The following is a 110,345-nucleotide window of genomic DNA, read 5'->3' on the forward strand; positions in this document are numbered from 1 at the left end:
CTGCTCAACCTGCACCGGCTGCGTCAGCTCAGGGTCAGCCTTCTGCAAACTAACCTTCGGACTGACCTGCTGCGTCACCTCAGGATCAACCTGCTGCTGCGTATTTGCTTGCTGCTGCGCGTTTTGCTGGGTCTGCGCCTGCTGCGTTTGCGCTTGCTGAGTCTGTTGCGTGCTGGCTTGCTGTTGAGCCTGCTGCGTATTCGGTTGCTGCTGCTGGCTTTGCTGCGTTTGCGCTTGCTGCTGCGAGTTCTGCTGAGCCTGCTGCGTATTGGGCTGCGGCTGCGTGTTGGGCTGCGGCTGCGTGTTGGGCTGCGGCTGCGTGTTGGGCTGCGGCTGCGTGTTGGGCTGCGGCTGCGTGTTGGGCTGTTGCTGCGTGTTGGGCTGTTGCTGCGTGGTCTGGTTCAGCGGCTGCTGGCCTTGTTGTTGCGGCTGTTGGGCCTGCTGCGCCTGGTTGACCAGATACTGCTGCATTTGCTGCACGGTGGTGCCGAGGTTCGGGATGTTTTGCGCGTTCCCGTTGCTGTCTAGCGGAATCGCGTGCATGGCCGCGACGTTGCCGTTGCCCGTGCTGCCGTTGTGCGGATAGAGCGGCGCTGTCGTGCTCGTCCGGCCGGTCTGCGCGTCAACGTAAACGATGTCTCCGCCTTGGTTGATGGCGAGCCACGCGTGGCTGCTTCCACCCTCCCACTCGGTGACGAGGAACATCGCCGAGCCTGGTCCCATTTGCTGAAGCTGGGACGCCACACCCTGGTACGCGAAATTCACGAACTGCTGGGTCTGTGCCGGAGGCATGTTCGGCCGTGACTGCGGAGGCGATGTCGAAGGCATCAACGACTGCCACTGGCCGCCGGTGAGCTGAGCGGCGCGCTGCATGCCGTGCTCTTCACCCCGGTTGATGTTCAGCGGGTTCGTGCCTTGGTAGGAGTCGTAGGTCCGGGGCGCCGACACTCGCGGCGTGCCGCGCCACGTCTCCCAGAACGACACCATGCAGTCAAGACAGTTGATGCCACGGGCCGGGTCGAAGCTTGGCCCACCATCGTTCGCGAGACCAAACCATGTGCCCACACGCGGGTCTGGATTGACGACGAACGAGCCATCGGGGTTGCGCGGCATGTTCCGGGACAAGTCGTCCTGGTGGCGCTGCAACGGTGGACGCAGACCGCCGCGCTGGTTGTACGGGCGCCCGTCGACCGGGTTCGGGTCGTTCATCAACGGACCAGAGTCGCTGTTGGCGAACGACCATGCCTGGCCGGTCAGTTGCTGCGACTGGTTCTGGCTATACGTTCCGTTGTAGGCGGCCTGTGCTTGAGCGTTCAGCTGCAAACTGCGGTTGTGGTGCGTGTGCGCCAGCTGCTCACACTGCGCCACCTGAGGCGAGTGCGGATCCAGGCTCCGGTAGTGGTTGGCCCAGGCCTGATATTGCTGGGCCTGCTGCAACTCCTGCGCCGCACGGTTCGCCAGCTGGTTAGCCTCCTGCTGGCGCCGGTGGTTCTCCAGCCCATCAAGGCGCTGCTGCAAGTCGGAGCGGTAATTCCACTGCGGGTGGTTCGGATCGACGCTCGGGTGGACGAACTGGTTGTTCCCAGGCGCCTGCGTAAGATCCGGGCCTATTCCGGGGTCTGTTCCTGTTCCCGGCGTCTGCGTGCTTCCGCGAAGACCTTGAGGATCCTCTCTTCGCTCGGGAGTGGATTGGTCCCGTTGGTTATCCGTAGCGCGATCTTCTCGGCTTCCAGCCTCTTGATTGGCTTGCGGCGTGCTTCGTTGCGCCAGTCCGCCATCCAGCGGCCGATCGAGTCCGGGTTGTACTTCCAGTCCTGGGCCCGATGGTCGAAGTGGATCGCGTCCTGTCTCCCCTGGCCCGTCACTATCAGGCCCGTCGCTTCTTGTTCCGGGTGTTCCTCCCGGTCCTTCGAAAAGGTCGCGTAGTAGTACAGCATCTGTTTCCTCCAGCTCCGCTGCCACCTTCGGAGTGACCGGGAAGTCCTCTGGCCTAACGTCGTATTCCGCAACGATGTCACGAAGCGTCTTGCCTTGTTCGGCCAGGTCTGACTGAAGCTGGGCCCAAACGTCGGGATTATCGCTTATCCACTTGGCGAGCCCGTTGTCCTTCAAGTTTCGGTCGCCCATGCCAGGCGGAATGTTGTCGACCATACCGCTCGTGCGGTTCATCTCGATCATCTTCAGCAGGGCACGAAGACGATCCTCTGGGCTCGCGTCCGTATCGCGGAGGGTCTCGTACTCGTCGTGAGTCGCCTTCCAAAGCGAGTAGGAAAGCTCGGTCGGGAACTGGACCTCGATCAGCAAACCAGCGGGCGACCTGAAGGTTACGTTCGTGCCGTAATAGCGGTTGCCCGCCTGCCAGAACTCCTTGATTTCCTTACCGGGCTGACCGTCGAGGGTGTAGCCCTGAGCTTGCATGGCCTCGATGGCGGCGTCCAGCGCGGGACGGTAGTCGCTGCCCGCAGGCAACACCATCGAGAAGCGCACGCTGTCGTTGACGGTGGCTTCGAAGTCGGCTGGCCCGTTCTGGCGCGACTCGTCAACGTATTTGCGCTCAAGGGAATCGCGTTCCTTGATCATGTACTGCGTGTCGCGCAGCTCTCCGTTGACGGACTGCGCCACGGTCTCAAGGTCACTGAGAATGCCCGGCGCGGCAGCCTCGGCTCGTGCGAACACGCGGTCGAGCATTTCGACCTCGGCTGGCTTCAGCGAGTCATCAGACTCATCCAGCATCGGATCGGTAGCGGAGTCAGGATCGGTCTGCGAGTCCTGCTCGGCTTCGGTCTGCGCGTCGGTTTCGCTGTCCTGGGTGGTGCTGTCCTCAGGCGTGCTGTCCTCATTGGACGGCGTAGTGGAGTCGGTGCCGGCGGGCTGGAGTTCAGGGTCGGCGCCGTAGTTTTGGGACCAGTAGCCGGTTTCGAGACCGTCGATGGGTGCGGGTTCGGCGTCGGGGCCGACCACGATCACATCCATGCGTACGATGCCGTTGGTGAACGGCGGCGTTGTCGTTGCTACGCCTGGGGTTTGCTGTGGGTCGGCGAACATGATGGTGCCGTTGTCGTTGAACACCGGCCAGGTGTGCGTGTTGCCGTCGGAAGAGTGGTGGATGACGACAGCCATGGAACCGGGACCGGCCTGCTGCAGCTGTTGAACCAACTGGTCGTAGGCGTTGTCAACGGTTTGCTGCGCCTGCTCCGGCGACAGGTCGGAAGTGTCCGGGCACAACTGCTGGAAGTCGGTGCCGAAGTAGTCTTCCATCCGGTGCGCGCCATTGGGTTCCCCGCCGATCGGAACCTCGGGGTGACCGTTGGCGAAACCGTCGAACGTGCGGGCGGCGGCGCAGCGAGGCCTGCCGTGCAGCCAGGTGTCAGCGGCGCTTAGGACGACATCGGTGCAGTTAACACCGCGGCTTGGGTCGGCCTGGGGGCCGCCGTCGTTGACGAACCCGAGCCAGCCGGAATCCAGCGACGGATGCCGCACAGGGCGGCCGTTTTCGTCGCGCGGCACGGCGTTTTCCATGTCGAGCTGGTGCTGCGCCAGCACGGGACGGTAACCGCCCGGCTGGTTGTAGCGACGGGACGCGTTGACCGAAGGTGGCTGCGTCGTTCCCGTGAGGGCGGAAGTCTCGTCGGTCGTGACGCCACCGGTCGTGAAGTCCGCGCCCTCGCTGCGGTTCAGAGCGTTCCAGGCCGTCTCGCTCAGGCTCTGGCGGCCAAACATCGCACGCAGAATGGCGATGCGCTGACTGCGCAGGCTGTTGTGATAGGTCTGGCTTGCCGTCGACGGAGTCGTCTGGGTGTTGGTCCCCGTATTGGTACCAGTGTTGGTGTCCTGAGTGGACGTCGTGTCCGACGTGCGGACCGCCACGGGAACCACTGCAGGCGGCGGGTTCTGCGACTGCTGCTGCGTCGTCGACGGTGTGGTGCTCGGGTTCGTGCTCGTCGTCGAAGACGGATTGGTCGACGTGGACGGGTTCGTCGAAGTGGAAGTCGACGGGTTGGTGGACGACGTCGTGCTCGGATTCGTTGACGTCGACGGGTTCGCCGAAGTCGACGGCGAAGTGCTCGTCGTTGAGGAAGGGTTCGTCGTCGACGACGTGTTGGTGCTCGTCGTCGAAGACGGGTTCGTCGAGGTGCTCGGGTTCGTCGAGGTGCTCGGATTCGTCGAGGTGCTCGGGTTCGTCGAGGTGCTCGGGTTCGTCGAAGTGCTCGGGTTCGTTGACGTCGACGGGTTGGTAGAAGTCGACGGAGAGGTCGTCGTAGACGAAGGCGTCGTTGACGTCGTGCTCGTGGACGAGGTCGGCGACGTGGTGCTCGTGCTCGTGGACGCCGACACCGACGGTGAAGAGGTCGATGGCGAAGACGAGGTAAGCGAACCGCCCATCTGAGCCGACACGGTCGGTGTTGTGCCACCGGTGCGGCCGGTGTTCGACGTGTTGCTCGACGACGAGGAAGACGTTGAGGACGACGAAGTCGAAGAAGACGACGAGGTTGTAGAGGTAGATGTCGACGAGGACGGCGAGCTGGTGCTCGTGCTCGTGCTGGCCGACGGTCCGCCTGTGGCAGCCGCAGTGGCGGGCGCGGCTCCAGCGAGCTGGCCGCTTTGGCCACCCGCGGGCTGCTGAGTGAACGCTGGCGGCGGTGCGGCAGCCGTGGTCTGCGTGCCCGTAACGGGGCTGGCGCTCGTCTGCTGACCGCCGGTGGTGGACACCGTTGGGGCTTCAGGGGCCGCGACACCGGCGAGGCTGAGGCCTGGTCCGGTGGACGTGTTCGAGCCGTTGCCGTTGTTGCCCGAGCCGGTGTTGGAACTGCCGTTGTTTCCGCCGGTGTTCCCTCCGGTATTTCCGCCGGTGTTTCCGCCGGTCTCTGATCCACTCGTGGAGGTGGGAGTGTTGGTGAAGCTGCCACCGTCGACGTTCACACCGGCCACATTGGACATGATGTTCGACGTCATGTTGTTGAAGTCACTGGTGATGGAGCTGGTCGCGGTCGAGCGGGCACCCGAAGTCGCCGCCATACCAAGGCTTTCCAGGCTCGGCAGCTGGCCCATGGCCAGGCCTCCACCGAGTTCGCCGAGGATCTCACCGCGCACGCCGTGCAAGGTCTTGCTGCCGAAGCTGCCGCGGTGACCGCCGGCCAGGGTGCTCGCGGCGCCACCGGCCGCGCCCGCTAGACCAGCGTCGCGAAGAGCTTCGAGGTCAAAGCCATCTCGACGGCCATCGTGGATCTGGTAGGCCTGGATCGCACCCTGCAGGGCGACCTCTTCGATCGCCTCGTCGAGACCTTCCTTAGCCGCCTTGAGCGCCCACTTGCCGGCCTTCTTGGCGAAGTCTTTGCCGAGGTCCTTGATCTTGTCCTTGATCGCGTGCTTGATGCCGCGCTCGAGCAGCTTCTTGATGAGCCGCTTGATGACCTGCTGGATCGCGAAACGCGTCGCCATGCAGACCGGGCCGGCAGCGGCGCCAGCGGCACCGAAGGTGAAGAAGGCCGCGACCGCCAAGCCGATGAGCTCAATAATGAGAAGACCCAGCTCAACATAGAACTCGATCTTGGCTGCCTGAATGTCGCAGCCACCCATTTCGACCATCTCACCGATGGCGTTGGCCAGGAATTGAGAGGCTTCGAGAGCGGCATCTTCGTTGCCGGAGCCAATGGCTCTCCACGCCTCTTCAATGGCGGCGCCTAGTGGGCCACCGTTTCCGCCGAACGCGAGCACCGTATCGAGAGCGGCGCGCTCCGCGTCAACCAGCGGATCCGCTAACTCCTCGCCCGCTTTGTACCAAAGATCCGCCAGGTCCCAGGTCGCTTCCTCGTTGCCCTCGGGCCATTCCATCCCGATGACCCATTCAAGAAGCTCCTTGACCCAACCCGGTGCGTCCATAAAGGACAACGGGTGCGGAATAGGTGATGGCAGCAAAGACATCCGATGCACCCTCCCCAGAGTGGCCCCACACACGCCAAGAGCAAGACTCGACAGAAGCACACTAGCGCTAAAGTCAAATTAAGGCTGCCCCTGCGCACTCCGGGCAGAGCCGCTAGAGTCGGGCATCAGAAACTGGCATGGGGAGGATGACGTGGCTCGAAGCTCCGACCGCGAGGCGAACTGGGAGCTCAAAGATCGTTTTGCCAACGTGTACGACCAATACAGCCGCCTGCGCAGCGGCATGGCCGGCCTGCAGGCGAGACTCACGTCGTTCCAGGTGACCGAGAAGTCGTCGAACGGCCTCGTGAAAGTCACCGTTAACGCGCGTGGCCAATTGGTCAATGTGGAGCTTCACACATCGTCATTCCGCGAATACAGCGCGCAAGCGCTAGGCGAGGAAATCACGAAGGTTGTGGCTAAAGCCACCGCGGCCGCCAATAAAGGTGTTACCGAAATGATGTCCGAATTCATGCCCGAAGACTCGAGTGCGATGAAGTTCCTCAAGTCTGGAGACCTGGGTTCGGTCATGGACCGCCACGATGACGTCATGAACTACCGTCCGGAGGCCTGATCATGGAACGCGTCATTCGCAGCATCAGCTTTCCGCCCGGTGACGGCAAGCACATCTACCCCGACGACGCCATCGAGGCGGGCCGCCGCCTTGGCCTAGCGGGCAAAGATGTCACCGCGTCACGCGACGGCACGGGCGCCAAGCTCGAAAGCCTGGGCACCACGAGCCCGTGGGGCAAGGACGACATCGGCAAAGGGCTGGAAAAGAACTACAACGAAATGGCCCCGGTCATGCTGAAGATCTGGCGGTCCGTTGGCACGGCGCTGGAGAACATGGGCACGAACATTCAGAACGCGTCCAAGAACGTGACCAACGCCGACACACAAGGAAGCCAGAAGATCCAGCAAGCTGGCAATCACCACCCGAACATCCCGATCTAGGCGTCACATCCGCTCCGGGGCCTCGATCCCTAACAGGTAGAGGCCCTGAGCGAGCACCCGCGCCGTCAGGTCACAGAGCACGAGCCTGCTCTCCCGGATTCCCGGTTCCGCGTTCAGCACTGGGCAGTCCTCGTAGAACCGCGTGAAGGCCACCGCGACGTCACGAAGCAAGCCGGCGAGCCTATGCGGCTCCAGTTCGGCGGCGACAGCCTGGACCGCACCAGGGAAAGCCAAGAGCGCCAACGCAAGCGCCCGCTCCTGCGGTGTCTCAATCCGCAAGCCGCCAGCGATCGCATCAGGGGACCCGATACCCGGCTGGCCATCAGCGATGGCCAGATCGCTGCTCCGAGGCGAAGTGCCTGCCCGATGAATGACCCTCAGGGCTCTGGCGTGGGTGTATTGCAGGTACACCGACGTGTTGCCGTGCAAGGACAGCATCCGTTCGAGGTCGAAGACGTAGTCCTTGACCATCGCCGAGGACAGGTCGGCGTATTTCACCGCGCCAATGCCCACCGCTGTAGCTGTGCTGGGGTTCACCTCGCCTGCCCGCGCGACCGCCTCGTCCAGCAGGTCGATGAGTTTGACTGACTTGCCCCGCCGCGACTTCAGCATTTTGCCGTCCTCGCCGAGGATGGACCCGAAGCCCACGTGCTTGACGGCGACGCCGTCGAGCCAGCCCATCTGCCGGGCGACGGCGAACACCATTTCCAGGTGCTGGCTTTGCGGTGTACCAAGAACGTAAAGCACCCGCTGACCGCCGAGCACGAGCGCACGGTGCCGGATCGCCGCGAGATCCGTTGCGGCGTAACCGAATCCGCCGTCGGACTTGCGCACGATGAGCGGGAACGGCTCTCCATAACGGCCGGTGAAGCCAGGCGGGAAGACGCACTGAGCGCCAGAAGACTGCCGGAGCAGGCCCTTGCTGTCCAATTCGGACACGATTGACGCCAGCTGATCGTTGTAGAAGCTCTCGCCCACGAAGTCGGAAGGTGTCAACAGCACGGAAAGCCGCGAGTTGACCGCCATGAAGTACCGCGCGGACTCTGATGTCAGAAGCTTCCACAGCCGTAACGTCTCCGGATCACCGCCCTGGAGCAGGACGACCCGTTGCCGGGACCGGTCAGCGAAATCAGGGTCAGTATCGAACCGGTGTCTGGCGGCCTTATAGAAAGCGTCAAGATCCCCAATCGACAGCGAACCGGAGTCTTCACCGATCTCGACCAGCCGCTCCAGCAGCATCCCAAACGGTGTGCCCCAATCGCCGATGTGCGACACGGGAATGACGTTGTGGCCGGTGAACCGCAGCACCCGCAGCAGACAGTCGCCAATGATCGTGGACCGCAGGTGGCCAACGTGCATTTCCTTGGCCACGTTAGGCCCCGAGTAGTCGATGACGACCGTCTCCGGAGCTGACACCAACGGCACGCCCAGCCTGGGATCGGCAGCCATCGCTCCCAGCAACCGATTCAGCGCGGGCGGGAGCAGCGTGAGATTGATGAACCCCGGCCCGGAAACCGAGGCCGTGGCCACGTCACCGAGATCTGCCGCGGTGACGACCGCGGTGGCGACCTCACGCGAGGATAGGCCGAGGGCAGGCGCCAAGGCGAGGGCCGCGTTGGACTGGAAGTCAGCGCGCGCCGACCGGTGCACCTGCGGATCGGACATCACGCCAGTAAGCGTGGAAAAGGCCGCAGAAAGGTGTGCGGAAAGAAGAGACTCCACCGTGGACATACGAAAAACCGCTCTACGAGAAGGACAGCAGGAACTAGAAAGCAGCTGTCTGTCGTCGTCGCAACGCGGTCATGGCGGCAACCCTACCTGATCGGCCGCCGGATTCACTGACGATTAATCGGGGCGTCTTCCACAGGACGTGTGACGGGCACGCCATCGATTTGTGATCTTCATACGGTTTCCCCATGCGGGTCGTGATCATCACAGAGTCCTACCTGCCTGAGATCAATGGCGTAGCGAACTCCGTTGCCAGGGTCGCCAGTCATCTTGCGGCGCAGGGCCATGAAATCTTGATCATCGCGCCACGGCCATCGTCCAAAGTAGAGGGTCCCGAGCCATTTCCCGTGATCCGGCTGACATCGGTGCCGATGCCCGGATACGCCACGGTGCGGCTCGCCCTGCCGACCAAGAAGCTTGGCCGCATTCTGGCCGAGTTCGAGCCCGATGTAGTACACCTGGCAAGTCCTTTTGTTCTTGGGTCTTGGGGTGCCCGGGCGGCTGAAGAACTCGGCATCCCGATCGTGGCGATCTATCAGACTGACGTGCCTGGCTATGCGCGCGCCTACCGCATCGGCCTGACCGAAACGCTTTCGTGGCGTGTCATTCAGCGGCTGCACCAGCGCGCGACGATGACCCTCGCGCCCTCAACCGCCACTGCCGCACAGCTTTCTGAACACGGCGTCCCGCGAGTGGGGCTCTGGGGCAGAGGCGTGGACACCGAACTCTTTCACCCCTCGCGGCGCGACAAAGCGCTGCGGCACATGCTGGCCCCCAACAAAGAAACCATCGTGGGGTACGTCGGACGCCTCGCCCGCGAAAAGGAAGTGCACCTGCTCGCCGGTGCCAGCCGCCTGCCCGGCGTTAAAGTCGTCATCATCGGCGATGGCCCGATGCGTAAACCGTTGCAGCGACAGCTCCCTGACGCACAGTTCCTCGGGCCCAAGCATGGCGCAGAGCTAGCGCGTGCCTACGCCAGCCTCGACCTGTTCGTCCATACCGGACCTTACGAAACGTTCTGTCAGACAGTGCAAGAAGCGATGTCCAGTGGGCTGCCCGTGATCGCCCCGGCCGCGGGTGGGCCGGTGGATCTGGTGGCGGACGGACAGACGGGGCTCCTTGTGCCACCGCATGACGAACAGGCCATCGCTGCCGCGGCAGCAGGTCTCGCGGGAAACCCATTGCGGCGCAAGGACATGGGCCGTCAAGCTCGCCGCGCGGTGGCAGGCCGGACGTGGAGTGCCTTGGGCGAGGAACTGGTCGGGCACTATACGGAGGCGATCGCGACCACCAGACCTCGCGTGCTGGCGGCGGCATGAGGATCGTGCGGCTGGCGAACTTCATCACGCCGTCGTCGGGCGGATTGCGCACGGGGCTGCGCGAGCTCGGCAAGCGCTACGCCGAAGCCGGTCATCAGCCCGTGCTAGTCATGCCGGGACCGGGTTATAGCGATCTGCTCACCGAACAGGGCCGTGTCATCACCCTTCCCGGGCCTAAGGTTCCAGGCATGCATGGGTACCGGATCCTGCTGCGCCAAGCCGAAGTGAAGAGCCTGCTGCGCGAACTCAAGCCGGACAGCATCGAAGTGTCCGACCGCTCCACGTTGCGCTGGACCGGAAAGTGGGCCAGGGCCAACGGCGTCAAGTCGGTGATGGTCTCGCACGAAAGCCTGGACGGTCTGCTCAGGGTGGCCCGCATCCCCGGGCGCGGATGGCTGTCCCGTCAGCTCAACCGCCGCACCGCGCGCGGCTATGACCGCATCTTGTGCACGACCGCCTGGGCGGCAAGGGAGTTCGCGTTCGCGGGAGCGACTAACGTCAGCCGCGTTCCGCTAGGCGTCGATCTCGAGTTCTTCCATCCGTCCAAAGCCGACAGTGTGCTGAGGTCGAGCTATGCCAAGCCAGACGAGGTCCTGCTGGTGTGCTGCACCCGGCTCTCGCCCGAGAAACGGCCACAGCGTGCCCTCATCACGCTCGAATCGCTTCTCGCCCAAGGCGTTAAGGCCACGATGGTGATCGCCGGAGACGGTCCTTTGCGGTCCACTTTGGAACGCAAGGCGGCGCACCTGCCGGTCAGTTTCGCGGGCTGGGTATCCGACCGCGAACACCTCGCTCGCCTGCTGGCCACGGCTGACGTTGTCGTCGCTCCAGGCCCGATTGAAACTTTCGGCCTCGCCGCCCTTGAAGCCCTTTCCGGGGGTACGCCTACCGTCGTCAGCGCCTCCAGCGCGTTGCCCGATGTCGTCGGTGATGCCGGGGTGGCCGTGCACGGCGACGACATGTCCGCCGGAGTCATGCAACTGCTCGCCAGGCCGGAGCAGTCCCGCCGGCCGGCTGCCAGGGCGCGAGCCGAGCAGTTCAGCTGGGACGCCGCCGCGGCCGGTTTCCTCGCGGTGCACGAGTCTCTTGGCTGAACACTTACGGTGGCGCTGGCTCGGGCTGGCCGGATCCATCGCGCTCGCGGTCGGTGGTCTCGCTAGCCCGTTGTGTGGCTACTTCGGGCTCGTATTGCTGAGCGCATCGTGGTGGCGGCTGCGTTCAGTTGCCGCCCAAGGAACCCGGGCTCTGGTCTGGACGCTCGTCACGTGGAGCGTGCCGCTGGCACTCGGCCCGCCGCTGTTCAGCCGTGACGTCTACAGCTATCTAGCCCAGGGCGCCATCGCGATAGCCGGGCTCGACGTTTACACCGTCGGCCCAGCGACCCTTGGCGGACCGTTGGCGGTGCCGATCCCGGCCCTGTGGCAGCACACTCCCGCGCCCTACGGTCCCATGTTCGTCTGGCTCGCCACGGCAGTGTCCCAGGTGACCGGAGCCGACACCGTCGCCGGCGTCTTCGCCATGCGAACCGTCGCCTTGCTCAGCCTCGCCCTGTTAACGTCCTGTCTCCCCCAGCTCGCTCAGTCGAGCGGCACCGATCCAGGGCTGGCCGTCTGGCTGGGCGCTCTCAATCCACTTGTGCTCCTGCATTTCGTCGCCGGAGCACACAATGACGCCCTGATGGCCGCCTTGCTGACCGCTGGCCTGACCCTCGCCGCCCTCAACCGTCCCATCCTGGCAACCGTTCTCGTCACTCTCGCCGGCCTGGTCAAGGCACCAGCCTTCCTCGGCCTCCTCGCCATCGTCTACCTCAACCCAGCGGCGAAGAGCCGTGCGAGCACTCATCGCCACGCGCCTTTGCTCTGCTTACATAGGCGCACTGACGCAGTCAGGCCGCGTCTTTGTAAGCAGAGCAAGGCAATCGCGCTGCCACTCAGCCGGCAACAGGACAACCTGCCCCACGCAGAAGCCGAGCCGCTTAGGGAAACCGGGCCGCACCCAGAATCCGCGCCGCAACGGAGCGCAATGCCGCTGCGGAAAGCCGAGCGGCAGCGAGAAGCCGTGCCGCGTTCAGAGGCCGTGTCGCGGCGGGAAGCCGCGCCGCAACGGAAAGCAGTGCCGCTGCGGAAAGCCGAGCGGCAGCAGGAAGCCGTGTGGTGGCGCGGAGTGTGGCGGGTGCCTGAGATGGTGGCCGCTGTGGCGATCGTGGCGGCGACGATGGTGGTTACAGCGGCAGTGGTGACGGTGGTGACGGGAGTCGGGTTTGGCTGGGTGTCGGCATTGGACACACCGATCTCGCCGAGCAATTGGTCCCTGAGCGGACTATTGGGGCGCCTCACCGGCGACGTGAGGTGGTGGCGATGGATGTGTCTCGCCGCGGCGGGAGGTATCGCGATCGTGGTTTGGCGCAAAATGCGGTGGGACCGGCCGGTCGAGGCGCTGGGGCTGACCCTGCTCGCGCTTGCTGTTCTCGGGCCGGCTCTGCGCACCTGGTACCCACTATGGGGTTTGATTCTGCTGGCGACGGCGATCCCGCACCGCAAGTGGCCGGCGGTCGTGAGTGGAGTGCTGGCGTTAGCGGTTTTTCCCCACGGCTATCCCCCGGACGCTGGCGAGGTCGGCTTAGCGGTGGTGGGCGGCGCGATGGCCTTGTCCGCGGTCTGGATGACGACGCGGATCAGCACGATGAAAGCCATGACGGCGCAAGCGAAGTAGAGCACGTTCAGGCCTAGGTGGACGACGCTTGGCGAGCCCCAGTGCGCGTCGGTGTCGAAGCTCGACGGTGGAAGCGACGGCGTGACGTGGTCGTATACAGCGTGTCTGGCGATCCAGGGGAAGGGGTAGCCGAGTTGCTGGCGCACGATGTACATGCCAGCGACATCGGTGTGTGCGATCAGCGATCCGGCCGCGACACCGGCTAGGGAGCCGATTCCCGTGATGATTGGCGGCCAGCGGCCGGGAACGAGGCGCGGCCTGAGCACCGCGGCAGCGAAGGCAAGGGCGCCAAGCAGATACACGAGCCAGGCTAGGTGAGGCCGCCACGACGGCATGGAGATCAGCATCGCCAGCAGGGCGGCAGCGGCGGACACGGCATAAGTGATGCGCACGCTCACCAGTATCGCAAGGTCCACTTTGGAGAGCGCTCTCTGATCATTAAACTGGGGAAATGGACTATTGAAATATTTGAAAAGGACTGTTTACGGATTCGGCCAGAGAGCGCTCTCGCGAATAGGTCCGACGAATTGAGGAGTTATGTCCGCACTTCGATGGCGAACCGCGGTCGCGGTGGCGTCCGCCCTGCTGCTCGCGGTCACTTTCGCCGCTTTCAGCACCACGGCAACAGCCGCCGTGCCAGTCCTTCCAGGCTGGACACACGTATGGTCCGATGATTTCACCGGCCCCGCCGGATCGGGCGTCAACACCGGAGTGCGTGGACCACAAGGTATTCCACGAGTTCCGGGGACGGTGGAATAGATGACGTCGCCGTCTCGGCCACGGCTCGGTATGTCCGCATGAACGGGATCAACCGCGCCACGGTCTACGGCTTCTCGTTGTGGGAGTTCGAGGTCTTCGGGCCATGCACGACACCCACGCCGACCCCGACGGCAACGGGTGCGTACCCCTCGTGGGCGCGCGGAGTCAGCTATGCCGTGGGACAGCGAGTCAGCTATGGCGGCCGCGACTATCAGTGCCGCCAAGCCCATACGTCCCAGCCTGACTGGACGCCAGCGGCTGCTCCGGCGCTGTGGCTTGAGGTCTAGCGCAAAGGCTGGAGGCGCCTCAGGGTGTCTCCAGCCGCGCCGCCACACCGTAGTGATCGGACAGTTCGATGTCCTGAAACACCAGATCTGCCGTTGCGGTCAGGCCACGGAACAAGACGTGGTCGAGCGCGGGAGCGTCGGGCCACAGCGACGGGCGGTAGGTCGGCCGGGGATCGCCCGCCATCGCGTCCGTTAAGCCGTTGGAGGTGATGAATTGGCTCAGCGCGCATGACTGCCGGGGCAGGTTGAAGTCTCCCGTGACCACCACGGGACCGTCTATCGTCGCTAAGACCGCCGAGATCTCGGCCAGCTCGGCTTGAGCTACCGCCGTGTAACGGTTACCTGAAGACCAGTCGTCGTCACGGTTGGCTGACAGGTGAGTGTTGACGACGGTGAGCCTGTCGCACGTGCAGACCTGGAAACCCTTGCGCATCAGCCATTCCGGGCGGCGCGGCGGGCGGACCGCGAACTGATGAAACCGGCGCTCCCGCAACGGAAGGCGGGACAGGACGACAAGGCCACCTTTGAGCAACACGCACCGGAGGCGAACACGTGCGGGTAGTCAAAGAACCGCAAGTTGCTGCGGTACATGACTTCCTGCAGGCAAACGATGTCGTAGTTAGACTGTGCCAGCAGCCCGCTGAGCAACCGCAGCCGCCGGTGCACGTCGCCCTTGAACAGCGCGTTGAGGGTCAGCAGTTCAGTCATTGGCGTAGTCTGCCGCAAGCCGCTCCATCGTGCGCAAAAGGCGCTCGCCATCAGCGGGACTGACCGCGTGAGCGTCCATGTGGATCGTGAGCCGCAGCCCGTGGGGCAGGTCTTCCACATCGACGATGAGCTGTTCCAGTGGTGGGCTGTCGCGCTCCAGGACCCATTCGAAACGGCTGGGACCGGTGGAGGCCGAGGCCACACCCGTGCGGCGGTCGTTGAAGAAGCAGGCGATGTCGACCGTCTCACCACGCGCCCGCGAGACCTCTTCGTGTAACAGGGCCATGGCCGCAGGATCGAAATACGCATGCTTGTACGCGGTCATGCTCGCCTTACTGACAACCGCCAGTGCGTCAGACCATGGCAGGCCAGCGACGTCCAGCACACAAAGCCCGGCTTGAGCCGCGGTGCACACGACACCCGCGAGCCCAGGGCGGAACCGGTTGCCCACCAGCGGCCGCACTACCACCGGATCGGCGCCGCAGACCTCATGCAGGGCAAGGGAAAACAGCGTCAGCAAAACCGCTGATGAGTCCACACCGGAGGCCAGCCGCTGCACAGACCCGGCCAATGACGGCGAGTCGAGCTGTCCGCGACGATAACGGGGATGTGGCTTGACGGCAGATGTGGCGAACCGCCGCAAGGGAATGGAGCGCAGGATGCTTTCCCAATGCCGGGCCGCCGCCGCGTGCTGCCGCTGCCCCGCGGCGGACCGTTGCCACCGTGCCTGCTCCAGCGGCTGCATCCCGGCGACCGGAGCGGACTCCATCGCGGCCACCTCCCGCATCATGACGACCGCCCCGGCGGCATCGGTCACGAAGTGGCTGGCGAGCACGACCATGTGCGTCAGCTCGCCGTCGTGCCGGATGACCGCCATGCGAAGCGGCCATTCATTGGTGAAATCGAGCGATGAAGAGCGGTATCGCTCACAAGCGTCTTCGGCTGACTCGTCCTCGATGATCTCTAGTGGAATCGAGCCGGACGCGTGCACCACTTGTACCGGCTGACCGTCGGGTCCGAAGTGGAGTCTCGTGCGCATCGGCTGATAGCGGCTCATCAGATAGCGCAGCTCGCCCGCGATCTCGTCGACGGTGGTGCCGGGCGGCAGTGGTTTGATGCCGCCGAGAGGCAGCCATGACCGCAATCTGACGATGGCTGACCAGTTCTCCAGCTGGCCCCAGGACAGCTCACCGCTGCCCGCGCCGTCGCCTTCGAACGCCACCATGAGCTGAGTTGCCGTCATGTCTGCCTCCACAACGATCGATGCGTCAGCGCTGACGGCGCCCAAAGGATACCGTGCGCCAGACGCTAGCCGCGCTCGCCGCCACGCCCAGTGCGAGGCAGGCACCGCACACGCCGACGAGGGTGGCCCAGTGCAGGCGCAAGTCCACCGGTACGCCCATTTCACTGGCGAGACCCGACGACATGCCCGCCAGCGCGGGGACGGTCACGGCGAGCCCGAGCATCGCTCCTATCCCGACGGTGATCGCCGTTTCAGCCGCGTGCATGCCGAGCACCTGGCGCACGGTGGCTCCGGCTTGGCGCAGCACACGCAGGTCCACCCGGCGTCCCGCACCGGCCATGGCCATCGTGTTGATGATGGAGATGCCCGTGTACCCCACGGACAGCCCGACCAGAACCATCGTGAACAGCCAGAGCAGTCTCGTGTCCTCCGAATACTCGGCCTCGGCGAACGTGGCGGCATCAACGGCCTTCGCGCCAGGTCCAGCGACCGTCGCACCCATGATCAGTGAACTGAGGGCCGAAGGATCGTGCGCCCTAACGACTTCCCGCGGGAGCAGGAGGTCATAGTCGGGAGTGTCCGCGAACTGCACCCGCACACGGTGGGTCGTCCCGTCAGCGAACGTCACGTCCAGCTCGGGCCCGGTCAGCGGGTCAGCCGTGCCAGCCGCCTCATAGGAGGTGCCGTTGGCGAAAACCCTGGTGGGCAACCGGGACTGGCCTCCTGCCGCCTGAACCACTTGCTCGGTGATGCCTGGGGTCCCGTCGGGCACGACGATGCTGATGCCCGCGAGTTCGGCTCGCTTGCCCGCCGGGTAGGCCTCCGACATCGTGGAGACCATGCCGGTGAGCAGCACGGCGAAGCCGACCGTCGCGATGACCGGAGCCGCCGCCGAGGCGGACCGCCTGGTGGCGTTGAGCATCTCGGCACGGACCAGCATCGCCGATGCTCCGCTAGCCCGTTTCGCGGGCGCGGTTACGAGTCGCACCAGCGGTTTGATGACGATAGGTGCCAGCATCGCGGCAGCGACGATGAGCGCCATCGCGGTCAGGAGGGCAAAGTTCACCCGGTCTTCCGCCTCAGCCGATCCACTCGCCACAGCCAGTCCGGCACCCGTTGCCAGAGCTAGCCCGCCGAGTATCCAGCGTCCCCAGGACATCGCCCGCTTCTCGATGATGGCTTCTTGCAACGCTTCCAGCGGCAGCGCCGTGGCGGCACGGCGGCTCGACGGCCACGCACCGATGACCGCGACAGACGTGCCCACCATGACCGCGGCGGCCAGCGGCCAGAGCTGAAGCGCCACTTCAAATCCAGCGGGTTCCAGTCCCCAGTCCACGAGCAGCCTGCCGAAACCTGGCGCTAATGCCAGGGAAAGAACCGCGCCTGTCAAGGACGCCACCAGGCCAACGATCCCAGCCTCACCGAGGATGAGTCTGCGCACCTGCCACGGCGTCGCCCCCGCTAGCCGCAACAGTCCCAGTTCACGGCGCCGCTGGGCCGCGCTCAGCGCGAACGTCGAGGCGACGATGAACACCGTGACAAACGACCCGAGCAAAGCCATGGCCGAAAGCAGTTGCACTCCAAGCCATCGCGTCGAGGTGTCGTCCTGTGGTTCCATCACCGCACGATCGATGCCCGCCGCTGCCACACCGCCAACGAGGTCCACGTTGGACAGATCAGCTCCACTCGTGATCAGGCCGATCGCTTTGACTCCCGGTGACAGCGCCGCCGCGAGTTCATCGGTCACATAGATTCCGGGAGCGGACACGACTCCCGTCACCGTCATCTGCCGCGGGCCATGGGCGAACAAAACCTCAACCACCGCACCAGGTTTGAGCCCCAGCGCGCTACTGACCGCGACATCCTGCGCCGTTTGGGGCACGCTTCCTTCCATCAGGGTGTACTCACTGAGCCTCAAACTGGACCAGTTATACCCCTGCGACGGACCGTCTTTGCGGGCCTGGGCGTAGAACTCCCGGTCCTCGGTCGCGAACCGCACCCCCGGCACCTCACGCAACCGTTGCGCGAGCGTGGAAGCAGACGCGGCGTCCCACGGCTTCACATAGCGCCAGTCCCGGCTCTCGACAAGCGGCCCGTGCACGATGAGGTCCGCTTTGGATAGCCGCTCCGGCACTTGAGGAGTGGCCGACGCGTAGACGAGCAAGGTCGTGGCGAGCAGCGCCGCTCCCACCAGCACAGCGGCGAACGTGCCCGCGAAGCTCGCCAGGCGTCCCCGGACACTAGACAGGGCAAGCATCTCAGGCCTCCAGCCGGGTCATGCGCGCGGCGATCTGCTCCGGCGACGCGGCGCCGGTCTCGTCATAGATGCGGCCGTCCTTGAGGAACACCAGCCGGTCCGCCTGTGCCGCGACCACGGGATCGTGGGTCACCATGACGATCGTCTGCCCGTGGTCGTCGACGAGGGCGCGCAGCAGGCGCAGGACATCACGCGACGTCGCAGTGTCCAGAGCGCCCGTGGGCTCGTCGGCGAACAACACCTGCGGCCGTGTGATGAGGGCCCGCGCGATGGCGACCCGTTGCTGCTGACCGCCGGACAGCTCACTGGGCCGGTGATGTGCCCGTTCCGCCAGGCCGACCTGGGCCAGCGCCTGGCGCACCGCCTGCGGCGACGGCCGTTTGCCAGCCAGTCGCAGCGGCAATTCCGTGTTCTGAGCGGCGGTCAGCGAGGCGACCAGATTGAAGGACTGGAAGACGAAACCGAGGCGGTCGCGGCGAAGCAAGGTCCGCTCTCGTTCGCTGAGGGCGCTCAGCTGCGTACCCCCGATGATGATTTTTCCATCGGATAGGTCATCGAGGCCGGCGGCGCATTGCAGGAGTGTCGATTTGCCTGAGCCCGAAGGGCCCATGATGGCCGTGAACGTCGCCTCGGCGAAACTCGTGGTCACGTCGTCGAGAGCGATGACGGTGTTGCCTTCGCGGCCATAGATTTTTCTGGCGTTCCAGAGCTCGATCAGCATGCCGCTAGTTCACCGGCTGACGGGGCCTGACCGCATTGGCGTAGGTGGGATCAAATAGGTAGTGCCAGCACTACCGTTGGCTCGATCAACAGCGGGTTAGGGTCGTAGGGTGCACGCGCGGACAGCCTGGCAGGCCATCGCCCAGAGCCCGCTGAGGTTCCTCACTTCGGCCTGGCCCTGGCGGTCGCTGGTGTACTTGCTTTCCGGTGTCGCGCTTGGGGTCATCGCGGGCACGATCCTCATCTTGATGGCCGCGGCCGGTGTGCTCCTGCTGATGGTGCTCATCGGTGTGATCGTCATCATGATGGTGGCGTTGGCGGGCATCGTCTACGCGCGGTTCGAGCGCTGGCGGTTGCGCCTGGTCGACCTCGATCCGGCGCCCGACCCGCACCAGCCAGTCACCGAGCCGGGCCTACGGGGCTGGCTGAAAACACGACTGCGCGAGCCGGCCACCTGGCGTGAGTTTGGCTTCACGTTCATCGCGCTGGCGGGCCTGTGGTGGATCGATCTGGGCGTGCTCGCCATGACGCTGTTCTTCCCGTTCTACTTCATGAGCGTGCCGCTGGAGGGCGATCCGAACACGTGGCCGTGGGTCATCATCGGGATCGTCATTCTGCTTCCCGCGCCCTACACCATCACCGCGTGGGCGGGAGCCAGAGCGGCACTGGCGCGGGCGATCCTATCGCCGCGCGATGACGAGCTGGGCGCGCAACTGCAAGAGGTGACCCGGTCGCGGGCCCGCCTCGCCGACGCGTTTGACACAGAAAGGCGCCGCATCGAGCGTGACCTGCACGACGGGGCGCAGCAACGCCTCGTGTCGCTGAGTGTCCAACTTGGACTGACGCGCCTGGGCGCTGAGCCCGGCTCCGATGTCGAGCGGCAGCTGCTTTCGGCACAGGACCAAATCAATCTGACGCTAGCCGAGTTGCGTTCGCTGATTCGCGGCGTGCACCCGCAAGTGCTGACCGACCACGGTCTCGAAGCGGCCGTGCTGTCCGCCGTTGACTCGGTTCCGGTGCCGGTCACGGTCGACATCAAAGTCCCGCGCACGGACGCCGAGAGTGCCGCCTATTACGTCATCACCGAGGCATTGGCCAATATTGTCAAGCACAGCAAGGCATCGCAAGCCTCGGTGAAGTGCCGCGTGCACACTGACTTGCTCATCCTGGAGATCCGCGACGATGGTGTGGGCGGTGCCGACCCGGCTCGCGGCACCGGATTGACCGGGCTCGCCGACCGGGTGGCGGCAGCTTCGGGACGGCTGCGGATCTCGAGCCCGCCCGGTGGTCCTACTCTGTTGCATGTGGAGATTCCGTGTCATTTCGCATAGTTCTGGCCGAGGACTCGGTGTTGCTGGCCGAAGGCGTCGTGAGCTTGGTCAGCCGCTTTGGGCACTCCGTGGTTGAAGTCGTTGACACAGCGGCGAATACGGCACCGGCTGTTGAGCGCCACTCTCCCGACTTGCTCATCACCGATGTACGTATGCCGCCCGGCAACGGTGACGATGGCTTGGTGGCCGCCGTCGCCATCCGCGCGGCCAAGCCTGAGCTGCCAGTGCTCGTGCTGAGCCAATACGTGGAACAGTCCTACGCGGCGAAGCTGCTCGACTCCAACGACGGCCGGGCGGTGGGCTATCTGCTCAAGGACCGCATCGGCGCCATTGAGACGTTCGCCGAAGCTGTCGCCCAGATCGCTTCTGGCGGAACGGTCATCGACCCGGAAGTCGTGCGGCAACTGCTGCGCCGGCACCGTGATCCGGTGGAACGCTTGAGTTCCCGGGAGAAGGAAGTCCTTGAGGCGATGGCCGAGGGCCGTTCCAACGCGGCGATCGCCCGTGCCCTGTTCGTCACCGAAGCGGCCGTCAACAAGCACGTCAGCAGCATCTTCACCAAGCTCGACCTGCCGATGGACGCTGACGATCACCGTCGTGTGCGTGCTGTGCTTACCTACCTGCGCCGCTGAGCGCCGCGTGACGGATCGCCGCGGCGACTGCCTGAGTGGCGGCGGCGCGGATGGCGTCGAGGTCAGGCTCGGCCTCGCTGGCGCCCGTGGCGAGCACCACCGTGGCGTCGCCGTCAAAACGAGTGTGCGCCGGGTTCAGCGCTCTGGCGAACCCGTCATGGCCACTCTGCGCGATCAGATAACAGTCGGCTTTGGACAGTTGAGCTTCGGTGATGATGACGACGAGAGTGGTGTTCTGAAACGGCTTCGGGGTGCCTGCTGGATCGGCATCGCTCGGGAAAAGCGGTGTGCCATCGGTTGCGATGACGTCACCCCACGGATTGACAGCCGCTATCGCGGTGACGCCCTCGACTTCGGCCCAGCCGAAACCGCCTGGCGCGAACTGCATGCGCCACTTTCCACTCGTAGCTCCCGTGCCCGCGCCGTGTTTGCCGACCACAAGCGGATCGTCATTGAGCGCGGCCAGGGCTGCCAGCCGTCCCTGCTCCGCTCCGGGAGCCGCGTCCCCCAGCTGACCGTCGAAGAGCGACATCCCGACGACGATCGGCACCGTGCCCGCTAGGGTCTGAAAGCCGCGCTCCCGCTCATGCAGCAGTTTCATCACGCCGTCGCCCGCAGCAAGGCCGAACGCTGACCCGCCACTGAGCACCACAGCGTCGACTTGACTGACCATCTTGGACGGATCGAGCAAGGCGAACTCGCGCGTCGCCGGTGCCCCGCCGCGCACTTCACCCGAAGCCACAGTGCCCGTCGGCGGAATCACCACTGTCACGCCGGTGCCTTCGCCCGTCCAGTGCCCGATCCAGCACCCCGCCAACTGCGTCATACGCCGAACCTACAGCGCATGACGTCGAATCGGCGGGTGATCCTGAACCCGGCGGCCGTGTATAACCGGGCGGCCGCCGAGTCTTCCGTCGTCCACAGGAACCACGCCATGCGGTGGCCGTCAGCCCACATGCGCCGCAGCGTTTGGTGCAGCAGGATCGCGCCGAGCCCGTTGCCACGCCGATCTGAGTGCACCCCGAACGGCCCAAACCGTCCTGGCTGACCGGCATACGTTCCGTGCATCGCCCAGCCGGCCAGCTCACCTGACGGGGCACACGCGATGACGATCCGGTCGAGCGGCAGCCCGCGCCACAACGCCTCGCGTATCGCGCGGGCCCAGTCGGGGTTAAAGTGCTCGCCTGCCAGCGCTATCAGCTCGGGCAGGTCATCTGTGCTCGGCGTGCCGATGCGCCAGCCTTCTAGGGGCTTGAGCTTCGGCATGGCGTACCCACTAAGGTCTTTTTCCATCGCGATGGCCTGATAGCGCGTCTGGAACCCTTGGCGGTCAAGGAGTTTCGCTGCCACCGGATAGGCGGCACGGTCCAATCCGGGCAGCACGTAATTTGGCGTGTACGGCGAGAACTCGACTTCAGCACGGCCGAGCCAGGTCAGCGCGCTCGTCAGCAGTTCCTGCCCGATCCCCTGACGACGGGCTTGCCGGTCGACGAAGAAGAACAAGAGCCAGCCCCGGTCGGGCTCAAGGTCTCCAGCGAGGAGAGCCACCTGGCGCCGCACGGCATAGGCGGCGCCGACGATAGCGCCGTCGCGGCGGGCCACCCGCAAGCCGTCAGCGCGGAAGTTCGGGTCGAGCAGGATGAGGTCACGAAAACGGCCCGGGCTGATGGGGTCTTCGGGAAGGCAGCGATTCCAAAGCTCCACAATGGACTCGCTATCGCCTGCCCTGAACCCATCAATCCGGACCGTCTCCGTCATGGGTCAATAAACTACAGCTTCACGCGGGTGGCGTCCTCCTCAAGCCGTCCAGCGCCCTTAAGCACCTTGCCGCCGTTGGCCTTCAGGCCCGCTCCGGTCGGCGGGGTGCCACCGAGGCGGACAATCATGGCGTCAGCGTCACGGACGAGCACGTCGCGCACTTCCGTGTTGGGCACGAGGGCCGGATCGAGGGCGAGCGCGCGCAACGCCTTGAGCTGGGTGATCGCCTTGGCGTCGTTGCCACTCGCCTCGGCCGCCCGGGCCGCGTCGAGCTTGGCCTTCAGCTTCTTGTGCGCGTTGGCCGACAGCCAGCCGGTCGCCTTGAACCGGTCCATGAGGAATTGCATGTCCCGCAACGAGGTCGTGACGAAGAACCGGACGTTGGCCGTCGTCACGTTGCCCGCCTTGTCGGTTGCCGTCACCACCAGCTCGTGCAAGCCCAGATCGAGCTCGAACATCGCTTGCAGCGTGCCGCTGGCGTAGGAGGCACCGTCCAAGGTGGCCACCGTGCTCGCCACACCGGACAGCGGATCGACCGCCTGGAACGTGACGCGCACATCCTGGCTGTCGCCATAGAGCTGACCGTCGGCCAGGCCGGAAACGATGACCGTGGGCTTGACTCCATCGATCTTCAGGATGGCCGACTTCAGCGTCTCCACATTGCCAGCACCGTCAGTGGAACGGTAGAGCAGCTCGTGCTCGCCGTTGCCGATGACGGAAACCGTTGTGGTGTAAGGCGTCCACGGTCCGCCGTCGAGCGACCACTCGGTCGCGGTGACGCCCGAACCGGCGTCACTGCTCGCCAGCGTCACAGGAACGGCGCCGTTGTGCCAGCCGGCGTCCGACGGCGGCGCGAACGAAGCCGTCGTCACCGGAGCGGACACATCGATCTTCACCTCGGTGGACTTGACGTCCTCGACGTTGCCAGCGTTGTCCACTGACCGGAACCGCACCGTGTGCACGCCATCGCCCGTCACCTGGAATGGCTCGGTATAAACGGTCCACGTGCTGGCACTGTCCACTTGGTACTCAGTGCGCGCGACGCCACCGGCATCGGTGGCCGCGAGCGCGACCGTCGCCGGTCCCGTGAACCACCCTCCCGTGACCGGCCCGGTCACCGTCGCGGTGGTCACCGGCGCTTCCAGATCCCCTGCCGACAAGCGGAAGTAGTCAAACGAAACGGTGTTTGACGATGTCTGGTTAGCACCGAGACTGAACAGGCCTATCTTGGTTGGCGTCGCATTGGTGAGCGACTCGAAGGCTGTCCACGTGAGTCCATCAGCCGAATACGAAGCGGTGTAGACATTCCCGGTCTTCGCCAGCCGCAGGTGCCAGACCGCACTGGTGAGTTCCGTGGCCTGAGGCTGCGGATTCTGCACGACACCACCGATTTCGCTGCGGAACTCGATGCGCCGCAGCACCGGCTGACCGGCCACGTTGTCCACGATGTAATCGAGCTTCAGGTAGTTGTCGTCATCGAGATAGGCCAGCAGACCTGCCTGCTGGTATTGCTCATCCATCTGGCTGCCATCCACTTTGGTCTGGGCGACCCAGTCCCCTTGCGGAGCGTTCTGCAGGATGAAGTTGGCCGGCCCGCTGTTGCCCGTGCCATAGATGTCACCGTTGGGAATGTCGATCGTCAGGCTTCCGCCATTGAGCCGGTACCCAGCGGTGTTCTCCCGCACGATGGCGTCCCAGCGGCACTTGTCGAGCGCGGCTCCCGTGAATTCGTCTGAAGGGTCAGGCGAAACCACGTCGTCGGGGCTGATCTGGAACCAGTCGAACGCGGCGTTCACGACCGGTGCGACCGTGCCACCGTTGAGCGCGAACAGGCCCACCTTGGGATTGACTATTCCCTCTAGTAGCGCTGGCCTTCCAACCGCCGTGAACGTTTGCCCGTCACTAGAGAAGGCGGCTGTCAGGTTGGTGCCGTCACTCGTGAGCCGCAGGTAGATGGTGTCGCCTGCCGGTGCGGTCGTGCTGTCGGCCGCCTCATTGCGTGGCATCCCAGCGGTTTCGCGGATGAACTCCACCCGGCGCTGCCCGGAGAACAGGACGTCAACCTTGGCGTAGTTCTCGTCGTCGCCGTAAATCAGCAAACCTGCCTGCTGGTAGTTCTCCGTCGTCGCCAGCGTCACCTTCGTGGTCGCCTGCCACGCCGCTCCCGGAGTTGGTTGCAGCACCAGGTTTGTCGCGTCGTTGCGAGCGCCATAGAGGTCACCCACGGCTGTCGGCAGGAGCAAACTTCCGCCCGACACCGAGAACGTCTGGTTCTCCCGCACGATGGTCGGCCAGCGCTCACGGTCCAAGGCGGAGCCATTGAACTGGTCGGATCTGGCTCCGAAGCACGCGTTGTTGGGTGCTTCGACCCGGATGACGACCGAACTGTAAGCACTGGCGCCACGGGCATCCGTGACCGTCAGCGTCGCCGTGAACGTGCCCGGCGTGGTGTAGGTGTGCGTCGCGTTCAGCGTCGCCGCCGTGCCACCGTCACCGAAATCCCAGGCATAGGTCAGGGGCAGATCGCCCTCGGGGTCGGTCGCGGTTCCCGTGAAGTCAACAAGCAACGGGTGGGTACCGGTGACCGGGCTCGCCGAAGCCGAAACCACGGGAGGCGCGTTCTCCGTCACGCCGCGGCCGAGGAAGTCGACCCAGTTCACGTTGAACAGTCCGCCAGCGGGGCCTCTCGCGACAAAGAACAGTGGGCCGGTCGCCGTCGATGGAGTGCTCAGGTCAACCGTGACGTCGGTGTAGACCTGCCAGTTCCCCGTCCCCGGAATCGCCGCTGAGGCAAGCAACGTGCCATCGGCCGATCCACTGCGAACCTCCAGCGTCCCGCCGTTTCCGCCTGAGGCGGCCCGGAACTGGAAGCTGTCGATTCCCGTGAGGTTCGTGGGAGTGAACGACCACCAGTCGCCGTCCTCGATGAAGCCGACGTTCTGGAAGCCGCCTTGCGTGTCGCCTGTGGTTTCCCTGACGACACCGGGGTCTCCCCCGCCGTTGCCATTGAGACGTCCCGTGGCCGAGAAGTATTCGGCCTGCTTACGCTTGGGCTGAAGTTGCTCAATCGCCCGTCCTGTCAAGGGATTCGAGCCACCGCTGCCACCGTTGTCGGTGTAGGTCGCTTCGAAAACCGTGAACACGTTGGCGTCAGCCCCGTGTCCACTCGCGAGGGACGTCTGCACGATGCCGGTGCAACCGGTGTAGGACTGCAGCGGATGCGCGTGCTCATCGTGGCCGAGGTAGACCTGCAGCGTGACCCGGCCACAGTCGATCGTCCCGTCCTCTGGGTCAGTGACGTTGACGGTGTATTCCACCTGGTCACCCCAGTTGAAGAACCCTCCTTCGGGCGGGAAGCTGATGCTGACCGCTGGCGCCGTGTTCCCTACCGTGACCGGAACGTTGGCCACGGCGGTGCGATCCGAGGTGTCCCTAACCGTCAGCTGGGCCGTGTAGTTTCCAGCCGCCGCATAGGTGTGCTGCGGGTTGGCCTCCGTCGAGGTCGCCCCATCGCCAAACGCCCAGGAGAACGTGATCTCCTGGCCATCCGGGTCACGCGAGCCCTCGCTGGAGAACTGCACCGTCAAGGGACTCGGCCCTGACGTCGGCGTCCCGCTAGCGACGGCGATCGGGGCACGGTCGCCCGCGATGTAATCGATGCGGTAGACGCCGGAGTTGTCGTTGTTGCCACCGAACCCGGTGCCCCACTCGATGAGGTAGAGCGCGCCGTCCGGCCCGAACTCGATGTCCATCGGGCGCAGGAACGTCATGCTCGTGAGCAGATTGTTGATGTCTACTAGCGAGCGCACATCTGGCGACGTCTGGAACGTGTACATCTTGTTCTGGTTCCACTCACCGAAGAACGCCTTGCCATCGTAGTAGGCCGGCCACTTACGGTCCGAAGTGGACTGTGCGTCGAAACGGTAGACCGGGCCCCCCATGGGCGCACCGCCGCCGCCGATCTCGGGGAACAGCGCATTGCCGCTGTAGTCGTAATCAACCGTGGCCGAAACGGCGGGCGGCAGGTTCGCCAGACCCGTGTTGTTAGGCGAGTTGTTCACCGGAGCGGCACAGTTGAACTTCGCACCACTCGGGCCGGACGGGAATGTGTAGTCGTTGTAGGCGTAGTTAGCGCCGTGGCAGTAGGGCCAGCCGTAGTTCCCGGGAGTGACGATGTTCCACTCGACGGTGCCTTCCGGGCCCCTGTTCGGGTCGGCCGCTTGCGCGTCCGGTCCATAGTCGGCCACCAGCAACGTGTTCGTGTGCTTGTCCATGCCGATGCGGAACGGGTTGCGGAAACCCATGGCGTAGATCTCGGGTCGCGTGCTCGCCGTGCCAGGAGCGAAGAGGTTGCCCGCGGGAACGGTGTAGCCGCCATCGGCCTGCGGGGTGACCCGCAATATCTTGCCGCGCAGGTCATTGGTGTTGCCCGAGGTGCGCTGAGCGTCATAGTTCTGCCGCCCGGCACGCTCGTCGATCGGGGTGAACGAGCTCGACTCGAACGGGTTGGTGTTGTCTCCCGTTGCCAGATAAAGGTTTCCGGCACTGTCGAAGACCATGCTCCCGCCCGCGTGACAGCAGGTGTCGCGCTGTGTGTCCACTTGCAGCACCACTTCTTCGGTGGCCGTGCTGATGGTGTCACCGCTAACCGTGAAGCGGGACAACAGGTTCCTCGGCCCGCCACCGTTGGGCGAATAGTAGAGGTAGACCCAGTGGTTGGTGGCGAAGTTCGGGTCGAGCCGCAGTCCCATCAAGCCGTCTTCGTTGCCCGTGAACACATCCAGGTCGACCGCGGTAACGGTCAGCCCGGTGTCCGGCTTGATGATCTGCACGCGGCCGTCTCGCTCGACGTAGAACACGCGGCCGTCGGGGGCGATGTCGAGCTCCATCGGGTTGCTGGTGTTGCTGTCCAGCGTGACCTTCTCGAACGAACCGTCCAATGTGGCCGTGCAGTCGGCGTCGACGACACCCGCCGTGGACTTGATGCCGCCGAGCAGGTGCGCCAGGAAACTTGGCTCCGCATACGATTCCGCGGTGTGACCGCTTCCGGTGTACCAGGATCGCCCGCCATCGAAGTCATGGCACCACGCGGTCGGATGGTCGGCACCCATCGCCCCTGTGCCCGGGGAATATGTGGACTCGTTCAGGCTCGCGAGCACGTGCACGTTGCCGCGCGGGTTGGCGCGGAAGTTGTACCACTCGTCAAAGCGCGACCACGTCGCCGGAAGCCCAGCCGTTGAGGGGTGGGCCGGGTCCTCCACCTTGATCGTGGCTTGCTGATTGTTCGGGTGCGCCGAGAAGTAGGCGCCCACAAGCTGGCCGTACCATGGCCAGTCATATTCGGTGTCAGAAGCCGCGTGAACACCGGTGAACCCGCCGCCAGCGCGAACGTAACGCTCAAACGCGGACTGCTGTGTCGCGTCGAGAACGTCGCCGGTCGTGGAGAGGAAGACCACGGTGGCGAACTGAGCCAGGTTGGCATCGTTGAAAGCGGCCGCGTCCTCGGTGGCGACAACCGTGAAGTCGTTGGCGGCACCCAATTGCTGAATGGCGGCGATGCCTTCGTCAATGGAGTCGTGCCGGAACCCGGCCGTCTTGGAGAAGACCAGCACGGAATAGGAAGCCGCGTGCGCTGGCGTCGCGATGACCGCGAGGAAGGTGGCCAGCATAGCGGGGATGGCAAGGAGGAACACTTTTCGGCGATGGCGCAGCACACTAGCTCCCTGAGTCTGCTGTGAACGGTGTCCGCTGTGGACGGTTCGCCGAAGTACCGTCTCAGTTGTACCGATTGACTCCGGTCAGCCTAAGGGCTAGTGAGCGGGGTTTCAATACGTGTCTGTCGATTAACGAAACACCTTGAGCGCCAAGGGAATGAGCCGTTCCGTAGCGTGCGCCATCGGCTCCGGGAGGCTGCCGGGGGCAAACCATCCCAGGGCGTGGGATTCCTCGCTGAGCTGCTCGTCCGTATTGCCGGTCGCCAGGATGGCGAAGCGGACGTCGAAATGGAACTGCCCGCCGTGACGGCAGTTCACCGCGTGAATATCGAGGTCAATGGGCACGGGGTGCACGACGAGGTCGGCCAGCCCGGACTCTTCCCGGGCTTCGCGGAGCGCCGCTTCGGCCAAAGTGGAGTCTCCCGGCTCGCAGTGCCCGCCGAGCTGCATCCACTTGTTCGCCCGGCCGTGCAGGCACAGCAGCACCTTCTCCAGCCCGGGGTGCACGATGAGGGCGCTGGCGGTGAGGTGGGCATACGGATGGCTGGCCCAGATCGCGTCCTGGCTCGACTCAAGCAGGTCCAGGAACCGCTCGCGCACCGGATCGCTTTGCGGCCAGGCCGCGATGACCTGGGCCGCGTCGTCATGCAGTGGAGACATGATCCCCTGACCTGGAGTCCTTGATGTAGATCAGCATGTCGCCGGTCTCCACGGTCAGCGGCACCGGCCCGGCCGCCGACTCGATCTGACCGCGGCGGTAGACCGCGATCACGACCTCGCTCAGGTCCTTCGTCAGCCGCCCGACCTCAGCCCGCAGCGCTGAGCGCATCGCGAGCGCCATTCCGGTGCCCGGCGTCAGCAGATCCTCAACCACATCGATCAAAGGTGGTGCCGAGGTCGACAGGCCGAGCAGACGGCCAGCGTTCGACGACGAGACGACCACGTGGTGCGCCCCGCTCTGCTTGAGCAACGGCGCGTTCTCGTCTTCCCGGGCGGCCGCGATGATCCGCACTTTGCCGCCGGTCAGCTGCCGTACCGTCAGGGTGATCAACACCGCCGCTTCATCGCTGTTCGTCGCGATGATCACGGCTTGCGCGTCGCGAACGTGCGCTTGCGTGAGCACGGCAGAGCTCGTGGAGCTGTCCTCGATGACCACCAGCCCATCGGAGAGTGCTTGACGTGCGGCGTTCTTATCGGGCTCGACGACGATGATCGCCTTGCGGTCCGTTCCGTTTTCGATGAGCGCGCGAACGGCGGAGCGGCCCTTGGTGCCGTAACCGCACACGATGATGTGGTTATTCAATTTCTTTCTCCATCGGGCGAGGCGGACCGAGTCGCGGTATTGCTCCGTCAGCACTTGCAAGGTCGTGCCGACCAAGATGATGAGGAAGAGCACCCGTGCCGGAGTGATCAGCAAAACGTTGATCAGCCGGGCCTCTGGCGTCACCGGGGTGATGTCGCCATAGCCGGTCGTGGACAGGGAAACGACGGTGTAGTAAAAGCAATCCAGGAGCGTCAGCCCGTCCCCGTTGCCATCGCGGTAACCATCGCGGTCTAGGTAAACCACGGTGACAATGAAGAGAATCAGCCCCACCGCGGCGATGAGTCTCGTGCCAATAGCCTGCAGCGGATTGCGGGCAAGGGCCGGCAGCCGGATCATGCCCGCTACTTTAGGGCCTCGGTTCTACATTGATTGCAACCAGCCGGCCGCGGATCCAGCAGGGAACGTGAAGTTCCTTGATGACGGTACGGTCGCCCACCTGCGCGCGATGACGATTGACCTTCCGGCTTTCCCTATAACGGCCTTGAATCGCCCAGCGGGCTAGGTCACCTTCAAGGACAGGCGGGGAACGGAAGAAATCTTCGCCAACGTCGGCGGGCAGCCCGGTGACGAGATCCTGCTTCCTTGCACTGTGGCCCGACGGAGGTCCCGCCGGGACTGCTGGTCGTCAAGCAGACGGAAAAGCACCTTCACCGTGCTCGGATACGTCCCGGGTCTCGCGCATTTCGACCGGTTCTACGCGGTCGACGGTGACTTGGTAGCCGAAGCGCACGACAGCGAAAGCACGACCCAGGAACAACGCTGGCGCTTCCACTGGCATCGCACCGCTTTCGCTCCCGTGCCCGGCAACAAGCCTTCGCGAAAGGCGACTATTACCCGGCCTAAGGCGATCTGCGTGAGTCATCGTTCAGTGTCTTCGGTGGACAAAAGAAGGACCCCTGCGACACCGGCGGCACACTGTCGTTTGTGGACGGTCACAGCGCGTCTGGGAATGTCGCGACGCCATTGCCGTGCTGACGTGCACGACACCGGAAGGCAAGCAGGAGCAACGGGTTTACGCCAAGCGGCTGCTGCAACTGAGCGGTCCGGCCACGGTTCGCCTCGAAGCCGGGCTGGCGGTCGTCGAGACCGGCGGTTACGTGCGCGAATTCCAGTCGGTTGGCTACATGCTTACCGAAGTCAGCTAGCGGGGATAGGCTGGCGCCTATGCGAGCGTGGCTGTGCTTGTCGGTCTTGTTAGCGCTTGGGGCATGTGACGCGAGCCCCAAGCCGCTTCCTCCTGCCGCGAGTGGGGCGCCGCTCGCTTGGCGGACCCTCAGCCCGTCGCCCTCTTCACGCACCGAAGTCGCCGCGACCGTGCTGGATAAGAAGATCTATGTCGCCGGTGGGTACCAGGCGGACGGCGCGACAGTCGGCACGGTAGAGGTTTATGACACGACAGCAGACCGCTGGACCACCGGGCCGGAGCTGCCCGTGCCGGTCAATCACGCCATGGCGGCGACCGTTTCCGGGACTGTTTATGTCTTTGGTGGCTACGACAAGTTCAATCAGTCCTTCGCGGGAGCATTCCGGTTAACGGACGGTGGCTGGCAGTCCATCCCGGACCTTCCGGAGCCGCGGGCGGCGGCGACAGCGGCCGTTGTGGGCGAGCGGGTCTATCTCGCCGGCGGGATCGGTGCGGGCGGTTCGCTGGCGGCGAGCATGCTCGTCTACGACACCGTGACGCGGCAGTGGTCCACGGCACCGGGCATGCCGACGCCACGCGAACACCTTGGCGGGGCTGGGTTTGACGGTCGCGTATACACAGTCGGCGGGAGAACCGCCGCGGCGGGCAACCTTGGGGCGCTTGAGATCTTTGATACGCGTACCCAGAAATGGTCCTCTGGACCGGCGATGCCGACACCCCGCGGTGGCATGTCAGCGGCGGCCCTCTGCACCGGAGCGCTCATCGCCGCCGGCGGTGAGGCTCAGGCGACTTTCCCCGAAGTCGAGCTGTTCGACCTCGCCTCCGGTTCTTGGCAAGCACTTCCGCCGTTGCCCACACCACGGCATGGGCTCGGCGTCGTCACGGTCGGCACTCAGCTCTACGTGCAGTCAGGCGGCAAACAGCCCGGCCTTCACGTCGACAACACGACCGAAGCACTCGATCTCGGAGCACTCGGCAGTTGCCGTTAGGCGTTGCGCCTGGCCTGGATCGCGGCGCGGCGCTCTTCGAACCGGGTGGCGTTGCGGTCCAGCTCGGTCATGAAGGCCGCTAGCTCGTCGCGGTAGGCGTTGCCCGTACCAGATAGGTCTTCGCGGCCCATGATGTTGAGCTGGCGCAGGATCGGCAAGACCACCTCGTCGTGGTGAATGCGAAGGTCGTAGATGCCCGCCATGGCGATCTGCACGGCCTTGCGCCCGAAGTTCTCGATGCCGTGGCCCGGCATCTGGAACTCCAGCACCACATCGCGGATCGCGCGCATCGTGTCATCTGGCGACAGCTCAAACGAAGCCGCGAGCAGATTGCGGTAGAAGAGCATGTGCAGGTTCTCATCCGCGGCGATCTTCTGCAGCAGCTGGTCGCACACGAGGTCTTCACTGATGCGTCCCGTGTTGCGGTGGGCGACGCGCGTCGCCAGCTCCTGAAAGGACACATAAGCGATGCCGTGCAGCGTGCTGTCGGGGTGGTCGGTTTCGAACCCCGCGCCCATGTGGGTCATGCGGGCGCGCTCGAGTTCGACCGGGTCGACCGCGCGGGTGGTCAGCAGGTAGTCGCGGATAGCGATACCGTGTCTGCCTTCCTCAGCCGTCCACCGGTGCACCCAGGTGCCCCACGCGCCGTCACGGCCAAACATCGTGGCGATCTCGTGGTGATAGCTCGGGAGGTTGTCTTCGGTCAGCAGGTTCACGATCAGCGAGGTGCGGGCGACGTCGGAAAGTTTCGACTGTCCCGGCTCCCACGCGCGCCCCCCGAGCACGCCGTCAAAGTCCTCACCCTGGCTCCACGGCACGTATTCGTGCGGAAACCACTCCTTCGCGGTAGCAAAGTGACGGTTGAGGTTGGTTTCCACCACGGGTTCCAGTTCGCGCAGCAAAGCAAGGCTCACGCAACCGACGGTACCGTAACCTACGGTTCCGTAGCCAGCGTTGGTTCTGGAGCGGTCCCTCCCAGGTGCGCTGGAAGCCACCAGGAATCGTCTGGGCCTTTCGGCTTATCCGGGTAGTCACGCTGTGCCCGGTCGAGCAGCGCGGACATGCGTTTATGCAGCTCAGCGGCGAGTTCGTCCTGGTTGTCGCGGCGCCCGGGGTGCATCGGCTCGCCGACGATGATGGAGATCGGAAGGTGGCGCTGAAAAAGCTTGCGTGGCCGGCCTTTTGTCCACATCCGCTGGGTTCCCCAAAGGGCCATCGGAATGAGCGGAACGCCTGCGGCAGCGGCCATCCGGGCCGCACCGCTCTTGATTTCCTTGACCGTGAACGAGGGGCTAATGGTCGCCTCGGGAAACACCCCGACGACCTCTCCCGCCTTCAATGCCGCGAGCGCCGCCTTGTATGACCCGATGCCCGCCTCACGATCCACGGGGATGTGATGCATCCCACGCATCAGTGGCCCGGCGATCTTGTTGGCGAAGATCTCTTGCTTCGCCATGAACCGCACGAGCCGCTTAGAGGGTTGCGCGCCAAAGCCGCCAAAGATGAAGTCGAGATAGCTGATGTGATTGATGGCCAGCACCGCTCCGCCTTCACGGGGGATGTGTTCGCCACCTTCCACCGTGATGCGCAAATCAAGCGCCCGAAAAAGCGTCTTCGCGAGAACGATGACGGGCGGGTAGACACGATCGGCCATGGCGTCACATTACAGAGCCCATTCACTCACTCCGCGTTAGCCCTTAACTAATGACTTTTCGGACATTAGGCGATAAATTCATCCGGCCGGGATCGTCCTTTTCAGGAGGCCAGATGTCCGACCCCATCCTTCGTGACCTTCGGCTCGTGAGCGATGAGACCTTGTTCGCCCGGTTAGTGCTTCTGCGCCAGCGATTTCCCGCCGACTCCGGCTCAGAGGACTGGATTTACCATTGCGACACCTGGGAATTGGCGAACAAGGCCGTGCGCGCCGAGATTCGCCGGCGCAAGGCGATCCCACCCGCCTGGTGGGTTCCAGCTCAGCCCCCGCCCAGGCGGCTTCCTTTGCTGACCACAGGAGCCGTATTCCTCCTATTGCTGACCCTGGCGGTCCTTGGTTTCGCGCTCGCACCGTCCTATTAGAACGGCCTAACAGCTGATTCACAGCTTGCTTCAAGCTGGCTCCCACAGGCAGCCGGGGTAAAGTCGCCGCCGCCGGACTTCCAACGGGAGAAGAAGAGGGTACTGGGGATGCCGCCCAAGAAGCGCCAGAAGTCACGCAATCGCCCGCCAGCTAAGGCGGCTGCTGTCGCCAAGCCTCCGGCACGTTCGGTGCGCCTCAGTCCCAACATGAAGTTCACCGCCGGGCTGATCGGCCTGGTGCTGGTGATCGTCGGCATCATCTGGTGGTCCAATCGCGACGAACCAGCCGCCGCCGCTGAACAACTCGTGCGGGCCAACTCGCACAAGCTGTCGGCCGCCGCCGATGGCAAGGTGACCCTGGTCGAATTCCTCGACTTCGAGTGTCCATCTTGTGCGGCGGCCTACCCCTCGGTGGAGAGGATCCGCACGGAATACGCCGGGCGCATCACCTATGTCGTGCGGCTGTTCCCGCTGACCGGGCACAAGAACGCCATCCCGGCCGCGAGCGCGGCTCAGGCAGCGGCAAACCAGGGCAAGTTCGAGGCCATGTATAAGAAACTGTTCGAGTCGCAAGGCTCCTGGGGCGGCAAGGAAACCGACCAGGCCGCCACGTTTGAGCAATACGCCACCGAGCTTGGCCTCGACATGACCCGCTACAAAACCGACGTCGCCGCCCAAGCCACCTCCAGCTTCATCACGGCCGAAGTCACCGACGCGAAGACGGTCAAGGTGACAGGCACGCCGACCTTCTTCCTCAACGGCAAGAAGCTGACGACCACGCCGACCTACGACAACCTCAAGAAGGCGATCGACGAGGCGCTGGCCTCATGAACCGGGCGGAAACCCCTTTCGCCGCAAGGATTAGCGGGTGGGTGCTGACGATCGGTGGAGCGGTGGGCTTTCTCGCCGCCTTCACCCTGATCGTGGAGAAGATCAGCCTCATCAAGAATCCCGCCTACGTTCCCACGTGCAGCATCAATCCACTGCTGTCATGCGGATCGGTGATGCAAACCAGTCAGGCGGAGGCCTTCGGTTTCCCCAACCCGCTCATCGGGGTGGCCGCTTTCCCCGTCGTCATCACGATCGGCGTGCTCGTGCTCGCTGGAGTCCGGCTGCCCCGCTGGGTGTGGCTAGGGTTGCAGACAGGCACGGTTTTCGGCCTCGTCTTCGTGCATTGGCTTATCTACCAAAGCCTTTACCGTATCGGGGCGCTGTGCCCCTACTGCATGGTGGTCTGGATCGTGATGATCACCATCTTCTGGTACACCCTTTTGCGCAACCTCCACTTCGGAGTCATTCCGCTACGCAACCACAAGACCCTGCTCAGCTATCACGGGCTGATCCTGACGGCATGGCTGCTTATCATCGCCGCGCTCATCGGCATCGAGTTCTGGGACTACTGGCAGACGCTCCTATAGCACCGATGGCGAACTGGCATTGGCGATCAGCAGCTTAGGCGGGCTCTGGCCGGTCACGGCTGAGGCCCAGATGTCAGTTCCGCCATCTTCGCGCAGCAGTGAATACATCACCGTTTTCTCATCCAGCCACGCCGCTTGATCATCAACATTGAGCGTACTAGGCAAAGCCCACTCAGCACGTGAACGCAGATCGAGCACATAAAGCTGCCACGGCCGCGCCCCGTCATCGGAGACCCGTTTCTTGAACACGATGTGGTGCCCGTCCGGTGACAGCGACGGGCACTCCGCGTTTTCCCGCAAAGTGCGCGCCTCCCACGTCGCGATGTCCGCCTCGACGAGATAGGTCTTGCCGCCCGTCGACATGCTGGCGTAGAACCGTTTGCCATCCGCGGCGAAAGTTACGCCCCAAAGGTTCACGTCCAGCGTGCTGATCTTGCGTCCTTCGTGGTAGATCTGCAGCGTCTCGATATCGCCGTAGGTCCGGTTGTTGGCGATGTCCACAATTGACGTTCTCGTGGAAAAGCCTTCTTTCGCATACGAGTGACCGGTGACGAAGGCGGTGAATGCGACATGACTGCCACCTGAGCCGACCCTCGCCCGGTTGGGAATTCCCGGATGCCGCGCACGGCTGACCTCCGCGAGATAACGGTCCAGCACGACGGCGGCGAAGGCCGGCGTCAAGCCGGCCGTGGGCTGTAGGCAAACCGCCGTAGCGGCAGCGGCGTAAACGCGGTCGCACGCCCAGGCACTAACGCTGCGCGGTCCGCCCGGATCGCCTATCGCGACCGCGGCGGCCCGTCCCGAGGCGGTGTCGCGGAACAGGATCTGCCCTGGCTGCGCCAGGTCGATCGCCGTCACGTCAGCGGGCGCCGCCCGGTTAGCCGCCTGCACGGTATAAGCCACCGCGACGGTGGCTAGCAGCACGCCAACTGCTGCCAGAGTTCCGAACCGCTTACGGCTACTCATCCTTGCCTCCTCGAATTCCTTCGCGCAGCGCCGCTTCCGGCGCTGCGGCCGGCTGCCTTCATGACGCGTCCTGCGGCAGACGCTGACGTGTGAGCGACATGGCTACGACGGCCACGGCTAGGAGGCCGAGCATGACTGTCAGCGCACGGTTGGGGCCCCACCAGGTCCACATCGCTCCAAACGCGATGGTCGCGGCGAAACGGCCCAGCGACTGTCCGGTGGCGACGATCGCCAAACCAGTGGCGCGTGCGGACTCGGGCACGACTTCGGCGACCGCGGCGGCGAGCACGCCATCGGTGGCGGCATAGAAGGCGCCGTGCAGGATCAGGCAGCCGATCAGCACCACGGGACTGGCGACGGTCGTGAGGAGCAACGTGTAGACGGCGGCGAGTATCAAGTACCCGCCAATGAATATCTGCCACCGGCCCAGCCTGTCGGCGAGCCGGCCAAGCGGAACCGCCAGCAGCAGAAAGGAAAGCGCGCTTACCAACGGCAGCAAGGGAAACAGGGCGATATCGAAGCCGAATCTTTGCTGTAGCAGAAGAAAGACGAACGCGTCCCCGATGGTCACCAGACCCAGAGCCGTGCTGCGCACGCATACGCGACGGAACCTGCGGTCACGTAACAGCGGCACGCGCTGCGTGGCAATGGCCGGCGCGCGTTGCTCGCGAACGAACAGCACCAGCACCATCACTCCGGCCAGGGCGATGCAGGCACTCGTGACGAAAACCGCGTCATACGCGCCTGTGGTAAACCACAGCAAGGCGAACGCCAGCAACGGTCCAAGAAGCGCCCCAGCGGTATCCATCGCGCGGTGCACACCAAACGAGCGGCCCATCGTCGCGGGCGTGCTGTTGGCTGCTATCAAGGCATCCCGGGGCGCGGTGCGCAGCCCCTTGCCCACGCGGTCGGCCACGAGGACGGCACCAAGGGCCGGCACGGAGCTTCCCGCGAGCAGCAGCAACACTTTCGTCACCGCCGACGTCGCGTAACCGCCGGTGGCGACAGCTTTGCGCCGTCGCCACCGGTCAGCCAAGTGCCCGCCCGCGAGGCGCGACAACGCGGAGGCACCGGTGTACAGCCCGTCAAGGAAACCGAGCTGCAATGGGCTTAGGCCAAGTCCCACCACGAAGTAGAGCGGCAGGACAGCGGTGACCATCTCCGCCGACACATCGGTGATGAGACTGACCGTGCCCAGGGCCAGCACCGTTCCGGCGACCTTTGTCCCGGTGCGGACTGTCGGTGTTGGACGGACGGTGCTGGCCAGATACATGACTCTTCCTCGGGATTAGTGGCAGGTGTAGGTCGGCGTGGTGTCGCGCACCGCGCCGCTGTCATCGACGAGCTGACCCGTGAACGTGGTGTCCGTCAGGGTCAGCTTCAGCACGCCGTAGAGGTCGGTCATCCGCTTGACACTGTTTGGCGCCACTGGGTATTCGAAGGAGTAGTTGTCCGCACCGCCGAGGCCGACGGTTATCGCGACAGGACCCGCGACATCGGCACCAGCGTTGGGGTTCTGCGGGGTGAACCGCTCATAAACGTGATCGTGACCGTTGATGATGAGGTCGGCGCCAGCGTTGTAGAGCGCCTGCCACGCGGGCAGACTCCTCGGGTCATAACCCTTGCTTCCCGAGTTGAACAGCGGCTTGTGCCAGTAGGCGGCGACGCAGCGCTTGGTGTTAGCCGCCAGATCCGCGCGCAGCCAGTTGAGCTGAGCCGAACTGTTCGACATCGAGATCTCAGAGTCGAGGGCGATGAAATGCCAGTTGCCTTGGTTGAAGCTGTAATACGTCGTGCCGTTCGGCATGGCGATGTTGCCGAAGTACGCCTTGTAACCTTCGGCGTTGGATTCGCCTTCGGCGTACTCGTGGTTGCCTGGCGTCGGTTTCGTCTTCGCCTTGAACCGGCCCCACGTCGTGTTGTAGTAGTTGTTGAATTCGCTGAGCGTTCCTTCGTCGTACTGGTTGTCGCCAGCGGTCAGCACCCAGGTCGGGTTGATCGACTCCACGAGACGCGCTGTGCGCTCATGCTCACATGCCAATCCGTCACTAGCCCGGCAGCTGCCCGCGATATCTCCCGCGGCGACCACGACGAACGAACCGCCGCCGCCACCGTTGGGAATCAGGTCAATGAGCGGATCGTCAATGCTGAAGTCGACCCAGAGCACGCCGTGGTTCTGCCGGGTCTGCGCCGACAAGTCCCGGCCGATACTTTGCGGAATGGGTGTGGGACGCTGACTCCACCAAGGACGGTCAGACGGGTAACCGATCTGGAACATGACGTCGCTGGGATAGAAGTGGTCAGCGAACTTCTTGTGCTCGGCGAGGAACGTCGCGTAGGTGCCGTTGAGTTCGTCGTCGCACACGAAGATGATGTCGCCACGGTGGGTCGGCGGCAGGTTGGCCTCATTGAAGTGCTTGAGGATCAGCCGGTACCCAGCCTTGTGTCCCTTGACCCGCTGCTCCCACGCTTGCGCTTGCGCGTTGGAGACCGGCGTCTCGATGTCAGTGGCGCTCGTCTTGTTAATCCACTCGGCGTCGATGGCTAGGCCAAGCACGCTCGGGTGGTGTTTGTAGCGGTTGAGCACCAGGTCGATGAGCGTCGGAATATCCGCGTCGCCCGGCTCGATCTGCAGGTAGACACCGATGCCGTGAGTGTCGAAATAGGACAGATACGGTTCGTGCTTGTCGGCCGTCTGGAATTGATAGAGCGGACCGTAGTTCACGCCGTCGTTGGGCCGCGGGAACTCAAGCACCATCCCGTGATTGGCGAAGTCCACTTCACCGACGAGCCAGATCGAGGCCGACGGAGTGGAGCCGGGGAAGTAGCCCGACATGGTCTTCATCGCCGATTCCCATTGCGCTGAGGTCGGGAAGGGAATCTGTGCCCCGTCACGGATGCCGTAGGTCGACGACCGGACACCCGCCCACTTCAGCTTGGTCGCCGGTGGATTTCCGGCCGTGCCGAACACCTCGAACTCCCACAGGGAGTAGCCATAGGCGGTGCCGCGTTGCGTTCCGTGCACCCGCACATACCGGCCCTGCACGGACAGTCCCGTGTGTTCGTCAATCGCACCATTTCCATTGGTGACCGTGACGGCGGTGGTCCACGTGTTCCCATCTGGCGACACCTGAACCGTGTAGGCCTTGCCGTAGGCGGCTTCCCAGTTCAGCTTGACGCGCGTGATGGTGGCCGTGCTGCCGAGGTCGACTCGCAGCCATTGCGGGTCAGCGCCTTCCAGCGAAGCCCACCTGGTGGTCGTGTTGCTGTCGACCGCCTTCTCCGGGCCGAAGCCGGAGGCTTCCGTTGACGAGGCGGTCGCGGGCTTGCCAGCCGACAGCAGAGTGTCGGGCGGCGGGGTGCTGTCTGTTCCGTACACCTCGAACTCCCATAGCGAATAGCCATAGGCCGTTCCCCGCTGGGTGCCATACACCCTGACGTAGCGGGTGTCGCCGGTCGCGGTGGTGATCTCCTTGATCCCAGCCGTTCCGGCGCTCGTGGTGTACTTCGTCGTCCAGGTAGTGCCGTCGTTGGAGAACTCGACGCGGTAGGTCTTGGCGTAGGCCGCCTCCCAGTTCAGCTTGATGCGGGAGACAGCGCGGACAGAGCCGAGGTCAACGCGGATCCATTGCGGGTCCACGCCTTCCACGGAGGCCCAGCGGGTGGCGGCATTGCCATCCACTGCCTTAGGGCCGGTCATGGTGCTGTCCTCGTTGGACGAAGTGAGCACCGGTTTGTTTTGCGAGAGCAGGACTTCGGCTGCCGCAGAGGGCGCTGCGGCGATGAGCTGGCAGATCAGGGCGATCCCCAGCACCCCGGCCAGCCGTTTCCGATGACGCGGTTCCATGATCTCTCCCGGGTGGAGAAGCTTAGTTAGTAAACCCAACTAACTATCGGTCCTGCCATTGAAGACCCGGAATGCAAAACTGTCAACATTGGATTCTGCGATCTTGCGGTACTGTAGTTAAGTTCCCTAACTTAGGAGCGTCATGGGACAAGCGGCACCCAACCTGATCCGCGCCGTCAATGACCGCGCGGCGCTTCAGGCGCTGGCAGATCGCGGGCCACTGACGCGTCCCGAGATCGGTGCCCTGTTAGGACTGTCCAAACCCACCGCTTCGCAACTCCTCAGCCGCCTGCAGGAAGCTGGTCTCGTGATCCCCGAGGGGATCCGCGAAGGAGGCCCGGGCCGGGCGGCGGAGGTCTACCGCATCAACCCGGACATCGCCCACGTTGCCTGCTTCGATGCCACGCCCGGGATGATTGACGCGGTCATCGCTGACGTCACGGGGACCGTGAAAGGCAGCTTTTGCTTCAGCCCGCCAGAGGACAAGAGTGTCGCCGAGGCGCTCGATGCCGCGCTTGAGGGAGCTTGCCGTGAAGCCGGCCTGCCCCGCGCGAGCATTCACAGCGCCGTGATCGGGGTGCAAGGAGCGCTCAACCCGGTCACCGGGCGGCTCGGCTTCGCCGCACACCTGCCGGAGTGGCAGATTCCGGCGGTGGCTAAGACTTTGCGGGAGACTCTCGGGGTACCAGTCGCGATTGAAAATGATGTCAATCTCGTCGCTCTCGCCGAACGCGCGCATGGAGCCGCGCGGGCCCATCGCAATTTTGTTCTGCTGTGGGCGGCCGATGGGCTCGGCATGGCGCTGTTTCTCAACGGCGAGCTTTATCGCGGCTTCACCGGTGGCGCCGGCGAAATCGGCTACATTCCCGTGCCCGGCGCCCCGATCCCCCAAGTTTCCGACCGGCCCGCCAACTATGGCTTTCACGCCTTAGCGGGCGGACCGGCCGTGCTGAAACTCCTTCGCCAGCATGGCTTTCGGGGAGCGAACCCGACGGCGGCGATGAAAGCCGCCTCCCGGGCGTGGGATGCCCCGGCCACCGAGACGGCCCAGCGTGCCCACTCCGCGTTCAGTGAACTGGCCTCCCGCATCGCCCTTGGCTTAGCCGGAGTTGTTGGCGTCATTGACCCCGAGGTCGTCATCCTCGCGGGCAGTGTGCTCAGCATCGGGGCAGAACCGTTGCGCGCCTTGATTCAGGAGCGCCTGCACACGATGACGATTCCAACACCGCCGGTGCTGCTTTCCGCCCTGCAAGGAAATCCTGTGCTGAGCGGAGCCATCAACCGCGCCGTTCACGATGCCCGCGACAACCTGTTCAGCGTTGGGCGGAAATAGGCGTTCGCCGCTGGCACGAACATCAGCACGGTCGCCGTCAGCACCGCCAGCAGATGCAGCGTACGGCTTCCAGCGAACACGAGAGTCGCGGTGCTCGCTCTGTCGATGGCCGCCGGGAGATCGTTGCCCGCGAAAATCCATTGCAGGGGCTCTAAAACCAGCGAGAGGGTACCAAGTAAGCCCAGCCCCAGCGCCAAAGTGATCCTGGCCCAGTTTCGCCCGGCTCGCATGTTGATGGCGAAGAACATCGCGACCGCCGTGACGGCCACCCGGGCGATGACCGCCACCGTATAGGACTCCCCCTCAGGCAGTTGCGAAATCGCTAACGCGGTCTCGAAAATGCCTGCCGCTAAGGCGAAAACCCACAGTCCAAAAGCGATGTGTACCACGCGTCGTTCCGTCATACCCGAACTATTCACCGGGAACCGCGTCACGGTCACTGACGCAGGCAACCGCATCCGCGGTAGGGCCTCCCCTACCCGGCAAGCAGAGCGCTGTGATCGCGGGCGAACTCAGCCAGTGTCCGCCCGGGTTTGCCGGTCACGCTCGTAAAGTCGGGCGTGGTGTAGTCGCCCCAGCCAGAGGCGTAGGCCGCGCCATACTCCAGTCCACTTACCTCAGCCACCCACGCGGGGAAACCGGCCGCCTTCATGCCTTCGACCGCTGCCTGTGGCGGAATCTCCTGTGCCGTAACGGGTTTGCCGAGCGCGTCCGTCAGCGTTTGCGCGGCGTCCGCCATCGAGACGCTTTGCGGCCCGGTCAGGGTGTAAACGCGGCCGGCGTGAGCGTCAGGGTTAGCCAGAATGTGCGCCCCGAAGTCCGCGATGTCACGGATGTCGATGATGCCGATCCGCCCCTGCCCTATCGCGTGGTAGAGCACGCCACCCGAGACGGAGCCGATGAGGTTCTGCATGAAGAACGCGGGCCGGATAATGGTCGTGGCGATGCCCGACTCCAGTGCCTCCACATCGGACAGAGCATGCAATCGCCCATTCCTTGTCGGCGCATCATGAGCAGCCCCAATAGCGGACAGCCGCACGAGGTGCCGCACTCCCGCGGCACGGGCCGCCCACACCGCGTTGGAACTGGCATGTGGCGCCTGTGGACCCATCGCGTTAAGCAACCACAGCGTGTCGACACCAGCGAAAGCTTCGGTGAGAGTCTCGGGATGGTCGAGGTCACCCGTCACGACCTCCACACCGGGGATGTTCGGCGCCTTTGCCGCGTCGCGCACCATCGCGCGCACCTTCAGCCCAGCATGTGCTTGCAGCGACTGGATAACCGCGCTCGAGACGTTGCCGTTGGCGCCGGTGATCAAAACTGTCATACGATGAGGCTATGGTCAGCAGACTTGATAGTCAAGATTAGTGACTATCAAGTTTCGTGATTATCTGTGAAGTGGGTTACGTATGCGCCGAAGCGAACGCAAGCAAGCCGAGCCCGACCTGGGCATCCTGGCCAGCTGGCTCCTGCTGTCCGTGCAGCAGGAGCTCGGGGAAACGATGGAGCAGGAAGGCTTTGCGCCCCTTGGCCCCCGTTATGGTGCGGTGCTGGCCTATTTGGACGAAGAAGGCACTCGCGCCACAGAGCTGGCGCAGCTTTCGGGCCAGCACAAACAAGTCGTCGGCACCCTCATCGACGAACTTGTCGCGATGGACTGCGTCGAGCGGCAGCCAGACCCGCAAGACCGCCGTGCGAAACTGATCGTGCCCACGGCACATGGACTGGAACGAATGCGCCGCTCCGACGCGATCATGGCCGCGATCGAGGAACGGCACGCACGGCTGATCGGCAAGAGCGCCTACGCCGAATTCAAGCAAGCGTTCAAGCGAATCGCTGAAGCGCAGCGTGACCGGCGTTAGATTTGGTCTATGTCGATCAACCAGAACGCCTCGCTCGATGCAAGCCAGGTAGAGGACATGCGCAGCCAGAAGGAAAAAGTCGCTGGCCTCGCCGATCTGCCCGAACCCGAAGGACCACCCGAGAACGAAAACGAGGATGACGAAGAATCCACCTCTTAGCAGACCCCGCCGGTATCACTGGGCAGCCAGCCAGATCGCTGCCGCCCCGAGTGACCGTCTGCTCGAAATTGGCTGCGGAAGCGGCATCACCACGGAGATCATCTGTGAGCGGCTGACCACTGGCGCGATCACCGCCATAGACCGGTCGCCCGGCATGATCCGGATCGCCCGTGAGCGCAACTCCAGCTACATCGCCTCGGGGCTGGCCACGATCGAAGCCGCGGACTTCGCCTCCGCCCACTTCACACGGCAGGCTTTCGACAAGATCTTCGCGATCAACGTGAGCCTGTTCTGGCTCGGCGACCCGTCCGCCATGATGCGCCGGGCGGCGAAGTTCCTTGCCGCGCAGGGCAAACTGGTCATCATTTTCGAGCGTCCAGCGGCAGTGGCCGGTGGCATCGCCGACCGCATCCGCAGCCACCTCACCCGCGCCGGGTTGACCCTCACGGCGCAGGTACACGAGGACACCCTCGTTTGCCTTACCGCTTCAGTGTCAGATGTCTAGCGTTCACCGGACGAGCCTGGGACCAGATGACACCCTGTGAACCATGGACACCATCGATGAAGTGCAGGTAGGCCCGGGCCGCAGCGGCTCCCTGGAGCGCACCTTCGTCCCGCTGGCAGAACTCGACCGGTTCGTTGCCCTGGGTGAGCTGACCGCCGAAGAAGCGACGGACCGCCGCGCGGCCCTGCTCTCTGAGATCGAGGGCCAGCTAAACCTCGATCTGAAGGGCAGCCTGCGCTACTCACACTCGCTCGGGGAGCGGTCTTCGGCTTCCAAACTGCTCCAGGACTTGTACCTGCCAGCTGAGGTCCCCGGCTCGCCGGACCGCCGCTACTCGTTGTCTCAAGTCGGCAAACCAGGCGACGGTGTTGACCAGATCAGATTCGCCAACAAGGACACCGGCCTGCTCTCCGCCCGCAGCGAGTTCGTCCGCCAAAGCGGCCCGGCCAAGGGAATCGCGTTCCCAGCGATCGGCATCGAAGTGACATCGGCGCATACCTACTGCACCATCGAGTTCGGCCCGGCCGTGGACTTCTGGTGGGGCCACCGCACCGACGTGCCGACCGCGTTTGGCAATCCCAACTCCGCCTTCTGCCGCGGCGCACTGCGCCTCGTGGCTCAGAAACTCAATCCTTCCAACGGCAACTGGGACGACTTCCGTGACCACACCGTCGACCTCTTCCGCCGCTCGACCGTCACCGGCGAAGGCTACGGCTGGATGACCGGCCAGGGGCACTACACGAGCAAGGAGCTTCAAGTCTTCGCCAGCGCCGGTGAACGGTGGCGCTTCTGGCTTCAGGTCATCGTCGAAATGTCCAAACAGGACAACGATCCCCAGGCCTCAACGTCGGGCGAGGCTTACATAAACAGCCACGTCCCGTTTATGTGGGCTGTTGAGACGCCTGTTTGATCTTCGGTTACTGTGTTTCGATGTCCCGGAACATTGAGACCGTTGAAACCTATTTGGACGGCTTCCGCAAAGGCGACCACGCCCAGATCCTCGCGTGCCTCACCGACGACATCGTCTGGACCGTCTATGGCCACTTCAGGCTCACCGGCAAGGAAGCCTACGACGCGGCCATAGACGGCGTCGGCTTCACCGGCCCACCCCAGCTCGAAGTCGTCCGCATGGTCGAACAAGGCGACATCGTCATGGCCGAACTCACCGGCACCGCCACCCACGACACCGGCGAAGTCACGCGCATGTCCATGGCCGAAGTCTTCGTCATGCGCGACGGAAAGATCGCCGAACGCCGCGCCTGGGTCATCGCCCTGAAAGAGAACGACTTCCGCTGATATCCGGTAATTCAAGTGCCAGATCAACAACCCCATCGGGTACCATGTGGCTCGCTGGGGCGGTAGCTCAGCCGGTTAGAGCAGCGGACTCATAATCCGCCGGTCGTGGGTTCGAGCCCCACCCGCCCCACTTGCAACGCGCACGTTCACGTTGCACGGTGCCGAGTCCGATGAAGCTTCGTCGGCCGGTTGTCCCAGGACCGCCAAAAGTTTAGATAGTCGCGATCAAGTCGTTCCACGTGGCGGTGGTCATGAGTCCGACCATTCTCCGACCGCCATGCTCGTCCCAGATCCAGGAATCAGGATCAGCAAGCGTCTGTCTAATCTCCTGCGTCGTCATGACTGGCGACTCATCCCACGGCATCCACGGTTCCCTGATCTCGATCCAGCCTCGTCCGATCAAGTCCGACACGACGTCAGCGAATTCCGGGATCAGCATGCGAAGCTCTTGCCCTGACAGCGGATCAGGCGCCTGTGAGGTATCGCCGCCGTTCACCTGCCAGTAGCTGCGGGCGTGGAATTCGTATATCACCTGGTTCAGGCACGTCTCCTCAAGCGCAGAGATCATCACCGCAAACTGCTGAGGTGTCAGCTCCTCCCACACGCCCACCCAGGCATTGTGCCGCACGCTTACGCCTAACTGCTCGCTACGCACCGGTTCTCAAGCAGACAAACCTGGTCGGTCTAATCGATAGGGGATCACCCGCCACCGTAACGATCGCTTTCGCATTCTGGTGCGTCAGGCCCACTTCTTATCCATCCCGGTGCTATGCCCTTCTCGACCTGACATTGTGCAAATTCACGATCTTGCTGGAACCCAGCAAGATCGGAAAGCCATGACTCGGCGCGTCGAATCGCATCAATACTGCCCGCCTGGACGAAATCGGCGGTGTCGCCGCCGGGTAAAACTTCAGTGACTCCGCTCTATGTTTGATATTTCTACGGCTATCGTACCTTCCGGGGGTACGATAGCCGTGAAAATAACGTCGGCGAAGGGTGGGTGGGATGGTCGCCCGGCAGTCTGGTCTGCCCCGGGAGCTGGCACAAGCGCCGTTGCGAACGCTGCGCGTGCGAGACGTAACCGCCTACAACCATCCGCGCCCGCAATTGGCCAGACTGGCCGAAGCTGGACTGGTTCACCGGCTGGCTGATGGCTTCTATGTGGTTGTGCCCCAAGATCGGGTAGGTGGCAGATGGCTGCCTTCGCTCGAAGGTGCCGCCGCTGGGATCGGGGCGGCTGAGTTTGGCATCGGCAGATATGCGCTTATGGGCTTGACGGCAGCACGTGTTCATCGCGTGGTGCCGCGGGCAATCGGGTTGGCGACTGTCGCTGCCCCCCGAAGGAGAGAAATCCTGAAACTCAAAGATCGCGAAGCTACCATCCGTTTCTTTGTTCGCGACATCGATTTGCTACATGTGGAGCTGATGCAGACGGACATGGGCAGTTGCCTGGTAACGACACCAGAACAGACGGTGCTCGATCTGGCGCATCTGACTTTCGACGGGCTGGAGGGCGAGACCGAGACGGCGGTTCGCGCGTTGTTCCCGCGTTGTGATCTCGAGATGCTCCAAGAGATCGCTGATGGGCAGCGGTTAAAGCGTGCACTTAGCCGTGTTCTGAGGATGGAGGCAGAAGCATGAGTGTCGTGAAAGGAGAGTCGCCCTTCGGCCTTTCCCACGATGAATTGGCCCGCGAGGCAGCGCGGTTCGGAGTATCGGACGAACAGGTCCAACGAGATCACGCGATTTCCCACATCCTTGCCTCGATCTCTGAGCAGTGCAGAGATGACGTGATCTTCTTTGGAGGGACGGCCCTTAGCCGAACGCATCTGCTACACGCACGTCTGAGTGAGGACATAGATCTTCTCGCCCTCGCTCCGAGAGGTGAACTCGCTGACCGACTAGCAAAGGTCATCAGCCAAGGACTGCTGCGAACACACGGCAGAATCTCCTGGAATCCGGGCTTCGCTATTCGGGACGACGCTCAAGCAGCGATCATGGAAACGCCCAGCGGCATCGCTGTAAAGATCCAGCTGCTTGCCAATGAGGGATATTCAAGATGGCCTGTCGAGGAGAGGCCGGTTGAACAGCGCTACCGCGATGCACGACCCGCATCGCTAGTGGTGCCAACCATGTCCTCCTTCGTGGGATGGAAGACCGATGCCTGGCTAGGACGTCAGGCGCCTCGCGACTTGTACGACCTCTGGGCGCTGTCTGAGCTTGGCGCTATCAACGCCAGTGCCGTTGATGCATTTGTCCGCTACGGCCCAACGGGCCGCCCGCCTCGGGAGTTCATGTTCGCCAAGGCGCCAACCCACGAAGCGTGGATAGCCGCGCTCGGCAGCCAGACACGGATCGAAGTCGGCCCCTCCGAGGCTCTTGCGGCTGTGCGTGCCGCGTGGGCCAAGGCACTAAACGAGGATTGGGCGCAAGACTCGTTTGTGGATGGTCCTAGCGGGGCCAACACATAGTGGCTCGCCTGACACCGTCATGGTCCGTTTCGCATTCTGGTGCGTCAGGCCCACCAATGATGCACGTGCACGCTGCTCGCACCAGATCGGTGCGCCATCCATGTGATGCATTGGCAAAGCTTCGGCCTGCTCGTTGCTCCCGTGCCTTGTGTTCCTGCCACGCCCGCTCGACGTTGCCTGCGTTTCGCCAACCTGAACGGCGCATCGGAATGCTCTGATCCTCGATGTGGGCAGTGCATAGCGCACGTCGTCCCAGTGTGAGTGCGCTCCAGGCACGGTCGGCCACGATGTTTAGCAGGGTCATGGCATCTTCGTAGCGGTGCTCCGGGTAGACGCCGAAGTTTCTCAGATCCAGCACTACCCCTGTGGCGTCGGGCGGTGTGTCCCAGAAGACTCCAGCTACCGATCCGCTCAGGCATTGCCAGCACTCATCGCCAGCTTTGGACCGCCCGTCCCACCAATAACGGCGCGAGTCGCGCACCGCCTTCCAGTTTTGTTGACGCCCGCGATCACTGGATGGTCCTGGCCAGCTCGGCTAGGCGCTGATCCAGAAGGCGGATCTGCTGTCCGGCCGGGAATGCGGCTTGGTCGAGGAGTGTCTGCACGATAAGGCCGAGCACGAAGGAAAGCAGTGCGGTGGCGGTATCATCCGGATCGGACGGTGGCAGCTCATCAAGTTGTTGTGCCGCAACAACTTGCGTCCGTATGCGTTCGCGTGATCGTCGGTAGCGGACGGCATGGCCAGCGGCTAGCTCCGGATTGGCCAGGGCTGCGTCCCATGAGCCGACCCAGATCCGGTTGCTCGTGACGGCCTGTTCGGTTAGCGGCAGGATTTCCAACAGCATCGCCCGCAGCCCGGCCAGGCCGTCGGGAAATTCGGTTGGCCGGTCAGCCATGCGGTGTTCGTCGAGCAGCGTCAGCGCGTGCTCGATCAGATCTTTTTTGCTGGGGAAGTAGTGCGTCAGCAGACCGGTGGTCGCGCCCATCTCGGTGGCGACCGCCCGCAGAGTCAGGCCGCCGAAACCATGGCTAGCAAGGACTCGCCACACCGCGGCCGAGACGTCGCGGCGGCGTGCTTCGTGATCTCCCTTGTGGCGTGCCATAGCCATAGGATACATTCGCGTAACAGATGTTTTGTTAATTGGAGGGCCGATGTTTGCCACCCTGCTGCGCCCAGGCGTCGAACTGCGGATACTTGAACCGCATCACGCCGGAGAATTTCTCGCCAACATCGACCGGTCTCGCGAACACATCAGCCCTTGGGTCGGCCGAAGCTTTGTGGCCGGCGACTTAGACGAGGCCCGCAACATCCTGACCCGGTATGCCGACCCGCAACGTGCGCTCTATGGCATCTGGAGCGACGGCACACTGATCGGCGGCACCATGTTCGTCAGCCTGAACCCGATCACCCGTACTTGTGAACTGGGCTGCTGGGTCGAACCCGGGGCTCAGGGACAAGGCCTGATCACCCAGGTCGTGCGGATGATGCTCGGCTACGCGTTCAATGAGCGCGGCATGAACCGCGCTGAATGGCGGACATCGCCCAGCAACGTGCGCAGTATTGCTGTGGCCCAGCGGGTTGGCATGACCCTGGACGGCATACTGCGCCAGGCCTTCCCAGGGGCCGACGGCACTATGGTCGACACCGCAGTCTACTCGCTACTGGCTGAGGATTGGCGCCAAACGACGTTGTCCAATGCGGACAAAGCGGAGCTTGACCAGCTGGCACACAGGTTCTTCGCCGCCTTCACCAATACCGATGGTGCCACAGCCGGCCTGGAGGTCATCCGGGAGCTGTTCATTCCACAAGGGACGATCATCTGCAACGTTGGTGCGAAACCCGTCGTTTATGACTTGGACGCCTTCATAGCTCCGCGGCAGAAGATGCTCAGCGACGGCACTCTGACTGACTTCCGAGAATGGGAGACCAGCGAGAGCACCCAGATCGCCGGGACGATCGCCCAGCGGTTCAGCTACTACCGCAAAAGCGGCCTGCTGAACGGCGAAACCTACACCGGAGCTGGCCACAAGAGCACTCACTTTGTCCGGACCGGCGAGGGCTGGCGGATGAGTTCCATGGTGTGGGACGACCAGTTTTAGTCGCTTATTAGGAATAAACCTTGCCTGATTGGATCTTACGCTCATGAACATGGTTACCCCGTTCCGGATAGACATTCCTCAGTCCGATCTAGACGATCTCCAGCTGCGGCTCGCCCGAACCCGATGGGCTGAAGAGCTTCCGCCGAATGGTTCCGCACCACCTGGGCCGGTGCCACCCGGGTGGGAATACGGCGTGCCCGTCGGCCACGTCAGGCAGCTGGTCGAGCGGTGGCGCAACGGATATGACTGGCGGGCATGGGAGGCGCAGCTCAACAAATACCCGCAGTACACCACCGAGATCGATGGCCAGAACATCCATTTTCTGCACGTGCGGTCGCCGGAGCCGGATGCGACACCCCTGATCCTGACTCACGGCTGGCCGACCACGGTTGCGGAGTGGCTGGACGTCATCGGTCCGCTCACCGATCCACGGGCACACGATGGCGATCCAGCGGATGCGTTTCATCTCGTCATACCCTCGATACCGGGCTTTGGTTTCTCGGGGCCGACGAAAGAACGTGGCTGGGACCGGTATCGGGTGGCTAAGGCATGGGCCGAGCTGATGAGCAGGCTTGGGTACGACCGGTACGGCTCGGCGGGCAACGACGGCGGATCGCTGATCTCGCCGGAGGTGGGCCGCGTTGATCCTGAGCGTGTCTGCGGCGTGCACGTGACGCAGGTTTTCTCGTTCCCGACGGGCGACCCGGCCGAGTTGGCAGGCCTCTCTGAGGAGGAACGCGGCAAGCTTGCCTTCGCCGAGTGGTTCACCCAGAACCGGGGCGCCTACGACAAACTGCAGTCCACTGAACCGCAGAATCTCGCGCACGCGCTGGCCGACTCTCCGGCCGGTCTGCTGGGCTGGCATGCGCAGTTGCTCGGTGGCTCGCTCGATCCGGACTTCGTGCTCACGAACGTGATGATCTACTGGCTGACCAACACTGCCGCTTCAGCCGCCCGGTTCTATTACGAGGACGCGACTACGGCGCCTATACAGCAAAAGTCGAATGGCCGTGGCACCACCGTTCATGAGCCGACCACTGTTCCTTTGGGCCTGGCCAACTTCGCCTGGGACTTCCAGTCGATCCGGGTGTTCGCCGATCGTGACCACGCCAACATTGTTTCCTGGAACGTTTATGACCGAGGCAGTCACTTCGCAGCGCACGACGCCCCCGATCTGCTCGTCGACGACTTGCGCCAGTTCTTCCGCAAGGTTCGCTGATTCTCGAAAGGATTTCTCATGTATCTCGTCGTAGGTGCCACTGCCCATTTCGGACGTCAAACGGCCGAGGAGCTGGCCGCTGCGGGAGCGCCAGTGCGGGCGCTGACTCGCAGTCCGGATACCGCCGGCCTCCCTATTGAAGTAGACGTCGTCCGGGGTGATTTGACCAAGCCCGAGACGCTACCGGCGGCGCTATCCGAAGTGGAGGCAGCCTTCCTGGTTCTGCAGTACGGGATGGATGTCGCTCCGCTACTCGCGGCTGCGGTCCAAGCCGGAGTGAAGCGGCTGGTGTTTCTTTCTTCGGGAGCCATCGTCCCCGGCGCAGAGCGGCAGTCCGACGTGATCGCTCAGTATCACCGTGATGTGGAGCAGGCCATCGAGGAATCCGGAATCGAATGGACGTTCCTGCGGTTGCTTTTCCCTGCTATCAACTCGCTGACTTTCGCCATGCAGCTCCAGGGCGGTGACGTCATTCGAGCGCCATTCACCGAGGCCGCTTTCAGCGCGGTGCACGAGCGTGATGTCGCAGAGGTTGCCGCGCGGATCCTGACCGGTGGCGGGCACGCTGGGCGGGCCTACGACCTAACCGGTCCAGAATCACTGACCCAGGCTCAGCAGATCCGCATTCTCGGCGCGGCGATCGGGCGGCCACTAACCGTTGAGGACCTCGATCCAGAGCCGGTGCTGCAGCAGATGAGCCAGTTCATGGACCCAGCGTTCCTATCGGCATTGTTCGATCTTATGGCGAAGGCGGCCGGCAAAACGGCGCCGGTCAACGATGTCATCGAGCAGATCACCGGGCATCCGGCACGCACCTACGCCCAGTGGGCCGCGGATCACCGGGCCGATTTCGGCGGCTGATCGCAGGCAGGGGTTTGGTATGTAGATACGAGATTCGCCCTGGCTACGGGACCGGCGCCCAGTTAGCCAGGGCGCTTCGGGACGGCGCGTGGCTGAAGGCGATGTCTTCTGAAACGTACTACGCTGCCGGTCCGGACGCTGGCCCCTGACGTCCCGGCAAATTCCCTCAGCCTCAAACCGGTCCAGCCACGAATGCAAAGTCGGCCGAGCCACCCAACAGCCGCAGCGACCCGGGTCACCGTCATCTATTAGAGATCACCGCTAGAAAGCCCGCATGCGTAAGCTGGGCAGGGCGCCAAAGCTTGCGGTTGTCGAGTTGAATTACGGCGTGGGAATGGCGAAAGCGAGACGCATCGCGCGGGCAGCGCACCGAGGACGGCTGTTCGGTGATGGCCTTTTCCTCGACCATCTAGACCGGGTAGAGGCCCACGTTGGCACACTCACCCGCGACCCTGCAATTTGCCAGGCGGCGATGCTTTACACCGGGGTGCCGCCTTCCAGCCTCGCCCGCCAAGGCATCTCTCGGCGCGCAGTGTCCATTGTGGAGGCACTTCAGCCGGCGGAGTATCCAATGACGTTCGCCAAGCGCATCCTGAACGTCCCTGGTGCTGGCATCGTCTGGTACGCCGTCCTCACCGACCTGAAACGTACTGGGCACAGAGACTATTCGTGGAGGCGCGAAGCACACGAGTACCTCGCAGATCAGCTGAGCCTCCCGCTAGGCCAGAATCCCGAGCTCACCGCTCCGCACCCTCCCGAAGTACGGGCTTGTCGCGCAGTGACTCTGCCCGGGCTTGACGTTGTGCCTTGTCTGTGACCCATGGCGGTGGCTTGCATGGTGTCATGAAGAACTCAAGCTGGTTGTTTCGCTCCAGCGAGTGGGTTTCGGATGTACTTCCTAACTTATGACGCGCGGCAGCACCAGTGCGAGTAATAGCAGCCAGGCGCTCGTCATCCAGGGGCGCGATACCTTGTGGTGTCTCAACAGTAGGCCCGAACTGATATAGAAGAGCACGGGGAGCATCGGTGCCGTGTAGATGAGGCAGCCGTAGAAAGCTGGGCACCCGATCGTGTGATCAAGCCATGGATCCAGGACGTAGAGGATGAGGGGTCCACCTGCTATGAAGAAGATCATGTAGAGGCTGATGCCGGTAATGGCAGCGATTGCCAGGGTCCGCCATCTCTGCCTGTCGAGGAATCTCATTCGGCAACGATCACGCACGCTATCGGGGTGATGGCAGAGTGTGCATACTCAACTGGTTCTAAGTGTTCGTCGGTTCCCGGCGTGCCTCTTCGCACCTGAGCTGGAACGCGCAAGACATGGTTTACATATCAAAGACAGCACGCAGCTCAGCCTCAAGCATCTCAACTCTTTCCGGACTCAACACACCATGCCGTTCAACGAAATAGGAATTGCCGATCTCACCGACGCGCGAAACCATCGCGATGCCGGCTGCCCGGCCGTCCTGATCGAACACTGTCGGCTCGATGATCATTGAAGCCCGGACCTCTAACAGCGGTACGGCAAGAACGCCGTCGCGCTGCTCGGTCAGCGAGTGTCGTCATCGGAACCGAGTAGCCGCACCGTTCGCAGGATGGTCCACATTGCACAGCCGTGCGCACCGGCAGGCATGGGCGAAGTCGCTGAACGTTTCTCCAACGTGATCGCGCGCGCTAGCGGCAACGTGGTGAACCCAGCCGTGACTGCGCTGATGCAAGCCGCAGCTATCGCGACTGGAACATCGATCTGGCCTTGTGGGCTAACCCTGTCGGTACGGTCGCTGCATCGCTCACCGAGGAAGGCGCGCACCTCGTTCGGCGAACCTGGTCAGGCCGCAGCGAACAAGTTGGGATTGACTTGTACAGAGCGGCTTGCAGAAATCGGCGCCCTAACGCCCGATGAGCAGCCTGCCGTCTAACCCGTTCTGTCACACGGTGAGCCGGGAAAGGCACGCCGGTTCATTCGCGACATTGGTTTCGGTTGATGCTTGACACACTCCCTGTTATGAGGGAGCTGAGCAGGGGTATAAGGCTGTTTTGGTGGTGATCCCCCGACGGCCGGAGATGTTCCTGCGCTGGTCATCCGCGACACCGGCCTTACCATCGGAGGATCCTGACCTGAAGGAGATCCGGCGATGCTGAGCCGCGTCAATCGAGAGACCGTCGACCTGTCGTCCTATCCCGACCTGGTGGTGGTCTATCTGGGTATGCGCGTCAACCGGCTCTACGGCCTGCGTACTCTGCTGGCCCGCGGCCCGCGAATCGGCCGGTCCGACGACAAGCCGGAGGGGTTGCTCGCGCACGAGACGCTCCTCTGGTCGTTGTTCCCCATGCACCTCGGCATCCGCCAGTACTGGCGGGACCTGCCTGCGCTGCTGACCTGGGCCCGCTCCGAGCCGCACCGCGTGTGGTGGCGCGACTTCCTTCGCGACAGCGGCGGCACCGGCTTCTGGCACGAGACCTACCTGCTGCGCGGCGGCATGGAGGCGGTCTACGACGACATCCCGCAGCGCCGCGGCTTCGCATCCTTCGCCCCGGTGCACCCAGCCCGCGGCGCGATGTTCGGCACGGCCGCGCGGGTCGGCCGTCCGGAGGACGACCTCCCCCCGGTTGTCACCGAGGACGACCTCTACACCCCAGGGACCGGGCACTAGGTTCTGCCTCGTAGATCAAGGCCGTCGGGTACAGCGTCACAACCGGTTCGGTTAAGTGACATGGAACTGCCGGTAGACCAGATCGGTGGCCGGGTTCGCCATCTCGGGGCTGGTCCTCGATCCGGACGCCACCTTAGTGCTACGCCACTCCGTGAAGGAGCACGCGGCCAGGACATGGGAGAAGAACTTCGGATACCACCCCGTTGCTTTGCTTCGTCGAAGCTATCGGCGAAGCGCGTCCTCGTTTACGGGCGACGGCCCGGCCATTAGTCTCGCGGTGTGCCCGAGTTCAGCTGGCGACCGGCCAACGACGCGACGACTGAGGATGTCGAAGCCGTGTTCGACGCCGGCGGCGCCCGCAAGTGCCGCTGCCAGGCGCTCAAGGTCCCGGGCTGGATCTGGCGCGACACGACCCAGGAGCAGCGCGACGCCGCGCTCCTGGAGCAGGCCGGCTGCGGCACGAGCGGCCCCACTTCCGGCCTCGTCGGGTACGTCGACGGCGAGCCAGCCGGCTGGGTCGCCGTCGAGCCGCGTGAGAACTACCCGAGGATTTGGGCCCGGCAGAAAGCGTGGATGCGGATGGATCCCGACCTCGAGGGCGTCTGGTCGGTGACCTGCTTCGTCGTGCGTAAGGGTTTCCGTCGACAGGGACTGATGTACGAACTCGCCGCTGCGACGGTCGAGTACGGCAGGCAGGTCGGCGCTCGCCTCCTCGAGGGCTATCCCACTGAGCCGCCGCCGGGGAAAACCGTGATCTGGGACGAGGCCTCGGTCGGACTCCTCCAGGTTTTCCTCAACGCCGGCTACGAGGTCGAGGCGTCGCCTACCCTGCGCCGCAGGGTGGTGCGACACCGACTCGGCGCGTCGTCCTGACAGTCGGTTCCGTCCAACCCAGACAGAGCAATTGACTAGGTCGAATTGGCGTTTCCATACGGGCATATGGGATATGGCCTTCGGTCCACTTAAATACTTCAAAGCTCAAACGCCCTGGATCTCTCCAGGGCGTTTTCGCATTCCGCCTACTGGTCTTGTCTCACGCCAGATCAGGTCCCGTGCCGGTGGACCCGCGGCGTCGGCAGCCGTTCAGTCGGACTCTGAGTCGAGGACCAGTAGGCATGCGGGGCTCTTGAGAGCGGAGCGCGCAGAAGTTAACCTCGACACATCAATACATGGATGGAGGTCAATATGTTACGTCGTCATCTTCTCCGCGCCGTTGCCGGTGCAGCCATCGCCCTGTCGGCGATCGTCTTCGCCCCGCCCGCCTCAGCCGTGGAAATCCAGGCCACGACGTTGTACTACGACGACAGCCGCGCCGCGGAGTTCAAGGCCGACGTCGCGCGTGGCATGGATGTCTGGAACGCAAGTGTCACCAACGTGCGCATCGTCAAGGCACCGGCCGGCGTTCGCGCCAACATTGTCGTGATCGCCGACGACGGCTGGCCGCGCGCCCAGCTTGGACCGGTCCGCCCGGGACGTCAGGTCGTCTGGTACTTCGGCCGCCAGGCCGTGCAGCAGGGCTACAACCGGGTGCGCATCGCCGCACACGAAACTGGGCACAGCCTGGGACTGCCTGACATTAAGCCGGGGCCATGTTCTTCCCTGATGTCGGGGTCAACCGGAGGCGTCAGCTGCACCAACGCATACCCGAACGCGACTGAGCGGTCACGTGTCCAGAACAACTACGCGACACTGACCGCTGGCGTTTCCACCGGCACGACGTTCATAACTGACTGATCGATCGGTCATCCGCGAGAGGAGTCCAATCTGGACCTCTCTCGCGGGGTCTTTGCAACCAGGTCACCAATGCCTGAAGATAACGCCGGGCCAGCGAGCGGTCCGCAAGGTGACCTATCGAGCTGCGGACTGGTGTAGCCATCCGGTGTACAGCCACTCGATGAGGTCATCGGAAGCCAGTTCGGCCAGCCGGTTTCGGAAGCGAGCCTGGTCGTCCGGGCTGAGGATGGTTTTCCACTGACCGCTGGTGCCGGTGTGGAAGAAGGCACGGTTATCGCGCCATAGTCCACTGTCGACGCCGGGGGCGAGTTCATCGGCCCGTTCGCGTGCCTTGTCGAAGGTGGCCGCGGCGGCAAGCTCCTCGATCCGGCCGGCGGGCAGGTCGATGTCTAGCGCCTCGGCCAGGCGCTTGAGCTGGCCGGGCAGGTCGGTCAGCAGGTCGTGATAGTGGCAGAGCACGACCTGTGGCTCGTTTCGCCTGTCCCAGAATGTTTGCAGGTGCTGGATCATGTTGGCCAGGCTCCCGACTCCAGTCGGGCCATTCACGAACTCGCGCTCGGCCCACAGCCAGAAGCGGTCCCGCAGGTCTTCGGGCGGCGGCGGCATTGCGCTGCGATCGATGCTCTTCTTGACCGTTAGCGTTGCCCTGGTTTCGTCGCTGATGTTGGCGAGGGCGTGGTCGAAGGAGATTCCGACATCGCGCGGGTCGCGCCCGGCGCAAAGATAGGTTACGCCGTCGACGAACGGGAGACCGTCTAGCGGGGTGTGGGTCTTGATGAAACGCCGATGCTGTTGTGCCTCTAGGGCCGCGAGCGTCTCGGCGAAGTCATAGGTGATGTTGTCAAGCCAGGGCGAGATCTCGGTCAGCCGGCGGGGGAACCGGGTGGAGTTGAAGACCAGCAAGGCACATAGCAACTGCATCCAGCTTGTGCCGCATTTGGCCGGCGGGCTTATCACCACGTCTCCGGCGCGGAACGGGAACCCGGTCCACAATGCACTGTCTGACATCATCATCTGGTACCGCTGCACGCCGCCCAGTGTATCGACAGACGACGTTGTTCGGCGTGGACCCGAGCCCAGTCTGACTTTGTGCCTCAGCTCCTGGGCACCCAATGGCGTGAGCTAGTGGCGATCACCCTTGGCGCGTAACAGCCGTCAGGCCAACACATGCAAGAAGCCGCACCTGATGGTGCGGCTTCGAAACAGGACATCCCATACGTGTGCTAGTTGTGGAACCGGCCTGCGCGGGTGTAACCCCAGCCGGCGTCCACGCGGACGTAACGCCAGCGCAGGACTGAGCCTTTCTCCTTGGCCTGCCAGTGATTCGGGGTGACCACGGAATCCCAGTGCTTGTAGTAAACGCCGTCGATGACGCTGTACCAATAGATGCGGTGACGAACGTTTGCGGGGCCACAGTTGACGATCAGGCTGTCCGCGAACTCCCTCATGCCCCCGAAGTCCGATGCCTCGAAGTTCTTCGCGGCGTGGAACTGGCTATCCGGGTCGGGCGATCCCGCCGGGTCGTACCACTGAACCCAGTCGTAGTGCTGGTAGTAGCAGCTGACAGCGGCCACCGATACGTTCGGTGCGGTGAGGCCGGTAGCGTAGACCGGGCTGGTAGTGATCCGCCGGTAAGCCAAATCGGCTGGAACGGGTTTCCCTGACGGGTGAGAGTCGACGATCAGCTTGGGCACCGCGACTGTCCGCGGCGTGATGGTGAGATAAGCCTCCAGGTAGCTTCGCTCCTCCTTTTCATTGAGCACAGGCTGGTTCCTGCCGACCTCGCCGTCCTGAGAGAGCCCGTAGTCACGCGACTTCTCGTCGATGGTGAAACTCACCGATACCCCGTTGGTGTAGCCAAGTTTGGCTAGAACAATCTCCCGGTCGACCGGTTCCGCTACCGCCGCTATCGCCGGTGCGGAGACTGACAATGTGGACAGTGCCAGGACACTGACCAACGGCAGAAGGGCTGCCTTGATTCGCATGCTGACTCCTTCGCGTTCGGGCCGGCCGTGTGCCGCCCACAAGGTAGGAGCAGGGAAGCAGGCGAGGGACAACAACTTTTCGCCAGAGTTTTCTCAGGGACCGGCCGCTCGACTGTGGGACGCCTGAACTCAACCAGGCCTCGTCGGGCAATCGAGCTGACCTGCACTAGCGCCTTCGAGCAAGGACACCGCCCGGCGCCGCGACTACACGACACTCGGGCCGTTCCTGTTCGACCGCGAACAATATGACTCGGCGCTCGTGCCCCTCTGCGCCGAAATCACGACCACCAAGGAATAGGCGGCCTTCATCCTAGAGCGGACTCGCGAGCGTCATCGCAGGTGTGTGGGGACTCCGAGATCGGCGTAGATTTCTTTAGCCTGACGGCGCTGGTGCTCGGCGGCTTTCCCGTCTGACAGTGCTTGTGCCAGGCCGTCGTGGGCGCGGGCTTGCTCTTGGCGGTCGCCGAGTTCGATGGCGAGGGCGAGCGCTGCCCGGTGCTGGATAGCTGCCTCGTCGGACCGGCGCATCGCGTTGAGTGTTTCGCCGAACCCGTTGAGCGCCTGGATTTCCAGGCCGCGGTCGCCGATTTCGCGCGCGATCGCCAGTGCGTGATTCAGATCTTCGATGCTTTCTTGGTACCTGCCGAGCAGCCCGCGAATCACGCCGCGGTCGCTGAGCGTGGCTGCCTCCTCGGCCCGTTCACCGCTGCGCCGTTGGATAACGAGCGCCTGGTCGCAGTGGTCGAGCGCTTCATCGTGCCGTCCAAGGCTGGCGAGCACATTGCCGAGGTTGTTGAGAGTGTGCGCTTCCCAGCTCGGGTCGCCTGATTCGCGGTGGATGGCCAGCGCCTGGCTCAGGTGGTCGTGTGCCTCGTCGTAGCGCCCGAGCCGCCAGTAGGCGTTGCCCGCGTTGCCCAGCGCGTGTGCCTCACTGGACCGGTCGCCGGCGGCCTGATAGATGGCCAAAGCTTGCTCGCACAACACGAGCACCTCTCGGTAGCGGCCACGCCGCTCCTCAATGACCCCAATGTTGTTGAGCACGGTGGCTTCCGCCAAGCGGTCGCCCGCGTCGCGGTGGATCTGCGCCGCCTGCGCGTAATTGTCGACGGCCTCGTTGTAGCGCCCAAGGCTGTAACACGTGGCGCCGAGGGTCTCCAGGTCGCCCGCCTCGCCTTGACGGTCACTGGCTTCGCGGTGTTTTGGCAGCGCCTGCTGCAGGTGATCGTAGGCTTCGTCGTAACGCCCGAGCCGCCAGTAGGCATTGGCGAGGTTGTGCAGCGCGGTTCCCTGCCCGGCAAGGTTGCCGGCACGGTGTGCCGCGTCGAGCGCAAGCTGGTGCAGGGCAAGGGAATCCAGGTGGTGCGCCCCGGTCTCCAGGTAGGGGCGCAGGGTGGCCGCGAGGTCGGTTGCCTGCGTGGGCCATCCGTGTTCGGCGGCCTGACGCGTTGCGGCCAAAAGGTTTTGGCGCTCAGTGTCCAGCCAGGCCCGTGCCGCGGCCGCCGTATCGAGCGGTGGTATCTCACCGTCAGGCGCGGCTGGACGTGGCCGGCGGTGCCGCGTTCCCGGAAAGATCACGTCCACGGCGACGGTCGCGGTGTACACATAATGGCCGAGCATTCGGCCGATGGCGTCGCGCCGGGCAGCGGGCGGGTCCGTTTCTAGCGCGGCCGTGTGGGCGTACTGGAAAAGCAAGTCATGGAACCGGTATCGGCCAGGAGTGGGCAGTTGCAGCAGGTGTGCGTCGAGCAAATCCTCCAGCAGGCGTTCGGTTCGGCCGACCGGTAACCCGGCGGCAGCCGCGGCGAGATAAGCGTCGAAGTCCTGCCCGATGGCGAGCCCGAGCAGCCGGAACAACCGTTGCTGCGCCTCGGTCAGCTGCGGGTAGGAAAGCGCGAGCGAGGCTGCCACGCTGCGGTCGCCGACAGCGAGCTCGGTCAGCACACTCTGGCGATCGCGCAGCCGTTGCGCTAGATGCTGGACTGTCCACGCCGGACGCGCGCGCAGCCGGGCGGCAGCGATGCGAATCGCCAGTGGCAGCCGGTCGCAAAGCCCGACGACTTCAGCGACGTCTCCGGGATCGGCCACATCCCGTTGCGTGCCAAGGATCCGGCCGAACAGTGTCGCCGCGTCGGCCGGCTCAAGCGCTTCCAGTGAAAAGACATCGGTACTGTCCAAATCGGCCAGTCGGCGCCGACTGGTCACTAGCGTCAGGCAACCCGCTGTGCCAGGCAGCAAGGGGCGCACCTGCGCGGCGCTGCCCGCGTTGTCGAGCACCAGCAGAACCCGGCGGCCGGCCAGCTCCGCGCGCCACCGGGCCGCCCGCCCGTCCATGTCGGCCGGAATTTCTTCGCCTGGTACGCCGAACGCCCGCAGCAGTAGGTCAAGAGCTGCCTGTGGCTCGACCGGGTCACGCGCCTCGCTGTGCGCGTGCAGGTCAAGGAAGACCTGACTGTCGGGGTACTGGCCGGTCAGGTGATGTGCGACGTGCACGGCGAGCGTGGACTTGCCGACCCCGGCCATGCCGTCGATCGCCAGCACTACTGGTGCTCTACTTTGGACAGTGGGCAGCGCGGCGAGCATGCGCTGCAGCTCGGCTTCACGCCCCGTGAAGTCGGCGATGTCAGCGGGCAGATCGTTGCGTGGTGTCCACTTGCGACTGTCGGTTGCCGCGGGCGCATCGAGTACCAGCGAAGGATCTGCATTTAAAATTCGCTGATGCATGCTGGTCAGAGCGGCTCCTGGCTCAACGCCCAGTTCCTCCACGAGAAGCGCGCGTGCCGATGCGTAGGTCTGCAGCGCCTCGGCCTGACGGTCCGCGCGGTAAAGCGCGAGCATCAGCAAGGCCCACAGCCGTTCCCGCAGCGGATACTCCTTCGCCAGCTGACTGAGTTCGGCGATCGCCTCGCCGTGGCGGCCAGAGTCGAGGTCCACCTTGACCCGTAGCTCAAGCGCGGCCAAGTGCTGCTCGGTGAACCGCTGCCGGGCCAGGTCGATGGCCTCACCGGAAAGCCCGCCGAGCGGCTCTCCACGCCACAGCGCGAGCGCGGCCTCGATCTCACCCGAGGCCAAGTGATGGTCAAACAACGTGGTGTCGAGCTGAGCCGGGTCGAGCCGCAGCAAATATCCAGCATCGGTAGATGTCAGCGCCCGGCCCAGATCAAGCAGTGCGCGCAGCCGGCTGATGTAGGTCTGGACGACATGCGTGGCGCTCGGCGGCGGCCGCAGGTCCCACACCGTCCTGACGATCCGGTCAACAGCGACCGGACGATTCGGCTCTAGGAGAAGCATCGCCAGCACCGTCTGCTGCTTAACGCCGCCCAGTCCAATCTCGACATCGCCACGCCAGCAACGCAACGGCCCTAACAACTCGTAGCGAAGCGCGTCAGGCACCAAGCGACCCTGCCAAGAGCAGGCCGTATAGCGAGATTCGAGGAAAGTTCGCGCGGCCACCCGTAGCTTATCCGCGTGGAAATCCCTATCTTCGTATACTTTCTCGTACCAATCGCCCTCCTCCTGTTCGTGGTGTCGATCGTGGTCAAGGTGCGGGAGGCGGCCCGCAGCGTGCGCGGCGCAAGGCGCTCGATGCGCAACACCATCGCCGTCTCCCGCAGCGAACCGGCTACCGGTGAACTCGCCACAGCGCTAGCCGTGGGGGCGCATATGTCGCTCAACCATGGGGTCTCCTGGAACGCGCTCAAAGACGACACCAACAGCCCACAGAAGATCTATGAAAACCTCAAGAACCAATGGGATATCAGCAACCGGGGCGACCTGCGAGACGCCATCGAGAACCTGCTCGACGACAAGACCGGGGACCCGGCCGCCGACTTTGTGCTCGACGTGCGGGTGGGTCTCGTGAGCCAGTTGCACACGCTGCCCGACCCGCAGATGTGGCGCGAGGCGGTCGCGGAAAGTGCCCGTGCGCAGGGTGTCCCCGAGACCGTGCTGGACGAGATGACGGCCACCATCGATCGCGTGGAGCGCTACGAGCAGCGCTTCCGGGCCGACGGTCTCCTGCCGGAGGGCGGGTTTGTCAGGAGTCTGCTGGCATATGACTGGGGACGGGCGGTCAACATGGCCCGCTGGGGACGCAAGCTGCGCTTTATCGGCGAGGAGCAGGCGCGCGACTATGTGCTGCGCGCCGGGAAGCAGTCCTTCGGCCGGTACACCTCGTGGGCTGACCTTTCCGCGGGCTACAGCCTGGGCCGCGTCCTTCGGTTCGACAACGACGAATTTGATGTGTGGTACGCGACGGTGCTTGAACCGCACCAGGTATTGCTGACCGATCCGGCCAGTCCATGGCTCACGCTCGCTTGGCCGGCCCAGCGGTGAACACACGCCACGTGGTGCTGCTGGCCATCGCAGGGTTGATCCTGCTGTCAGCAGCACTGCGGGCGATGTACCAGCGCTGGCGAGACTTGCCGTCTCCTCCGGCGGAGGTCGCCCGGTACACGGGCGGCGCACCGCTCCCGGCCACCGATTACACGTCCGCGCTCGCGGTCGGGGCATTGGCCACGTTGCGGGCAGGCGACGTGCTCGACACTGTCGGTTGCCGGCGCTCCCGCAGGGTGATCAAGCGCGAGCTGCGGGCGGCCGCCGCGCCCTACCGGCAGTCGGTGCTGGGCGAGGAGGCGATGTCGACGGCGATCGGGCGCTGCGTCAACGATCTGCTCGGGCCAGGCGCCGAAACCGTGGGCGGGAACCTGGCGGTGATAGAGGAAGTGATCCGGCACCGAACGCGCGGTGGCCCGGCGCTGTGGCACCACTCGATCGACGAATGGGCCAGCCGCGCCACGCTGCCGCCCACGGCCGTGGCCAACCTGCACCGCACGGCCGAAAAGGTCGAACGGGCGGAGGAGGAACTGCGCCGCACCGGAATCCTGCGCGACGGCGAAGTCGTGCCAACACTTCTCGCCTACTACTGGGGACACGGAGTTCACCTGACCCGGGGCGCGATCAAGGTCGGCTGGCTCGACCAAGCACGGGGACTCAACTACCTGCGCCGGGCAGGCGGGCTGGCGAACCGGCGGTACCCGTCATCACACACGCTGGTTGCCGCCCAGCTCCTGCCCGCCTGCCTAAGCGGTGACGTGGAAACCATCCGGTGGGCGAAAACTGTTGTCCCACAACTGCTGGCGGACGCTCGAAGCCCGCTGGTCGCCTACGCGGCTGTGGTGAGAAACAGCCACACGTAGCCCGGTAGCCGCGGTTCGGCCATCCGATGCGCGATGTCGGTGGCATCAGCGATGCTGTGCGTATGGAGTACGTGTCCAGAGCGCCGCGGCCGCCGCTGGACGGGCTGATCGACGACCTTTACTACCTAGAGGGTTCGCCACCATATGCCCGGCTGACGCTCCCGCCGATGCCGGCGGCGTTGCTCATCGTCAACCTCGGGGCGCCGTTTCGCATCCGCGCCAGCACTGACATCGAGACGGCTGAGTACGCCGACGGCTGTGTGGTCACCACGCCCAGCCGCGCGTTTGAGTTCGGCTACCCACTCCAGACGCGGTCCGTCGGCGTGCACGCCAAGCCGTGGGGGCTGGCGCCGTTCCTGCCGATGCCCGCGGCCGAGTTGTGCGACCGGCCGGTGACAGTGGAGCAGGTGTGGGGCCGGGCCTCCGTGGCTGAGCTGCGAGACCGGTTGTCCACAGCAGACGGACCGCACGAAATGCTGACGCTGCTTGAGGAGGAACTCATGCGACGGCTGTGCGAGACCGCTGGCCTCGGGCTGGTCCGCCACACGAGCGGTGTCATCGAGGCGGCCAGCGGGGCGGTGGCGATCGGGGACCTGAGCGTGGCAGCCGGTGTCAGCAGCACTCACATGGCAAAGCGGTTCAAGGAACTCATCGGTGTCACGCCGAAACGGCTGGCCCGTGCCCACCGCTTCACCGCCACCGTGTTCGCGATCAACCCCGCCGAACCGGTCGATTGGGCCGGCCTCGCCAGCGGCGCGGGCTACTTCGACCAGGCCCACTTCGGCCACGAGTTCCGGGAGTTCACCGGGCTCACGCCCACCCGGTACCTCGAAGTCCGGCAGCGGTTCATGCGCGAACATCCCGGGCACGCGTTTGAGGGCTGGCCGTTGCCGGCCGATTGATTTCTTACAAGAGCGACAGCCCACAGCACGCTAATTTGAGGGCAACTCAGAGCAAAGGAGAGTCCCGTGGGCAAGGTGGTCATGTACAGCACGGTGTCGGTGGACGGCTTCATCGCCGACGAAAATGACCAGCCTGGACCGCTATTCGAATGGCTGTCCAGCGGTGACGTCCCGTTGGACGATAGCGGCTATGTGAAGGTGTCGCAGACGTCCTACGACTACACCCGGCCGTACTGGGACCAGATCGGGGTGACCATCGCCGGCCGCCACGTCTTCGACATCACGGACGGCTGGGACGGGAAACCTCCGGGCGGGATCGACCACGTGGTCGTCGTGACACACCGGCCGGCACCCGAGGGCTGGGACCCAAAGGCACCGTTTCATTTCGTTGACGGCATTGAGGCAGCGATGGCCAAGGCGCAGGAGCTTGCGGGCGAGCGCATCGTCGAGGTCGCCGCTGGCGATGTCGGCGGCCAGATGCTTGCCGCGGGCCTGGTCGATGTGGTGCGCATGGACGTCGTGCCTGTCGTGTTCGGGTCGGGCAAGCGTTACTTCGGCTCGGTCGGCGCGCAGCACCTGCTGGAGGATCCCGACGTGGTAATTCAGAGCAACCGGGTGCTGCACCTGCGCTATCAGGTGCGCCGCTGACCGGTTAGGCGTCCGCTTCGCGGACGTCCTTTCCCTGCTCGGCGAACGCTTTGAAGTCCATCATGTGCTGTAGCGATTGCTTGCGGAAGGCGCCGGGCATCAGGAGGCCAACCAGCCGCATGAGCATGCTGCTGAACCGGAATTCGTTCTCGCTCACCCAGAGGGTCGTCTCCGGACCAGCTTCGGTCAGCCGTTCGCGCGCGGCGTTCCACATGCCGTCGCTGACGATCTCGCGTTCGAAGACGACGACGCTTTCTTTGGGGATCGCGTTCAGGTCGGCGGGTTCCCGGCGCGTAATGGTCTCGGTGGCCTCGATCTTCTGCTGCCCCATCTGCAGCACGACCCGAGACTTGGTGCCGACCTGCCCGTGCACCCCGCTCAGCGGCTCGTGCAGCACTAGGCCCCGCAACCATTTCGGCATGCGCGCCGGGTCGGCGAGCAGCTGGGCGACCCTCTCCCGCGGCAGGGCGATCTCGATCGAGACGGTGTACTTCATGGCGGACGCTCCAGGTTCCCGAGTGAACGGGCCGAACATTAGCAGCCCTGTCCAATCACGAACCCAAGGCGAGCTGTCCGTTGCCTAGTCTCCTGACCTTGACCGCGAGCTGGCTGTTGTCTGGAAAGCGCAGTGTTAGCAACGGTTCAAGCTCCAGCAGGAAACTCAGTGTGCCCTCATCGATGTCGGATTCCGTGACCGCTAACGTCGCCCAGCCTTCGACTCGGCGGCCGACGGTGAGCCGAACTTCCATACTTGCCAGGCAGTTCAGCGAATCCGTCCACCACTCCAGGCGGGCGCCTGTCTCCAGTTCGCTGTCACCTTGGCGTGCGCTCGGCATGAGCACGACAATAGCCGCGTTGGAAAGCCAGCAGCTTGGCGCGCCAGCCAGGCTGACGAGAGCTAACACCTTGATCCTTCGCCGGACAAGCCCGGACGGGCAAACGATCGATGGCTACGGCGCCACGCGATGGGGCAAACAGCACGATTCCGCACCCCTTTGCGAAGCACCTCGATTCCGTTAAGGAAAGGAGGCGCTTCGCGTTAGGCCGGAATCAGGGCTTCCAGCGTGGATCGCGACCGAGATAGCGCAGCAGCGCATCGGCTGAGTCGTCGCCTGGCATTTCGGGCAGCGCGGCGGCATAGGCGAAGCCGCGCAACGGTTCCGCTGTAGCACGGGCAGCGGGCAGGAGCTGCTCGGCCAGTGCCGCGGTCAGCGGTGTCGGTTGCTGAGTCGCGGCAGCGATGTCCCAGGCGTGAACGGCGGCGTCGAGCGCGCACGCGGCCGCCGCCAGCTCTGCGGCCAAAACGGGGACCGGAGGCAGTGGGGTGTTAAGCGATGACTCAGCAGAATCGACGCCCGCCCAAGCCGCGGTTGCCGCCTGAATGGCATTAGCCAGCGTATTTTCGATGCCTTCGTCGAGCTCATGCGGTGGATCGAACGGGTTATACGAAGGCAGCGAGCCCTGCCCCACGGTGGACGCCCAGGCGTGCTGGTCACCGGCGGCGTGGAAGATAACCTGCGCGACTGTCCATTCCGTACACGGTGTGGGGTTGTTGAGCTGCCCGGCTTCGATGGCCGTGGTAGCCGTGCGGTTCAGCGCGTCCAGTGCGGTGGTAACTACTGAGAACCTCATGAGTTCTTCCTTTCGGTTGCGAAGAATTGGCGAATGTCGTCGAGCAAAAGGTCGGGAGCATCGGTTCCCGCGAAGTGGCCGCCCCGGTCGAATTCGGACCAGTGCACGAGATTGTGGTGGTCTCGCTCGGCGAATTTCCGGATGGACTGGAAGTCGCCGGCGAATACCGCGACGCCCATTGGCACTGTCGTGGGTGGCCGGTCCTCTTGGCCGCGGTGTGTGTCTTCGTAGTAGATACGGGCAGAGGATCCGGCGGTACCAGTCACCCAGTAGATCATCACGTTAGTGAGGATCCAGTCGAAACTCAGCGACGCCTGCACCTCGGGAGCTTGCTCGCCGAAGCCGCGCAACAGGTCAAGATTCCAGGCGAGCTGGCCAACCGGCGAGTCGGTCAAGCCATAGGCGAGTGCATTGGGCCTGGTGGACTGGATTTTGTTGAACGCGGAGTGCTCGTTCGCGAAGCGCTCCATCTCCCCTAGCCGCCGGTAGTCCTCCGCCTCTAGGCCCGCGAACTCAGCTGGGTCACCCGAGGGGAACGAGAACACCTGCGTCACGTGCACACCAATGACTTGCTCAGGCGCCACACGGCCCACCTCGGGTGCGATGATGGCGCCCGCGTCGTTGCCGGCCACGCCGTAACGCTCGTAGCCAAGGCGCTTCATCAACTCAGCGAAGGCACCCGCGATTCGCCCGCTGTGCCAGCCGGTGTCAGGAGTCGGGCCGGAGAAAGCGAATCCGGGGATCGATGGGATCACCAGGTCAAAGGCCAGCGCCGGGTCACCGCCGTAACGGCGAGGGTCGGTGAGAGGACCAATGACATCGAGGTACTCGGCGAAGCTGCCGGGCCAGCCGTGGATAAGCAGCAGTGGCTGGGCTTCGGGCTCGGGCGAGCGAACGTGGAGGAAGTGCACGGTAGTTCCGTCGATTGTGGACGTGAACTGCGGGTACTCGTTGAGCCTCGCCTCGTGGGCGCGCCAGTTGTACTTGAGCAACCAGTGGTCTACGAGTTCGCGCACGAGTTGTTGCGTCGGGCCATACGTCCAGCCGCCCGGTTGCTCTGTGGGCCAGCGAACGCGTTCCAGCCGCGCCTGAAGGTCGTCAAGGTCGGTTTGTGGGATCTCGATCCGGAAAGGGAGGATCTGCGCGTTGTTTGTCATGTCACTGAGTTTGCGCAACGTCAAGCAGCGCAACCATTGGCGAAATCAACATCGGACCGCCCAACCTGGTCACCACAAATCAGGTCACGACAATCCTAGTAACGGCAATCCTAGGAATCGCCTATCCTGCTTAGCGTGGACCGATACGAAGAGATGGGCAGGTTCCTGAGGTCGCGACGCGCCCGCCTCAGTCCTGAAGAGCTGGGGGTGCGGCCATTCGGGCAGCGCCGCCGGGTGCCTGGTCTGCGGCGGGAAGAGCTTGGCCCCCTCGCGGGAATCGGCGTGGATTACTACACGCGGCTGGAGCAAGGCCGGGTGCAGAACGTCTCCGTTGACGTTCTGGAAGCGATTGCCGACGTCCTGCGCCTAAACCCCGCGGAACGCGAATACGTCCGTAACCTCAATCGGCCGAGCAAGTTGGCTCCGCCCGTCGCACCAGACTCCGTGCGGCCCGCGTTGCAGCATTTGCTTGACTCCACACCGGAGACCCCGGCCTACATCATCGGGCCGCTGACGAATGTGCTGGCCTGGAATCGCATCGCGTGCACGCTGTTCCTCGATTTCGGCGCACTGTCCAAAGCGGACCGTAACTGGGCCTACCTCCTGTTCTTGCACGACGGCATTCAGGCGATGTTCGATGACCTGCTGAAGGCCCAGCGCGAGAACGTGGCCTTTCTCCGGCTGCAAACGAGCCGCTACCCCAACGCAGACGAACTAAGCAGCCTTGTCGATCGCATGCTCGCTGACAGCCCGTTTTTCCGGGAGCTTTGGGAGCAATACGAGGTGATTGACAAGTCGCACAACGACTATCTCTTGCACCACCCGGTCGTCGGCGACGTCATCCTCAACTTCCAGGCCGGCAGATTGCCCAACGAGCCCGGTCAGGCACTTATAACCTTTACGCCCGAGCCTGATACTCCGTCAGCCAAAGCCTTGCACGTGCTCGCCCAGGCCAACTAGCGCGACCGCTCAACTTCGACGATGAAGGCGCGTGAGGTATTGGGTTGCCCTGTTTCGATTTTCTCGGTCAGCAACTGAACAAAACGCGCCCGTGCCTGATCTCGCACCGGTTTGAAGCCTGTCTTATCGGCATGCCGAACTCACTGCCTGTCACGCGCTGCCAGGCAGCCGCATCTTCCTGCCGCAGCGGCTGGTGGTCAAGGCAGCCGGCTGCCGTCGGCCAGCCGAAATCCCGCATTGGCGAGCCGCTTTCCGGCGGCTTGGGCGAGCATGCCAGCAGAAACGTCCACACCGGTGAAGCTGGCGGTGCAGCCCAGCGCGATCAGTGCCTCAATCACCAAGCCAGTGCCTGCCGCAACGTCAAGCACCTGCCTGGCCCAGCACCAGCAAAGCCAGCGACCTTCTCGGCTAGCCATTGATGCATTCCGTCATCGTCGTAACCGGCTGCGGCACGATCGAAGCGGGCGGCCACATCTTCAACACCGGGCATAGAAGCATTCTGCGGACTCGCGAGCCGGCGAATGTAGGTCTAGCGGACTCAAGACGCGACTGCCGCGATGGCGGCGTGTGGCCGAAAAGGGCCTTCGCTAGGGCGCGACAGACGCTCAACTTCCGTGAAGCCAGCCTGTGCCAGCCGCTTTGAGAACTCGTCAACAGGCCAGCGGTAGGCAGTCACCACCTTGTGGTCGAAAGTGGCAACCTCGTCCCCTACGAAGACAGCAACTACCAGCATCCCAGCCGGTGCCGTCACCCGCCGGAACTCCGCGAGCACGCCGTCGAGATCTTGCGGAGCCAGATGGATCAACGAGCCCCAGGCCAGGATGCCTGCGATGGAATCGTTGGCAGCAGCGAGATTCTCCATCGACCCGAGCTGATAATCACCGCCCGGGTGAGCAGCCCGCGCATGAGCGATGAACTCGGGGACCATGTCAACACCTCTGGCGTCGGCACCCAGCGACCGCAGGTAATCGGTGATATGACCCGGCCCGCAGCCTAGATCGAGCACAACGCCAGAACGGCCCGAAAGATGTCGCGCGATGAAGGCGAGGTCGTCGGCGTGTACTTGCTGGGCAGTGCCGAACGTCTCGATGTAAAGCTCCGCAACGGACGCATATGCCTGCCGGACCCCATCCATGTCCACCGCGCGACTATACGGGTGACGGTTGCGCCACTTCAGTTTGGCGGGGCGGCAGTGTGTCGGTCTCTTCGTCGGCTTCACCGCTGGAGGCACGTGCGTCGGTGAGCACATCGGCGGGAACGTGCCGTTCGAGGAAGCGCCGGGCGAGCCGGGTCGACGGATGGATGGCGACGGTCGCCAGCACGATGACGCCGGCGATGATCAGCCAGCCGGCAGCGCCCCAGTTCAATGCCAGGAAGGTGTAGACCGCTGGCGCCCAAACCTTGCCGAGGGTCATGCTCAGCTCGGCCGCGCCCTGGTAGGCGCCGCGCTGGCGCGGGTCCATCAGCTCGGCTTCGAAGGACCAGCTAGCCGCCGAGAGGTAGAGCTCTGCCCCGGTCACCGTGACGTGTCCTAGCCAGACGAGAGCGATCGTCACCCAGCCGATGGTGTCGTGGGTCGCGAGGGTGATGAGGCAGGAGATGACGAAGAAGGTTGAGGACAACCGGACCGCCTTGAGTGCGGTCGATACGTCCTTCACGCCCCGGGAGGCGGCCATCGGCAAGAAGATGCACATCACCGTGTTGGTCGCGAATAGGAAGGCCAGCAGCACCCGTGGGGCGTCGGTCTGCTCGACCAGCCAGAGCGGAATGACGATGTTGAGCAACACCTGGTTAGTCCAGAACACCCCGATGAAGAAGGTCGTCAGCAGCCAGCCGGGGTTGCGCATCGGACCCGGCCCAGGGATGCGCACCTTGCGCTCTTCTGGCGTGCGTTCGTCATGGGATGCCTTGGGCAGCCGCGTGACCGCCGCCGCGTTCACCAGGAAGACCGCGGCCGTGAACCAGGGCAAGGCATGCAGCACCGCGTTGGACTGGAACGCCAGCGCGATGCCGCCCATCACTGAGCCGAGAGTGAAGCCAACGTTGAGCGCTGAATACATGTAAGCGCGGGACTTCACACGCTCGTCGGCTGGCAGCACATCGATGGTGTATGCCCCGTGCGCGGCGCCGCCGAGTGCGCCGATCACCTCCATGCACACGGCCATGATGACGTAGCCCTTGAAATCAGTGATAAATGGCCAGACCGCGAACATCGCCGCTTGCCCGGTCGCGCTCACCGCCCACATCTTCTTCGGGCCAAAGCGGTCGACCAGTTTGCCCATCGGCACCGCGGCAAGGAAAGCGGCGATGCCCGCCAGCGTTAGGCCGAGACCGACCTGCGCCGCGGACAGTCCGACGATCTTGGTGAAGAACACTGCCGAACCGGTCATGAACGTGCCTTCACCGAGCGCGAAAAGCAGCGACTGCAACGAGAGGCGGCCTGCGAGGCGCGATGGCGGGCGGAAACGACCGAGAAGGGCAGAGAGCGTCACCCGGGGATTCTCTACGGATGGTACGACAGTTGTCGCCCCATTTACCTGCCCTGAGCTGCACCTGGTGCCACGACATTAGATATATGTAAGCTTCTCAATTTATGAGACGCTTCACCGTTACCGGCGCCATCGCCCTGGCCTTGACCCTGGCCGTTTCCTCATCAGCGCTGGCGGCGACCTCGCCACCGGAATTCGGCACCGACTGGGACGACCCGCGCACCGCCGCCCCACCGGTCGCCAAGCCGGCCGGACAGGCGTGCACCGTGCGAATCGTCGACAACGAATTCGTCAACTTCGACCCCTTTAAGGGCAGCTTCACTCCCCCGACCGCATGCGGCAATAGCTGGGAGAAGGTCGTTCTGAAGATGTCCGGAGCGGTCAAGGGACGCCAATTCGACCGGCTGGGACGGCTCGAGGTCGGCGACGTCACGATCTTCAAAACCTCCACACCCGAACCATCGGTCGACGGCATTCAGTGGACGGTAGAAAAGGACGTCACCGCCTACGCACAGCTGCTGAAGCAGCCGCAGCCAGTGACGATGTGGCTTGGCAACGTCGTCAACGACACCTATACCGGCATCCTCGACATCCAGGTTGACCTGTCCTTCTATGCCGGCCCGGCACCAACCGGCCAACCAGAGCAGATCCTGCCGCTCGCTGAGGTGATCAGCGACGGTTCCGACCGCGTCGGTTCCCTGACGGTCCCGCGCAACACCGAACGACTGATGGCTGAAATCTACGCCACCGGCTCTGGCGGTGGCTGCGAAGAATTCTGGTACATCACCGCGCCCCCAGCCTCCGGGTATTCGTGCCCGGCAGACAACGGGCCCTACCGCGAGGTGCAGGTCCTCATCGACGGTCAAGTCGCTGGCATTGCCGCACCCTACCCCCACATCTACACCGGTGGATGGTCAAACCCTTTCCTCTGGTACGCCTTGCCAGCGCCCCGGGCCTTCGACCTCAAACCGCTCCAGTACGACTTGGGTCCCTTCATCGGCCGGCTCACCGACGGTGCGGCGCACAAGGTCACCGTCCGCGTGGTTGGAGTCCCGGCCGGGCAGTCCGGCTGGGAGGTGCCGACCAGTTTCCTGGTGTGGCGTGACGCTGGCTCGACACAGGTCACGGGCAAGCTGCTTTCCGCGTCGTTGTCCCCCATGGAAAATGACGTGCGCACGTCAACGCCAGAAGGGTTTACCGAGGTTAAGACCACGGCCAGCCACAACTTCAACGCCGTAGGATTCGTGGAGACTTCACGCGGGCGCACGATCTTCCTCGTCAACCGCGCGCTGGCTAACACCTCTACCCATCGTTGGGGTGCCGAGGAGAATCCAGACAGCCTTAAGGCGACCTGGACGGACACTTCGGTGGCCATCGTCGCGGGACATCACCCGTCAGTGACCCGGCAAGCCGCCACGTACGCGATCGATGGCACGATCTCCATCTCGGCGTCCAACCGCCTCAACACTTCGATCACTCTCACCGACGCCATGAACTACTCCAGTGCCGGTTCTGGCAAGCCTCTACATTGGACACTCGGCGACACCTTCACCGGTCAAGCGGAGTGGACCCTGGGCGTGCCACGCCCGGACCGGCACGCCCAGGGCACCTCGACTGAGCGCTACCAATGGCGCGGCGATACCTGCTACGACAAGACTCTGGCGACGGTCAACGGATTCTTTGTGCAGGACAGCTCCGGCTGTCCGAGCTAGTGCCCGGCGAGTGGGCCCGGTAGATGCGAACCGGGCCCACTCAACTCTGGTGACTTGCCGGCCACGGAACCTATCCGGCCTGGCAGGGCTTGGTGTCGATGGCGCAAGACTTGGCGGCGCCCGCCACGACAAGCCCTGGACGGCGCACGACGAAGGTGACCGTCCCCTTGGCGGGCACGTGCCGCCCGGCGAGCGGTTTGATGGTCACGACCTCGCCTTGCTGCGACACCTCAACTTCGTTCGGGGTCCTGTTAGTAACGGCTACGGCGTCGGGCATAACGAGCACTACGGTCCACATTGGATAATCAGCGGACCCAGAGTTGTACACGGTGACTTCGGTGTCGAAGCCGCCAATCCCAAGCACACTCATGGTGCGATAGGTGGCAGTCAGCGTAGGGCCCGAAGGCGAAGCGGTTGACTCTGGCGATGGAGTAGAGGTGACGCTCGCGGTCGGATCGGGCTTAACGCCCGGCAAGGCAGAGGGGATGCCTGTCGCGCTGGAGGACGGCTGTGGGGAAAAGGAACTCGTGACCGGCTGGCCGCTAGCAGGCAGCCCACTGGCGGGAGTCAGGTCGCTTGCCGGGTAGATCGCCGCCGCGAGAGAGAGCACGGCAACACCGACGGTCGCGCCGATGAGAAGACGCACCGGCCAACGGCGTCCCGATGAGAGCTTCGGCTCGGCTGACAGATCCACATCGGAGAGACCGTCTTCAACCCCGTCGGCGGTCACAGCGACCAAGCGGGGAAGTTCTGTGGTGGGCGCAAGAATGGCGCCGCTTGCCCGGCTTAGCGCCGCAGGCAGCCGGCTTGTCAGCATTGTGACGTATAAGTCGCGCAGGTCCATGCGGCGTTGCTTGCCGTCGATCCCGAAGAAACCCTGCTGGGTGAAGCGAAGCCGGCTTCCGTGCTCCTGCGGCAGAATCTCCCACGTGACATGAGTGTGCAGCTCATCGCCGCTCCACCGCTGTGACAGCAACGATGGCTTGTCGGCTTGCAGCACATCGACTTCAAGCGTGGCAGGCAGGACCGGAGTGTGAGAGGGCGGGAAGGCACGAAAGCTCTCCCCCTCCTGCGGAGCGAGGTCAACTGGCAGCCACCATTCACCGAGCAAGCCCGGATCCGTCAAGGCACGCCATACCAATTCTGGCGGATACGGCAAATCGACATCCACCTGGAGCTCAGTCACGTCGCAGATGATACGAACTCGGTAAACGTTGGCACATCAGCCTTGTGGGGGCATACCGCCTGTTCTACTCTGTCGGCTTCTTGCTCTTGAACAGCGACGCGGCTGCCCCGCCGACCGCACCTGCCGCGCCGGCGATCGCACCGCCTACGCCCTTTACCGCGGTTAGTGCCTGCGGCGCGTCCGGGACGCCGTCGCCATCCCGGTCGACACTTCTGAACGGACGCGACACAGCGCCCGCCGCGGTCGCCACCCCACTGCCCACGGCATTGGCCGCACCAGAGACCCAGTTTGCCGTTGCTTTCGCCGCGTCTTCCAAGGCCTTGAACGCTCGGTTCGGCTCGGCATCCGCGTCATCGTCGGGCTGCGCCTTAACTGGGATAGCCAGGTGCGAGGGGAAGCTGCCAGGAGGATCAGCGAAAGCGACCCGTGCCGCGTCGACCACCTCCCGGCCGAAGACGAAGCGCGTGACACCACCCGCCAGGGCTCCGACACCATAATCGACAGCTGCCGGCTGTTTCCCACTCAGATGGGGGCGTACGGTATCGAGCTTGCCCGTCTGAATGGTGCGAACGAGCGTCTGCGCCGCGTCACCCGGAAGCATGCTGGCCAACGTGTTCGCCCACTGCGACCAATCTCCTCGGCCGACTGCCACCGCCTGTCCCCCGCCAACGGCAACCTCTGTCGACGTGCTCGCGATGTCGGTCGCCATCGTCGCGATCTGCTGCTGGCTGACACGAGTGTTTGACAATCCATAGACCAGGGCTTGGGCCTGCTCTTTGTCGAGATTCATGCTGTGGATGTCAGCGATGGCTAGTCCGAAGATCGCCGTGATTTCGAACTGGAGCTGCTTATCACCGGCGGGCAGCAGCGTCACGGCTCGCTGAGCCCCCGTCTTCGCCACACCGAGCGCGGCGTTCTTGGCGGCGGTCTTCGCGGCCGCCTTCACGGCCTCCGCGCCCGCCTTCTGGCCCACCGTCTTGACAGCCCCGCTCCCGGGAATCATCGAGATCCCGACTTCGGCTGCTATGACGCCGACGGCGATGACCGCGCCAGCCGTGCTGATGGCCACGACGTAGTGGCGCTCAAGCAGCCGGATGACTTCGGCGGGAGTCGCGTCCGGATGCTTGCGGCGGACTCGCATGACGTATTTTCGAGCGATCGAATGTCTAGCGCTGACCGCCTTCGCGATGTCACGCGCCGCGTCCTCCTCGAGGATTTCGGCTTCGAATGTGCTCTCGTCTAGGTCGGTCATCGTTCACGCCTCCGGCTGCTGAACATTCACTCGCGACGGTCAAGCCGCACGCATCGAGCGATGCTAGCCTCCTGGGCAAACGCTTGTGCACCAACCTGTCGGCCACTTTCGTCCACATCAGACAGACAGATCACCGACACTAGGTCAGCCGAGGTTGCGCAGCCGCGATTCAAGCTCGGCGATGGCATCCAGAGTCTCGTCTAGCCGCTCACTTAACGATTCGATGTGCAGCTCTTCGGAGGCGATCGCCACCGCCCGGCTTTCGGTGATCTCCCAGTGGCCTGGTTCCCTGCGCGAGGCTTCTTGCCGCGCGATCAGGTCTGACATCCGCAGCTTCGCCTCGTAGATCCGGCGGTCTAACTCGTCGGCCTCGTCGCGCAGATCGTAGATCTCGCCCTCGATGCGCCTGGCGGCCTCGCGCAGGTTTGCCTCAGCCGCGTCCTCGATCGCCTGGTAGACCTGTTGCGCGGCTTGGGTAAACCGTTCGTAGAGCCCTTGTTCGTGCTCGCGCCCGGCGTGGCCAGACGAGTTCCATTCAGTGATCAGCTGCTGCAGGCCTTCCTCGGCGGCACGGAAGTCGGGTTGGTGGAGCAGCTCCAGCGTCTGCTTGATCAGGTTTTCCTTGCGCTGATAGATCGCGCGCTTCTCGTCTTCGCGCCGCCGCAGTTCCTGCTCGATCGCGGCGATGACCTGTGCCTGGGTTTGCTGCATTAGCGCCCAAAGCCGTTGCTCGTCTAGCGGAGGCACGGCGGGCGCGGCCTTCCATCGGCTGTCCAGCTCGCTGAACTTCTGCCTCACCTCGGCCAGGTCAGTCGAGTTGACCAGCGCGGCCGCCTCGCGTACCAGAGAATCCTTGGTATTTAAGGCTTCTTCGGTCTTCTGCTGCAGTTCCGCGAAGTGGCTAGCGCGTGCGGCGGCGAACCGGCCCCAGGCTTGCTTGAGCCTTTCGACGAGCCGGGCTTCCTCATCACTGCCGAGTTGCTGCGTCTTGCTCCACTCCGCGTTCAATCGCTGGAAGACCAATTCGGTACTCACCCATTCCGTGGAGTGGGAGATCCGCTCGGCCTCATCGACGATCCGCAGTTTCTGCTGCCGGATCTCGGCCTGGCTCCGCCCACGCGCCCGCGGCGTGTGTCCTGCCCCGTAGAACTCTTGGTGTGCCGCCCGGAACTGCTGCCAAAGGGCGTCTTCGACGGCATCTGACCCGGTACGCCCGATAGCCGCCCACTGTTCCTGCACGGCGAGCATGCGTCTAGTCGCGGTCTGAAAGTCAGAGGACAGCAGCGCCGTTAGCGATCTCACCTCTGCGATGAGCGCTGCCTTCTGCGCCCACGCTCGCTCGGCGTGAGCCCTATCGTCCATCCCGCATCGCAACCTCCCCAGAACGAGCTGGCGAAACTCGCTACACAGGGTAGTTGGAGTGCTCTGTTTCTGAGTTCGCCCAACAAGCCAGTTCCTCTGTCGGGACGGTTACAGATGCGCGGCAGGCTCGAAAGCGCCTTCCACCAGAACGGTTTCCACCTCTCTCATGCACCGCTCCAAATCGGCGGGCGCCAATCTGCCCGTGTCCGCGATCAAGGTGTAGTCGAGGGCGTCCGGCACCGCGTTGATGGTCATGCGAAACGGCACCGGACCGTCGGCTTGCGGTTCGCCCCAGCGGAACGAACTTGCCGAAAGCGCGGCAAGCACCTCCTCTTGGGACGGCAGAACGCCAACGTTGTCGGTTCCCAATGCCAGGGAACGCCTGCGGTCGTTGTAGTAGCACTGCATCTCTGGCCGCTGGCCGCGTTCGGCTTCGATGCGGTCAAACAGAGCCCACAACTCGCGGGGGTCGTAGTAGGCGTGCCGCCCAGCGGCGAGTTGGCTGCGAAACGCCCGGTTGACAATCTCGTCGAAAGCGCATCCCTCTACGTCAATGACACAAAGCGCGCTCTGGGCAACGGGACTGACCGATTCCTTGAAGCCAGGCCGGAATCTATTGCTGACAAGGATCCTGATGACGCTTGTGTTCGCTCCGGAGATGCGGGCCAGCGCCGACGCGTAGGCCGCGAGAAAGATGGATCCAGAATGCAGCTTTGTCCGTGCCGCGATCACCGCGAGCGCCATCTGCCCCGCGCGCGTGCGATAGCTGGCCTCCCAGTAGCGCGGTTCCCGGGCGTCGTTTGAATTTCCCAGCTGCCGCAACGGAATCGACCGCAGCTGCTGCTCCCAGTAGCGCAGCGAAACCGCACCTTGGCGTTTGGCGCTATCGGTGCGTTGCACCCGGGCCTGTTCCATCGGCTGCATGCCTTCGGCGGGGCAAAGATGCCTGCCCGTTTCCTTGTCCATGTTGGCGATATCGGCGACAAGCGCTTCGATGCCGTAAGCGTCGATGACGAAATGTGCATACAACGCAACGAAGTGGGAGGGGACGCCGTTGTCGCGGATGACCGCCCACCGAACGGGCCAGTCGCGCGTGACTTCCCAGCCGTCCTGTTTCCATTGCTGCTCAATCGATTCCGCCAGAGCCGCCGGGTCGGCACCCGCCTCAACGTCGTGCACCTCAAGGAAGAGTTCACCGGAGTCAAACAGTTGCTGTCGCGGCTCGCCATCGTCGTCGAGCAGGATCTTCGTGCGCAATGACTGGTGCCGGCTCATGAGAAATCCGAGCAAATGGACGAGTTCTTCGACGGTCGTCCCCTCGGCCAGCGCCATGCTGCCGCCCGCTGATTGCACTCGGCCACCGTTGGCCAGGATCGCTCCCCATTGCGCCTGCTGACCCCAGCTCAGCTCCTCGACACCAGAGCCCTCTCCCTTAAATTCCACCAGGATCCGGTGCACCATCGATGGGCTCCCCATATGCCGTTTGCGCCGTTAGGTGCAACGTTTCGGTGGGGCGAGACTATCGATTCCGCGCACCGGACGGAAGGCCAGGCTTGCGCGGGAAAAAGTGATATCACTATGATAGCTGTGTGGTGGCCGGGCGAAAGCAATTGCTGCTAAGGCTGGACCCGGGAGTTTACGACGCCCTGGCCCGCTGGGCAGCCGACGATTTGCGCAGCGTCAACGCGCAGATTGAGTTCTTGCTGCGCCAGAGCCTCGCCAAGTCCGGGCGTCTGCCCGGCGACATTGGCGAGCCCCGGCGGCGTGGCCGGCCACCCAAGAGTGCGTCCGATGGCGACTGAAAGAGGCGACTATGGAGCTTCCTGCACCCCTCACCTCGCGGGTCTACCTGCTTGCCTACAACACCGATAAGCACAAGCTGACCTGCAACGGATACCTGGGTTACGTGTTGCGGGCGGCAGCGCTCACTGAACTGCATCACGCGGGTGCGCTGTCCGATGTGGACGGCAAAGTCAGGCTAGGCCGTGCTCACGTAAAAGATCCTTTGCTGGCCGACGTGCTTCACGAGATTGGCAATAAACACAAGCCGAAAACGTGGGCCCACTGGGTTCATCACGCGCAGACACCGATGTTTCGCGCGGTGCAGCAGCGGCTGACCGAGGAGCGGCTCATCAGCACCGAGCGATACCGGATCCTCGGCATCATTCCCGCGACGAGGGTCAAGGTGCTTGAGCACAGGGCGGTGACACAACTGCGATCGGTCGTGTCCCGTGCCCTTTCCGGCGGCAGTTCAGAACCGCATGATGGCGCCCTGACAGCGCTTGCCGCTGTCGGCGAAGTGCGCATCGCTATCAGCCGGGCCCAGGCACGCGAACGCAAGCAGCGCATCGACACCTTCGTCACGCAGGCCGGGCCGGCCCTGCCCGCGCTGCGTAAGGTCATGCGCGACTACCACTCCTCCAACTCGGCGGGCTGACAAGACGAAATGCGAACGCGGCTGGCGTTGTTGGCACGAGCATGACCCTCGCCTCCGCAAAGCCTCGCCGCGAGCTGCTTCGTGACTTCCTTCGCACCCGCCGGGCCGGGCTCGCCCCCAGTGACGTGGGAATGCCCGCCGCCGGAAGACGGCGGACTCCGGGACTGCGGCGCGAGGAGGTCGCGGTGCTGGCCGGGGTCGGGGTGTCTTGGTACACCTGGCTGGAGCAAGGGCGCGACATCACCGTCTCGGCCGAGGTGCTCGACGCGATCGCCGCGGCGCTGCGCTTGACCGGCCCGGAACGCGGCCACCTCTATCTACTGGCGGGTCTCAATCCCCCACCGGCCAAGGCGGCGCAGGATGCGGTCTCGCCGCAGGCCCGGCAGCTGGTTGACGCCTGGGAGCAGCGGCCAGCGATGCTGCGCGACCGGTACTGGAATGTGCTGGCGTTCAACGACACCGCCCGCGCCGTCTTCGGCTTCGGCGATACGGCGCACAACTGTCTGATCACGTTCTTCACACATCCCTGGTATAGAGCGATGAACGACGTGTGGCTGTCAGCAGCGCCAGCCGTTGTGGCGGCTTATCGCGCCGATGCCGCTCACGCGCCCGGCGATCCGCAGGTCCGTAAGGCGATTGACTACTTGACTTCGGTTAGCCCTGAGTTCACGGAACTTTGGCAGCGTCATGAAGTGGGGGTGCCGCGGCAAGCCGTGAATGCGTTGCGCCACCCTGAAGCCGGCGAGCTGTGGTTCGACGCGGCGACCCTGACATTCACCGACCATCCACATTGGCATCTCGTGCTCTACAACCCGCGGCCGGACACTGATACCGCGCAACGGCTCGCAAGCCTGGTGGTGCCACACCCACGATAACTGCGCACTGCCTATCGCCCTGGCGGCGCTTCACGATGGGGTCATGACCGACCGATTCACGGACAAGATCGCTCTGATCACCGGTGGGAGCAGTGGCATGGGACTGGCCACCGCGCACAGGCTGATTTCCGAAGGCGCGCAAGTGATTGTCACCGGGCGCGACAAGTCCCGGCTCGACGCGGCGGTCGCCGAACTCGGCAGCCGGGCACTCGGCATCGCGGGCGACGCGGCCGAACTAACCGACCTCGATGCGCTGACCGCGCGTATTAGTGACCGCTACGGGCGACTGGATGTTGTCTTCGCCAACGCGGGCATCGGTGCCTTCTCCCCTGTCGCGAACGTGACCGAAGCCGAGTACCACCGGGTGATGGGTATCAATTTCAAAGCGGCGTTCTTCACTATCCAGAAGACCCTGCCATTGCTGCCAGACAAAGCCGCGATTGTCATCAACGCGTCGTTCGCGGTTTACCGGGGTGCGCCTGCCACCGCGCTTTACTCCGCCAGCAAGGCCGCAGTGCAGAACCTGACGCGGACGCTCGCCGCTGAACTAGCGCCCAGGGGCATCCGGGTCAACTCCGTGAGCCCCGGATACGTTGATACGCCAGCGTTTCGGGCCGAGGTATCCGCAGCCGCGGAGGCGGCCGCCGCCACGAAGGTCGCCGTTGGCCGGATCGGCTCCGCCGGCGAAGTCGCGGCCGCTGTCGCCTTTCTCGCCTCCGATGAGGCGTCCTACGTCAACGCGCATGACCTGATCGTCGACGGCGGGCTGACCTTAGCCATCCCCACGCACATGGTGTAGAACCCTTATGCCGCAAGCTGATCGCGCCGACGGGCGAGATAGGCCGTCTCGGCCGTGTTTCCTGCCAGCTCGATGGCTTTGCCGTACGCCGCCCGCGCCTCGGCGCTGCGACCCAGCCTGCGCAACAGGTCGGCACGGGTGGCGTGAAAGGCGTGATATCCCTCAAGCGGCAGTCCGTCCACTTCAGACAGAGCGATCTGTGGGCCGTCGAGCTCGGCGACGGCGATGGCCCGGTTGAGCCGCACGATTGGTGACGCGTCTAGGCGTACCAGCTGATCGTAAAGCGCGACCACCTGCGGCCAGTCGGTGTCCCGGACGTCGCGGGCGCTGGTGTGGACGGCGTTTATGGCGGCCAGAATCTGGTACCGCCCCGGTCGCTGGCCGGAGGCGACACGCGCCCGTACCAGAGCCTGACCCTCGGCGATCAGCGAACGGTCCCAGGCTTCTCGGTCCTGCTCGTCAAGGGTGATGAGGTCACCGCTGGCCGACATCCGCGCGGTCCGGCGTGCCTCCGTCAGGAGCATCAGCGCCAGAAGTCCCGCGACCTCACCATCGGCCGGCATCAGCGCGAAAACCAGCCGTGTCAACCGGATCGCCTCGGCCGTCAGGTCGCTGCGGATCGCTTCTTTACTGGGGTCTGAGGCCAGGTAGCCCTCGTTGAAAATCAGGTACAGCACGGCAAGCACGCCAGTGATCCGGGCCGGGAGCTCCTCGCGTGACGGCACGCGATACGGAATCTTCGCGTCCCTGATCTTCTCCTTCGCACGGGTGATCCGCCGGCCCATGGCAGTTTCCTGAACCAGAAACGCGCGCGCGATCTCGGGCACGGTGAGCCCGCCAACCATCCGCAGGGTCAACGCGACCCGTGCTTCCATCGGCAGAGCGGGATGGCAACAGGTGAACACGAGGCGGAGCTGGTCGTCGTCGATGGCGCCGAGCGGTTCGGAAACATCGAACAACATCAACGCTTCCAGGTGCTTTTCCTCGCGCTTGGCCTCACGCCGCAGCCGGTCGATGGCCTTGCGGAGCGCGGTCGTCGTGAGCCATGCGCCAGGATTCGGGGGTACGCCGTCGGCAGGCCAGCGCTCGACAGCGGTCACGAAGGCTTCGGCCGCCATCTCTTCGGCGATGTCGAGGTCCCCGAGGCGCCGGGCTAGAGACGCGAGCACGCGGGCCCACTCCTCGCGGTGGACGCGGGTGATCACCTCGCCGATGTCGGTCATTCTTCGTCAGTGGCCGAGCCGGGCGATCGTGTGCCACGCCGTCTGGCCGCAGCTGGCACACGGCAGCCGCCGCCGGGGCTCACCCGCGGCCTTCCACCTGATGCCGCCATGGTCCCACACGGAACTCTCGTGCCCACAGTTCTGGCAGCAGGCGATCCACTGCCGGGACTCACGCTCTATGTCTTCGGACCACCGTCTTGGAAGGACATTCAGCAGCAGCCGCTGTAGCCGACCCATAAGAATGACGTTACTACCTGAAGAACTCGGCAGAATGGGGAAGGCGATGGCGGAGAAGTCCGCGTCCGAGCAGATCGATGACATCATCGGCAATCTCGGCGATTGGCGAGGTGAGATGTTGTCCCGCTTGCGCACCGTAATCCGCAAGGCCGATCCCGGTCTTGTCGAGGAGGTGAAGTGGAAGATGCCTTCCCGGCCCGAGGGCCTGCCCGTCTGGTCTCACAACGGGACTGTCTGCATCGCCGAAGCCTGGAAACGCGCCGTGAAGCTGACCTTCTTCAAGGGCGCGCTCATGAAGGATCCGAAGAAGCTCTTCAACGCCCGCCTGAAAAGCAAAATGGACCGTGCCATCGACTTTCACGAAGGCGATTCCATCGATGTGGCCGCGTTGAAGGCGCTCGTGCGCGAAGCCGTCGCGCTGAACAAATGACCCAGGGACCACCCTCTCGATGGCCCCTGGTCTGTGCGGTCGTTTCGTTTAGACTTCAGGCTTGCGGTTCAATCGTGCTCTGCTTCGTGCGGGTGCGACCTCGGGAAGGTGTTCGCGCACCTTCTCGGGGGCCCGTCCGATGATCCGGACGGTTGCTACTCGCAGTAGACACGGACTTTGGTGTCCGGCTGGTCGACCTCGATCGTCATGTCGTCCAGGTATTCGACGAGCGCTTCGAGTTGCTCGGGCTTGAGCTGATTCAGATCGAACGGCACGCCCGACCTGCTGAGCTCCGCGTTGGCCTCGCCGAGCGCCTGCGGGGGAATCAAAGCAGCGAGCCTCACGCCAGCCCGCAGCAGCTGCAGCGGCACCCGGACATTGACCCGGGTAGGAGTGCTGTCGTCGTTGGACTCCACCAGGACTCGCAGGTATTTCGGCTTCGCCTTCGGCTGGACGTCCGTGGGTGGTGCCGGACGGTCGCGTTCGAGAGCGGCGATGAGCTGGTCCGCTTCCTCCATCGTGATCTTGCCTTCGCTCAGCATCTGCAGGATGTCTTTGCGCTGTTCGTTCACTTCACACCTCCTTCACTAGCTGATGTTCACGAGCACGGCAGTGTGCCCGCGTTTGAGGTCGAGCCGGGTGCCGGGAAGTGCGGACATGATCCGCCACCCCGTGCCGAGCGCCCGAAGCACACTGATCTGGTGCACCACGCATGCGACCGTGGCGGCGACAGCCGCTAGGAGCAACACCGGTGACAAGACAAGCAACACGGGAAGCACTGGCACCCAGATCCGGATTGGACGGCTAGCCGGCCGCTTTACGTTCACGGACAGCAGTTGCGGCATCATGAGTGTCCCTCCAACTCACGCAATGCCTGCTGGGCATCGATTTCGCCGCGGCGGAGCCGGTCTATGACGTCGGCGCGCGACGGCGCCGGATCGGTCTCGACGAAGTCGAGCATTTGAGCGATCCGGTTGAGCCGGGATTTGATCGTCGGGTAGCTAACCCCGAAGATCCGCTCCATCTCCTTGATGGAACCGTGGCATCTGACGAATGCCGTGACGAACACCTGGTCTTCGAGGCTGAGCTGACCCAGTTGCGGGGGCTCGAACGCTCCCTCGATCGCCACGCCGCTGGCCAAGCGCACGCGCTCGACGACGAAGGGCTGCCCCCGGGTCAGGTTCGTGAGGTCTTGCCATTCCATCGGGCGCGCTGTCATATCTCAAGTTTTACCTTGAGTATTTTAATCCAGCAAGATATCGATCTTAATTTTCTTAATTTGTCGTGGTGCTGCGCTGCGGCAAGTTAAGGAACACCGCCGCGGCCACGATGACGACGCAGCCCATCAGTTGAGCGGTGGTGAGCCGGTCGCCCAGGGCGAACGCGGCCACCGCGCACGCGACTACCACTTCAACACAGGACAGCAACGCGGCAGTGGAAGCGCCGACAAGTTTGAGCCCCAGCAGGAATGCCATCGCGGCGACCACAGTGGACAGAAGAGCCAGTCCCAGAAGCGGCGGGCCCGCCTCGATCATCGACGACACCGCGACGCCACCACGGGCGAACACCACGATCCAGGTGGCAGCGGCCGCGCCTGTCAGCGCGAGCGCCATCAGCAGGAACGGATCGGTACGCCGCGACAACGGTTCGCTAGCCAGGATGTAGATCGTGTAGGTAACCGCTGAGACAACTCCCGCGATCACGCCAAAGAGATCGAGTTGAGCGCCGGTCGTGCCACTGGCGAAGACAAGCAGAAGGCCGATGGCCACCAAGCCGAAGGCGATCAACAGCGGGCGCCCCACGCGCTGGCGCTTAAGCAAGACCGCGGCGATCACGACCATCAGTGGATAGGTGAAAAGCAGAAGCGCGGCAACGGAGGCGCCGAGCCGGGTGACCGCATAGAGGTATCCCACCGACTGCAGCGTCCAGCAGGTCGCGCCGAGCCCCAACGCTCCGGCTGACACCTGCCAGGACGGCATCACGGGCCGGCGGATAGCCACGATCGTCCACAACCCGGCGGCAGCGATAGCGAACCGGATGGCCATCACCGCGACCGTGTCGAGCCCAGCGCTGTGCGCACGGGTGCCAAACAGCGGCATCAAGCCGTAGCAAACAGCTGCCAGCACGATGAGCATCCGGCCCAGCAGGGCGCGCGGAGCTGGCATGGCGACAGGAACGGTGGTCACTCACCTAACGTAGGGAGCGCTGCGCACACGAGGTAGCCTGGAGCTCCTCAAGGACCCACAGGTATAGCCTGTACCTCATGGCGACCTTGCACCAATTTCGGTGCCTTCTGGCGGCCGCTCGCACGGGCTCGTTCACCGCCGCGGCAGCCGATCTCGGGCTGGCTCAGCAATCCGTCTCCGAACAGGTGCGGCTCCTGGAACGTTCTTGTGGTGTCGACCTTTTCATCCGCGTCGGCCGTGGGCTGCGGCCGACCGAAGCCGCCCAGGCGCTGCTGCCGCATGCCGAGCGTGCCCTTGCCGCCAGCGAAGAGGGCCTATCCGCCGCACGCGCGGTGCGCGACGTCGTCGCCGGGACTGTCCGGTTAGGAGTGTTCGGCACGATGCGGTACTACACGGGCTCAGACCTGGTGGCGGAAATGCTTGAGGCGCATCCAAATGTTCGCGTCCAGGTCGTCGGGCTCAACTCGGCTGCCACGATTGAGATGGTGCGCGCGGGCGAAGTGGAGGCAGGCATCGTCGCGCTGCCCGTCGACGATGCGCAGCTCAAAGTCACTCCCCTATGCCGCGATGAAGTCGTCTACCTCAGCGCTGACCGCGAGAGTCTGACCGGTCCGGTAACCGCTGAGAGACTGGCGACGGCTCCCCTCGTGCTCCCTTATGCCTCTTGGGCTGAGGCGGACACGACTCGGCGGCAATTGGTGGCGCGGGTGCAGGCTGTCGGCGGCAGATTACGCTCACTGGCCGATGTGGACGATGTGGAAACGGCTCTGGAGCTAGCTTCTCGCGGCTTCGCCGACACGATCACGAACCGGGGAATCCTGCAGTCTCTCGACAGCCGCCTCCCACCCAACTTGGCCGCTGTGTCGCTGAAGCCGAGGATGTGGGACACGTTCGCGATCGTGCAACGCCGCCAAACCGAACTGTCTCCAGCTATGCGAGTCGTGCTAAAGCTCGCCGTCGACATGATGAAGGCCGCCACCAAACCGAAGGGCAAACCGTAGCCACGCACGTGTCGTGTTGTTGCCAGATCCAGCACTGGCATCGAAGGACAGGGATACCGTGCCGGCATGCGAAAGATCCTCGGGACCATCCTCGTCCTGTATGGCCTGCTCCTCGGATTCTCGGTGACCTTGCCCTACGTCGCCTCGATCGCGGGCCCGGAGGTCACCTCAGTGACGGTCACTGATCCGGCGCTTTGCCAAAGTGCCATTGGCTCCGCGCCTCTTGCCGGCTTCCCACAACGTTGCGACGTTAGCTGGACGACCGAAGAGGGTCAGGCGACCGGCACCCTTTATGGCAAAACGGCATCCGGCCTCAAAGCTGGCACCAACACCCCGTCAGACCCGGTGCACCAGCTCGGCAGCTTCGCTTTCACCGCACCCGTCGGCAACGCCGAACTGACGATGGCTTTCCTGGCCCTGCCGATCCTGTTCCTCGGGTTCTACCTGTTGACGAAACGCAAGCGCCGCAGGCGCCGCGGTGGTAGCAGCGGCTCAGACTCCGACTACGACGATGACGACTCCAGCGATGGTGACAGCGATGGCGGAGGCGACAGCGGCGGCGGGGACGGTGGCGGCGGAGACTAGCGCTGCGAGGAACACGGGGCCGGTACCTAGTGCCGGCCCTTTTCAGCGTGGTGTGCGAATTAGCAACGTCGCCCGAACCTCTTGCCCGCCAAGGGCCGCGTAGACATGCGGGACGTCGGATCGCCAGGACACGTAGTCACCCGGACCGCCCGTCAACGGCGCTTTGGCCGGCCCTGCGCGCAATTGTCCAGAGTGGACAGTCACATGTTCTGTCACGCCCGCCGGGTGGGCGGGTGAGAGCTGCTCGGCTCCCGGCACGATCGTCAGCGCGAAAAGTTCGTAGACGGCGCCTGGTTCCTCGAAGACCTCAAGCAGCCTGGAGACGACAGCGGTGCCGCGCACGGAAGAAGCCTCGTGAGCCGGTGCGCCCTGGTCGAGGGTCAGCGCACTCATCGGCACGTTGAGGGCGGCGGCTATGGCATACAAGGTCTCCAGACGCGGGTCGCGTGTGCCGTTCTCCAGGCCAGACAACGTCGCCTTGCCGACTGCCGCTTGCCGGGCAAGTTCTGACAGGGACATCCCGCGCGCCTCGCGCAGCTGGCGCAGCCGTCGCCCAATCGCTGTTGTCTCGCGAGCCATCACCTAGCTATGGTGACACGACCGTTCCGAAAACGGAACGATGACAGACGGGCGGGAGGAGGACCTGTGCAGCCGTTCCTAGCTGGGCTGGTCAGTGCCGTGGTCGGATTCGCCAGCTCGTTCGCGATCCTGCTAGCCGGGTTCCGGGCGGTCGGGGCGAGCACGGGCCAAGCGGCGTCTGGCCTGCTCGCCGTCTGCTTCGGCATCGCGGTCTGCGCGATCTTCCTCGCCTTGCGTTACCGGATGCCCATCGCCATCGCCTGGTCGACTCCCGGTGCCGCTCTGCTCGCCGCCACAGGCCAGGTCGCTGGTGGCTGGCCCGCCGCGGTCGGCGCGTTCGCCATCGCGGCGGCCCTGACCGTGCTGGCTGGACTCATCCCGTGGCTCGCGCGCGGCATCGCCGCCATTCCGCGCCCGGTCGCTAGCGCGATGCTCGCTGGCGTGCTTCTGCCGCTATGCATCGCGCCGGTGCGTGCCGTCGCCGACGAGCCAGCGCTGGCGATCCCGGTGGTGCTCACGTGGGCAGTGCTGATGCGTTACGCCCGGCCGTGGGCCGTGCCCGGTGCCTTGCTCGCCGCCGTGGCCGGGATCGCGCTTAGCGGTGCCGCTTCTGGACTGTCCACGGTGGACATTCGCCCACGGTTCGAGTTCACGATGCCCAGCGTGACAGCCCAAGCGGTGATCGGCATCGCGATACCGCTTTTCCTCGTCACCATGGCGGCCCAGAATGTGCCTGGCATGGCGGTGCTTTCCACCTATGGCTACCAGCCGCCCCTTCGCGGAGTGCTGCTAACGACAGGTGCCGTCAGCGCTATCGGTGCACCGTTTGGTGCGCACGCGGTTAATCTCGCCGCGATCACCGCCGCGATCACGGCTGGCCCTGACGCGCATCCCGATCCCTCCCGCCGCTGGATCGCCACCGTCGGCCAGGGCGCCGGCCAGCTGGTCCTGGGCCTAGCCGCCGGCCTTGCGACCGCTTTGATGGTCCTTTCCCCACCGGTACTCGTCATCGCCGTCGCCGGACTCGCCCTGCTCCCAGCGCTGGCCGCAGCGGTCACCGCTGCCGTAGAGGTGCCCGCCGGCCGGGAAGCAGCAGCCGTCACCTTCGTCATCACCGCATCCGGCGTCGCCATCGCCGGAATCGGTTCCGCGTTCTGGGGACTCGTGGTCGGTGGCCTCACCCTGCTGCTCCTGCGGCCCCGAAACGAGGGGCGGCGTGAGGCTCTGCCAAGCGATAGGCTGCCGGCTATGCGCCGGAAACTGATGTGGATCGGTCCATTGTGGCTGGTTGCGGTACTGGGCTACTCGGTCGTGCGAGGCTTCGCCGGCGGCGGTGTCGCGGGAGTCGTGGCCGCCTCTGTGTGGGCGTTGCTCCTGCTGGCCTTCGCCTTCGCCGCCACGTGGCTAGCTCGCCGGGGCCAGATAGCCGCAGGCATGGTGACGGTGATTGTCGGCGCGCTCCTCGCGATTGATGTCGCGGTGGTTGTCGACAGTTACATGTTGTACGACGCTCTCGGCTTGTGGCGGCTAGACGACGGCGCCGCGCTTCCCTATTCCTATGCGCCGCTGTGGTTTCCAGCATCGCTATGGCCAGGCGATTCGTTCCTTGGCATCTCGCAGGAGGCTATCCGGGCGGGAGACTTCGAGTGGCAGGAAGAGCAAGTGGCGCCGACATCCTTTGCGCTGTCACTGCTAAGCCTCATCTTTGCGGCCAGCTTCCTGCCCCGCCGTGACGCTGAACTGGCCGCCGCCAGCTAGCCGCTAGGCTTTCGCTAGGGCGGCAAGCCAATCCGCGTAGGTCGTGGTGGCACGGCGATAGGTTTCGTTTCGCGGAACGAGCGTGTCGTCTCCGATGACGCCACCAAAGTAGGGAGCGGAGTCGTCCTTGACGACCGTGCGAGCATCGCCAAGTGCCTCTAGCCGGCGGCGGACGCCGTCAGCGAGCGGAATGCGTTCGGGGCCAGCGATTTCGACGATCCCGTTGGCCGGTGCGCTCAGCGCGACTTCCGTCACATAGGCGGCGACTTCAGCCGCGGCGACCGGCTGCAGCGTCTTTGAGGTCAAGCGCACTTCGTCGCCGGAGGCGGCCGCATCCGCCATACCTTTGAAGAACTCGAAGAACTGCGTCGCCCGGATGATGGTGAACGGAACGCCAGACTCCCGGATAAGCGCCTCCTGAGCCAGCTTTCCCTTCATGTAGAAGCCAAATGCCTCAGGGCGGTCGGCCCCGACGATGGACAGGGCAATGTGGTGACTCACCCCAGCGGCTCGCTCGGCCTCGGCGAGATTCTCGCCCGAGGCGGTGAAGAAGGCCAGCACACTGTCTGGGGTGAACACGGGCGGGTTGGTGACGTCAACGACGACGTCTGCGCCTTTCAGCACCTCAGCCAGGCCTTCTCCAGTGGTGGCGTCAACGCCTGACGCTGGTGACGCGGCGATGGCTTCATGGCCCTTCGCCTGGAGATTCTCCACGACCTGCGACCCGATGAGCCCGGTGCCACCGATGACGACGACTCTCATGACATCCTCCGTTAACTCGGACAACTTCTATCCGCGATATTACTCGGACAAGATGAGTCCGAGTCAAGTACGATGGCCGCATGAAGCTGAACGGAGGCGTCGAGTGGGCTCTGCACTGCTGCGTGGTGCTGACCACGGTGCAAACACCGGTACCCATGACCCAGCTCGCCGAGTTGCACGACGTGTCCAGCAGCTACCTCGCCAAACAGCTCCAGGCGCTGTCCCGTGCCGGGATCATCCACGCCGTTCAGGGGCACGCTGGCGGATACCTCCTGACCAGGCCAGCTAAGGACATCACTGTCCTTGACGTCGTTGAGGCCATTGACGGCAAGGACTCCACGTTCGTTTGCACCGAAATTCGCCAGCGCGGACCGTTAGCGACGCCGCCCCAGGACTGCAAGAAGGCATGCCCAGTCGCCCGCGCCATGATCCGAGCCGATCACGCCTGGCGCGAAGCGTTACGCGCCACGACAATCGCCGACCTGGTCGCCGACGTCAGGCGCGACAGCGGTCCCGCGGCACTGCCCCGCGTCGGCGCCTGGCTCGCTGGTGACGAGACTTAAGCGGTTAGCGCCTCGCGGGCGAGCTTTTCCTCATATGGCCGGCCAAGCCTGTGGGCCAGCTCTAAAGTGCGCTCATACATCGCTTTCGCCAAGTCATGGCGCCCTGCCACACGCAGGGTCAGCGCATAGGCGGGAAGAAAATCGATCTCCCACTGCGGTTCGGCCAGAGACTCCAGCAACACAAAGGCTTGTCTGTGTTGTTCGACCGCCTCGTCGAGTTTCCCCATGACCCGCAACGCGACGCCGAGCTGGCTAAGACCCCACGCCTTGTTGAGGGGATTGTCGTCCTGCTCCGCCAACGGCAAAGCCTCGTGCAACGTCGCCAGCGAGGTCGCGGATCGGTTGACGCCAGGGCGACTCCAAGCCCGAACGCGCCGCTGCGCTACTTCAACCAGTGCATCTCGCTGGGCCGCAAAGAGGGCCTGATTCAATACGTCACCGCTGACGACCGTGCCGTGCCGGCGGTGCTGACCGGGCGCATCGCCACCGTCTACAAGGAGCTGATCTGCAAAGGCGCGGCTTGGGGCGTCGCCAACCCGATGCTCGGCCTGCCCACGCGACGCCGTCGCGTCACCGTGAAACAGGCCCGTGTCCCAGGCGGGACCGTGGTTCTTTGATTCCGTTTCCGCAGGCAGGCAGCGTTTCGGTTGTCCCACGGTGTCCCACGGATGGTGCGAGGCTTGACGTGCCGATGGTCAGATAACTCCTGTCAGGGACACAGCGAATAGGGAGAAGTTGACATGGCCACCATGAAGACCACGAAGTCGTACGACGGGTTCACCGAGGCCGAGCGCAGCGCGATGAAGGACCGCGCGAACGAGCTGAAGGCCACTTCCCGCCGCCCACGCGGCGCCAAGGTGGACACCGAGCCCGAGGTGCTGGCGAAGCTGGCCGAAATGCCGGAGCAGGACCGCGTGGTCGGTGAGGGGCTGCACGCCCTCATCAAGGCCAACGCCCCGGCGCTGACCGCCAAGCTCTGGTACGGCATGCCGGCGTACGCCATCGACGGCAAAATCGTGTGCCACTTCCAGCCAGCGAACAAGTTCAATACGCGTTACGGCATGCTCTGCTTCAGCGACGCAGCGAACCTCGACGATGGGGCCATCTGGGCCACCTCGTTCGCCATCCCGGAGCTGACGGCCGCCAGCGAAAAGAAGATCGCCGCCCTGCTGAAGCAAGCAGTGCGTTAAGAGACAAGCGAACCCACTCGTAAGAGCCGGCCTAGGCCGGCTCTTAGGGTTTCAGGGCTAAGGCTGCCGTCAGTTCCGCTTGCAAGGGACAAACGGTGCCAGCGCGAGCGCTGAGATCTTCGCGCAGCGAGGTGAGTTCCGCGATGCGCGTGTCGATGACCCGGATCTTGTCCTGGAACAATTCCGCCAGCGCCCGCGCGGTGTCCGGCGCCTCACGCAACTGCGCCGCAGACTGCGTGATCTCGGCCAGCGAGAACCCGAGTGTCTGTGCGACGCGGACATATCGCAGCCATGCCAGCGCCTCCGGCGGGAAGTCGCGGTAGCCGTTGCCCAGCCGCCTCCCGGCGATCAGCCCGACCTTCTCGTAAAACCGGACCGTGTCCGTGGTGACGCCCGCTTGCGCGGCCAGTTCCCCGATACGCATGACCCTCCAAGGGATTTCGGTCTTGACCTTGGAGCGTACTCCAATGTTTACGGTGAAGCCTCGCTGTCCATACGCATGAGGAGCTTTCCGTGACCGGCCGTTTCACCCCATCGCATCCCGCCTATAGCCGCGTTGTTCGCGCGAGTGCTTGGTACGACCTCGTTGTCACCGCTGGATTCGCGACGCCCTGGACCTACATGCTGCTGCACGGCATGCTGTCGTCGCTCGGCAGTTCACTGGGGCTCGGTGCGTTGCCCGCCATCGACCCGACGCTAACGCTCTACGCGAACTTGATGGGTTCCGTCGTGGTCATCTGGTCCCTGCTGCGCCTTATCAAGCCACTACCCGTGCACGGACTATACGACGGTGCGGCGCGCATGCTTTTCGCGATGTGGCAGCTTTACGCCCTGGCCAGTGGTGCGACACAGCTGCTCTGGCTGTTCTTCGCCGTCGAGGTGACGTTTGGCGTCATGCAGCTAATGCCTTGGTGGCGAGCAAGAAGCGGACTGTCTCTTCTGGACAAACCACGAAACACGGGCAGGTGAAGTGAGCCGCCTGGGCGAACTGTCCACATTGAAGGTGAGGATGGATCGACCTGGTCCTCCACCTATGCCAATGGGCAGATCAGTCAAGAGGGCTGGAACGGTTGGGACGGAAGCATCGAACCGTTTGGTGAAGCCGTCGACGGTCCGCCTATGGGACTGTTGTGAAACGTTCTCAGCAGCTAGCATGACGATCTAACGTTTCTAGAACGTGTTCCACTTACGCTATTGATTTACCTGGTAAGGAGTAGGCGCATGGGCGTGCAAGAAATCGCCGACCAGCTCAAGGACAGGGTTGCGGCGTCGGGATTCGACAAGTCGATTAAGTTCGACACCGGCGGCGACGGAGTGTTGGTGATCAACGGCACCTCGGTCTCGACCGAAGACGCGCCGGCTGACTGCACCATCAAGCTCACCCTCAGCGACCTCGAGGCACTGGTCGCCGGGAAGCTCAACGCCACCATGGCGTTCATGCAGGGCAAACTCAAACTCGAAGGCGACATGGCTGTCGCGATGGCACTGGGCAAGGTGCTTAAGCCTTAGCCCGCAAACAAAACGTAAGCCTCATCCAGTCCGCGTTGCGTAGGCGACCCGGCTGGCCTCGATGTGCGGAACGTGCTCGATGGCCCAGCTAGCCAGAGCCAGCGCGGGCTGGATGAGGCTTTTGCCAGTGGCCGTCAGCGTGTATTCCACCCGCGGCGGAACCTCGGCAAAAACCGTCCGCGCCACCAGGCCATCACGCTCCAGGTTCCGCAAGGTGAGCGTCAGCATGCGCTGTGAGATCCCAGGTATTTGCTGGTGCAGATCGGTGAAGCGCAACGTGCCCTGATCGAGAGTCGCCACGATCAGCAGGGTCCACTTGTTGCAGATGTGATCAAGGATCGCCCGGACCGTACGGCCGCCGTCGCCTCGGATCATGCAAGTGTGCTCGTACTGCGACATAACAACTCCCTGTGCCTCACGCACATAAATGTGCCTTTTGTAAGCCCCTCGATACTGACGCATCATGTAGCTACTTCCGGATAGTAACCATCCTGTTCGCCGCCCATATATCTGTCATCGAAGGGCTCCTCATGGAACTCGCCTACTGGATCGTCGCTGCCCTTCTCGCGTTGTTCTACCTCTACGCGGGAGGCAAGAAGGTCATTCAGAGCCAGGAACAACTCCTGCCCATGATGGGCTGGGTCGACCGCGTCCCCATGCCGGTCGTACGAACGATTGGCACGCTAGAAGTCCTAGGCGCGGCTGGGCTCATCCTGCCACCGCTTACCGGAATCGCGCCCTGGCTCGCTATCGCCGCGGCGGTAGGGCTTCTGCTGATTCAGGCCGGCGGCATCGTCGTTCACGTATCCCGCGGTGAGGCCCGCCTGATCGGGCTCAACATCGCCCTCCTCGTGACCGCCGCAGCCGCCGCCTGGCTAGGCACCACCTTGCTATGACGTGAAACGCCCATGCCGCGAGTAGCCTTGAGCTAACGGCTATTTAGCGCGGTGATTGTCATGCCAAGCAAGCTGGGATCGCTTCTGGCAATTGGAATCATGTCCGTCTTCCTTGGTGTGGCAGTGCTTTCGGCTCCTGCCGTCGCTTCGGAGAACGCCACCGTCAGCGACGAGGCTAACGTGCGGTCGCGGCCCAACACCGATTCGGCGATTCTCGCCGTGCTGCCCATAGGGACGCCGGTCGAGGTGGATTGCTGGCTGACGGAGAACTCAACTATGGGACCACGCGATGGTTCCATCTGTCCGCGGGTGGCTGGATCCACTCCACACTGGTGACGCAAGTTGACGTGTCACCTTGCAGCGGCGCGACGACTGGTTCGGCCGACACCGCCTACACCGGCAAGATCGGTGTAGGCGCCGGCATTGGAAGCGGAGGCGGCGGCGGCAACAGTGGTGGCGGTGAGGCATACGACAGCTGCGATGAGGCACCCGGCCCGGTTTACCGCGGCAGTCCCGGCTACGGCCCGCATCTGGACCGCGACGGCGACGGTGTCGGCTGCGAAGGCAACTAGGCACTGGGCGGAATTGGAGTTGACCAAACCAATACGGTCTAGGTATGTGCCTCGACAATGACGCTCAAGTTCCCGCTGACTCAGACCCCATCATCGAGCTGACCTCGGCTGATGGTTCCTGTTTCGGCGCTTACCTGGCCCAGGCGGCCGAGCCCAGCGGAGCGCGGCTGGTGCTGTTGCCAGATGTCGGCGGGATGCGTGCCCCGTTTCGGGATCTGGCCCGCCGGTTCGCTCAGACCGGAGCGGACACCCTGGTTATCGACTATTACGGCCGGACGCTCGGGCCAGCGGCACGCGGCGAGGAATTCGACAAGACGATCAGCGAGACCTTCGACCGTGAGCTGATGATCGCTGACGTGGCAGCCGCGATCGCTTATCTGCGAACCACAGGCGACGGGCCCATCTTCGCGGCGGGCTTTTGCATCGGTGGCGCGAACGCGCTTTACGCCGGCACCACTGATCTCGGGCTAGCCGGCGTTATCGGCATTTGCCCCTACGTTGGCAAGATGGGAGCGTCAGCCGCTCTTCCTGAGGACTTCTCGGCGCAGATCCGCGTGCCCGTGCTCGGCCTGTTTGGCGGCGAAGACAACGCCGTGCCAAGCTCCGTGCACGAGAACCTCGAGCGGCACTTGACTGCTTCGGGAGTACCCCATGAAGTTGTTGTGTTTGAAGGACAACCGCATGGCTTTATGGAATGGGATCACTTCGGCCGGGCCGGGCATGCCGAGGCGGCAGCCGATGCGTGGGCACGGATCGCGAAGTTCATGCGCTAAGGCCAGATAGCGAATTCCCGCAGGCCCGACACGCGTTCACTGCGAACGCGCACGTAGCGAGCGGTGACAGGGGCGAACGTGACGCGTGCGTAGTTCGTCCCTGGATTCGTGGCGCGGGCCGTCCATTGCGCACCGTCCACACTGGATTCAACGGTGTAGCTTCCCCCGGCTTGCAGTCCGTGCAGGATGACCGCGCTGACCGTCCGGGACGTGCCGAGGTCGGCCGACACCCATGTGTTAGCCGCACAAGCCGCCGGCGAGGGTGTGCTCGCGGGAGCCGAAGAAGCGGTGACGCACTGCTGCAACGGAATCGGCTGTCCGGTATAGGCACCATCGGTGAGCGAGCATGGGCTGATGGGCGCCGAACCCTCTTGCGCCGCCACGAAACATGAGGATCCGCGCGACGGCGCGGGGCCCGCCAGTCCTGTGAACGCGGCCGCCTGACTGCGGTGCACGGTGGTGAACGTCGTCGCGGAGCCATCCTGTGTCGTCGTGGCAATGGCGTGCAGATTTCCCTTGATATCACTGGCGACCCGTGCGTCGAGCTGCCCCGCCCCGGAAACGTCCTGTTGCCACACCTCGGTTTTGCCGCTCGTGATGGACAGGGCGTACTTGGCGCCCTTAACCGTTTGCGGCCAGCTGTAACGGATCTGGGCTTTGTCCGCCTTCACCTCAAGCGGTGCCGGCTCCCAGAACGTCGTGGCGGGCACATCCACCGTGGGCTGCTCGACTTCGAACCTGACTTGCACCGATGGCCGCCCGTCGCCAAGGCTCGAAGAGACCAGGAAACCGCTGGCATTGCCGAGCATCGTCTTGGTATCGCTGCCACGCATCGTGAAGCGGAACTTGCCCGCGTCGTCGGTGGTTGTCTTGCGCGCACCCTTGCAAATGGACACCGTCTGCGTCAGGCACAGCAGCCCGACGCTGGAGACCGTTGCCGCTAGCTCGACCAGGGCATCGACCGCGCCCGGCTCTTTGACGAGGCCCACGGTCAGCCCGGCTGCTGGTTTGCCATCGGGCAGACGGAGCTCACCAGCGATGCTCACCTCGGCATCGTTTGCCAGATTGCTTGTACCACAAGCCATCGCGAGGATCGCGGCCAGTCCGGTCGCGGCGAGCCGGGTGCGAGGGGTCTTCATGACAACGAATCATAGAGATAGGTGAAGCCCTGACTGCTACGCGATCGCCTCGGCGAACGCTGTCGGATTGTCGATCATTATGTTGTGGCCAGCGTCGGGGATCGTGACCACGTCAACGCCAGCTGCCACCAGACTCTCCCGTCCCGCCAGCTCTTCGCTGCGTTCGCCGATGAGAAACGTCCTGGGCATCGGCAGGTTCACGAGGATGTCCCGCATGATCGGCCGGGTGCCCTCGGCGAGGCTCACGGCAGTGGCGTGCAGGGCCACGGGGTCGGCTAACCGCATGGTCGCGGCCCAGAGCGGGCCCACACGCTCTAGCGTCTCGGCGAACCCGCCTTTGACGAATGCGTCCCTGGAGTAGGCGAAGATGCCGCTGCCGGTGGGCTTGCTGCCGTGCGGACGCGGATCGAGGTTGGCCTCGGCGAGGATGAGCCGGGAAACCAAATCTGGCCGGCGCTCGGCTAACACGATGCTGACGGCACCACCCATGCTGTGCCCGACCACTTCCGCGCCGGTGACGCCTGCGGCGTCTAGCGCCGCGGCCAGAGCACCGGCATGCTCGGTCAGGCTGTATCCGAACGCGGCCGGGCGATCGCTGATCCCGAACCCGAGCAGGTCGACCAGCAGCGATCGGCGTCCTCGCAGCACCGGCTCATGCGTCAGGGCCGAGAAGTAAACCGGGGCGCTCGCGCCCAGCCCGTGCACGTAGACCCGGGCCGGCTCACTGCCCGGCAGCTCCACCCATCTGATCCGGGCGCCTTCGCTGGTAACCACCGCGTCCTTCATTGCCACTCCTTCGTTTCGATACCTCGGGACCGAGGTATCTCGCCCCGGGGGTAGAGTAGCAGCCATGCTGGAGTTGTCCATCCTGGGTTTCTTGTGCGATGAGTCACTGCACGGTTATGAACTGCGCAAGAGAGTCGCCGCGCTAACCGGCCACGTGAAACCGATCGCGGACGGGACGCTCTATCCGGCGATCAAGAAGATGGAAGCGTCCGGGCTACTCACCCGCGAGCTGCAATCGGGCCCCGCCGCCGCACCACGGCACATGCTGACGCTCACCGCTAAGGGCCGTGAGCACCTGAAGAACAGGCTGTCCAACCCAGACGACGCGTTCATCACCGACGAGAACCGGTGGTTTGTCCTGCTCGCCTTCCTGCGCCATCTCAAGAACGCGGACGCTCAGGCGGCGGTGCTCAACCGGCGGCTGGCTTTCCTGACCCAGCCAGCAAGCTTCTTCTATGACAGGGACCGCCCGCTGCGCGCGGCGGACTTCGACGACCCGTTCCGCAAAGGACTGATGACCATCGCGACCGCCACGAGCCGCACCGAGCTGAAGTGGCTTCGCGAGACCCTTGCCGAGCTGACCGCGTGAACCGTGCGATCGTGGAGGCGTGGTGGAGCAGGTGAACGGCGAGGCGATGCCAGCGTGGCAGCTGGCCCGGCGGCAGCGCATCGTCGAGGCGGCACTGCGTGCCCTGGAATCGCAAGAATACGAACAGATCCAGATCCGCGACGTCGCCCAGGCAGCCGAGGTCGCGCTAGGAACGCTCTACCGCTACTTCTCCTCCAAAGAACATCTCTACGCTGCCGTTTTGCAGGAGTGGGCCCAGTTTGGGCGCGCGAGCCGGGCCCGAGCCGGGGCGCTCACCCCCGAGGAGCGGCTCCGGAAGAGGATCAACGGCGTCATCCGCGCCTTCGAACGGCAACCGCAGATCTTCAAGGTCTACGTTCTGCTGCAGACGAGCGTCGACCCGAAAGCGAAGGCGCTGCTGGCTGAATTCGCCGCGAGCGCCAAAGCGTCGTTAGTGGACGAATTCGATTCAGCCGACGCGAGCCAGGCCCAAGACGCCGCGATCATGCTGTGGTCCATCATCCACACGATGCTGATCCAGGCGATCTATCACGGAGGCACGATGCGGGAAGCCCGCCGTGTGGCCGAGCGCTTCATCGATCTACTCAGCCCGCGGTTGCTGTCACGCGGCTAACCCGCTGCCGCAGCAGGATTGACATCCCGGAAACTAGAATCTAAATTCAGTTTCGACGGTGCTCGATCTCAGCGGAGGCGGCTATGACCGATCTTCAGATCCGCAAGATTGACTTCGGTTTTGACGAGACGGTGCCGTTCCAGTGGTTGCCGAGCCATCCGAAGTTTGGCCTGATGGCCAACGCGATCAGCATCATGGCTATCGCGTTTGAGAAGTTCATCGTGGCGTCGACCCGGCGCGCGATGCCGCTCATCAAGGATCCAGCGGTCGCCGAAGAGGCCGAAGCCTTTTTGCGGCAAGAGGCACAGCACGCCAAGAACCACCGCAAGCACATCGCCGCGCTCGTGCGCCAATACCCCAGTCTGCAAAAGACGGTCGATGCCGCGATCGCGAGCTTTGACCGGCTGCTGGAAGAGCCACTTGAATTCCAGCTGGCCTACACGGCCGATCTGGAGGCGACGTTCACGCCGATCTTCAAAGTCATGCTCGACCACCAGGACGTGTTGTTCGCGCCCGGCGACGATCGCGTGGCTTCGCTGTTTCTCTGGCACTTCGTCGAAGAGGTGGAGCACCGCAGCTCCGCCCTCATCATCTTTGACGCCGTGGTCGGAAACCGGTGGTATCGCACACGTGCGACGCGCAAAGTGTTCAGCCATGTCATGAAGGTGTACCGGGAAATCCTCGCCGGCTTTGACGAGCACGTGCCCGCTGCGGACCGTCAGGCCGAATATCGGCACGCGTCCCCCGACGGCGTGCGCCGCGAGGAAGTCGTCGCGCGGCTGCCGATGCCGATGTCGTGGCGCCACCGCTTTGGCATCTTCCCGCCTTCACCGTTTGCCCCAGCGTCCAATTTCGAGATGCTCACGCTGGCTTACCGTCTGATCCGGTCCCAAGTGCCGCACCACCGTCCCCAGAAAGAGCCGCTGCCCGCGTTCGCGGACATCTGGTTCGAGTCTTACGAGCGAGGCCATGACGTGACCAGGTACTACAGCTCGTCCAAGGCGGGCTGATCCGCGTGGGCGAATGCACCCCAGGATTCACCGAGATCGCTGACACCTTAGGCGGCATCGATTGCGCCGCCGTGGCTCCGGTCATGTCAGTGCGCGATCCGCTTTCCCTGGCTAACTGGACGTTGCCGGTGGTCGAGGCGCTGATGATCGTTGGCGCCGTGGTGAGCCTGATCCATGCCGTGCTCTGGTGGCGCCGGCGCAACGATCCGTCCAACCTGGCGGTCTGGCTGGCCGCCGTTGTCTACGTGGTGATCCTGGAACCGCCGCTCTACTTTCCGGACCGGTTTGGGCTGGCGGGCTCGCTTGACCTCATCTTCGTACACAATCTGTTCTCTGTTCAGTTCCTGCAGGACCGCCTGCCGCTCTACATCCTGGCGCTTTACCCTGCGCTGACCTATCTGGCTTACGTTCTCGTGCAGCGCACCGGCATCCTGGACCGGCGTCACCCGGTGGTGGGAGCGGCCTGCGTCGCGTTCGTCTTCCACTGCTTCTACGAGATCTTTGACCACATTGGACCGCAGTTGCAGTGGTGGGGCTGGAACCCGAGCGCCCCTTCGAATTCGCCATGGCTCGCCTCGGTTCCCCTGAGCAGTGCGGCTATCTTTGCGGGCGCTTCTCCGTTCGGGTTCGCGTTGCTGTCCCGTCTGCTCATCGCGCGCCGTGCGGCCAGCGGGCCGGTGCCCGCGTGGTCGATAACGTTGCGAGTCATCGCTGTTGGCCTGTTAACGCCACTGGCGATGATGCTGTTCTCCATCCCCTACGGCCTGTTCGGGCGGGGCGAGACGCCAAACGTTACGGGACAAGCGATCGCGCTGTGGCTCGTGATTGGACTGTTCGCCGTCGTGGCTGCCGGTGCGTTCGTCAAAGCCTGGCGAGATCGCGTGGACGGTCCGTTGGGGGGCGGTTTCCTCGATCGTTACAGCGTTTTGGCCGCGCTGGTCTTCATGCTGGTGTTCGCTGTCTTGTGGGTGGCCGCCTTGCCCGATTACTTCGCCGCCGTCGGCGGGCGCACCGCTTCTGGCACCCCTATTGGGAGTCTCGCCTACGTGGTCGCGTGTGCCGTCGTTTGCCTCGGTGTCATTGCCGTGGTGTGGCGCCGTCAGCCCGCGCCGTCTTCATGACGGTTCGGGGGCGAGCTGGCGGGCAGGACCCGAGCGGGCGATCAGCCAGAACAGCAGCGCCGCGAAGATCTGCACCGTGCCTTGCACCGTAAGAACGTTGATGACACCCGCTTTGAGCGCCAGTGTCCCGGCGATGCTTGCGCCAGCAAACGTGGCGAGCGCACCTAGCACCAGGGCCACGGAGAAGATGCGGCCCAGAACCTCGCCCGGGTGCGCGGTTTGCAGCAGCGTCATCAAAGCGGCCTGGGATAGCACCGCGGGGATGCCGACGAGGGCGAACAACACGAGCTCAGGCCAAAGGACCGTGGACCAGCGGGGATAGTTGAAGATAAGGACATCCAGGACGCCGAACACGGCCAGTCCCGCCGTCACCATCGTGATTGGATTGATCTTCGCGGCGAAGCGGGTGCCGACAAGCCCACCCAGGAGACCGCCAACGGCCTGAGCCGCCATGAGCGAGCCAAGGCCAACCGCGCCAGCGTTTAGCGGGCCGGTGACGAGCACCGGAAACAGGCTCGCCATCACGCCTTCGCCAACAGACATGAGCAAGACGATAACCATGATCGCGGTCGTGACCCGGGACCGCCTGATGGCGCGAAAGCCTTCGGCCAGCTCGCCTCGCATACCCAAAGACTCGCCGAGTTTCTTGGCGCGAAAGTCGCCAGCGATCGCGGCTAGAAGCGCTGCGGCGACAGCGAAACTGGCCATGTCGATGATGACGACGCCGGTAATGCCCAGCCCAGCGAGCCCGAAGCCGCCCAGGACCGGACCGATCAGGCGGCCGATGTTGTTGTTGAGCGAGTTGAGCGAGTTCGCGGCCGTCAGGTCTTCGGCGGCGACTAGCTGTGGCAGCAGCGAGCCTTCGGCGGGCTGGAAGAACAGGCTTAGGCTCGCCTGCACGAACGCGACCGCGTAGACGGCCCAGACGTTGCCCGCGAGCAGCGGCAGCAGAAACAGTCCCTGAAGCACGCTGACCACCAGCATCGTGCGGCGGCGGTCCCAGCGGTCGACGTAAACACCGGCGATGAGCCCAAACAGGATGGACGGCAAGACACCCGCCATAACGGCGCCACTCGTCGCCAGCGGTGAGCCGGTGAGCTGCAGTACGTAGACAGGCAGGGCGATGCGCAGCATCCAGTCGCCGGTGATTGAGATCAGGCCGGCCCACCAGACCAAGGCGAAATTGCGCTGGCGAAGCAGGGTGAAGGACATGGTGTCAGCCTGACATCATGATGACGTCATGTCAATGTCAGACTGACACCACTTGGCCGTCAGCCCAGCGGCTGGACGGTGGCCGCCGCGAGGCTGGTGTAAGAACAGCCCGAGGTGGGCAGGCTTGTCGCCGCCGGCGGAGTCACCCCGTCATAGACGGCGAGCAGGAACGGCTGCGGACAACGGCGAGTGCTGCCGGTCCGGATGCCGAAGTGCAGGTGCGGTCCCGTCGAGTTGCCAGTGTTGCCTGTCAGCCCGATTTGCTGCCCGGGTGAGACCGTCGCTCCATTGGAGACAGACCAGGACGAGAAATGGCAGTACGTGTAGACGGCACCGTCAGTTCCGGTGAGGTTGACGCCACGGCCACACAGACTGTCATCGATGATGGCGACTGTCCCGCCGCGCACGGCATAGGCCCGGGTGCCCGTCGGCACCGGCAGGTCGATCGCGGGATAGTCGTGGTGCGGGTCGTCATACTCACTGCGGGGCAACGCCGACTTCGGCAGCGGCAGCGAGAACGCGGTGCCACCTGTCGACGAGGTGAGCCGGATCGCGTCTGCCACAACGTAACCCGTGCCGCTTGTCCACCGGCTGACACCAACGACGGTGTGGGTGCCCGCGGCCAAGTTGAAGTTGCCGAGGCTTACCCACTGGCCGCCGCTGGAGCGCTGATTGATGACGACGCTTTGGTTTCCGCTCGCGGTCACGACGACGAACGGGGTGGCGTTGTTGTAGCCAGCGTCGGCTGGATACCAGACTTCGACCAGGTGTGAACCCGCCGTCGCGATCGTGGCACTGAACCAGGCGACATCGCTGGCGGTCGTGTTCGGGGTCGCGAAGCGGTAGTCGGCGCCGTAACGCTGACTCGACCAGCTCGACGTGCCCCAGTTGGCACTAGCCGTGAAGCCTCCAGCGGTCGCGTTGTCCACAATGGTCGTCGCGGCGGAGGCGGGCCCAGCAGGGCCGAGTATCACGAGGGTTGCGGCGGCTAGCCCGGCGACCATAGATCGCCAGGCTGGGGGAAGTTTCACTGTGCCTCCAAAGGGGATGGGGTGGAGTGAAACTATTTAACCAATGTGAACGCTCAATAGAAAGACACTTACATAGATCATCAAGTGCCTAATAGGCGTTGCCTGCGCCTCCTGCGCGCCAGCACGATCACGGTCACCGCGAACGACGGCATGGCCACGGCCCAGGCAAAGAACCACCACCCGGCGGCCGCGAACACGGCCACGACAGTCCATCCAAAAGCGACGGCGATCCAAGCGAACAACGGCATCCTCCGCGCTTTGCGCATCAGCGCGGTGAAGTCCACATCGTTGGTCAGCCGCTGCTCGAGGTCGTGAAACTTCTGCCACTCGTCATGACTAAGCATCTCCCGCACCTGCCCGACGCCCGTTCCAATGGGATGCCGCGCTTGTTACCCCAAAGGCATGATGCTCATGCGTGCGAATAGTAAGGCGACAAACGCAGCATCGACCGGCGCACCAAGGGACGCACCAGCGGCAGCAGAGCCCGGCGCCAGCCCAGGCTCGCGGCGATCGCCCGGGCGATGTCGTCGAACGAATGCCGCTGATACTGCAGCAGGGCTTGACTGTCCGTGGTGTCTAGCCAGTCGGTGCAATAGTCGGCTGGGCTGAAAGCCTTGTCCGGCAAAGGCTGCACACCCATCGCCGCTAGGAGGCGGGTCAGGTATTCACCGTAGGTCAGCTGACACGACGCCCCGCCGCCAATGAACAGCACTCTCCCCCACGCCTGCGGCGTTTCCAGAGCGTTCGCTATCGCGAGGCCGACGTCGTCGGCATGCACGCACTCGATCCGGTTGTGCAGCCCGATCTCAAACATGATCGGGTGCGCCGGGCGCAGGCCGAGCACGGGCACGTCGGCGAGCCGGAAGATCGCCCAGTCCAGCCCCGACGAGCGAATCAGCTCCTCGCACTCGATTTTGTGCTCTGTATAGGGGTTGGTCGCCACCATCCGGTCGCCGACGCGACGGGGCGGCTCATTGCCAACGGTGATTCCGTGAACGTCCAAAGTGGAGATAAACAGCAACCGGGGCCGTGAGGGCGAGGCTTGGCAAGCGGCGATGACATTGGCTGTGCCTCCCACGTTTACCGCGCGCGCCAAAGCTGGCTGTTCGTCGGCCAGCGGCGGGATGACCGCCGCGAGATGGATGACAACGTCAACACCGGCAACCGCTTGAGCGACCGCCGCCGCGTCGGTGATGTCGCCATGACGCAGGTCAAAGGTGCGCACGTCATGACCGCGCCGCACGAGTTGCGGCAGCGTGTGTGATCCGACGTTGCCGGACGCGCCTGTTAGCAGGATCTTCACGACCGCAGCTTAGGCCTGCACCGCATTGTCTAACAATCCTAGTAAGCTATCCAAGCGTGGTCGCAACGTTGAGAGCCTGGCTGGCAGGGGTGAGCTTCACGGGCAAAGACCAGGCTGAGGTCACCGCTCTGCTCACCGACGCGATCGTGCGGTGGGGTGAGACACAGGGCTGGCGGGTCTACCTCAAGGCGCGCAGTGTCTTCCCGTTGCCACCGCCCTATGCCGACAAGTTCTCCCACGTTGATGTGGCTTTCGCTCGCGAGGGCCTGCCGCCGGTGGTTGTCGAGATCGACCGCTCGGCCCGGCAGCGCACTTTGGACAAACTGCTCGCCGAGGCGCAGGCCGGCCGGATCGCGATCTGGGTGCGCTGGGGCGAGGGACCGTTCGAGCCTCCGCCTGCCCCGGTCGAAATGGTGCCGGTCACCGTCCTCGGGCGCGGGAAATACGCTACGCCGCCTCCCGAGCGCCCCGCCCCCGAACACAGCGAGGCTGACTTGGGCGACGCAGATCAAATGGAGATGTTTCCCCCGCCCAGCTAGAGTTTTGCAACTATGGATATGGTCGACGTCGCTATCGTCGGGGCTGGCCCCACCGGTCTCGCCCTCGCTTGTGAACTGCGCCTGGCCGGAGTGACCTGCCGCGTGCTGGAGCGGCGCGCCGATCAGCCCAACCTCACCCGGGCCTTCGCCGTGCACGCCCGGACCCTGGAACTCCTCGACGCTCGCGGACTGGCCGATGAGCTGGTGCCCCAAGGGATTCAGGTGACCTCCGTGCAGCCCGCGCCCGGGGCGGCGCTGTCGCTGGGCGAGCTTCCCACCCGGTACCCCATGGTGCTCATCGTGGCCCAGAGTGGCACGGAGAAGTTGCTAGAAGAAAGGGCCGTGGCGCTCGGAGCCGAGATCGTTCGTGCGGCTGAGGTCACCAGCCTGACCCAGGACGACGGCGCGGTGACACTTCATCTGAAGAACCATGACGACATCCGGGCGTCCTTTGTGGTCGGTTGCGACGGGGCGCACAGCATGGTGCGGGACGCTATCGGGGCGCGATTCGAAGGCGCACAGTACGAAACGCACATCATGCTGGCAGATGTTCAGCTCCAGCGGCCACCGCAGGAGACCTTGTTCGGCGCGACCAGTAAGCAAGGGCTCGTGCTCTTCGTTCCGTTTGGCGACAGCTGGTTCCGGGCGATCGTCTGGGACCGCGATCGCGAGGGCGTTCGGCTCGATGAGCCGCTCACGGTCGAGGAGCTGAAGAAGTCGTTCCGGGACATCGCGGGCGATGACTACGGCATGACTGAACCTCGCTGGAGCACGCGGTTCCTGAGCGAGCGCAGGCAGGCCAAGGACTACCGCGTGGGACGGGTCTTTCTCGCGGGCGACGCCGCGCACGTGCACTCACCCATTGGCGGGCAGGGCATGAACACCGGCATCCAGGACGCGGTGAACCTGGGCTGGAAGCTCGCCGCCGCGGTGCGGGGCAACCCGGCTTTCCTTGACACGTACCAAGTTGAGCGGCACCCGGTCGGGGAGAGTGTGCTGAAGCTGACCGACGCGCTTTACCGCCTGGTGCTTTCCGGCTCGACGGCTGGGCTGATGCTCAGGCGCACCATCATCCGCCTCGCGGTGCGGATCGGTCCCGTGCGAAGGGCGCTCGCGGAACGGTTGTCTGGACTGGCCATTCGCTATCCCCACCCCGATGGCCTGCATATGTGGACGGGCCGCCGCATGCCGGACCTGCGCGGGGAGAACGCCCGGCTCTACGAGGTGATGCGCGACGGGCGATTCACACTAGTGACGAAAGAACCGTCCGATGTGGATGGTGTGAACGTCTTCGTCACCAAGGCGAAGGTGCCCGACCTGATCCTGGTGCGGCCGGACGGCTACGTCGCGTGGGCCAGTGACACCGCTGACGGGCGCGGCCTCGACAACGCTCTGAAGAGGTGGTGCGCCCAGGCGTGAACCCGGGCGCACCAGCAAGGTCATGGGAAGCTCGTTACCTTGCTTGGAATCGTGGCTGTCCCCTGAGCCGGGGCACCGGTCGTGTTGATGACATTCGTGATGACTCCGTTGCCGCCCAGGGAAACCGTGAGCAGGCTGTGGAACTTCACGTTCGGGTTGACCGGCGTCTCGAATCCACGAGCCGCCACGATCGAGGGGTTGACGTTGAAGTAGCAGTAGGCGCCAAGCCCCCAGGCTTCGTGTGACGTCACGCTGTCGGCCACCTTGTAGGCGGCGTAACCGTTCTGTCCCGTGCGCCAGGCGGCTTGCGTGGGCGGATCGTAGGGCATCTCGTTCTGGAAGAAGATGACCTTGCCGCCCTGACCGTTCCAGATCAGCTGGTACTTCTGGTAGTGCTCGACAAATAACCCGAGCCCGGTCACGTTGTTGCCATTGACGATGAGCCCGGTGTCAGCCGTGTTCACGTCCCAGCCGATGCCACTTCCGTGGTCACCACGCCAGGCCCAGATGTGGTCGATTAACGTGTTGTGACTGTTGACTTCCAGGCTCACCGCCGCCTTGCCCACGTTTGCCCCGCCGATGCGGAAGAACACATCGTGCAGCGATGTGGGGTTGGCCGCGTGTGACGCTGACGATCCGGCCGGCCCGACCCGCAGCAGCACCGGCGAGTTCACCGGTCCCGCGTCGAAGAGCACGCTGGCGATGCGAACACCGTCTACATCGGACACCTGCATCGGGATCACGCCATTGTCCGGGATCAGCGTGGCATAGCCCAGCCCGAGCACAACCGTGTTGGGCCGGGTGACGTTGATCGTCTGGTTGATGTGGTAGAGACCTGGCGTGAACAACAGGTTCAGCCCACTCGCCAGCGCGGCGTTCATCTCCGCGGCGGTGTGTGACGGCTTGGCGATGAAGAAGTCGCTTAGCGGCAAGGACGTTCCCGCCGTCGCGCCACCAGTCCACGTCGTCCCAGCGGAGTTGGTGCGTGCTGAGGGCACGAAGACCCGGTAGTTTCCGCCCGCATCCAGGTAGAGGTAAGGCTTTTCCCGGCTGAGCGGTGTTGTCGGCAGCGTCGTGTAAACCGGTTCGGGGAAGCCGTTGGCGGGCGCCCCTTGCACTCCGGAGAACACCATGTTCCACACGCCGTTGGTCCAGCCACCGATCTGGCTGTCGCGAGTGAACCACTGCTGCTGTGAGTAGGGACCGACCGTCCCGGCCACGCGGCTGTCGGCGATGAAGCCACCGCTAGCCCAGCCATAGCCGTTCGGGGCGAGGTTCAGGTCGCCGTGAATGTCCATGCGGCGAAACGGCGCAGCCTGCGAGACGGCCCATCGGGTGAACCCAGCCGACGGGTAGACGGACAGGTTTTCGGCTGAGCGCCAGAAGTTTTGCGTCGCGTTGCCGCCGAACCAGCCCGCGTCCACAGTGATGTCACCATTGATGCGCACATCACCAGGATTGAGGCCGAGCCCGGAAATCGAGGTGTAGAAACCGATCTGGGCGTTGAAACCGCTGTAGGTGCCCGGCTTGAACAGGAATTGATAGCGCTCCTGGCCAAACTGGTTCGACTCCATCTGGGCGAAGACCTCATCCACACGTGCCTGGATCGTCGCTCCGCTCATCGAGGGATCGAACACGATGACGTTGGGCCCGAGGTCCCCGCCGCCCACAGGGCCACCGCCCGTTCGCACCGCAAACTCCCAAAGTGAGTAACCATAACCGGTGCCACGAGTCGTGCCATACATGCGCACGTATCGCCCGGAGCCACTCACGCTAAGCGCTTGCGTCCCGCCCGTGGAACTTGTTGTCGAATAGATGGCCGTCCACGGTCCGCTCGCGGCGTCGGCGACCTGAATCTGGAACGCCCTGCCGTAAGCCGCTTCCCACTGCAGCGTGACGCCGCAGACGGTCTGCCTCGAGCCGAGGTCGACCTGTATCCACTGTGGATCGGAGGCCAGGCTCGACCAGCGGGTGCCGGTGCTGCCATCAAACGCGGCCGTTGCCGGGAAACCGGCACCTTGCACGGACGATGCCGCCGCCGGCTTGCCCTGCGCCGCGTTCACGGGGTTACACGTCCCCGGGTTGGAGGCGAACTCCCCGAAAACCTGGAACTCCCAAAGGGAATAGCCCCATCCGGTCGCCCTCGCCGTGCCATTCATCCGCACGAACCGGCCCGATCCGGTGACGTTCAGCGTTTGCACGCCTCCGGTGCCGGTCGTCGTTGAGTAGATGTTCGTCCACGGTCCGCTCGCGGAGCCGGAAACCTGAATCTGAAACGCGGTGGCGTAGGCGCCTTCCCAGCGCAACACCACCTGGCTCAAAGTTGCGGTGTCACCCAAGTCGACCTGAATCCACTGTGGATCGGTGAACAGGCTCGACCAGCGCGTGCCATTGTCACCGTCCACAGCGGCGGACGCGGGCGTCCCACCGTTTTCCACGGACGACGCCGTGGCTGGTTTGCCTTGCGAGATAAGCGAAGGAGCGGCGCTAGCGGGCTGTGAGGCGATTACGTAACCGATGAGCAGCAACAATGCCGTCATGCTCGCCGCGGCCGCCAGCCCACGCCTGCGGCCGGGAGCCGCAAGGGAGGGAGCGAGGCGCATGTCATCTCCATGTCAGAGGGGTGGCAGGCGACCGCGCGTCCGCCCATGGCATCGGCATTACCACGGGCGGACGTGCTGGCCTGCGCTTGCCTTTCGGTGAGCGCTCTCCCATGGAAGAGATTCGTTCGCTCAGAGTCCTCTGTCAAGACATTCGCCACGCCAAGTTTCAAACGTGTTAAGGCAGATATCGCCTGACCACGGATTTGTTGCCGGAGACAGCAATAAAAATTTCTCATCGCGTACGCCATTAGCCGTGATCTTCGCGGAAACCGCTCTCCAACGGTCAGTGCAGCTGTGCCAGCGCCGACTCCAGCGCCTCCGGCCCGACCGCGAAGGCGCGGCTGAACGGGAACTCGACCTGGTAGAGCACGAACAGCATGAGCGCGATCATTCCGCCGACGATCGCCATCATCAGTCCATTCGGGAAGGTCGTCTCCAAGCCGAACAGGTAGAGGAAGCCCACGCTCACGAGGCCGCCCAGGATCAGCACCCACCACAGCAAGTCCGGCATACCTTCGCCCGCGGCACCAACGCGCGCGAGACGGGCCGAAGCGGCCTGGCTGAGGTAGCTGGACAACTGCTGCTGGGCGTTCTGCGCACGGTCGGTTGTGGTGTCAACGGTGTCGGCCGACCGGCGCAGCCGCGCGAAAAGCTCCGCCGCCCGCGCGCCCGGTTCCTGATGGACCGCAAGGTTTTCCCACTCGTCTGTGGACGCTTCCTCCAAGTACCCATGGATGAGGTTCTGGATGTTGCTCTTGTCGGGAGCTTCGAGGCCGTTGGCGACCCAGTAGGCCTCGGCGAGAGTGGCCGCTTCCTGTTCGGTGCTGCCCGCGGCGGCGCTGCGCGGCTCCCACACGGCGATGGCGGCCAGCGCGATCAGGATGGCGTAGACCATGCCGATCGTCGCGTAGAGGGCACTGGCCGCGTCAGAGTCGGCCGCGAGCCAGCGTTCCGGGATGAGCCGCGACACAAGCACGAACCCGGCGGCCGAAACCATGGCGGCGCCCATACACACCAAGCCGCCCGCGAGCATGACGTTCATCGCGCTCCCTTCCTTCCACCGCGCGCGGCGACGGTTACCGCGGGCACCAGCAGTCCCGCGAAAAGCGTTAGCGTCAAGGGAATCCGTTTGCGTTCGGGAGGCTTCGGCACCTCCGGCATCGCCTCCATCGGCTCCTCAACCGGCGGAGGTGGTGGCACCAACGACGGTTCAGGTGACGGTGACGCAGGCGGTGGCTCATATGGCCTCGGCTCGGGCCAGCGAACCGTGAGTGGATAGTCCTCGACCTCACCGCCGGAGGCGAACCCGTGTGGCTGTGGATCGGCGTTCACAGAGCCGAAAAGCCTTAGCCGCAAACGCGATTCGTCACGTGCGGTGTTAACTTCGAGCTGTTGCCACGTCAGCGTCACCGCCGCCTCAGCCGAGACGGTAACCATGGTCCGCTCAGCTACCGTGAACTGGCCGTCATGGTTCAGGTCGTGCCACCCGGCGAGGAGGGCGGGCTGCCCGGTGGTGTTGACCACCTTCACTTCCACCGACAGCGAATTCGCCGCAGCCTCGATCGTTGGTGGCGCGCCGAGCCCGTCATCGGTTCCAGCCGAGGCACCAATGCTCAGGGTTCCAAAGGTCGTCAGGCTATGGCGCGCGTCGCTTTCCGGATCGTTTCCGAGATCGAAGGCTGCCGGGCAAGACGCCGCGTCAGCGTGAAAAGCCTTGAAGCCAGACAAGACTGAGGTCGCACGGGACGGATCCGCCAGTGGCACCCGGAAAATCCGTCCCGTGCTGTTGTGCAGCACCTGCAGCGTCCCGTACAGATCGATAGCCACGGCACCATAGCTGCTGCCTGGCGGAAGGCCAGCCGGTGCCGCGATCTCCTTCACCGCCCCAGATCGCGGGTCGATCTGGATCAGCTGCGGCTGCCGCCCTGCCGTGACCCCATAAAGCATCTTGTCGTCCGGGTTGACATCCCAGTCACCGAGCTCGAAGTCCGGAGACAGTGGCACCGTCGCCACCGCCGTCAGCGAGGGAACTTCGAGTGTGACAATGCTGTGTCCACCTTGGACGATCCAATGCTCGCCGAGAGTCGCGGCGGCATAAGCACCTTCAAGGTCTTGCGGGACCGGCC

Annotated in this window: 116 protein-coding genes, 1 tRNA gene and 2 pseudogenes (1 of these 119 running past the window's edge); 61 read left to right on the forward strand and 58 right to left on the reverse strand. The window is 64.2% G+C overall.

Annotated elements, in window-relative coordinates; translation table 11 throughout:
* The coding region (locus tag A3E1_RS40655) for a toxin glutamine deamidase domain-containing protein (RefSeq protein ID WP_040391025.1) at positions 1–3,867 on the reverse strand (3,867 nt) is incomplete at its 3' end.
* Here A3E1_RS40655 and A3E1_RS0116740 point away from each other — a divergent pair.
* The 3 genes from A3E1_RS0116740 (at position 3,845) to A3E1_RS0116750 (ending at position 5,128) form a co-directional block, all read left to right on the forward strand.
* Entirely contained in the window at positions 3,845–4,387 is a 543-nt protein-coding gene (locus A3E1_RS0116740; protein ID WP_157631568.1) for a hypothetical protein, read from the forward strand. The two genes, A3E1_RS40655 and A3E1_RS0116740, sit on opposite strands and share 23 nt — an antisense overlap.
* Before the next feature lie 18 nt (positions 4,388–4,405).
* A complete protein-coding gene (locus tag A3E1_RS0116745; RefSeq protein ID WP_020521946.1) occupies positions 4,406–4,624 on the forward strand; it encodes a hypothetical protein in 219 nt (72 codons plus the stop codon).
* A 135-nt stretch (positions 4,625–4,759) separates the two neighbouring features.
* Positions 4,760–5,128, forward strand: coding sequence for a hypothetical protein (locus A3E1_RS0116750; protein WP_020521947.1), 369 nt, complete (start codon positions 4,760–4,762; stop codon positions 5,126–5,128).
* Positions 5,129–5,487: 359 nt separating this feature from the next.
* On the opposite strand, the pseudogene A3E1_RS49305 reads toward A3E1_RS0116750, so the two are convergent.
* A pseudogene (locus A3E1_RS49305) lies at positions 5,488–5,922 on the reverse strand (WXG100-like domain-containing protein); the annotation flags it as partial.
* Positions 5,923–6,073: 151 nt separating this feature from the next.
* Between A3E1_RS49305 and A3E1_RS0116760 the strand changes: the two are divergent.
* A complete protein-coding gene (locus A3E1_RS0116760) occupies positions 6,074–6,493 on the forward strand; it encodes a YbaB/EbfC family nucleoid-associated protein (RefSeq protein WP_020521949.1) in 420 nt (139 codons plus the stop codon).
* Positions 6,494–6,495: 2 nt separating this feature from the next.
* Positions 6,496–6,873 (forward strand): hypothetical protein, encoded by a 378-nt coding sequence (locus A3E1_RS0116765; protein WP_020521950.1) that lies wholly within the window; start codon positions 6,496–6,498, stop codon positions 6,871–6,873.
* A gap of 3 nt (positions 6,874–6,876) precedes the next feature.
* Here A3E1_RS0116765 and argS read toward each other — a convergent pair whose 3' ends face one another.
* Entirely contained in the window at positions 6,877–8,604 is a 1,728-nt protein-coding gene (gene argS / locus A3E1_RS0116770) for an arginine--tRNA ligase (RefSeq protein WP_020521951.1), read from the reverse strand.
* A 185-nt stretch (positions 8,605–8,789) separates the two neighbouring features.
* On the opposite strand from argS, the gene A3E1_RS0116775 reads away from it, so the two are divergent.
* The 5 genes from A3E1_RS0116775 (at position 8,790) to A3E1_RS47945 (ending at position 13,678) form a co-directional block, all read left to right on the forward strand.
* A complete protein-coding gene (locus A3E1_RS0116775) occupies positions 8,790–9,920 on the forward strand; it encodes a glycosyltransferase family 4 protein (RefSeq protein ID WP_020521952.1) in 1,131 nt (376 codons plus the stop codon).
* A complete protein-coding gene (locus tag A3E1_RS0116780; protein WP_020521953.1) occupies positions 9,917–11,014 on the forward strand; it encodes a glycosyltransferase in 1,098 nt (365 codons plus the stop codon). Before A3E1_RS0116775 ends, A3E1_RS0116780 begins: the two co-directional genes overlap by 4 nt.
* Positions 11,007–12,632, forward strand: coding sequence for a polyprenol phosphomannose-dependent alpha 1,6 mannosyltransferase MptB (mptB, locus tag A3E1_RS44810; RefSeq protein ID WP_020521954.1), 1,626 nt, complete (start codon positions 11,007–11,009; stop codon positions 12,630–12,632). Before A3E1_RS0116780 ends, mptB begins: the two co-directional genes overlap by 8 nt.
* A 537-nt stretch (positions 12,633–13,169) precedes the next feature.
* Positions 13,170–13,391 (forward strand): hypothetical protein, encoded by a 222-nt coding sequence (locus tag A3E1_RS0116790; RefSeq protein WP_020521955.1) that lies wholly within the window; start codon positions 13,170–13,172, stop codon positions 13,389–13,391.
* 38 nt (positions 13,392–13,429) lie between these two features.
* The gene (locus A3E1_RS47945; RefSeq protein WP_020521956.1) at positions 13,430–13,678 is read left to right on the forward strand and encodes a carbohydrate-binding protein; all 249 of its coding nucleotides are present in this window, start codon (positions 13,430–13,432) and stop codon (positions 13,676–13,678) included.
* A 19-nt stretch (positions 13,679–13,697) separates the two neighbouring features.
* On the opposite strand, the gene A3E1_RS0116800 is transcribed toward A3E1_RS47945, so the two are convergent.
* From A3E1_RS0116800 to A3E1_RS0116820, 5 genes are read right to left on the reverse strand one after another with little or no spacing between them, the layout of a single operon-like run.
* Positions 13,698–14,213: an endonuclease/exonuclease/phosphatase family protein gene (locus A3E1_RS0116800; protein WP_169454415.1), complete on the reverse strand. Its 516-nt coding sequence runs from the start codon at positions 14,211–14,213 to the stop codon at positions 13,698–13,700.
* Entirely contained in the window at positions 14,111–14,386 is a 276-nt protein-coding gene (locus A3E1_RS0116805; protein ID WP_020521958.1) for an endonuclease/exonuclease/phosphatase family protein, read from the reverse strand. The genes A3E1_RS0116800 and A3E1_RS0116805 overlap by 103 nt, the downstream gene beginning before the upstream one ends.
* A complete protein-coding gene (locus A3E1_RS0116810; protein WP_157631569.1) occupies positions 14,379–15,629 on the reverse strand; it encodes a condensation domain-containing protein in 1,251 nt (416 codons plus the stop codon). The genes A3E1_RS0116805 and A3E1_RS0116810 overlap by 8 nt, the downstream gene beginning before the upstream one ends.
* A gap of 25 nt (positions 15,630–15,654) precedes the next feature.
* The gene (locus tag A3E1_RS0116815; protein WP_020521960.1) at positions 15,655–17,886 is read right to left on the reverse strand and encodes an ABC transporter permease; all 2,232 of its coding nucleotides are present in this window, start codon (positions 17,884–17,886) and stop codon (positions 15,655–15,657) included.
* A gap of 1 nt (position 17,887) precedes the next feature.
* A complete protein-coding gene (locus A3E1_RS0116820; protein ID WP_020521961.1) occupies positions 17,888–18,607 on the reverse strand; it encodes an ABC transporter ATP-binding protein in 720 nt (239 codons plus the stop codon).
* Positions 18,608–18,716: 109 nt separating this feature from the next.
* Between A3E1_RS0116820 and A3E1_RS0116825 the strand changes: the two genes are divergently transcribed.
* The gene (locus A3E1_RS0116825) at positions 18,717–19,937 is read left to right on the forward strand and encodes a sensor histidine kinase (protein WP_020521962.1); all 1,221 of its coding nucleotides are present in this window, start codon (positions 18,717–18,719) and stop codon (positions 19,935–19,937) included.
* Positions 19,934–20,569: a LuxR C-terminal-related transcriptional regulator gene (locus A3E1_RS0116830; protein WP_211215947.1), complete on the forward strand. Its 636-nt coding sequence runs from the start codon at positions 19,934–19,936 to the stop codon at positions 20,567–20,569. The genes A3E1_RS0116825 and A3E1_RS0116830 overlap by 4 nt, the downstream gene beginning before the upstream one ends.
* Here the strand turns inward: A3E1_RS0116830 and A3E1_RS0116835 are convergent.
* From A3E1_RS0116835 to A3E1_RS0116855, 5 genes are all read right to left on the reverse strand, one after another.
* Positions 20,550–21,395 (reverse strand): P1 family peptidase, encoded by an 846-nt coding sequence (locus A3E1_RS0116835; protein WP_020521964.1) that lies wholly within the window; start codon positions 21,393–21,395, stop codon positions 20,550–20,552. The two genes, A3E1_RS0116830 and A3E1_RS0116835, sit on opposite strands and share 20 nt — an antisense overlap.
* On the reverse strand, positions 21,392–22,327 hold the full coding sequence (locus tag A3E1_RS0116840; RefSeq protein ID WP_020521965.1) for a GNAT family N-acetyltransferase: 936 nt from the start codon (positions 22,325–22,327) through the stop codon (positions 21,392–21,394). Before A3E1_RS0116840 ends, A3E1_RS0116835 begins: the two co-directional genes overlap by 4 nt.
* Before the next feature lie 11 nt (positions 22,328–22,338).
* On the reverse strand, positions 22,339–28,041 hold the full coding sequence (locus A3E1_RS0116845) for a ThuA domain-containing protein (protein WP_322786261.1): 5,703 nt from the start codon (positions 28,039–28,041) through the stop codon (positions 22,339–22,341).
* A gap of 129 nt (positions 28,042–28,170) precedes the next feature.
* Positions 28,171–28,701 (reverse strand): NUDIX hydrolase, encoded by a 531-nt coding sequence (locus A3E1_RS0116850; RefSeq protein ID WP_020521967.1) that lies wholly within the window; start codon positions 28,699–28,701, stop codon positions 28,171–28,173.
* Positions 28,685–29,701, reverse strand: a complete 1,017-nt coding sequence (locus A3E1_RS0116855; protein ID WP_020521968.1) for a potassium channel family protein — start codon at positions 29,699–29,701, stop codon at positions 28,685–28,687. The genes A3E1_RS0116850 and A3E1_RS0116855 overlap by 17 nt, the downstream gene beginning before the upstream one ends.
* Positions 29,702–30,333: 632 nt before the next feature.
* On the opposite strand from A3E1_RS0116855, the gene A3E1_RS47150 reads away from it, so the two are divergent.
* Together A3E1_RS47150 and A3E1_RS40670 are read left to right on the forward strand one after the other, a co-directional pair.
* Positions 30,334–30,510: a hypothetical protein gene (locus A3E1_RS47150; RefSeq protein WP_020521970.1), complete on the forward strand. Its 177-nt coding sequence runs from the start codon at positions 30,334–30,336 to the stop codon at positions 30,508–30,510.
* Positions 30,511–30,529: 19 nt separating this feature from the next.
* Entirely contained in the window at positions 30,530–31,498 is a 969-nt protein-coding gene (locus A3E1_RS40670) for a Kelch repeat-containing protein (protein WP_020521971.1), read from the forward strand.
* On the opposite strand, the gene A3E1_RS0116875 is transcribed toward A3E1_RS40670, so the two are convergent.
* Together A3E1_RS0116875 and A3E1_RS0116880 are read right to left on the reverse strand one after the other, a co-directional pair.
* On the reverse strand, positions 31,495–32,412 hold the full coding sequence (locus A3E1_RS0116875) for an acyl-ACP desaturase (protein WP_020521972.1): 918 nt from the start codon (positions 32,410–32,412) through the stop codon (positions 31,495–31,497). The genes A3E1_RS40670 and A3E1_RS0116875 overlap by 4 nt on opposite strands.
* Positions 32,413–32,432: 20 nt before the next feature.
* The gene (locus A3E1_RS0116880; RefSeq protein ID WP_020521973.1) at positions 32,433–33,152 is read right to left on the reverse strand and encodes a lysophospholipid acyltransferase family protein; all 720 of its coding nucleotides are present in this window, start codon (positions 33,150–33,152) and stop codon (positions 32,433–32,435) included.
* Between the two features lie 113 nt (positions 33,153–33,265).
* On the opposite strand from A3E1_RS0116880, the gene A3E1_RS0116885 reads away from it, so the two are divergent.
* From A3E1_RS0116885 to A3E1_RS0116895, 3 genes are all read left to right on the forward strand, one after another.
* Positions 33,266–33,574, forward strand: coding sequence for a hypothetical protein (locus A3E1_RS0116885; protein WP_020521974.1), 309 nt, complete (start codon positions 33,266–33,268; stop codon positions 33,572–33,574).
* Between the two features lie 207 nt (positions 33,575–33,781).
* Positions 33,782–34,405, forward strand: coding sequence for a DsbA family protein (locus A3E1_RS0116890; protein WP_040391049.1), 624 nt, complete (start codon positions 33,782–33,784; stop codon positions 34,403–34,405).
* On the forward strand, positions 34,402–34,992 hold the full coding sequence (locus A3E1_RS0116895) for a vitamin K epoxide reductase family protein (RefSeq protein ID WP_020521976.1): 591 nt from the start codon (positions 34,402–34,404) through the stop codon (positions 34,990–34,992). Before A3E1_RS0116890 ends, A3E1_RS0116895 begins: the two co-directional genes overlap by 4 nt.
* Here the strand turns inward: A3E1_RS0116895 and A3E1_RS0116900 are convergent.
* Genes A3E1_RS0116900 through A3E1_RS47950 form a run of 3 tightly spaced genes read right to left on the reverse strand, consistent with a single transcriptional unit; the run spans position 34,987 to position 39,805 of the window.
* Positions 34,987–35,958, reverse strand: a complete 972-nt coding sequence (locus tag A3E1_RS0116900) for a TolB family protein (protein WP_020521977.1) — start codon at positions 35,956–35,958, stop codon at positions 34,987–34,989. The two genes, A3E1_RS0116895 and A3E1_RS0116900, sit on opposite strands and share 6 nt — an antisense overlap.
* A 58-nt stretch (positions 35,959–36,016) precedes the next feature.
* On the reverse strand, positions 36,017–37,231 hold the full coding sequence (locus A3E1_RS0116905) for an MFS transporter (protein ID WP_020521978.1): 1,215 nt from the start codon (positions 37,229–37,231) through the stop codon (positions 36,017–36,019).
* 15 nt (positions 37,232–37,246) lie between these two features.
* Positions 37,247–39,805, reverse strand: coding sequence for a discoidin domain-containing protein (locus tag A3E1_RS47950; RefSeq protein WP_020521979.1), 2,559 nt, complete (start codon positions 39,803–39,805; stop codon positions 37,247–37,249).
* Positions 39,806–39,947: 142 nt separating this feature from the next.
* Here A3E1_RS47950 and A3E1_RS0116920 point away from each other — a divergent pair, with 142 nt between their 5' ends.
* Complete coding sequence (locus A3E1_RS0116920; protein ID WP_020521980.1) at positions 39,948–41,138, forward strand: ROK family transcriptional regulator; 1,191 nt, start codon at positions 39,948–39,950, stop codon at positions 41,136–41,138.
* Here the strand turns inward: A3E1_RS0116920 and A3E1_RS40685 are convergent.
* Positions 41,096–41,542 (reverse strand): hypothetical protein, encoded by a 447-nt coding sequence (locus A3E1_RS40685; RefSeq protein WP_051105055.1) that lies wholly within the window; start codon positions 41,540–41,542, stop codon positions 41,096–41,098. The genes A3E1_RS0116920 and A3E1_RS40685 overlap by 43 nt on opposite strands.
* A 71-nt stretch (positions 41,543–41,613) precedes the next feature.
* Positions 41,614–42,465, reverse strand: a complete 852-nt coding sequence (locus A3E1_RS0116930) for an NAD(P)H-binding protein (protein ID WP_020521982.1) — start codon at positions 42,463–42,465, stop codon at positions 41,614–41,616.
* 82 nt (positions 42,466–42,547) lie between these two features.
* Here A3E1_RS0116930 and A3E1_RS0116935 point away from each other — a divergent pair, with 82 nt between their 5' ends.
* The 6 genes from A3E1_RS0116935 to A3E1_RS0116960 all read left to right on the forward strand — a co-directional run bounded on the left by A3E1_RS0116935 (position 42,548) and on the right by A3E1_RS0116960 (position 45,090).
* Positions 42,548–43,000, forward strand: coding sequence for a MarR family winged helix-turn-helix transcriptional regulator (locus A3E1_RS0116935; RefSeq protein WP_020521983.1), 453 nt, complete (start codon positions 42,548–42,550; stop codon positions 42,998–43,000).
* Between the two features lie 9 nt (positions 43,001–43,009).
* A complete protein-coding gene (locus A3E1_RS47155; protein ID WP_020521984.1) occupies positions 43,010–43,159 on the forward strand; it encodes a hypothetical protein in 150 nt (49 codons plus the stop codon).
* A complete protein-coding gene (locus tag A3E1_RS44820; RefSeq protein ID WP_020521985.1) occupies positions 43,137–43,664 on the forward strand; it encodes a class I SAM-dependent methyltransferase in 528 nt (175 codons plus the stop codon). The genes A3E1_RS47155 and A3E1_RS44820 overlap by 23 nt, the downstream gene beginning before the upstream one ends.
* Positions 43,665–43,707: 43 nt before the next feature.
* Entirely contained in the window at positions 43,708–44,574 is an 867-nt protein-coding gene (locus A3E1_RS0116950) for a hypothetical protein (RefSeq protein WP_020521986.1), read from the forward strand.
* Between the two features lie 20 nt (positions 44,575–44,594).
* On the forward strand, positions 44,595–44,960 hold the full coding sequence (locus tag A3E1_RS0116955; RefSeq protein WP_085952242.1) for a nuclear transport factor 2 family protein: 366 nt from the start codon (positions 44,595–44,597) through the stop codon (positions 44,958–44,960).
* Positions 44,961–45,016: 56 nt separating this feature from the next.
* Positions 45,017–45,090 (forward strand) — tRNA-Ile (locus tag A3E1_RS0116960).
* A gap of 81 nt (positions 45,091–45,171) precedes the next feature.
* On the opposite strand, the gene A3E1_RS0116965 is transcribed toward A3E1_RS0116960, so the two are convergent.
* Positions 45,172–45,570: a hypothetical protein gene (locus A3E1_RS0116965; RefSeq protein WP_157631570.1), complete on the reverse strand. Its 399-nt coding sequence runs from the start codon at positions 45,568–45,570 to the stop codon at positions 45,172–45,174.
* 395 nt (positions 45,571–45,965) lie between these two features.
* Between A3E1_RS0116965 and A3E1_RS0116970 the strand changes: the two genes are divergently transcribed.
* Positions 45,966–46,601 carry a type IV toxin-antitoxin system AbiEi family antitoxin domain-containing protein gene (locus A3E1_RS0116970; protein WP_020521989.1) on the forward strand — a complete coding sequence of 212 codons (636 nt, stop codon included), beginning with the start codon at positions 45,966–45,968 and terminating at the stop codon, positions 46,599–46,601.
* On the forward strand, positions 46,598–47,431 hold the full coding sequence (locus A3E1_RS40695) for a nucleotidyl transferase AbiEii/AbiGii toxin family protein (RefSeq protein WP_020521990.1): 834 nt from the start codon (positions 46,598–46,600) through the stop codon (positions 47,429–47,431). The genes A3E1_RS0116970 and A3E1_RS40695 overlap by 4 nt, the downstream gene beginning before the upstream one ends.
* 509 nt (positions 47,432–47,940) lie before the next feature.
* On the opposite strand, the gene A3E1_RS0116980 is transcribed toward A3E1_RS40695, so the two are convergent.
* Positions 47,941–48,534, reverse strand: coding sequence for a TetR/AcrR family transcriptional regulator (locus A3E1_RS0116980; RefSeq protein ID WP_020521991.1), 594 nt, complete (start codon positions 48,532–48,534; stop codon positions 47,941–47,943).
* A gap of 49 nt (positions 48,535–48,583) precedes the next feature.
* On the opposite strand from A3E1_RS0116980, the gene A3E1_RS0116985 reads away from it, so the two are divergent.
* Genes A3E1_RS0116985 through A3E1_RS0116995 form a run of 3 tightly spaced genes read left to right on the forward strand, consistent with a single transcriptional unit; the run spans position 48,584 to position 51,611 of the window.
* Positions 48,584–49,531: a GNAT family N-acetyltransferase gene (locus A3E1_RS0116985; RefSeq protein ID WP_020521992.1), complete on the forward strand. Its 948-nt coding sequence runs from the start codon at positions 48,584–48,586 to the stop codon at positions 49,529–49,531.
* Between the two features lie 43 nt (positions 49,532–49,574).
* Complete coding sequence (locus A3E1_RS0116990) at positions 49,575–50,750, forward strand: epoxide hydrolase family protein (protein WP_020521993.1); 1,176 nt, start codon at positions 49,575–49,577, stop codon at positions 50,748–50,750.
* A gap of 18 nt (positions 50,751–50,768) precedes the next feature.
* Positions 50,769–51,611, forward strand: coding sequence for an NmrA family NAD(P)-binding protein (locus A3E1_RS0116995; protein WP_020521994.1), 843 nt, complete (start codon positions 50,769–50,771; stop codon positions 51,609–51,611).
* A gap of 1,325 nt (positions 51,612–52,936) precedes the next feature.
* On the opposite strand, the gene A3E1_RS47160 is transcribed toward A3E1_RS0116995, so the two are convergent.
* Positions 52,937–53,107, reverse strand: coding sequence for a hypothetical protein (locus tag A3E1_RS47160; protein WP_020521997.1), 171 nt, complete (start codon positions 53,105–53,107; stop codon positions 52,937–52,939).
* A 639-nt stretch (positions 53,108–53,746) separates the two neighbouring features.
* Between A3E1_RS47160 and A3E1_RS0117020 the strand changes: the two genes are divergently transcribed.
* From A3E1_RS0117020 to A3E1_RS0117030, 3 genes are all read left to right on the forward strand, one after another.
* Positions 53,747–54,265 (forward strand): monooxygenase family protein, encoded by a 519-nt coding sequence (locus tag A3E1_RS0117020; protein WP_020521999.1) that lies wholly within the window; start codon positions 53,747–53,749, stop codon positions 54,263–54,265.
* A 279-nt stretch (positions 54,266–54,544) separates the two neighbouring features.
* The gene (locus A3E1_RS0117025) at positions 54,545–55,138 is read left to right on the forward strand and encodes a GNAT family N-acetyltransferase (protein ID WP_020522000.1); all 594 of its coding nucleotides are present in this window, start codon (positions 54,545–54,547) and stop codon (positions 55,136–55,138) included.
* 312 nt (positions 55,139–55,450) lie between these two features.
* Positions 55,451–55,999 carry a snapalysin family zinc-dependent metalloprotease gene (locus A3E1_RS0117030; protein ID WP_020522001.1) on the forward strand — a complete coding sequence of 183 codons (549 nt, stop codon included), beginning with the start codon at positions 55,451–55,453 and terminating at the stop codon, positions 55,997–55,999.
* A gap of 114 nt (positions 56,000–56,113) precedes the next feature.
* On the opposite strand, the gene A3E1_RS0117035 is transcribed toward A3E1_RS0117030, so the two are convergent.
* From A3E1_RS0117035 to A3E1_RS0117045, 3 genes are all read right to left on the reverse strand, one after another.
* Positions 56,114–57,028, reverse strand: coding sequence for a sulfotransferase domain-containing protein (locus A3E1_RS0117035; protein WP_157631571.1), 915 nt, complete (start codon positions 57,026–57,028; stop codon positions 56,114–56,116).
* A 194-nt stretch (positions 57,029–57,222) separates the two neighbouring features.
* Complete coding sequence (locus A3E1_RS0117040) at positions 57,223–57,984, reverse strand: hypothetical protein (protein WP_020522003.1); 762 nt, start codon at positions 57,982–57,984, stop codon at positions 57,223–57,225.
* A 330-nt stretch (positions 57,985–58,314) separates the two neighbouring features.
* Positions 58,315–61,374, reverse strand: a complete 3,060-nt coding sequence (locus tag A3E1_RS0117045) for an AfsR/SARP family transcriptional regulator (protein WP_020522004.1) — start codon at positions 61,372–61,374, stop codon at positions 58,315–58,317.
* A 75-nt stretch (positions 61,375–61,449) separates the two neighbouring features.
* On the opposite strand from A3E1_RS0117045, the gene A3E1_RS40700 reads away from it, so the two are divergent.
* The 4 genes from A3E1_RS40700 (at position 61,450) to A3E1_RS0117065 (ending at position 64,729) form a co-directional block, all read left to right on the forward strand.
* On the forward strand, positions 61,450–62,316 hold the full coding sequence (locus A3E1_RS40700; RefSeq protein ID WP_020522005.1) for a DUF1266 domain-containing protein: 867 nt from the start codon (positions 61,450–61,452) through the stop codon (positions 62,314–62,316).
* A complete protein-coding gene (locus A3E1_RS0117055; RefSeq protein ID WP_157631572.1) occupies positions 62,313–63,179 on the forward strand; it encodes a DUF1266 domain-containing protein in 867 nt (288 codons plus the stop codon). The genes A3E1_RS40700 and A3E1_RS0117055 overlap by 4 nt, the downstream gene beginning before the upstream one ends.
* A gap of 26 nt (positions 63,180–63,205) precedes the next feature.
* Positions 63,206–64,081, forward strand: a complete 876-nt coding sequence (locus A3E1_RS0117060) for a helix-turn-helix domain-containing protein (RefSeq protein WP_020522007.1) — start codon at positions 63,206–63,208, stop codon at positions 64,079–64,081.
* A 66-nt stretch (positions 64,082–64,147) separates the two neighbouring features.
* The gene (locus tag A3E1_RS0117065; RefSeq protein ID WP_020522008.1) at positions 64,148–64,729 is read left to right on the forward strand and encodes a dihydrofolate reductase family protein; all 582 of its coding nucleotides are present in this window, start codon (positions 64,148–64,150) and stop codon (positions 64,727–64,729) included.
* 4 nt (positions 64,730–64,733) lie between these two features.
* Here the strand turns inward: A3E1_RS0117065 and A3E1_RS0117070 are convergent, their stop codons facing one another.
* The 4 genes from A3E1_RS0117070 to A3E1_RS0117085 form a co-directional block, all read right to left on the reverse strand.
* Positions 64,734–65,225: an SRPBCC family protein gene (locus A3E1_RS0117070; RefSeq protein WP_026208519.1), complete on the reverse strand. Its 492-nt coding sequence runs from the start codon at positions 65,223–65,225 to the stop codon at positions 64,734–64,736.
* 55 nt (positions 65,226–65,280) lie between these two features.
* Positions 65,281–65,634: a hypothetical protein gene (locus tag A3E1_RS0117075; RefSeq protein ID WP_020522010.1), complete on the reverse strand. Its 354-nt coding sequence runs from the start codon at positions 65,632–65,634 to the stop codon at positions 65,281–65,283.
* Between the two features lie 145 nt (positions 65,635–65,779).
* Positions 65,780–66,361, reverse strand: a complete 582-nt coding sequence (locus tag A3E1_RS0117080; RefSeq protein ID WP_020522011.1) for a TIGR03086 family metal-binding protein — start codon at positions 66,359–66,361, stop codon at positions 65,780–65,782.
* Positions 66,358–67,518, reverse strand: coding sequence for an epoxide hydrolase family protein (locus A3E1_RS0117085; protein ID WP_026208520.1), 1,161 nt, complete (start codon positions 67,516–67,518; stop codon positions 66,358–66,360). The genes A3E1_RS0117080 and A3E1_RS0117085 overlap by 4 nt, the downstream gene beginning before the upstream one ends.
* 135 nt (positions 67,519–67,653) lie before the next feature.
* Between A3E1_RS0117085 and A3E1_RS0117090 the strand changes: the two genes are divergently transcribed.
* Positions 67,654–68,478, forward strand: a complete 825-nt coding sequence (locus tag A3E1_RS0117090) for a helix-turn-helix transcriptional regulator (RefSeq protein WP_026208521.1) — start codon at positions 67,654–67,656, stop codon at positions 68,476–68,478.
* A 197-nt stretch (positions 68,479–68,675) separates the two neighbouring features.
* On the opposite strand, the gene A3E1_RS47955 is transcribed toward A3E1_RS0117090, so the two are convergent.
* From A3E1_RS47955 to A3E1_RS0117110, 4 genes are read right to left on the reverse strand one after another with little or no spacing between them, the layout of a single operon-like run.
* Entirely contained in the window at positions 68,676–68,816 is a 141-nt protein-coding gene (locus A3E1_RS47955; protein WP_020522014.1) for a class I SAM-dependent methyltransferase, read from the reverse strand.
* Complete coding sequence (locus A3E1_RS47960) at positions 68,813–68,968, reverse strand: hypothetical protein (RefSeq protein WP_020522015.1); 156 nt, start codon at positions 68,966–68,968, stop codon at positions 68,813–68,815. Before A3E1_RS47960 ends, A3E1_RS47955 begins: the two co-directional genes overlap by 4 nt.
* Before the next feature lie 48 nt (positions 68,969–69,016).
* Positions 69,017–69,613, reverse strand: a complete 597-nt coding sequence (locus A3E1_RS0117105) for a class I SAM-dependent methyltransferase (RefSeq protein WP_020522016.1) — start codon at positions 69,611–69,613, stop codon at positions 69,017–69,019.
* Between the two features lie 13 nt (positions 69,614–69,626).
* Positions 69,627–70,970, reverse strand: coding sequence for an MFS transporter (locus tag A3E1_RS0117110; protein ID WP_020522017.1), 1,344 nt, complete (start codon positions 70,968–70,970; stop codon positions 69,627–69,629).
* A gap of 101 nt (positions 70,971–71,071) precedes the next feature.
* On the opposite strand from A3E1_RS0117110, the gene A3E1_RS0117115 reads away from it, so the two are divergent.
* Entirely contained in the window at positions 71,072–72,679 is a 1,608-nt protein-coding gene (locus A3E1_RS0117115) for a peptide-N4-asparagine amidase (RefSeq protein WP_020522018.1), read from the forward strand.
* A 70-nt stretch (positions 72,680–72,749) separates the two neighbouring features.
* Here A3E1_RS0117115 and A3E1_RS44825 read toward each other — a convergent pair whose 3' ends face one another.
* From A3E1_RS44825 to A3E1_RS0117135, 4 genes are all read right to left on the reverse strand, one after another.
* A complete protein-coding gene (locus tag A3E1_RS44825) occupies positions 72,750–73,865 on the reverse strand; it encodes an SRPBCC domain-containing protein (protein ID WP_020522019.1) in 1,116 nt (371 codons plus the stop codon).
* A 64-nt stretch (positions 73,866–73,929) separates the two neighbouring features.
* Positions 73,930–75,117 (reverse strand): hypothetical protein, encoded by a 1,188-nt coding sequence (locus A3E1_RS0117125; protein WP_020522020.1) that lies wholly within the window; start codon positions 75,115–75,117, stop codon positions 73,930–73,932.
* A 144-nt stretch (positions 75,118–75,261) separates the two neighbouring features.
* The gene (locus A3E1_RS0117130; protein ID WP_020522021.1) at positions 75,262–76,479 is read right to left on the reverse strand and encodes a DUF349 domain-containing protein; all 1,218 of its coding nucleotides are present in this window, start codon (positions 76,477–76,479) and stop codon (positions 75,262–75,264) included.
* Between the two features lie 108 nt (positions 76,480–76,587).
* Entirely contained in the window at positions 76,588–77,940 is a 1,353-nt protein-coding gene (locus A3E1_RS0117135) for a condensation domain-containing protein (protein ID WP_020522022.1), read from the reverse strand.
* A gap of 128 nt (positions 77,941–78,068) precedes the next feature.
* Between A3E1_RS0117135 and A3E1_RS0117140 the strand changes: the two genes are divergently transcribed.
* Genes A3E1_RS0117140 through A3E1_RS0117155 form a run of 4 tightly spaced genes read left to right on the forward strand, consistent with a single transcriptional unit; the run spans position 78,069 to position 80,590 of the window.
* Complete coding sequence (locus tag A3E1_RS0117140; protein WP_020522023.1) at positions 78,069–78,281, forward strand: Arc family DNA-binding protein; 213 nt, start codon at positions 78,069–78,071, stop codon at positions 78,279–78,281.
* Between the two features lie 11 nt (positions 78,282–78,292).
* Positions 78,293–78,916: a GOLPH3/VPS74 family protein gene (locus A3E1_RS0117145; RefSeq protein WP_020522024.1), complete on the forward strand. Its 624-nt coding sequence runs from the start codon at positions 78,293–78,295 to the stop codon at positions 78,914–78,916.
* A 41-nt stretch (positions 78,917–78,957) separates the two neighbouring features.
* Entirely contained in the window at positions 78,958–79,791 is an 834-nt protein-coding gene (locus A3E1_RS0117150) for a helix-turn-helix transcriptional regulator (protein WP_020522025.1), read from the forward strand.
* Positions 79,792–79,834: 43 nt separating this feature from the next.
* Positions 79,835–80,590: a glucose 1-dehydrogenase gene (locus A3E1_RS0117155; protein WP_020522026.1), complete on the forward strand. Its 756-nt coding sequence runs from the start codon at positions 79,835–79,837 to the stop codon at positions 80,588–80,590.
* A 5-nt stretch (positions 80,591–80,595) separates the two neighbouring features.
* Here the strand turns inward: A3E1_RS0117155 and A3E1_RS0117160 are convergent, their stop codons facing one another.
* Together A3E1_RS0117160 and A3E1_RS47165 are read right to left on the reverse strand one after the other, a co-directional pair.
* Entirely contained in the window at positions 80,596–81,813 is a 1,218-nt protein-coding gene (locus tag A3E1_RS0117160; RefSeq protein ID WP_020522027.1) for an RNA polymerase sigma factor, read from the reverse strand.
* A 6-nt stretch (positions 81,814–81,819) separates the two neighbouring features.
* On the reverse strand, positions 81,820–82,050 hold the full coding sequence (locus tag A3E1_RS47165; protein WP_157631573.1) for a hypothetical protein: 231 nt from the start codon (positions 82,048–82,050) through the stop codon (positions 81,820–81,822).
* A gap of 46 nt (positions 82,051–82,096) precedes the next feature.
* On the opposite strand from A3E1_RS47165, the gene A3E1_RS0117170 reads away from it, so the two are divergent.
* Positions 82,097–82,480 (forward strand): DUF1801 domain-containing protein, encoded by a 384-nt coding sequence (locus tag A3E1_RS0117170; RefSeq protein WP_211215944.1) that lies wholly within the window; start codon positions 82,097–82,099, stop codon positions 82,478–82,480.
* Positions 82,481–82,635: 155 nt separating this feature from the next.
* Here the strand turns inward: A3E1_RS0117170 and A3E1_RS0117175 are convergent, their stop codons facing one another.
* Genes A3E1_RS0117175 through A3E1_RS44830 form a run of 4 tightly spaced genes read right to left on the reverse strand, consistent with a single transcriptional unit; the run spans position 82,636 to position 84,666 of the window.
* Positions 82,636–83,052 carry an SHOCT-like domain-containing protein gene (locus A3E1_RS0117175; protein WP_020522030.1) on the reverse strand — a complete coding sequence of 139 codons (417 nt, stop codon included), beginning with the start codon at positions 83,050–83,052 and terminating at the stop codon, positions 82,636–82,638.
* Between the two features lie 15 nt (positions 83,053–83,067).
* Positions 83,068–83,328 (reverse strand): hypothetical protein, encoded by a 261-nt coding sequence (locus A3E1_RS0117180; RefSeq protein ID WP_020522031.1) that lies wholly within the window; start codon positions 83,326–83,328, stop codon positions 83,068–83,070.
* A complete protein-coding gene (locus tag A3E1_RS0117185; protein ID WP_020522032.1) occupies positions 83,325–83,699 on the reverse strand; it encodes a DUF2089 domain-containing protein in 375 nt (124 codons plus the stop codon). Before A3E1_RS0117185 ends, A3E1_RS0117180 begins: the two co-directional genes overlap by 4 nt.
* Positions 83,700–83,754: 55 nt before the next feature.
* The gene (locus A3E1_RS44830) at positions 83,755–84,666 is read right to left on the reverse strand and encodes a DMT family transporter (RefSeq protein WP_020522033.1); all 912 of its coding nucleotides are present in this window, start codon (positions 84,664–84,666) and stop codon (positions 83,755–83,757) included.
* A 77-nt stretch (positions 84,667–84,743) separates the two neighbouring features.
* Here A3E1_RS44830 and A3E1_RS0117195 point away from each other — a divergent pair, with 77 nt between their 5' ends.
* On the forward strand, positions 84,744–85,667 hold the full coding sequence (locus A3E1_RS0117195; RefSeq protein ID WP_020522034.1) for a LysR family transcriptional regulator: 924 nt from the start codon (positions 84,744–84,746) through the stop codon (positions 85,665–85,667).
* Positions 85,668–85,733: 66 nt separating this feature from the next.
* Positions 85,734–86,252: a hypothetical protein gene (locus tag A3E1_RS0117200; RefSeq protein ID WP_020522035.1), complete on the forward strand. Its 519-nt coding sequence runs from the start codon at positions 85,734–85,736 to the stop codon at positions 86,250–86,252.
* 42 nt (positions 86,253–86,294) lie between these two features.
* Here A3E1_RS0117200 and A3E1_RS0117205 read toward each other — a convergent pair whose 3' ends face one another.
* A complete protein-coding gene (locus tag A3E1_RS0117205; RefSeq protein ID WP_040391033.1) occupies positions 86,295–86,831 on the reverse strand; it encodes a helix-turn-helix domain-containing protein in 537 nt (178 codons plus the stop codon).
* Positions 86,832–86,897: 66 nt separating this feature from the next.
* On the opposite strand from A3E1_RS0117205, the gene A3E1_RS40715 reads away from it, so the two are divergent.
* A complete protein-coding gene (locus tag A3E1_RS40715) occupies positions 86,898–88,589 on the forward strand; it encodes a benzoate/H(+) symporter BenE family transporter (protein ID WP_020522037.1) in 1,692 nt (563 codons plus the stop codon).
* Between the two features lie 3 nt (positions 88,590–88,592).
* Here the strand turns inward: A3E1_RS40715 and A3E1_RS0117215 are convergent, their stop codons facing one another.
* Entirely contained in the window at positions 88,593–89,351 is a 759-nt protein-coding gene (locus A3E1_RS0117215) for an SDR family oxidoreductase (RefSeq protein ID WP_020522038.1), read from the reverse strand.
* Between the two features lie 80 nt (positions 89,352–89,431).
* Here A3E1_RS0117215 and A3E1_RS0117220 point away from each other — a divergent pair, with 80 nt between their 5' ends.
* The gene (locus tag A3E1_RS0117220) at positions 89,432–89,914 is read left to right on the forward strand and encodes an RrF2 family transcriptional regulator (RefSeq protein WP_020522039.1); all 483 of its coding nucleotides are present in this window, start codon (positions 89,432–89,434) and stop codon (positions 89,912–89,914) included.
* Here the strand turns inward: A3E1_RS0117220 and A3E1_RS0117225 are convergent.
* Positions 89,911–90,213, reverse strand: a complete 303-nt coding sequence (locus A3E1_RS0117225) for a tetratricopeptide repeat protein (protein ID WP_157631574.1) — start codon at positions 90,211–90,213, stop codon at positions 89,911–89,913. The genes A3E1_RS0117220 and A3E1_RS0117225 overlap by 4 nt on opposite strands.
* Positions 90,214–90,279: 66 nt before the next feature.
* Between A3E1_RS0117225 and A3E1_RS0117230 the strand changes: the two are divergent.
* A pseudogene (locus A3E1_RS0117230) lies at positions 90,280–90,531 on the forward strand (hypothetical protein); the annotation flags it as partial.
* Between the two features lie 123 nt (positions 90,532–90,654).
* Positions 90,655–91,104 (forward strand): iron chaperone, encoded by a 450-nt coding sequence (locus A3E1_RS0117235; protein WP_020522041.1) that lies wholly within the window; start codon positions 90,655–90,657, stop codon positions 91,102–91,104.
* Positions 91,105–91,147: 43 nt separating this feature from the next.
* On the opposite strand, the gene A3E1_RS0117240 is transcribed toward A3E1_RS0117235, so the two are convergent.
* Positions 91,148–91,528, reverse strand: a complete 381-nt coding sequence (locus A3E1_RS0117240; protein ID WP_020522042.1) for a MerR family transcriptional regulator — start codon at positions 91,526–91,528, stop codon at positions 91,148–91,150.
* A gap of 89 nt (positions 91,529–91,617) precedes the next feature.
* Here A3E1_RS0117240 and A3E1_RS0117245 point away from each other — a divergent pair, with 89 nt between their 5' ends.
* Together A3E1_RS0117245 and A3E1_RS0117250 are read left to right on the forward strand one after the other, a co-directional pair.
* On the forward strand, positions 91,618–92,073 hold the full coding sequence (locus A3E1_RS0117245) for a hypothetical protein (RefSeq protein WP_020522043.1): 456 nt from the start codon (positions 91,618–91,620) through the stop codon (positions 92,071–92,073).
* A 252-nt stretch (positions 92,074–92,325) separates the two neighbouring features.
* Positions 92,326–92,613, forward strand: coding sequence for an SCP2 sterol-binding domain-containing protein (locus tag A3E1_RS0117250; protein WP_020522044.1), 288 nt, complete (start codon positions 92,326–92,328; stop codon positions 92,611–92,613).
* 21 nt (positions 92,614–92,634) lie between these two features.
* Here A3E1_RS0117250 and A3E1_RS0117255 read toward each other — a convergent pair whose 3' ends face one another.
* The gene (locus A3E1_RS0117255) at positions 92,635–93,012 is read right to left on the reverse strand and encodes a winged helix-turn-helix transcriptional regulator (protein ID WP_020522045.1); all 378 of its coding nucleotides are present in this window, start codon (positions 93,010–93,012) and stop codon (positions 92,635–92,637) included.
* A 131-nt stretch (positions 93,013–93,143) separates the two neighbouring features.
* Here A3E1_RS0117255 and A3E1_RS0117260 point away from each other — a divergent pair, with 131 nt between their 5' ends.
* From A3E1_RS0117260 to A3E1_RS0117275, 4 genes are read left to right on the forward strand one after another with little or no spacing between them, the layout of a single operon-like run.
* A complete protein-coding gene (locus A3E1_RS0117260) occupies positions 93,144–93,509 on the forward strand; it encodes a DoxX family protein (RefSeq protein WP_020522046.1) in 366 nt (121 codons plus the stop codon).
* A gap of 60 nt (positions 93,510–93,569) precedes the next feature.
* Positions 93,570–93,845 carry an SH3 domain-containing protein gene (locus A3E1_RS47725; RefSeq protein WP_169454413.1) on the forward strand — a complete coding sequence of 92 codons (276 nt, stop codon included), beginning with the start codon at positions 93,570–93,572 and terminating at the stop codon, positions 93,843–93,845.
* Positions 93,842–94,081 (forward strand): excalibur calcium-binding domain-containing protein, encoded by a 240-nt coding sequence (locus A3E1_RS40720; protein WP_020522048.1) that lies wholly within the window; start codon positions 93,842–93,844, stop codon positions 94,079–94,081. Before A3E1_RS47725 ends, A3E1_RS40720 begins: the two co-directional genes overlap by 4 nt.
* Positions 94,082–94,125: 44 nt before the next feature.
* Entirely contained in the window at positions 94,126–94,854 is a 729-nt protein-coding gene (locus A3E1_RS0117275) for a dienelactone hydrolase family protein (protein WP_020522049.1), read from the forward strand.
* On the opposite strand, the gene A3E1_RS0117280 is transcribed toward A3E1_RS0117275, so the two are convergent.
* Both A3E1_RS0117280 and A3E1_RS0117285 read right to left on the reverse strand, forming a co-directional pair.
* Entirely contained in the window at positions 94,851–95,993 is a 1,143-nt protein-coding gene (locus A3E1_RS0117280) for a discoidin domain-containing protein (RefSeq protein ID WP_020522050.1), read from the reverse strand. The two genes, A3E1_RS0117275 and A3E1_RS0117280, sit on opposite strands and share 4 nt — an antisense overlap.
* 36 nt (positions 95,994–96,029) lie before the next feature.
* Positions 96,030–96,779, reverse strand: a complete 750-nt coding sequence (locus A3E1_RS0117285; RefSeq protein WP_020522051.1) for an alpha/beta fold hydrolase — start codon at positions 96,777–96,779, stop codon at positions 96,030–96,032.
* A 64-nt stretch (positions 96,780–96,843) separates the two neighbouring features.
* On the opposite strand from A3E1_RS0117285, the gene A3E1_RS0117290 reads away from it, so the two are divergent.
* The 4 genes from A3E1_RS0117290 to A3E1_RS40725 all read left to right on the forward strand — a co-directional run bounded on the left by A3E1_RS0117290 (position 96,844) and on the right by A3E1_RS40725 (position 100,112).
* Positions 96,844–97,368 carry a PadR family transcriptional regulator gene (locus tag A3E1_RS0117290; protein ID WP_020522052.1) on the forward strand — a complete coding sequence of 175 codons (525 nt, stop codon included), beginning with the start codon at positions 96,844–96,846 and terminating at the stop codon, positions 97,366–97,368.
* A gap of 19 nt (positions 97,369–97,387) precedes the next feature.
* A complete protein-coding gene (locus tag A3E1_RS0117295; RefSeq protein ID WP_211215945.1) occupies positions 97,388–97,981 on the forward strand; it encodes a TetR/AcrR family transcriptional regulator in 594 nt (197 codons plus the stop codon).
* An 83-nt stretch (positions 97,982–98,064) separates the two neighbouring features.
* Positions 98,065–98,991 (forward strand): metal-dependent hydrolase, encoded by a 927-nt coding sequence (locus A3E1_RS0117300; RefSeq protein WP_020522054.1) that lies wholly within the window; start codon positions 98,065–98,067, stop codon positions 98,989–98,991.
* A gap of 5 nt (positions 98,992–98,996) precedes the next feature.
* Positions 98,997–100,112 (forward strand): DUF7802 domain-containing protein, encoded by a 1,116-nt coding sequence (locus A3E1_RS40725; protein ID WP_020522055.1) that lies wholly within the window; start codon positions 98,997–98,999, stop codon positions 100,110–100,112.
* On the opposite strand, the gene A3E1_RS0117310 is transcribed toward A3E1_RS40725, so the two are convergent.
* From A3E1_RS0117310 to A3E1_RS0117325, 4 genes are all read right to left on the reverse strand, one after another.
* Positions 100,107–101,324, reverse strand: a complete 1,218-nt coding sequence (locus A3E1_RS0117310) for an MFS transporter (protein WP_020522056.1) — start codon at positions 101,322–101,324, stop codon at positions 100,107–100,109. The genes A3E1_RS40725 and A3E1_RS0117310 overlap by 6 nt on opposite strands.
* Before the next feature lie 59 nt (positions 101,325–101,383).
* The gene (locus A3E1_RS48435; RefSeq protein ID WP_245571241.1) at positions 101,384–102,355 is read right to left on the reverse strand and encodes a golvesin C-terminal-like domain-containing protein; all 972 of its coding nucleotides are present in this window, start codon (positions 102,353–102,355) and stop codon (positions 101,384–101,386) included.
* Positions 102,356–102,435: 80 nt separating this feature from the next.
* Positions 102,436–102,699 carry a DUF3040 domain-containing protein gene (locus A3E1_RS0117320; protein ID WP_020522058.1) on the reverse strand — a complete coding sequence of 88 codons (264 nt, stop codon included), beginning with the start codon at positions 102,697–102,699 and terminating at the stop codon, positions 102,436–102,438.
* A gap of 65 nt (positions 102,700–102,764) precedes the next feature.
* The gene (locus A3E1_RS0117325) at positions 102,765–103,658 is read right to left on the reverse strand and encodes an NAD-dependent epimerase/dehydratase family protein (RefSeq protein ID WP_020522059.1); all 894 of its coding nucleotides are present in this window, start codon (positions 103,656–103,658) and stop codon (positions 102,765–102,767) included.
* Between the two features lie 56 nt (positions 103,659–103,714).
* On the opposite strand from A3E1_RS0117325, the gene A3E1_RS0117330 reads away from it, so the two are divergent.
* Positions 103,715–104,197: a hypothetical protein gene (locus tag A3E1_RS0117330; RefSeq protein WP_026208526.1), complete on the forward strand. Its 483-nt coding sequence runs from the start codon at positions 103,715–103,717 to the stop codon at positions 104,195–104,197.
* 12 nt (positions 104,198–104,209) lie between these two features.
* A complete protein-coding gene (locus tag A3E1_RS0117335; RefSeq protein ID WP_026208527.1) occupies positions 104,210–105,616 on the forward strand; it encodes an FAD-dependent monooxygenase in 1,407 nt (468 codons plus the stop codon).
* Between the two features lie 20 nt (positions 105,617–105,636).
* Here the strand turns inward: A3E1_RS0117335 and A3E1_RS0117340 are convergent, their stop codons facing one another.
* From A3E1_RS0117340 to A3E1_RS47965, 3 genes are all read right to left on the reverse strand, one after another.
* On the reverse strand, positions 105,637–108,219 hold the full coding sequence (locus tag A3E1_RS0117340; protein ID WP_020522062.1) for a discoidin domain-containing protein: 2,583 nt from the start codon (positions 108,217–108,219) through the stop codon (positions 105,637–105,639).
* 283 nt (positions 108,220–108,502) lie between these two features.
* Positions 108,503–109,261 carry a bestrophin-like domain gene (locus A3E1_RS44840; protein ID WP_020522063.1) on the reverse strand — a complete coding sequence of 253 codons (759 nt, stop codon included), beginning with the start codon at positions 109,259–109,261 and terminating at the stop codon, positions 108,503–108,505.
* Positions 109,258–110,345, reverse strand: the 3' portion of a protein-coding gene (locus A3E1_RS47965; protein WP_020522064.1) for a DUF6923 family protein. 265 nt of this gene lie beyond the right edge of the window; only the last 1,088 of its 1,353 coding nucleotides appear in the window; its start codon lies off the right edge, out of view; the stop codon is at positions 109,258–109,260. Before A3E1_RS47965 ends, A3E1_RS44840 begins: the two co-directional genes overlap by 4 nt.

The organism is Catelliglobosispora koreensis DSM 44566, from assembly GCF_000379685.1.
In the GTDB taxonomy this organism is placed as follows: domain Bacteria; phylum Actinomycetota; class Actinomycetes; order Mycobacteriales; family Micromonosporaceae; genus Catelliglobosispora; species Catelliglobosispora koreensis.

Bases quoted from the DNA above. Each gene is read 5' to 3' on its own strand.
- A3E1_RS0116765 (WP_020521950.1), top strand. From the start codon at position 6,496: ATGGAACGCGTCATTCGCAGCATCAGCTTTCCGCCCGGTGACGGCAAG.
- argS (WP_020521951.1), bottom strand. From the start codon at position 8,604: ATGTCCACGGTGGAGTCTCTTCTTTCCGCACACCTTTCTGCGGCCTTT.
- A3E1_RS0116775 (WP_020521952.1), top strand. From the start codon at position 8,790: ATGCGGGTCGTGATCATCACAGAGTCCTACCTGCCTGAGATCAATGGC.
- A3E1_RS0116780 (WP_020521953.1), top strand. From the start codon at position 9,917: ATGAGGATCGTGCGGCTGGCGAACTTCATCACGCCGTCGTCGGGCGGA.
- A3E1_RS0116790 (WP_020521955.1), top strand. From the start codon at position 13,170: ATGTCCGCACTTCGATGGCGAACCGCGGTCGCGGTGGCGTCCGCCCTG.
- A3E1_RS47945 (WP_020521956.1), top strand. From the start codon at position 13,430: ATGAACGGGATCAACCGCGCCACGGTCTACGGCTTCTCGTTGTGGGAG.
- A3E1_RS0116805 (WP_020521958.1), bottom strand. From the start codon at position 14,386: ATGACTGAACTGCTGACCCTCAACGCGCTGTTCAAGGGCGACGTGCAC.
- A3E1_RS0116810 (WP_157631569.1), bottom strand. From the start codon at position 15,629: ATGACGGCAACTCAGCTCATGGTGGCGTTCGAAGGCGACGGCGCGGGC.
- A3E1_RS0116815 (WP_020521960.1), bottom strand. From the start codon at position 17,886: ATGCTTGCCCTGTCTAGTGTCCGGGGACGCCTGGCGAGCTTCGCGGGC.
- A3E1_RS0116820 (WP_020521961.1), bottom strand. From the start codon at position 18,607: ATGCTGATCGAGCTCTGGAACGCCAGAAAAATCTATGGCCGCGAAGGC.
- A3E1_RS0116835 (WP_020521964.1), bottom strand. From the start codon at position 21,395: ATGACGCAGTTGGCGGGGTGCTGGATCGGGCACTGGACGGGCGAAGGC.
- A3E1_RS0116840 (WP_020521965.1), bottom strand. From the start codon at position 22,327: ATGACGGAGACGGTCCGGATTGATGGGTTCAGGGCAGGCGATAGCGAG.
- A3E1_RS0116850 (WP_020521967.1), bottom strand. From the start codon at position 28,701: ATGTCTCCACTGCATGACGACGCGGCCCAGGTCATCGCGGCCTGGCCG.
- A3E1_RS0116855 (WP_020521968.1), bottom strand. From the start codon at position 29,701: ATGATCCGGCTGCCGGCCCTTGCCCGCAATCCGCTGCAGGCTATTGGC.
- A3E1_RS40670 (WP_020521971.1), top strand. From the start codon at position 30,530: ATGCGAGCGTGGCTGTGCTTGTCGGTCTTGTTAGCGCTTGGGGCATGT.
- A3E1_RS0116880 (WP_020521973.1), bottom strand. From the start codon at position 33,152: ATGGCCGATCGTGTCTACCCGCCCGTCATCGTTCTCGCGAAGACGCTT.
- A3E1_RS0116885 (WP_020521974.1), top strand. From the start codon at position 33,266: ATGTCCGACCCCATCCTTCGTGACCTTCGGCTCGTGAGCGATGAGACC.
- A3E1_RS0116890 (WP_040391049.1), top strand. From the start codon at position 33,782: ATGAAGTTCACCGCCGGGCTGATCGGCCTGGTGCTGGTGATCGTCGGC.
- A3E1_RS0116895 (WP_020521976.1), top strand. From the start codon at position 34,402: ATGAACCGGGCGGAAACCCCTTTCGCCGCAAGGATTAGCGGGTGGGTG.
- A3E1_RS0116900 (WP_020521977.1), bottom strand. From the start codon at position 35,958: ATGAGTAGCCGTAAGCGGTTCGGAACTCTGGCAGCAGTTGGCGTGCTG.
- A3E1_RS0116905 (WP_020521978.1), bottom strand. From the start codon at position 37,231: ATGTATCTGGCCAGCACCGTCCGTCCAACACCGACAGTCCGCACCGGG.
- A3E1_RS47950 (WP_020521979.1), bottom strand. From the start codon at position 39,805: ATGGAACCGCGTCATCGGAAACGGCTGGCCGGGGTGCTGGGGATCGCC.
- A3E1_RS0116920 (WP_020521980.1), top strand. From the start codon at position 39,948: ATGGGACAAGCGGCACCCAACCTGATCCGCGCCGTCAATGACCGCGCG.
- A3E1_RS40685 (WP_051105055.1), bottom strand. From the start codon at position 41,542: ATGACGGAACGACGCGTGGTACACATCGCTTTTGGACTGTGGGTTTTC.
- A3E1_RS0116930 (WP_020521982.1), bottom strand. From the start codon at position 42,465: ATGACAGTTTTGATCACCGGCGCCAACGGCAACGTCTCGAGCGCGGTT.
- A3E1_RS0116935 (WP_020521983.1), top strand. From the start codon at position 42,548: ATGCGCCGAAGCGAACGCAAGCAAGCCGAGCCCGACCTGGGCATCCTG.
- A3E1_RS47155 (WP_020521984.1), top strand. From the start codon at position 43,010: ATGTCGATCAACCAGAACGCCTCGCTCGATGCAAGCCAGGTAGAGGAC.
- A3E1_RS44820 (WP_020521985.1), top strand. From the start codon at position 43,137: ATGACGAAGAATCCACCTCTTAGCAGACCCCGCCGGTATCACTGGGCA.
- A3E1_RS0116950 (WP_020521986.1), top strand. From the start codon at position 43,708: ATGGACACCATCGATGAAGTGCAGGTAGGCCCGGGCCGCAGCGGCTCC.
- A3E1_RS0116955 (WP_085952242.1), top strand. From the start codon at position 44,595: ATGTCCCGGAACATTGAGACCGTTGAAACCTATTTGGACGGCTTCCGC.
- A3E1_RS0116970 (WP_020521989.1), top strand. From the start codon at position 45,966: ATGGTCGCCCGGCAGTCTGGTCTGCCCCGGGAGCTGGCACAAGCGCCG.
- A3E1_RS40695 (WP_020521990.1), top strand. From the start codon at position 46,598: ATGAGTGTCGTGAAAGGAGAGTCGCCCTTCGGCCTTTCCCACGATGAA.
- A3E1_RS0116980 (WP_020521991.1), bottom strand. From the start codon at position 48,534: ATGGCACGCCACAAGGGAGATCACGAAGCACGCCGCCGCGACGTCTCG.
- A3E1_RS0116985 (WP_020521992.1), top strand. From the start codon at position 48,584: ATGTTTGCCACCCTGCTGCGCCCAGGCGTCGAACTGCGGATACTTGAA.
- A3E1_RS0116990 (WP_020521993.1), top strand. From the start codon at position 49,575: ATGAACATGGTTACCCCGTTCCGGATAGACATTCCTCAGTCCGATCTA.
- A3E1_RS0116995 (WP_020521994.1), top strand. From the start codon at position 50,769: ATGTATCTCGTCGTAGGTGCCACTGCCCATTTCGGACGTCAAACGGCC.
- A3E1_RS47160 (WP_020521997.1), bottom strand. From the start codon at position 53,107: ATGATCATCGAGCCGACAGTGTTCGATCAGGACGGCCGGGCAGCCGGC.
- A3E1_RS0117020 (WP_020521999.1), top strand. From the start codon at position 53,747: ATGCTGAGCCGCGTCAATCGAGAGACCGTCGACCTGTCGTCCTATCCC.
- A3E1_RS0117030 (WP_020522001.1), top strand. From the start codon at position 55,451: ATGTTACGTCGTCATCTTCTCCGCGCCGTTGCCGGTGCAGCCATCGCC.
- A3E1_RS0117040 (WP_020522003.1), bottom strand. From the start codon at position 57,984: ATGCGAATCAAGGCAGCCCTTCTGCCGTTGGTCAGTGTCCTGGCACTG.
- A3E1_RS0117060 (WP_020522007.1), top strand. From the start codon at position 63,206: ATGCGCGATGTCGGTGGCATCAGCGATGCTGTGCGTATGGAGTACGTG.
- A3E1_RS0117070 (WP_026208519.1), bottom strand. From the start codon at position 65,225: ATGAAGTACACCGTCTCGATCGAGATCGCCCTGCCGCGGGAGAGGGTC.
- A3E1_RS0117080 (WP_020522011.1), bottom strand. From the start codon at position 66,361: ATGAGGTTCTCAGTAGTTACCACCGCACTGGACGCGCTGAACCGCACG.
- A3E1_RS0117085 (WP_026208520.1), bottom strand. From the start codon at position 67,518: ATGACAAACAACGCGCAGATCCTCCCTTTCCGGATCGAGATCCCACAA.
- A3E1_RS47960 (WP_020522015.1), bottom strand. From the start codon at position 68,968: ATGCCCGGTGTTGAAGATGTGGCCGCCCGCTTCGATCGTGCCGCAGCC.
- A3E1_RS0117105 (WP_020522016.1), bottom strand. From the start codon at position 69,613: ATGGATGGGGTCCGGCAGGCATATGCGTCCGTTGCGGAGCTTTACATC.
- A3E1_RS0117115 (WP_020522018.1), top strand. From the start codon at position 71,072: ATGAGACGCTTCACCGTTACCGGCGCCATCGCCCTGGCCTTGACCCTG.
- A3E1_RS0117125 (WP_020522020.1), bottom strand. From the start codon at position 75,117: ATGACCGACCTAGACGAGAGCACATTCGAAGCCGAAATCCTCGAGGAG.
- A3E1_RS0117130 (WP_020522021.1), bottom strand. From the start codon at position 76,479: ATGGACGATAGGGCTCACGCCGAGCGAGCGTGGGCGCAGAAGGCAGCG.
- A3E1_RS0117135 (WP_020522022.1), bottom strand. From the start codon at position 77,940: ATGGTGCACCGGATCCTGGTGGAATTTAAGGGAGAGGGCTCTGGTGTC.
- A3E1_RS0117145 (WP_020522024.1), top strand. From the start codon at position 78,293: ATGGAGCTTCCTGCACCCCTCACCTCGCGGGTCTACCTGCTTGCCTAC.
- A3E1_RS0117150 (WP_020522025.1), top strand. From the start codon at position 78,958: ATGACCCTCGCCTCCGCAAAGCCTCGCCGCGAGCTGCTTCGTGACTTC.
- A3E1_RS0117155 (WP_020522026.1), top strand. From the start codon at position 79,835: ATGACCGACCGATTCACGGACAAGATCGCTCTGATCACCGGTGGGAGC.
- A3E1_RS0117160 (WP_020522027.1), bottom strand. From the start codon at position 81,813: ATGACCGACATCGGCGAGGTGATCACCCGCGTCCACCGCGAGGAGTGG.
- A3E1_RS47165 (WP_157631573.1), bottom strand. From the start codon at position 82,050: ATGGGTCGGCTACAGCGGCTGCTGCTGAATGTCCTTCCAAGACGGTGG.
- A3E1_RS0117170 (WP_211215944.1), top strand. From the start codon at position 82,097: ATGGCGGAGAAGTCCGCGTCCGAGCAGATCGATGACATCATCGGCAAT.
- A3E1_RS0117180 (WP_020522031.1), bottom strand. From the start codon at position 83,328: ATGATGCCGCAACTGCTGTCCGTGAACGTAAAGCGGCCGGCTAGCCGT.
- A3E1_RS0117185 (WP_020522032.1), bottom strand. From the start codon at position 83,699: ATGACAGCGCGCCCGATGGAATGGCAAGACCTCACGAACCTGACCCGG.
- A3E1_RS0117195 (WP_020522034.1), top strand. From the start codon at position 84,744: ATGGCGACCTTGCACCAATTTCGGTGCCTTCTGGCGGCCGCTCGCACG.
- A3E1_RS0117200 (WP_020522035.1), top strand. From the start codon at position 85,734: ATGCGAAAGATCCTCGGGACCATCCTCGTCCTGTATGGCCTGCTCCTC.
- A3E1_RS0117205 (WP_040391033.1), bottom strand. From the start codon at position 86,831: ATGGCTCGCGAGACAACAGCGATTGGGCGACGGCTGCGCCAGCTGCGC.
- A3E1_RS0117215 (WP_020522038.1), bottom strand. From the start codon at position 89,351: ATGAGAGTCGTCGTCATCGGTGGCACCGGGCTCATCGGGTCGCAGGTC.
- A3E1_RS0117220 (WP_020522039.1), top strand. From the start codon at position 89,432: ATGAAGCTGAACGGAGGCGTCGAGTGGGCTCTGCACTGCTGCGTGGTG.
- A3E1_RS0117235 (WP_020522041.1), top strand. From the start codon at position 90,655: ATGGCCACCATGAAGACCACGAAGTCGTACGACGGGTTCACCGAGGCC.
- A3E1_RS0117240 (WP_020522042.1), bottom strand. From the start codon at position 91,528: ATGCGTATCGGGGAACTGGCCGCGCAAGCGGGCGTCACCACGGACACG.
- A3E1_RS0117250 (WP_020522044.1), top strand. From the start codon at position 92,326: ATGGGCGTGCAAGAAATCGCCGACCAGCTCAAGGACAGGGTTGCGGCG.
- A3E1_RS0117255 (WP_020522045.1), bottom strand. From the start codon at position 93,012: ATGTCGCAGTACGAGCACACTTGCATGATCCGAGGCGACGGCGGCCGT.
- A3E1_RS0117260 (WP_020522046.1), top strand. From the start codon at position 93,144: ATGGAACTCGCCTACTGGATCGTCGCTGCCCTTCTCGCGTTGTTCTAC.
- A3E1_RS47725 (WP_169454413.1), top strand. From the start codon at position 93,570: ATGCCAAGCAAGCTGGGATCGCTTCTGGCAATTGGAATCATGTCCGTC.
- A3E1_RS0117275 (WP_020522049.1), top strand. From the start codon at position 94,126: ATGTGCCTCGACAATGACGCTCAAGTTCCCGCTGACTCAGACCCCATC.
- A3E1_RS0117280 (WP_020522050.1), bottom strand. From the start codon at position 95,993: ATGAAGACCCCTCGCACCCGGCTCGCCGCGACCGGACTGGCCGCGATC.
- A3E1_RS0117285 (WP_020522051.1), bottom strand. From the start codon at position 96,779: ATGAAGGACGCGGTGGTTACCAGCGAAGGCGCCCGGATCAGATGGGTG.
- A3E1_RS0117290 (WP_020522052.1), top strand. From the start codon at position 96,844: ATGCTGGAGTTGTCCATCCTGGGTTTCTTGTGCGATGAGTCACTGCAC.
- A3E1_RS0117300 (WP_020522054.1), top strand. From the start codon at position 98,065: ATGACCGATCTTCAGATCCGCAAGATTGACTTCGGTTTTGACGAGACG.
- A3E1_RS0117310 (WP_020522056.1), bottom strand. From the start codon at position 101,324: ATGTCCTTCACCCTGCTTCGCCAGCGCAATTTCGCCTTGGTCTGGTGG.
- A3E1_RS0117320 (WP_020522058.1), bottom strand. From the start codon at position 102,699: ATGCTTAGTCATGACGAGTGGCAGAAGTTTCACGACCTCGAGCAGCGG.
- A3E1_RS0117335 (WP_026208527.1), top strand. From the start codon at position 104,210: ATGGATATGGTCGACGTCGCTATCGTCGGGGCTGGCCCCACCGGTCTC.
- A3E1_RS0117340 (WP_020522062.1), bottom strand. From the start codon at position 108,219: ATGCGCCTCGCTCCCTCCCTTGCGGCTCCCGGCCGCAGGCGTGGGCTG.
- A3E1_RS44840 (WP_020522063.1), bottom strand. From the start codon at position 109,261: ATGAACGTCATGCTCGCGGGCGGCTTGGTGTGTATGGGCGCCGCCATG.